The organism is Streptomyces sp. bgisy100 (assembly GCF_057709105.1).
Genome location: NZ_JBYITE010000029.1, coordinates 1 through 92,480, shown reverse-complemented (window position 1 = coordinate 92,480; position 92,480 = coordinate 1). Strand labels below are relative to the sequence as shown.

Sequence of the window (92,480 nt, the reverse complement as noted above, 5' to 3'; positions counted from 1 at the left end):
GCTTCGCGAACAAAGCCGGCGCACTCACCGCGCACATCCTGTTCGGCCTCCTCATCGCGCACATGCTGGGCATAGACCCGGAAGCCGCGGTACGCAAAATGCTCGGGCTGTGACTCCCGGCCCGCCGCCGAAGCTGGTATCTCCGGCGGCGGGCCGGAGACACCGACGGGGACCGTGGGCTCGCCGTACACGGCGGCCAACCGGGCGAGGCCCAGCAACCATCCTCCGGCGTAGCGTGTGGCGCCCGAACCAGGATTCGAACAGCTGTATTGTTCTGGCATGGCTGGATACGCCTTCCCTGATGACCTGGTCACCGCGCAGCAGCAGCTGGACCAGGTCCGCGCCGAGCTCTCGGCATTTCTGGCAACGCTGCCGTGGTCGGTCGAGCCCGCACCCGGTTTCCGGCAGACTAAGGAGGACGGCTACTGGTCCAGCCGCGAGCGCCCCGAGAGCCCCGGCTGGACCGAGGACGACCAGGCGCGCGTGAAGGAGCTGCGCCACCGGGAGCTGGGACTCACCGAGACTGTGCTCACCCATGACTTCTGGTCCAGCCTGTCCGGCCCGGACCGAGTCGCGGCCCGCACCGCCCTCAAGCATCTGGAGGCCGGGCAGAAGCCCGTCGGCTCCTGAATCGCGAAGAGCCCGGGCTTGCCCCCTTGAAGTCGCCGCGGCTTCATGCCGGCCAGAACTGCACCAGGAAGCGCTCCACCTTCACGGGGACCTCCTGCTGGGCGAGTTCCCGTACCTGTTCCTGTCCGGTGACGTAGGCCCGTGTCCGCCACAGCTTTCCTGCCGCACCCAGGTCCACCACCGGTTCGCTGGGGCCGCCATACGACCAAAGCGACACCCTTCCCGACCGGCAGAACCACTCCGTCTCCGCGCTCGCCTCCCAGTCCCGCCCGTCCTGCGGCGGAGCCTCGTCCCACACCTCGACGGTGAAGGCGGCGCAGTGTGTATGGCCACCGCTCCTGAAGATGAGCCGCCCCTCCCGGGACTCCAGGAGCGCCATCCCGGGCTCAGGGCTCTCGCCGCGCTCCTCCTCATCCGCGTCCTCCGCCCACAAGGCGTAGAACTCGACATGCACCTCGACTTCTCGATGACTCAGGATGGGCATCGTGTGTCTCTCCTGGGAATTGGCCAGCGCCCACAATCGAACGTGTCGGGGGCCCGGTTCCACGTCAGCAGCACGTGCGGTCCGGTCGGCGGTGTGCGCGACCCTGCCATTGTCACCCCGTCTGTGTGGGAAGTGCGCGGGGCGACGGTGGAGAGAGCGGCCTTCCGCTGGGCGATCGGTAGTCAGCCGGCTTTGGACAGCAGCTACGGTGCCTCTCGGCCACCACTCCCCTGCCCGCTGGCTCCCGATCAGGTACGAGCGGTGCGCCGTGTCGGGGCCGAGCTCAGAGGCCGAGACGCGGCGCTTCTGCTGTCTGGTTTCCTCGAACGGTCAGCAGCCGTTGAGGACTGAGGACAGGGCGTTCTTTTCCGCGGAGTCAACGGAGAGGCCGTAGTGGTGCTTGACCTGGACCCAGGCGCGGGCGTAGGTGCAGCGGTAGGCGGTGCGGGAGGGCCACCAGGTGGCTGGGTCCTGGTCGCTCTTGGCCTGGTTGACGTTGTCGGTCACCGCGAGGAGCTGGGGGCGGGTGAGGTCGTTGGCCAGGGCCTGGCGTTTGGCAGTTGTCCAGGTGCCGGCACCTGAATCCCAGGCTTCGGCGAGGGGGATGAGGTGGTCGATGTCCACGTCGGAGGCGGCGGTCCAGGTCGCGCCGTCGTACGGGGAGTACCAGCTGCCGCTGGTGGCTGCGCAGGAGGAGTTGGTGACCACGTAGGTGCCGTCGCGCTTGAGGATGGTTTCGCGGGTGTTGCAGGTGCCGCTGATGGTGATCCAGTGCGGGAAGAGGTCCCGGCTGTAGCCGGTCCGCGGACGCTCGGCGGCGACGGTGAGGGACGCCAGGTAGGTGCGGGCGGTGGCAGCGCTGACGGGAGTGGGCAGTGCCGCCTGCGCCGGGCTGGTGCCGACCAGGGTGAGGGCTGCGGTGAGGGCTGCTGTGGCCAGCGCGGCGGGGAAGCCGCGACGGAGGGGTCTTCGCATGGGGTGCTCCCGGATGGGGTGGGTTGAGGAGGGTGGCCTCGCCCCCAGCGTGCTCCCGACCGGTCTATGCCAGTAGAGGACACACGGTGAATTCTCCGTGACGGTGCATCATCTCAATCAAGTCAGGTGACTCCCACCGGACTTCTCCCAGTCGTTACGGAGAGCGCCGACTGCACAGGAACGGTCCGAGCCGAGCTCTCCCCTGGCGGTGTCCGCCGGGGCTTGCGCGGCTCCCCCTGCAGGTAACTCGCCCACCACCTCCGGGTCGGGGTGCCTGCCACGCCCTGGGCCTCAGCTGCGGCGGTAGAGGCGGAAGCAGCCTGGCGCCACGTTTGCTCCCCCTTGCGGAAACCAGAATCCCGGAATAGTCAATTCCCGAATCATTGGAATGGTTAATTCCCGAATCATTTCCCAAGCGGAAGGCTATCCATCATTAAGCCCTGCCACCGAAAGTGTCTTTAATTCCTGGAGGGGGGACGCTCGCTCATGCTAGCTTTTCGTCAACCGATCTTCACAAGGGGGAAATTGATGATTGGAATGAAGAAGGCTGCGTCCATCTCGGTGGCCGCTGGTCTGATAGCAGTCGGATTCGCGACGCCTAGCGTCGCTGCGACACCGGGGCCCGCGCACCACGTCTCCTGCCACTGGAACCACCGCGCCGGGACCCCGTACTCGCCCGGAGCCAACTCGCTCAAGGGCTACGTACAGGTGATGTGCACCGATAAGCTGGACGAGGCCAACACCCAGGCGCAGTTGCAGATCTTCCGAGGCGGTGACTGGAGGAACCAGGGAGCCGGCGTCACCAGTCACAGCCATGGCAGCGGCCGCCCCGGCCGTGTGATGATCCATGTGAACGACACGTCGACCAAGCGTATCGGTAACTGGCGTTACAGGACACGGGGAAAGCACTACGGCCAGCATGGCAACGTTTGGCAGCTGCCTGCGTACTACTCTCCCACTCGGATGCTGTGGCGAAGGGGTTAAATGAGAGAGATGACGGACGGGGCGTTCGAACTCCTGAATATTGCAGGAGAGATCGCACGCTCCCGCGGTGCGCAGGCATTGTCAACGAAGGACCTGGCGCTGGCAGTGGTGGTCTACCGGAGATTCCTCGTTGATCGGGAGCTCGACCGTCACGAGGTCGAGCCGGACAGCAGGTCTCCGGAGATGCTGCCGATGGCTCCACCGGTGGAGGCGCACCTGACGGGACAGACCGCGGAGGCTCTGGACGTCGGCGAGCTCATCGACCTCGCTGCGCAGCACAACCCTGACCTGGCCGACTATCTTAGGTGACAGGTGTACGACCGGAAGATGATTCCCGCCCTCATAGCGGGCATCGCGCTGGGCCTCGTCGGCTGTGCCGGCGAGGCCCAAGTGCGCGACAAGCTGACAGAGGCTGGCTGGAAGGCCGAGCCGACACTCTCAGGTGCAGAGAGCGAGACCGGCGATGTCTCTCCGCGGTCCTGTCGTCCCCTGTTCGAGATGTTGAACCGCCAGAACGGTCACGACGACGTCTCCGGGTACCGCCACGCCCGGCGCCGCAGCTCCTACCTGTTGGTCAGGAAATGGAGCCAGGGCCCATCAGGCTCTCCCGGGCCCGCCCTCGCGGACGCCGCGCGGTCCTGCCCTCGGATGACGATGGACTACGGTCCTACAGAGCTGGACTATTCCATCAAGGTCGTCAAAGGCAATGACGCAGATACGCGAGTGCTGCTCACCGCGACGGAGAGCGGCGACCCCGTCACCACCATGCTCGTCGCCGAGTTGGTCGACGGCCGCCGGCACACGCTTGTCCGCGTGATGAACCCATCCCGTCTCGGCAAGGCCGATCGTGCGGCCGTAGACCTGATCACGGGTCGCTGACAGACCGCACCGTTCAATGCAGCGTCCGCGATCCCGGCGGCGTCCTGCCGGAGACGCCGCGGGGACTCCGCGTCCAGGTCAACGGAGACGATCCGCCCTGCGGAGCCGATCCCGATGGTGGGCGCGGACTCCTTGGCGGCCACCATCTCGCGCACCTTGGGGCCTTGAAGGCGGCCTTGGCCGGGGGCTTGCGAGTCTTGCTCACCGTTACGCACGTCTCGCGGCCCCCAGGTGCCAGGAGAAGGTGACGCCTTCCAGGGCGAGCAAAATGGAACTGTGCCCCCGGAGGATTCCGGGGGCACAGTTCAGTACGTCTTCCTCAGTGGGTCGCGGCCTCGTCGACCTGGCGGTGGACCCGCACTGCGGCGCGGGAGGCATCCCGCCGCAGGCGAAGGCACTCGTGGTGGTGGGCCGGGCGGTCGCTGGGCTGGCCTGGCCATTCGGCGGCCGCATCCAGCAGGGCGCGGATCTCGCAGGCGAAGTGGGGTCCGGGCAGGGGAAGTTCGCTTTCGGGTTCGCGGAGGTAGCCGACGGCGACGGCGGTGGGCATGTAGTCCATCAGCTCGATGACCACGGCGGAGCGGGTGCGGGTGGCGTGTCGGGCCAGGCGGCGCAGGACGCGCAGGATCGTGGTGGTTGAGGCTTTGTCGTCGTGGTGGAGGACGATGGGCTTGTCGTCCTGGTGAATGGTGGTGCGTACGGGGGCGGTCTGGGGCCGGACGTCGTCGGTCTGGTTGTGCCACCAGCGGGCGGTGTGGGTCTCGCCCAGGGCGAGGTGGTGGAGGTAGAGGCAGTAGGCCGCGGCGGGCAGGCCGGCGCCGGCGGCGTACTGCCACCAGAACCGAGCGCCTTCATCGGTGTCGGTCAGCTGCAGGACGCAGGCCAGGATCAGCGCGCTGCGGGGCTCGGGTACCTGGTCGGTGACGAAGTCAGCGACGGCGGTGGCTGGGGTGTGGGTGACCAGGGTCTCGCACAGCGCGCGCAGGTCCTCGGCCGCGTCCGCGGTCGTGTCCGCCGATGCCCTCGGTGTCTGGCCCGGTGTGACGGCCGGCCGGTCGTGGAGACCGGCGTCACGGGGCGGGACGGTATCGCGGGGCACGGCGCGGTCGCGGACGAGCAGTGCCCTGGACAGGATGTCTTCGAGCAATGTCATGGCGTGGGTCCTCCGGTCTCGGGCGGCAGCTCGATGGTGTGCTCCAGGAATCGTTCGGCGTGGCGCTCATCGGACCGTACGGCGGCCAGCGAGATGCCGAGGAGGTCGGAGACCTTGTCGGGCGTGAACCCGCACACGCGCCGCAGCACCATGACGTCGAGCTGGGCGGGGGGCAGTCTGCTCATCGCGGTGAACAGCTCCAGACTCTCCGTCAGCTGGGCCGCCTGGCCCTCCGGCGAGGTCTCGGCTCGCAGGGCGACGGTGTCGAAGGCAGCGTCGGCCAGTACGGGCCACTGGTCCCGGTAGTCCGCTTTGGCCGCCACGGTGGAGCGCAGGATGTCCCAGGCGTAGCGGCGGTGGTCGGGGCTGGCGAGCGCGTGCTCGAAGGACAGCCACAAGCGGTCGAAGGTGCCCTCCACCGCTGCTTCGAGTGCCTCGCCCGAGAGGAATGCCTCGGCGTAGCGGCGGTAGTTCTCCTCCAGCCTCGAGCGCAGGGCGTCGTGTTCCAGCGGCGGCTCGGACTGGTCGGTGGCCAGGGGGCCCCTCTTGGCGGACCGGTCGACCCAGTCGCGGCTTTTGCCAGTGTCCAGGGCGGCCTGCTTCCAGAGTCGCTGCAGGGGCCAGCTGGGGATGTCCAGCACGGCGGACAGGCTGTGGATGACCTCCCAGCGCGGGTAGTGGCCCACGCCGCGCAGCAGCTCGGAGAGCTTGGAACTGGCCAGCGGGACACACGGGCTCAGCTCTCTGAGGGTACGGCCGCTGGCGAGGTAGCGCTCGCGGGTCGGCTCCAGCCAGGCCCGGTGGAAGCTGCCGACGGTGTCGGCGATGGGGCCGAGTTTGCGGCCGGGTCGGACCGGGACGGGCTCGGAGGCCGGCCCCGGCGCGTTGAACGACGTCGTCACGGGGCGCCGTCCTCCTTGTGGGACACCGTCGCCCCGCGGTACCCGGAGACCGGCGCGGTCGGTGAGCGGAGCCCGCGCAGGACCTGGTTCACCGTCAGGCCCAGGACGGGGGCCAGCGAAGCGATCAGCGCCGCGTGGCCCATCGCCGCCATCGCCATGCTCCAGGCGAACACCATCGCTGCCAGCGTCAGCGCTATCTTCCTGGTATTCATCACACCCTCTTCGTGTCATGCCGCAGCCATCCGGAGACCACGTCAACAGGAACCCGCCCAACCAGCGGGTGCCGATCCGCGGTTGAGGGGCCTTCAGCATGGACCGACCATGAGGCGCTACGCCACGTGATCACCGAATCACGGAACATTAGGAGTCGCGGACGGTCAGCTCGACGGCCGGAGATGACCGTTCAAGGGCACGTAGCGCACGCCGAGAGGAGCCTCACGGGTGAAGTTCCCGGTTTTCCTTGCAATCCCGTCGGCAACGCCGTCAGATGGAGACAGGACACCTTGGTGTCGCCCTTCCATCCGGAAGAGGCACGGCCCCCGTGCCGAGAAAGTAGGGGGCGCGTGCCAGCCCGTTCCCGCCCGGCCTGAGATGGAGGCCAGGCGGGAACGGAGCACCCCTTCACAGGGGAGACGACCGTAGCGCAGGGCACTGACAACACCCACGGACACAGCCGCACACGCAGCAGCTACTCGTCACCCGTCCGTCGTTCAACCTGCAGGCGACCACCACACGATGTCGGCTACTGCACCCAGTGGGCTCCACTCGGTGGAGCAGATGCGGAGCACGGTGGCGTCCACTTCCGGCCGGTGGACTCCACTCGGTGGAGTGGACGCCGAACATCGTCGGTGCGCACCAGACCGCACTGGGTGTGTGACATCGGGGTGCGCTCAGTCGCCGGCCGCCCGGCCCCGGTGCGGTCCGGGCTCCGGCGGGCGGTGCGCCTGCTGATCGTCCCGGCACACCGGGGGCGGCTTCTCGGCACCGTCGCGGTGCGCGTAGCGGTCCATCGTCGTACGAGCCCGGTCGGCCGCCGCGGTGAATGCCTCCCCGAGGTGGCGCAGGCGTTCGGCCGTGAGATCGAGGGCTTCCACGTCCGTGCGGGATTCCCGCAGGGCTCGCAGCGCCGTCAGGTCCACCGCCTCTCGGGGGCCAACCTCCGGCTCTTGGTCGTCGTGCTCGGGGTCGGCGGCCGCGGGCGCGAGCAGTTGCTCGGGCATCGCCGCCTGCTGGTGCCGGGCGACGTCGTACGCCCAGCCCCGCACGGCGGCGGTGGTGGTGCGCAGCTTCTCCCGGACCACCGCAGAGGCGAGGACGGCGCGCTCGTACTGGAGCGGGATGCGGGGGATCTCCCACTCCCCCGCGTCCTGGCCCGGGGGCCGTGGCGCAGCCGGCTCGCCGGGATCGGCCGGGGATTCCCGGTCCGGGCCGGGGGCGGGGGTGGGTGGGCGGCGGCGGGCGGGGAGGTCGGACAGGGACCACCGGGCGGTGTAGAGGCGGTAGCCGGCCTCCAGGCCGCGTACGGTCTTCGGCTCGCTGATGTCCAGGCAGTGGGTGGAGATGGAGGCGGCCACGATCCGGTCGTCCAGACCGGGGTCGCGGCGGCGGCCGCGCAGGACGAGGGCGAGGTGGCGTCGGGCTTCGGCGAGCAGGTGCCTGCGGTGGAAGCGGCCGCCGTCGTTCATCACGAACACGGTCGCGGCGACGTCGACGGCCGCCAGGGCGACGTCGACCACGGCGGCGATCCGGGCCCGGATCGCCGCAGCCGCGGCGCGGGCGCACTCGAGGAGCGAGGTGATGTTGTCGACGGCCACCCCGGATGTGAGGATCGCGCTCGTCTTCCACCACGCGCGCAGCTGCACGAGCGGCCGGGTCTTCTGCTTGGGCGGGCGGGTCTTGCGGGCGGCGATCTGGTTCAGCTTGACGCGGGCCCGCTCGGAGACCACGGGCAGGAACCTCGGCCCACCGTCGTCGTCGACGGCGGTGACGTACTCGTGCTCCAGCTCGGCCAGGCAGGCGGCGATCTGGTCGCTGCGCCGGGAGGTCCAGCGGATCAGCTCGTGCGGCACTCCGGCAATCTCCATCACCGGCCGGCGCCCCGGGGTGACGGTGCGCGGCTCGGTCGCCAGCCCCAGCGCCTCGCAGACCTCCGCGGCCACGAGCTCGTTGTAGAGCGCGGAGGCGGCCACGGTGTTCTCGTGCAGGGCCAGGGAGTGGATCGAGCCCCACTTCCCGTCCAGGCGCTGCCCCTTCACCGACAGCAGCAGATGGTCATGGAGCAGCGGCATCCCGGAGCGCGCCTCGTAGTGGCGGAAGCGCGCGGCGACCAGACCGCCGGGCGGCCGCACCCGGTAGATGCCGTCCTTGCCGTACCGGATCACCGCCACCTCGTCCTCGATCCACACCAGCACCCGCTCGATCGCCCGCTCGTGCGCGGCCTCGATCACCCGCCGGGTCTCCTCATCCCCCAGCGCCCACAGCAGGTAGATCGTCGGCTGCGGCCGGAAGACGAAGTCGACACCCGTGACCATCACCCGGCGCCCGAGGGCGCCGGCCTTGAACGCCTTCTTCGGGGAGGCACCCGCGGCGAGCCGGTCGGCCTCAATCCGGTCCGCGTCCGGGTGCCGGCCCCGCTCGCCGAACAGGTTCCGCAGCTGCGCCTCGGTGACCTCCTCACCCGGCGCAAGACCGAGCACGGCCAGCCCGCGGCCCATCCATCGCCCGACCGGGACACCGGCCTGCTCCTGGGCGGCGCGCAGCGGCGTGCGCGCCGGGCGGCGGCCGTCGCCGACAACGGTCTGGCGCAGGTAGTAGCGGTACATCTGACCGGCTCGGATGACCCTGATATCCACTGTCATGGAGTCCACGCCACACGGCTCTGACCTGCACGAAAGGCCGATCAGCGGTACGTCCCGCCAGGCGGGAGCAGCGGCCGGACTTTCTTCTCAGGTGCCTGTCAGGCGGGAAGCGGCCCTGGGCCGGAAGTGAATGTCATCGCTCTCCGGCAGCGCTCACATCACGACCCGGACGACACCAACAAGCACCACTGAGTACCACCGAGCACCAGGAAGCGCGCACCACCAACGAGCACCGCCTACATCAGCCCCCGGCACACCCGGGGGCTTCGTCGTGCTGCCCGGAGGAGACCACCGTGCCCACCTTCGAGACCCTCCCCCGCTTCACCGCCGACCTCCAGCACCTCACCCCCGCCCAGCGCCGGCGCTTCCGCCGCGTCGTGCTGGCGCCTTCGTGCCGGACCTGCGCCCCGGCCGCCAGTTCCGCCCCGGGTTACGGGAAACGCGCGGGTTCGCAGATTCCTGATCCTCAAATGACGGGAACCCGCGCGGGCAGCGCGTGTTCTGCGGGGTTCTCGCGCGGGTTCGCCGCCGGTGAGGCGGGAGGAACGGTGGTCAGCTGCAGCAGTCGCAGCCGGGCCGGCAGCCACAGCTGTCTTCCTCTGCGCCATCGGACGGTGTCGCTGCTGTGGTGGCGGGGACCGCGCAGCAGCCCTTGCCCTGCCAGGCGTCGCGGCCTTCCTTGACGGCGATGCTGGCGATGACGAGGGCGGCGATGGGGTCGGCCCAGGACCAGCCGACGGTGGCGTTGAGGACCAGGCCGACCAAGAGCACGGCCGACAGGTAGGTGCACAGCAGGGTCTGCTTGGAGTCGGCGACAGCGCTGGCGGAGCCGAGTTCGCGGCCGGCCTTGCGCTGGGCGGCGGACAGGAACGGCATGACCGCCAGGGAGAGGACGGCGAGGACGATGCCGGGGATGGAGCGTTCGGCTTCGCCGGTTCCGGTCAGGGCACGGACGGCGTCGACGGAGACGTAGGCGGCGAGGGCGAAGAACGAGATCGCAATGATCCGCAGGGTGCGCTGCTCGCGCGCTTCTCGTACGGCGTGGTCGGCTGCGGAGAACTGCCAGGCGACCGCGGCGGCGGAGGAGACTTCGATGACGGAGTCGAGGCCGAAGCCGATCAGAGCGGTGGAGGAGGCGATCGTGCCGGCGGTGATGGCGACGATCGCCTCGATGACGTTGTAGGTGATCGTGGCGGCGACCAGCAGCCGTATTCGGTGGGTGAGGGCGTCGCGGCGGGCGGGGCTCGGTCCGAGGGATATCGCGGTCATCAGCAGCATCCCTTGGCATCGGCATCGGGGCAGGTGCGGTCGGTTTCCACGGCGACCACCGCAGTGCGCAGGTCGTCCAGCGCGTGTCCGAGGCGTTCGTCGGCAAGTTCGTAGCGGGTGTGGCGCCCGTCGGGGACGGCGACGACCAGGCCGCAGTCGCGCAGACAGGCCAGGTGGTTCGACAGCCGGGTCCGGGAGACGCCGATCGTCTCGGCGAGGTCCGATGGGTAGGCGGGTGCCTTCCGCAGGGCCAGGAGCAGCTGGCAGCGGATGGGGTCGGCGAGGGCGCGGCCGAAGCGCGCGAGCACCTCGACTTCGGGGGCGATGGTCAGCACTCTCTGAGAGTACACAGAATCCTGAATACAGGAAAGCCTGAACTGTTGGGGTGGTGGTCAGCGCGGGAGGCGGGAGGTCTTCTCGGGGTGTGCGGAGGCGACGTAGTGCATGGCAGTCTTCTCGCCGACGCCGAACAGGCGCATCAGCCTCAGTGGGTCGCCGGTCTCGAAGGCCTCGTTGAGGATGCGGTCCTGGCGTAGGCCGACCAGGGTGAGCCCTTCGGGCACGTCGTCGCGGAGCAGGGTCTTGCCGACGGCGGGATGGTCGGGGTCGAGCGCCGATCTCTGGCTGACGATCAGGCGGGGGTTGGTCGAGGCGGGCCAGCGGCGGTGGCGGTAGTCAAGCCAGTCGGCGGCGATCTGGTGGGTGAGTTCCTCCAGGTAGAGGATGTGCCGTCGGAGGCCGCGGCGGATGACGAGGGTGCCGCGTGCGAGGTCCAGGTCGCAGGTCAGGATCGTGCGGAGTTCGTGGACGGGCACAGCATGGACGGCGGCCAGGACGAGGACCAGGCGCCCGAGCGGGGTCTTCGTCTGCTGCAACGCACGGGCCAGCAGGTCGCTGGGGACCGGCTTCGGGATCCCTGTCGGGTTCCCGACGCGAAGGTGCTGGGCGGGGTCACGGAAGACCACCCGTTCCCGCTTCAGCGTCCTGAACAGGCTGCGCAAGGCGAGGGCGAGTTGCCGGCGGCCGCGTCCGGAATGGCCGTCCACGGCCGCGTCGACGTGGTGCCGGGTGATCTCTCGAAGGGAGAGCACACCTGCCTCGGCCCAGGCGGTGAGCACGGGCTGGAGGGAGGCCAGATAGGGGCGGATCGCGTCGTAGCCGCGGACCTCGCCCTCGTGGCGGCCCTGGCTCCGTTGCACCTTCACCCATTGCCCTACCTCGTCGGCGAGAACCTCCGGCAGCGCGGCGACAGTGGCTTCGATCCACGCCAGATCGACATCACGGTGGAGGTCGGGGTCCTGCAGGAGAAGGTCCCGGTCGCGCAGGAACTGGCAGACGGTCTTGGCTGTGAGATCGGAGCCGGTCCGGGCCAGGTCGTGGACGTCCCGCTCGGAGATGGCCGCGTCGGCGCCGCACCAGTAGACGAGGATGCTCAGCGTGCGGATGTTGCTGTTGTGACTGGGTGACTGCCGCTCGTGCAGAACCTGGCTGAAGTCCTCGACCAGCCGTGCGGTCGTCCCGGTCAGCCCCAGCTCGGCCGTGTTCCGGCCCTGGAGACGGACCAGCAGTCGCCTCCAGTCACGCCGGACGGCAAACAGCTGCTCCTGACCTGCGGCAGTATGCGCTGGAGCGGGTGGCGGGTCCGGGCGGGACGGTTCGTCGACCGGGATCGGCGGGGGCGGTCCGGATCCGCGTACGGGCACGTCGATCATCAGCTGCGTGTACCGGGTGGTGGCGGGCTGGGCGTCATCGAGGAGACGGTACGGGCGGCAGCTGCGGCAGCGGCCCTTCCGCAGCGGGAGTTCCTGCCGGTGGCAGCGTGCGCAGGTGCCCCGCGTCAGCTTCTGGCGCCAGTGCTGGCAGGGAGTGCAGCGGGAACCGTACTGGCCGGAGGGCATCCACACCTGGCAGTCCGCACACGATCGCTGCGACCGGCACAGGGGCACCCGGCCGGCCACGGTCCGGGGTGCGCGTCGGCCTGCCCGGGACAGTCGCAGGGGTTCCGGTGCCGGATCCAGCAGCCCGGCCCGCTGGAGAACGAGGCGGATGGTGTTCCGGCCGGCGGGCAGGTCCCGCAGAAGCACCTCGGGCAGCAGACACGTGCCTTCGGCCGCGCGGACCGCCAGCGCGAGTCGCAGCAGCGCGGCCTTGCGGTAGCGGGTCCCGCGGCTCAGCCCGCGTTCGGCCGCAATCTCCTCCAGCACCGCCTGGGCCTTCTCCCACCCGGGCACCGGCCGGCCCGCGACCGCCCGGACCGTGTCGTCGGTCAGAGTCCTGGGAATCGTGAACAGCGGGATCTGCCCCCACACGCCCGGCTCCAGCACCGCCGGCCGCAGCTCGGCGCCCGCGCGCTGCTGCTTGAGTCTGAGGGTCCACACCGCGCTGGTCCGCGGGCCGGCACCGCCGGCCCGGCTCAACTGGCGGGCTGAGTCCGCGCGGTCGTGATAGACGCCGACCGTCAGCTGGAGATCACGCGGCGGCGCCCCCTCCATACCGAGGGCCCACTCGGCGTCGTCCAGCAGCCGGATCGCCTGCAGGCACGAGCGGCACAGACCGTCCGAGTTCAGCAGCCGCTCGTGCCGGCACCGCGGACACGTACCCCGCTCGCGGTAGTGCTGTCGCCAGCGTCTGCACCCGGCGCAGGCCCCCCTCTGGTTGAGGACGACCCAGCCCAGACAGTCCGCACAGCTCCGGGCCGTTGCCCCACCCGCTGCCACCGGCGCTCAGCTCGGCGGGAGCGAGCGCGGCCCGCTCCCCCGGCGGCTGCCCGGCACCGGCCGCACCGGCCCCGACGGCAGCTCCCCGCCATCGGCCGTCCGCTCCCCTTCCTCCGGTACCGCCTGGCTCCCGGCGAGGGGTTCGGCCTGTAGCAGGTCCGCGACGGTGCAGCCCAGCGCGGCGCACATCATGTCCAGGTCCTCCAGCCGCACCGTGACCGGAGTCCCGCCCCACAGCGCGGCGACCTTGCTCAGCGACGGGTTGAACCCCACCTGCCGGAACGCGGCCAGCACCTCGGTCGGCCGCCACAGATCCCGCTGCGCGGCCACCATCCGCAGATTCCACTTCACCTCAGGTTCCCCCTGTCCATCACCAGTCGTTGGGCCGCCCGGGAGCTGGCCTCCAGGTTCGCGTGCTCAGGATCGGCCTGCGCGGTCGCCATGTATCGAAGAGTCGTGGTTGCCCAGGCGTGTCCGAGGACCTTCTGTACCTCCCACAACGTCATCCCGCGCTCGTAGTTGTGGGTCGCGCACGCGTGCCGGAGAAGGTGCGGGAACAGGTCGGTGACCGGTCCGCTCAGGTAGCTCGCCGCCGCGCTGTGCAGGGCGCGGCGGAACGTCGAGGGCACGATCGCCGGCGCGATCGGCAGGTTCAGCGCCGTGACCGCCGTCGGCTTGCGCTCCGACGGCCACAGCGGCGCCCGCGGGTGCTCGGCATCGTCGCCGAACTCACCCCGGATCTGCTCGATGTACCACCACAGCAGAGCCCGGCCCTCCTGGAACAGGTACGCCTCGCGCGGCCGCGGACCCGAACCGCTCGCGCCCTTGCCCAGGACGACGAACCGGCCCCACTGGCCGTGCTCCCAGTGCACGTCCCCCATGCAGACCCCGCACAACTCCGCCGCGCGGACGCCGGACAGGTAGGCGATCTTCGTCATCACGTAGTCGCGGCAGGCGACCAGGTACTTCCGCGCCCGGGGCAGGTCCTCGCGCCAGCGGCCGAAGAACATCTTCATCGCCGCCTGCGACGGCGGGATCCGCAGCCCGAAGTCACCTCGGTGCCGGGGCCGGTTGAACGGATCGATCGGCGACTCGACCACGGCCCCGAAGCGGCTCATGATCTCGCCTGCGTACCGCTGTTCCAGGAACGCGAAGTACCTGTCGATCTTGCCGATCTTGTATCGCATGGTCGACTGGGCGCGCTTCCCCGGCCCGGCGAAGTACCGGTCGACCTCACGAGACGAGAGCTGCCACGGCACCGTGCCGTAGAACTCACAGACCTCGATCACCGGCTTGATCAGTCCGTCCAGCGTCTCCTGCGCCAGCCCTGCTGCGTCCCGGGCCCACTGGTACTCCGACAGCGTGTCCAGGAAGAAGCTCTCCTCATCGTGCGCCGAGATCCTCGCCTGCCGGCGCCGCTGAAGCGTCACGACGTCCGCGAGCCCGGCCTCGACCGACACCGCGGCCGGGTCCACCGGCACGCCCGGCTCCGGCACGGTGCGTACGAGCGACAGCATGCGACTTTCGAAATCCGACACAACGCCGCAGATTACGGCGATCACTCGCAGAATCTGCGAGTTACTGCGGAGATCTCACACCATCGAGTGAACGGCCCCAGCACCCCGATCAACCAGCTGAAATGCGACCTCGGCGCGCCATGCGGCCGCGAACGAACCCGCACATACTCCACCAATCAAGCGCGTGCGCCGCTCCCACGGCGTCTACGAGCTCACCTGGGCGCCGGACGGGCGCGCGACATGGTCGTACGGCGGGGAGAAGGTCGCCGGGCTCCCGCACATCGTGTGGCACCGGATCGGGACCACCGCATCCTGGACCGGCCCCTGGCCGAAGGCCATCTTGCGGGCGCGGGTCACCGGTTGGTTGGCTGATCGTCCCGGTGACCGAGTCGGAGCACCTGAAGAGTTTGATCATCAGCACCACGTCGACGCTGTGGGAGGACAAGGGGGCGCTGGGCAGTCGACGCCGTCCGGTACAGCGAGACTTTCGCCCCGCTCGCCGACAGCATGACGCAGTCCGAGGTGTCCGGATCCCGGCTCTCACGGAAACGTTCCATGTCAGAGGCGGTGTGTACCCTCGCGCGGTGATCATAGATAGAACTGCGGGGGTTACGCCCACCCGCTTCACGGACCGAGGTCTTCGCCAAAGGATCGGGGGGATCATCGGCAAGGGCACTCGGGACAACATGCTGCGCGCCTACCTGTGGGTGAGCGAATGCCAGATCGCGGACGACATCCGCCGCGCGTGGGAGCAGCACCTGGGTGTTCTCAAGCGGGAATTGGAGGATGCGCGCCGCCGGCAGGCGGCCGCAGCCCGTCCTCAGTGGACAGCGGATCGTCGTGACGCGATCACGCGGGCCTGTGACCGAGCGACGTTGGGCCTATTGGTCGAGTTGGAGGCCGAAGTCAGAGAAGCTGGCGCAGCCCACGACGAGTGCGCCGATGTCCTCTTCCGGTTGACTGCACGACTGGGCCGCGGGCTGGGGAAGCGAGCCGCGGTTTCCGACGCGGCGGGAACGCCGCTCTTGGACACCCTTGTCCCCCTGCGGGAGCAGCTAGCGGACGCGACCGCTCGTCTGGAGGCGTTGCTGCTGCAGGACCGCGAGGAGCTCCACGACCTCGCTGTGCAGGAGAGTTTCCGTCGCACTAGTGCCGGCAGTTCCTCCTCCTTGGCTCTCAGCGATATCGATTCGACGTCCCCCTCGCACTTCGTCGATCTCGTGGAACGACTGTTGCAGCGCGATGGATTCGAAACTGCCAGACCGGACTTCCCCGGCAGCGCCACTTTTGTCTCGGCGACATGTCCCGAGGGCCACGCCCTCCTGTTCAGTGCCCATCGCGTGGACGGTCCGCGGGGGTGGCGGCCTGAACCTCCCGCTGACGTCAGCGCACCAACCCTTCACGCGACGCGACTCGCCGCCGGCGACCGAGCCCGTAACCTCGTTGTCGTCACCAACGGCGGCTTCTCGGACCCCGCCCGGCGCTACGCCGCCAAACACGGCATGAAGAAGTTGCGTCGTAATGGGCTGCAGCGGTGGGCGGAGTGGGAAGAGCCTCTGGAGTGCGCCGAAGACGGCCACGAGCAGGACGCTGCGTGATGCACATCAACTGGAAGTCCAACGTGGCCCTCCCCTCGTACGACGACGCGGAGCTCACCGAAGCGCTCAACCGCCGCGTCCGCGACGCGACAGACGACGATCTGCTGTCGTCCTTCCTCCACTACGCCGAGGGCTGTGTGGCGATGTCGGCGTACACCGACTTCGACCAGTTGCTCACCAAGCTGCTCGCCGAGGAAACAGACTCACGGAAGCTGCACGGGGATGACGACTCCCCTCTGAAGTTCGAGTATCGACAGGCCAACTACCGGCTACATCGGGACCTGACGGCCGAAGTCACGAAGGCACAGAAGATCCGGGATGAGATCGGCAACGTGTGGCATGCACTACGTAGTGCTACGCCTGAGGGCCTCAACCACCGGTACCGACCAAACGCTGATCCGGCCGAGTCCGGTCTGGACAGCATCGGCCCCCTGATACGTGCCCTGGACCCGATGTGGCACCGGCTCTGCATCATCCTGGCGCAGCATCGCGATACCGTGCATGAATTGGCGCTCAGGGATGCCGAGTTCCAGGCGTTTGCCGCAACCGCAGGCAGCATCACCTTGGAGCAGTTCAACGGCATGGCACCTCTGGAGTTCGAGCAGGCTGTTGCCAACCTGACTCAACGCGATGGCCACGTCGTCGAGCAGCGTCACGGCGGTGCACGCGATCTGGGTGCTGATGTCATCGCGACGACGCCCGACGGGCGCAGGATCGTGTTTCAGTGCAAGCACCGCCGCCCCGGTGGCCGCCCGCTCGGCTCCCCCGTCATCCAGACGCTCAACGGCACTGCACGGCCCGTACACAATGCGGACATCGTCATCGCAGTCACGAACGCTTCGTTCACCACGCCGGCCCATAAGCTCGCGGCGGAGCAGGAAATCCACCTGCTCTTCGGGGAACAACTGCGCAAGTGGGCCACATGGGGTGTCCCTCTTCTTAGCGTGCTCGAACTCGAAGCCTCGCTTGCCATGAGAGCAGCTTGACGTCTGCAGGTATCCAGACACCGGTGTCGCCAGTGCTGGGCTGGTTCGGTGTATGCCACGCAGGGGAAGACCGCGCTGCTATCGGCGAGCTCCTCCTCTCCTTGGAGGCAGAGGAGGAGCTCGCGAGGGCGACGGGAGCGCCCCGTGATTATCACGCCGTGATAATTCGGAGCCCGGGGGAGTGAACCACACCAACTAGGCGGATCCGGTTACCTCCACACGGCCACAAGTCAGTAAGGTGACGTCATGGCCTCTCCATACCCTGACAGGGACCGGGAAAAGGTGGCGTCCAAGCTCACCCCGGCGCTCCAGCAAGAGTTGAAGATCCGCTGCGCCGAGCTCGGCTTGGACATCCAGGAAGCCGTCACCACGGCCGTCACCGCCTGGCGCGAAAGCACACACCCCAACCGCGACGTCGACACAGCTGGCGCGAAGTCGTTTTCCACCTGGCTCCCGCCAGGGCTCTACGACGCCTTCAAGGACACCTGCGGCGACCGCGATCTCTCCTATGTCCAGGGCCTCGCTCAAAGCATCCGCACCTGGCTCGACGACAACCCGTCCCCGAAGGAGCGCCACCAGACCACCGACCCCCAGCGCTGGGTCACCGCCAACCAGAAGGGCGGCGTCGGAAAGACATCCGTCGCGCTGGGCGCCGCGGAGGCTGAAGCCGAAGACCCGCAAGAGAGCGCTGACTGCCTGCGCCAGTACATCGAGTCTCTGTCCTACAACGACCTCAAGCGCATCGGGAACAGCAAGACCGAACTGCTCGATCAGATTGCTGATCTGACCCTCGGCGGGAAGCGGGTCCTGGTCGTCGACTACGACCCGCAGAGCCACCTCAGCGACCAGCTCGGCATCCCCCAGATTCCCCCGGGGGAGGAAAGCCTCGTCAAGCACATGGTCGGCGAGGCCGAAGGCGATCTGCGGGACCTGGTCGTGAAGATCGACGATCCCCGGTTCCGGGGGCGCCTCCATGTTCTCCCCGGAGCCTTCGACGGATTCATCCTCGATTCCAGACTGGCCCTGACAGCAGCGCAGTCCCGCGGCTTCCAGAAGGAGGTCGCCCTAGAGCGAGCGCTACACCCCCTCGAGGGCGACTACGACCTCATCGTCATCGACTCCCCGCCAAGCCTTGGCCTGGCCATGGACGCCGCCCTGTACTACGCCCGTCGGCGGCGAAACGAGAAGCCCTGCCGTTCGGGCGTCATCATCCCCGTCCAGGCGGAGGACAGCTCGGCGACCGCGTACAAGATGCTCGTCGACCAGATCGAAGACCTCTGCAAGGACCTCGGTCTCGAAGTCGACTACCTGGGCCTGGTCGTCAACCAGTACGACTCCCGCCGCGGATTCGTCGCGACGTCCTCGCTCGCGCAGTGGAACAGCCTTGAGGGACAGCGGGTGCTCGCCGTCCTGGATGACCTGAAGGAGCAGCGCGAGGCGGTCCGCATGAAGACGCCGCTGCTCGCGTACGCACCTCACAGCAAGCAGGCCAACACCATGCGGATGATCGCCATGGGAGCGGCCCGGTGAGTAAAGCTAACCAGCTGGGCAACAGCAGCGCCTTCGGAATGGCGAACACCCCACGCAGCTCCCGCCGGGGAACCATCGACAGTGCCATCAACGGCGACAACGCCAGCGCGGCCGCCATCACGGATCTGCCCGTCACGCTCATCAGCGATAACCCAGACAACCCGCGCAACCACCTGCGGTCCCTTGAGGAGACGGTGGAATCGGTGCGTGAGGTCGGCATCATTCTGCCGATCGTCGTCGCGACCGTGGAGGCGTATCTCCATGAGCGTCCCACCCGGGCTGACGACTTGGATGATGGCGCGCAGTACATCGTGGTCGACGGTCACCGGCGCCTCGAGGCCGCACGCCGCGTCGGGCTCGCGACCATCCCGGTGCGCGTCGACAACGACCGGGTCAGCAGCGACGAACGGCTCCTCGAAGCTGCCTTCGTCGCGAACTACCACCGTGACGACATGACGGACCTGGAAGAAGCCCAGGCCCTGAAGTCTCTGGTCGATTACTACAAGAGCCAAACGAAGGCGTCCAAGCGTCTTGGCATCCCGCAGGGGACCATCTCCACCAAGCTGTCTCTGCTGAAGTTGTCCCCGGAGTTGCAGAAAGACCTTGTCACCGGTGAGCGCACCGTGGAGCACGTCCGGAACCTGGGGAAGCTCTCGGCGGACGAGCAGAAGGCCAAGGCGGATGAGCGGGCGGAGACCGCACGCCGCAAGGCCGAGAAGGCCAATCGCCAAGCGCAGGCTGCCGGTCAGACTGCGAAGACGGAAGCGTCAGCAGCTGACGTGCCGACGCAAGTATCACGGCGTGATAGTCCTGGGGCCGATGCGGACGACTCCTCCAAGGGCGCATCTGTTGGCGCTCCCGCTGCTTCGCCCGAGGAGCCTCGGGCGGGGCTTGCGCAGCGGGAGCCCCAGTCGCCGACTCCCGATGCTCGGGACGAGGAGCAGCTTCCGGATGGTGTGCTGGTGAAGTGGCTGCCGCTCGACAACCCGTCCGCCATCATGCGGATCCTCCGGGCACGCATGACGCCGGCTGACTTCGAGCAGCTGGCCAGGGACATGCATGCGAGCCTCCAGTCCGTGTGAGGCCACCGTAATGGGGGAGCGGGCAGGAGTGGACCGCGCCGGATCAGCCGGCCTCCGGAACTCAACGCAAAACGCGGCCCCCTCCACCTGGCCCGAGGCTGGGTGGAGGGGGCCGCTTCGCGGTTCTCAGGTGGGGTTGGTTACGACGAGCCGGAGTGCAGGTGAGGCGGGGGCGCCCAGCAGCAGCGCGGACTGCAGCACGAACCTACGCAGCCACCCAGAACGCAAAAAAGCGGCCCTCGCCGCCCGGATGGAAGTCCGGGCGGCGAGGGCCGCTTCGTGTGTGTTCAGGTGCTCAGGTCAATGCCGGCCGGGAGGTCACGCCCGGCGAGGGCGTGGGTGAGGAGTCGGTACGACGTCGTCCAGGCGCCGTGGATGCGGGTCTGGGCTCAGTGGAGCGTGACGATGAGGGCGGTCTCGGTGTCGGGTGGATGAGGACCAGAGCGACGGGGTCGGCTTCGGGCTGCTGCTCGGGGAGCGGGCGTCCGCTTCCAGGCCGCGCTCGCCGATCCGTACGGCGATGTCGCCGCGGCCGGTCCAGGGTGCCGGCCGCTGCCGGGCAGCGAGCATGGCGGTGAACTCCGCGACCGCCTTCTGGTCGCCGGGGTACAGGGGGCTGGTGCCGTGTCCGCAGCGGCGGTAGCGGGCCGTCACGTGCGTGCTGTCCGGCGGTGCAGCAGCGTCCGGATCCGGTAGCTGAGCGAGGCGCGTTCCTCGCGCTCCTCGATGGCGTCGGCGAGCAGCTCCTCGAGCTCGGTCATGTGCTCTTCGGCGAACCACTGGGGCTGGTAGTCGTCGCCGTGGCAGACCGGGCACACGTGATCGTGTCCGGCGAACTCCAGCCACGGCGCGCAGCCGATTTCTCCGCAGGTCGGCTGGGTGGGGTCCTCGCCGATGCCGGAGCAGTACGGGCAGCGGGTGAAGCGGTAGTCGACGGGGGCGCCGTGGTGGAGGTCGGAGTGGAGCTGGGCGAGGCCGCGGACTCCGAGCTCGCGCAGCAGGGCGTCGGCGGCGAGGACCTGGCGGTCGATGCCGGTGTGGTGATGTTCGACGAGCATCCGGACGGCGGTGCACCAGGCGAGGGTGGAGCGGTCGACCGGGACGGCGTAGCTGCTGGCCCACGGGTCGGTGGGGTTGAGGTCGGCGGGCGGCGGGGCCGGTGCAGTGAGCGGGATGCCCAGGATGGAGAGCTGGGCGGTGACGTCGGCGGTGCGGCGGGTGAACTGGTCGAAGACGGTGGTGGGCATCGGCCCTCACATTCGACGGGGCCGCCGGGACCGTGGTGGTCCCGGCGGCCGGGCGGGTGGGTGTCAGCGGGTGGCCGGGGTGAGCGCGGCCGCAGGTGGCATCAGCGTGGGTGAGAGCTCATTCGCTCGGGGAACGCGACCAATTGCGAGCAGCACATCAGGGCGGAGCTGGTGATGGCCGCCAAACGTGTAGAGCCAGGCCCGGGTGGGATGGGTCGGGGTGGCGGCGGTACGCCTCACGCGCGGACCGCGTCCGCGTACTGCGCTTCCAGGTCGGCGCGGCCCTCGGGGTCGTCGTCCTGGAGGTAATGGTCGTCGGCCTCCTGGTCGACGCCGTCGCCGTGGACAGTGCAGACGATGTCCGGGTCGTTGTCCATGGCGCCGGTCAGCGCCCGGAACAGGCAGCTGACGCTGTAGGCCGGCGCCCACGCCTGCCCATCGCACTCCGGGTCGAAGGGGCACGGCAGCGCGATGTCGATGCTGGCCGGCCGAGAACACCGAGGCGTAACCTTTGCGCCGATGGCCAGCCTCCATGGTGACGCCGTACTCGAACCAGCCCGCGCGTGGATCAGCGTGGTGCGAGCCAACAGCACCGACTATCTTCCCCGTGTCGATGGCTTCGATCGCCAAACCGAAGCAGTCGCCGTCGGACTTGGCAGTGGCCTGCTCGTTCGCCCAGGCACGGAAGCCCTCCGCAGAGCGGGGTGGGTTGAGCAGGTCTCCCAACCGCTCCTCGTCCTCGGCGAAGCGCATGAACGCGCTCCAGTCGTCAGGCTCGATACCGCGCAGGCGTACTCGTTGGCCAGTCCAGAACGATGTCATCCCCTATTTGATCACGTTTCAGCGCGCGAGGTCCAGACTTTCAGGCGACCTTAGATGGCCTTTGACCTGGCATTTTGCTGACTTCGAGCACCTACTGCACCTCCTCAGGATTCTGTGCGGGGAACGCGATCACGTTCCCGGAGGCTGGCGCAATTGGCGATGGATTGTTCCTTTCGTGAATGAGGGTGGCGCTGGCCAGGGCGAGCCTGGCCACCTGCTGGCGGAGGTCTTCGATTTCGGCCTTCTGGTTGGCGATGGTCTCCTTCATCCTCGCAACGGTTTCCCGGAGTCGTTTCTCGGGTTCGGGGACCTGGCGGGTTTCGGTGCGGACGCGCTCGTAGAACTCGTTCTTCAGGTCGGCGTGCCGTTTCATGAGGGCCATGCGGTGCAATGCGGCTTCTCCCTGCGGGTTCAAGAGCACGGATGGTGTTCAGTGGCCGGCCGTGTGCACGGCGGCAGTGGTGCGGACGGTGTCGGCGAGCAGCGCCGCCATTTCGTGGCCGTGGTCGACGGCGTCCTCCAGGCGCTCGATGAGCTCCGGGGGCAGGCCGCGGTTGCGGGCCCCGGTAAGGACGCCCTCCAGGTAGAGGACGTCGGCGAGGATCCGGCCTCGGGCGTCCAGGACACCGGGCTGCACAATCAGGGCGTTGTGGTTTTTCGCGGTGGCAAGGGCGGCGTGGGTGGCGGCCTCGGTGTACGCGGTTTCGGTCTGCTCGGTGAGCAGCGCGTCGATCTCGGTGGTGTCGCCGTAGGCGCGGCGCCAGCCGAATGGCACGGCAGCGGCGTCGATGAAGCGGCGGATGAGGGGCACTGCGACCTCCAAGGGGCCCATTGCCTGGTCCGGGTGACCGGGCGGCCACCGCGCGGCCCCGGCCACCGGAAGGCCGGCGGGCGGGGGCGCACGGAGAGCGCCGGTCAGCTCGGCTGTCGCAAGAGCTTGGCGTCCTGCCAGCGGGCGGTGCGGGCGTCGCCAAGCACGTCGGTCTTCATGGAGCCTCCAGGCTCGAAGTCGGGCGGAGACGCCGGAGTGCCGCCCCGGCCAGGGAAGGTCGGGGCGGCACTCCGGCGTCTCGTGGCCTTCAGGGGATGCGGGCCGTGGCCGCGCGGAGGATGTCGGCGTGGTCGTCGCCTCGCTGGCGCTCCGACGCCGCACCGGCCGCACCCTGGACGACGACGGCGTACGCGTCGGTGACGTACCGGCCGCGCGGGTCGCGTCCAGGGGCATCCCAGCGCCCGAGCGGGCGCAGCTCACCGGCGGTGACGTGGACGCCGGTCTCCTCGGCGAGCTCGCGGACGGCGGCCTGGAGAGGAGTCTCCCCCTCGTCGACGTGGCCGCCGGGCAGGGCCCAGGCTCCCTCGTACGGCGGCCAGTCGCGCTCGATGAGCAGGACCATGCCTGCGGGTGTCAGGGTGCGGTGACAAAGGCACCCACGAGGTGGGCGGCGGGGAAGTGCTCCAGGACGCCGTGGCCGGGCGGGCCGCGCGGGGGCCCGCCCGAGGAGCGGTCAGAACGGGGGCTGGTCCGGCCAGGCCGGGAAGGGCAGGAGCCGGATGCGCAGCTCACGCCGGTACGCCCAGCAGCCGCATGCCTCCATCTCCGGGTTCGCGCCGCCGACCCACCAGCCGCCCGCGCCCCGGCAGTTGGGGCAGGAGCGGCGGGGCTGGGGCTTGAGCTCGATGCGGTGCCGGTCGACGTACAGCCGCCAGCGGCCGGCCTTGAGGACGACGGCGGCCGCGGCGGCCGTGACGGGCACGGCCGCCGCGGCCAGAGCGGCGGTTCGGGTGCGCACGGCGTCAGGGCCGGGCGAAGGGCTGGACGGTGAAGCGGACGCCCTGCCCGGAGCTGGAGGGCGTCGCGGTGAGGAAGCCGGGGTCGGCCTGCGCGATCTCGCTCAACAGGTCCTTGATCCAGGCGGTGGGGCGCTGGAGGTCGACGCGCAGCCCGGTGAAGTCGGACAGGCGCACCTGGTGCGGGGTGCTGCCGTAGCGGCGGGCCCACAGCCGGGTGCGGATCAGCCTCGCGGCCTCGGTGTCGTCGGGCCGGGCGGGCACACCGCGCGGAACCGCCCGGCAGGCGGTGGCGTGCGCGTTGGCGTCCTGCGCGGCCTCCGGCTCCGTCATCACGTTCCCGCGGGCGTTGCGGTCCGCGCGGTAGGTGCAGCCCAGGCAGGCGGCGGCGTAGCGGGAGGCGCCCTGGCCGGTGTCGGCGGTGAAGACGAGGACGGTCACGCCCTCCAGCGCCCGGTAGCGCTGGGAGACGACCGTGCCCTCCGGCGTCCAGGTCTCATGAGCGGGGGCGGTGCGGGTGAACAGTGGCACGGTGACTCTCCTTGAGGAGGTTCGTTGATCAGGCGGCGAGCCGGTGGACCACCGGGGCCGTGGAAGCGAAGTAGGTGTCCGGGCTGGGCTCGTATCCCCGGGCGCAGGGGTCGCAGCAGCCCTGGGTGCGCAGCGGGAGGCAGAAGTAGTACCGGCGCAGGCACCGGGGACACGTGGACCTCGCGGCCATCGCCCGGTCCAGCGCCTCTTCCTGCGCCAGCGTCGGCACCCGCTTGGGCAGGGCGAACTCCAGGCTGTAGAGCCAGGCCCGGGTGGGATGGATGCACGCCTGGTCGGGCCGGTAGGAGCAGCCCTTGCAGCGCAGCACCGCGACCGGGCCGTGGCCGCCGGGACTCAGTCCGCGCTCGCGTAGCTGCCTGCGGGTGACCAGGCCCTCGGGACAAGCGCGCCGGTCGAACTCCTCCAGCATCGCGTCGCTGCGCGGCACCTTCCTGATCTCGCGACGGCGCTTCTTCCGGGGGCGGGGCATCACCTGCTCCAGGCGCCGGGGAGCTGGGCGGGACACTGCGGGTAGCGGGGGCCGGGGCGCTGCGGGCGGGGCCGGCCGATCCGGCGGCGCGGGCGGGGGATGAGCACGGTGTGTCCTCCAGCTGGTTGGTGGCGGGCAGTGCAGTGCTGCGCCCCGCCGGCGGAGGGTCCGCCGACGGGGCGTGGGGTGAGGCGGGCGGCCGGTCGGCCTGTCCGGCCCTCGCCCGCGCGGGGCGGGCGAGGACCAGGCAGGGCGGCAGGTCAGCTTCTGGAGCGGGTGCACGTTGTCCGGCGTCTCTGGGTGTCCGGCTCAGTTGCGGATGTCGTTGCGGGTGCGGGCGAAGAACATGCCGCGGGTGCTGCTGTGGTTGTTGATCTCGGTCTTCTGTATGACCGTGCCCTCGTAGATGTTCTTGGTGACGGCGGAGCGGGCGCGGCTGATCGCGCCGCCGATCGCGCTGGCGGCCATGGCGAGGCCGGCGAACGGCAGGGTGACCATCAGGACGCTGTTCAGCGTGACCGAGGCGAGGCCCTGCAGAACCAGCCAGGCCCCGCAGCCGATCCCGGTGACCCCGGCGCCGACGCCGATGGAGGCCACCGCGATCCCGGCCGCCAAGGCGGGCACGATCCGGCGGTCGTCCTGATGGACGGGCGGGGTGTCGCCGTAGGCGGGCACGGGGGAGTCGTCGCGGAACGAGGTGGGGAAGTGGCGGACCCGCTGCTCGGGCCGGAACTCGGTCTCCAGGATCCGCTTTGCTTCGGCGGTGGCCTCGGAGTCGGACATCGGGCGGCCGGGGGTGGGGTGGAAGTCCATCGCGTGGTTCTCCGTTCGGGTACGGCCGCGCCCTCCCTGCCGTGGCGGCGGGGAGGGCGCGCAGGACGGCGGCTGGGGCGGGGCGGGTTACTGCCGGCGGGCGGCGGCCTTGAGTTCGGTGAGCGTCGCGTACTGCCGCAAGCGCAGGGCGGCCGGCGGTCCGGTCTCCGGCTCGAGCTGCTCCTGGACGCCGTTGTTGCGTCCGGCGAGCAGTAGCTCGTTCACCAGGCGGCGGGCCTCGGGGACGGCGGCGAGGACGGTGGCGGCTTCGTCGATGACGACCAGGGGGTGGTCCATGGCGGGCACCGATCGGTTCGTGGGGAGGATCATCCGAGGGTGCTAATCCATTCGGCGACGTTGCTGATTCCGCTGGTGATGGTGGGCGCGGCGCCGGTGGAGGCGAGGAAGAAGCCGAACGCGGCGCAGGCCAGGGCGGGTCCGAGGCGTACGGAGCCGCCGCGGATGAGGACGAAGACGATGATGGCGAGCAGGACGACGGCGGAGATCGAGACGGCCACGGGCGGTGTCCTTTGCAGGTGTGGGCAGGGCCTGGCCGGTGTGGCCGGGCCCTGCGGGTGGGGTTGGGTGCGGGGGTGGGTCAGACGCCGGAGAGGTTCTTGATGGCTTCCAGCGCCTGGCGGGGGGAGGTGACCGTGTCGCGGCGGGCGGCGGATGTGCTGCCGCGGCGGTTGCCGCCGCCCTTCTTCGGGGTGTCGTCGCTGCGGTCCTCGTCGTCGCCCGGCTCGGGGCCGAACTCACCGGGCCGGGGCGGCTCGGTCCAGTCGAACCACAGGTCCCGCGCCTCGAGCTCACGGATCTCGTAGTCGGTCAGGGTGGCGATGGTGTCGGGGAAGTAGCCGTCGATACCTGCCTTGAAGTCCATGAACAGCGTGCGCAGGACCTCGGGCTGCTTGCCTTCGACGATCCATCCGGCGCCGCCGGTGTTGGAGTCGGCGGGCGGCTCGGGCTCGCCGCGCATCACCCGCTCGATCCGGCCCGCCTCCTCGGGGGAGAAGGACCGGGGGAGCGGGTCGGGGATGTGCTCGGACGGGATGCCGAGGGCCTTGAACATGTCGCCGACCTTCTTCGGCGCGACCTTCAGCACGACGGGGATGCAGTTGTCGCGGAGGTTCTCGCACAGCAGCTGCGTGAACCCGTCCTGCACGTAGATGGACTGGCCGGCCACCTTCAGACCGACCCCGTACTTACGGCCCTTGACCGATACCAGCTCCGCGAGGTCCATGATCTCCGCGCCGTAGTCGCCGTGGCGGGCGGCGGAGAGGAACTCATCGAGGTACGCGGACAGCATCCGGTACGGGCAGCCCGGCCGGGTCGGGTCCCACTCGTGGACCTGGCCGTCCTCCCACGGCATCTCGCCCCGGATCTCCATGAGCGCGACCATGGCCCGCAGGAGCCGGATCATGTAGAGCGCGCCGACGCCGTAGCGGGCGGTGTGCTTGCCCAGGGCGGCCGTCTTCTCGTCCGGCGCTTCCGTGGCCAGCATGACCACGGCCCCCCACAAGGCATCGGCTGCAACGTGCAGGCCCATCAGCTGGGTCTTGCCGCCACCGGAGGGGGCGACGAAGATCCCGTGCGCGGCTCCCCGGTCGGTGTAGACGCGGTTGCGGGCGGGCTGGCCGTTGCCGAGGTAGCCGGTCACCCACCGGCCGTTCCTGTCCGGGGTGAGGAGCTCCCTGGTGGCGGCAAAGACCTGCGCCAGCGGGCTGGAGTCCCACAGGGAGACCAGGATCTGGTTGCCGTCGACGGTGACGAACAGCCGGCCTTCGTCGTACTTGGTCTTCAGCGCGGCCGCCAGGGCGTGCTGGTTGACGCGCGGCTCGCCCGCCTCGTCGGGGACCTGGGCGATGTAGTGGGTGACCTTGCGCTCCTTGTCGCGGACCTCCTGGACGAACTGAGAGCCGGGCACCGGGCCGCTCGCGATCCGGTCGGCCCACCACTCGTGGGCGGTGGGGGCCTTGCGGCGCCGGTCGTTCACGTCGGGGGTGACGTGGACCTCCTTCCAGGCGGGGCCGCCCTCACGCCCGTGCTGCCGGACGACGTCCTGGATGGTCACGTCGGTGACGTCGACGCCGAACGCGGCGGCGATGTCGTCCTCCCTGAGACCGGAGATGGCCCGGCCGGCCTCGGAGGCGCGCAGCAGGAGCGACAGGTCGTTGGGCATGCCGTCGTGCGGGGTGGCCTTGACCACGATCGTGCGGCCGGGCATGCCGCGGTTCTCCCACAGCCAGCGGACCTGCCGGGTGAAGGGGTCGGCGCCGTCGTCCGGCTGTGCCGGGGACGGCTCGGGGGCGGGCTGGAGCTGCGGTGCGGGGGCCGGGGCGGCCAGGGCGGGCCGGTGGCCCTTGCGGGTGTGCCGGGAGAACGGCATCACGAGCAGGCCGGCCGCCGCCCACCCGGCCGCCAGCAGGGCGTCCAGGCAGTAGGGGCCCCAGCCGATGGTGTGCCGGGCGGCGACGTCGATGGCCGCGGCGGCCACGAGCGGGGACCAGCGCAGGATCTTGCGTCCCGCGCCAGGCTCGTCGCTCTTGCAGGCGAGGAACCAGCCGCCGAGGCCGGCGGCGCCCGCCAGCTGCACGACGGTGTTGACGGGGCTGTCGGGGGAGAGGTTCGGGGCCGCGGCGAGGACCGGGGCGGCCAGGGTGCAGAGGGTGCGCTCCAGGGCGACGCTGCGCGGCACGGACACGGGAAGTTCTCCTTCGGGAGATGGCGATGGGCGACCCGCCGTCGGTGGCGGGCCGCCCATCACGGGTTTCGGCGGGCCGGGGTGTCAGCGGTCGAAGAAGCCCGGCTTGGGGGTGCGCTCCCTGCGGCCGGAGCGGATGGTGTCCAGGCCCTCGTACAGCCGCGCGTGTTTGCGCCGCGCGTCGTGGGCAAGGCCGGATACCTCCTGGGCCGTCTCGTGGAGCTTGCGCACTTCGACGGCGGCGCCGCCCAGGGCGACGGCGACCTGGTTGGTCATCTCGATGAACTTCACGTCGAGTTCGGCGTTGGCGATGTCGACGGCCAGGCCTTCCGCGCGCTGGGCGTTCAGGCGCATGCCGCGCAGCAGCCGCTCCAGCTCGTTGCTGGCCAGGTCCATCGCGGTGTCCAGCGTCTTGAGCTTGTGCTGGACGGCCTTGTAGCGGTTGTCGCCGTCGGTGCGGGCGGCAGCTCCGCCGGTGGTGGTGGGTTCGAGGTCGCTCACGGCGGATCCCCTTTTTCTAGTCGTGGTGGGCGGCGGCGGAGGCGTGGGCCAGGCCGGCGTCGTCCATGGCCTGGATGTCCTGGCCGTAGACGTGGCCGACGTAGACGGCGGTGATCCGGGCGCCCTGCGAGGCGATCTCGCACTCGGTGGCGCACCGTTCGGCGAGCTGCTTCATGCGGGTCGCGGCGTCGGCCAGGTCCGTGATCTGGTCGACGACCTCGGTGGCGATGTTGTGGTCGCCGACCAGGTCGGCGGCCATGTCCCGCAGGGCGTCGGCGACCTTGCCGAGCGCGTCGGCCAGCTCCTGGGCTCGGTCCTTGTCGAGATCGGCGGCGAGCGCGATGTTCACGATCTCCATCAGGAACTCGGAGAAGGTGATGTCGGTGCGGTGCTGGGCCGCCATGCCGGCCTGGCCCGACGCGGGCGTTGTGACGTCCGATGCCACGGGGTCCTCCTGTGTGGTGGGGCGGGTGGTGCCGGGACGCTGGGTGTGGGGCTCCGGGGCCCGCGGGAGGCTCGCCCGGCTGGTGACGGTGGCGCCGAAGGGGTCGGCGGGGTCGTCGACGATGACCGCGTCCGGGATGTCCTCCTCAGCCGCGTCCGTCTTCGGGGACCGGGTCGGGCCGCCGGGACGGTCCACCGTGACCTTGAAGTCCTCGGGCCGGAGCCTCGAGGACTCCTCCGGCTCGGGCGGGGCGGTGTCCTCGCCGGCCTTGGTGAAGAAGTCCCTGAGCTTGTCCTTGAAGGAGCGGCTGGCGTCGCTGTCGTCCGTGCCCGGCGGGTCCTTGACGTCGTCGGGCTCGGGGCCGTCTGCCGTCCCGGTGCCGTCCTTCGGGTCCGTGTCACCGGAGCCGTCGGAGGGCTTCTCGCCGGTCTTCTTGCCGTCGTCCGGCACCTTGCCGTCGTCCGGCTCCTTGGTCGCGGAGTCGTCCTTCGGGCCGTCAGCCGCCGGTTCAGGGCCGTCCTTGGGCATCTTCTCGGTGGTGGCCTCGGAGTCCTTGCCGCTGGTGGAGTCCTTGGCCTTGCCGTCGTCCTTCGCGGCCTTGTCCTTCTCCGCCGCGCGGCGCTTGTCCCAGCGGCGCTGCGCTTCCTCCGCCACGGCCGCACCGAGGGTGGTGCGGTCGTCAGCGGACCCGGCGGCCTCCCGCTTCGCCTTCCGCGCGGCCTTCCGCTCGGCTTTCGCCCTGCGGCGTTTCTCCCGCGCCGCCTGCTGGTTGGCGCGGTCCTGGTCGCGGTCCTTGCTGCGGTCGGCGAGGTTGGCGGCCTGGTCGGCGCTGCGCCGCTGGTGCCGGGCGGCCTGGCGGGCGGCGGCGCGCTCCTGGCGGCCGCGGGCCCGTTCGGCCCGGGGGCTGGTGGCCGGCGGGTTCTGCGTCCTGCCGCCGTCGCCCTTCGAGCCGCCCTTGCCGCCACCGGAGCCGCCAGAGCCGTTCCTGCCGGTGCCGGACTTGCCGGAGCCGCCGGAGCCGTTCTTGCCGCCGGAGCCGCCCGAACTTCCCTTGCCGGTACCGGACTTGCCGGAGCCGCCAGAGCCATTCTGGCGGCCTCTGGAGCCCCCGGAGGACTCATTGCCCTTCGAAGGGCCCCCACGGCCGCCAGCGGAGCGATCAGAGCCCTTGCCGGCGCCCTTGGGGGAGTTGCCGCCACCGGAGCCGCGCCCGGTGCCGCCGGACCCGTTCGTTCCCGGGCCCCGGCCGCCGCCGGTGCCCCGGCCCGATCCACCGGAGCTGCCGCCGCCTGAGCGCGAGCCGCCCCCGCCGCCGGCCTTCGAGCGGCCGCCCTTGTCGGCGCCCAGGCCGGAGCTCGAGGACCGCGCCGCGTCGGCCTTGCCGCGCGCCGCCGCCTTGTCGCCCTTCGCTTTCATCATCGCGGCGTGGAGCTTTCCGTTCTGCTCCATCATCGCGGTTTCCTGCGCGGTGCGGGCCTCAATGAGCGCGGCCTTACGCGCAATCTCCGCCTCTCGGAACGGCGCTTCCCCGGCGTGCCGCTCGCGCGCCACCTCCAGCCGGTATTCCAGCCAGTCACCGAGCCTGTCGGCGAGAGAGCGAGGCTGGACGTATTCGCCTTCCTCGTATTCTCCGTCGTCAGGATCGGGCTCGTCGGGCATTCCCGTTTCCCGCAAAGCGCTTTCCGGGGAAATAGGGCCGCGAACAGGCGGGAGTTCCATTGTCGTCTCCGCCGGGGACTCCGGCGGAACGCTGCCGCCAGAGCCGCTGTCGGGCGGTTCGGAATAGAAGAGATTCCCGCCGTCGGGAGCGTCCGGCATTCCGCCGGAATCGCTGCCCCGGGCGGGGAGGCTGATCACGTTGCTGTCGGTGTCGTCGGACACGCGACCCCTCCTCCTAGGCTTGACAGTCGGCACCGGCCTCGCGTACACGCGTGCGCGACACGCGCGGCACGCGGCACGCGCGGCACGCGTTGGGATCGCCGAAGGGCCGCCCCCGGCGATCGGGAGCGGCCCTTCGTGCGGGACGCGGGGAGCTAGCCGCCATGACGGCTGTAGACGTTGTGCAGGGCGAGCGCGACCTCACGGATGAATTCCGTGTTCCCCTCGCGGTAAGCCTGCGTGCCTCGGATATTCGCGAGCCGAAGCCAGTAATAGAAGGTGCCGAGGTCGTTTCCGTGCTGAGCGATCAGCTCCTGCTTGATTTTCCGCTCGTGGTCCGCACGGTTCAATGCCTTCCGCTCTGCTTTAGTGAGCGGGCGACCTGCACTCACGCCGACTCCCTGCGGTCCAGGTTGTAAATCGACGTGGGACCACCATAGCCCGTACTCGGGCTCTGCGCACCCTGCTGCCCCGGGCTTTCCGGCGCGGCCTGAAGCGGCGGGTTGTTCTTACGCGCCTTGATCTGCGCCTTTTCCTTTCGCTGCTTCTTTGCCTCCTTCACCTTTTCGTCGTGGGCGTGGCGCTTGTGGGCGCTCTTTTCCAGTCCCGAACTAATGCTCTTGAGGTCCTTGAGAATGTCGTTCAGGGACTTTTCCACCGGGAAGGAGCGCAGGAAAGCCTGGCCCAGCTTGTCGCCCTCCACCCGGGTCCCGCGGCAGTGCACGCGGGTCTCACGCTGGAGAATCTCCAGCTTGGCGGCCATGTCCAGCACGACCCGGTGGAAGTCCGCGAGGTAGTGCGCGTAGGCGGCGGGGTTCTGCGCGATCTCGCGCAGCGCCGCGTTCGGGTCGTCGAAGAAGGGCTCGTCTTCGGTGCTCACGGTGTCCTCCGTGGGGTCGGATCTGCTGTACTCGGGGGGCTGTTGACTGCTTCCGGCAGTCGCAGCGAGGGCCAGCCCACTTCCGATGGGCTGGCCCTCACTGGTGTGTGCCGGATGGCGGGGTCAGGTCAGGTACTTGTCCGCGTCCTCGGGCCGCAGCAGGCCGGCCTCCTTCAGCAGCCGGATTGCGCGGGGCTGGTTGACGGAGAGCTCGGTACGGACGCGGCTGATGTTGACGAAGCCGTCCGTCTCGCGCGGCAGCTCCTGTACGAGCGGGAGCAGTTCGGCGTCCGTACGAGCGGGCGTGACCGTACCGGTACGCCCGGCGGTGGCCGTTCCGCTTGTACGCGGGCGGGCTTCCCTCGTACTGGTACGCGCGAGCGGAACGCCGTCGGCCGGGGCGGTACGGGCGGTGACCGTACCGGTACGCCTCCCGCCCTCGTACGCGGCGGCGCTGGTGCGGCCGGAGTGTTCCGTACTAGTACGCGCGGCCCCGTCCGAGGTGGCCTGTACGCCGCTGGTACGGCCGCTGTACGCGCTGGTCAGGCCCGCATTTACGCCCGCCGGGGCGGGGTGGTGCGGGGTGCCGTGTACGGGCTCCGTACGAGCGGTGCCGTGGGCCGTACGAGCGGGGGCCGTACCGGCTGACGCGCCGTACGAGTCCGTACCGGACGGGCTTGTACGGGCATGGTGCGTACCGGACGCGCCGTCCGTATGAGCGGCCGTACCGGTACGTCCGTCCGTTCCGGTGGCCGTGTCCGTACCACCGTGTCCGTCCGTACCGGCGTCGTGCATGAGCGAGTGGACGCGCCAGATGACGGCCACGAAGATCAGCACGACGAACGTCGTCAGCCACCACGGAGCCGACGCGCCCTCGGGTACGAGGTGCGCCTGTTCCGACAGGTGGAAGACCACGTTGGCCGACGCCATCAGCGCGAGCGCCGCCCCGATGTCCTTCTTGGCGCGGAAGGCGGTGACGCAGTAGACGTCGATGCTGACCGGCAGCAGCGGGGCGACGTAGCGGTGGATGCCGACCATGCGGGCCAGCTCGTACTCGCCGGAGGCGGCGAGGCCGACGCCGGCGGCGAGCGCGATCCACGGGGCCGTCTTCCACGCCTTGCGGCTGAGGTTCTGGTGCCAGCCGCGCCAGCGGGAGTTGGCCCGCTTGGCCTCCCGGGCCTCATCCAGCAGCCGGCGGGCCCGGGCCTCATCAGCCTGCGCCCGCTCGGTGATGCCCTTGGCCTTGCGCTGCGCCTCCGTCGTGATGCGGTCGGCCTCCGTCTGGGCGGCCTCCCGCAGCTGCGCGGCGACGGTCTTGGCTTCCTCCCGCAGCCGCTCACGCTGCTTGTCGCAAGCCGCCTTGAGCGTGCTGAGTTCGTCGGCGAGGGCCTTGCGCCGAGTGGCGGCCTCTGCGTCGAACTGGTCGGTGAGCTTGCGCAGCTGCTCCCGCAGCTCGGTGCGGGCCTGCTCCGCCTCGGTGTGCGCGGCGGCAACGTGCTGGTCGGCCTCACGGCGCCGGTCGTCGGCGGCCTTGACCGCATCCGCGTACAGCGCCTCCGCCTCGCCGCGCCGACCGTCATACTGGTCGGCCGCCGTCTGGGCGAGCTCGGCGAACCGCTCACGGGCCTGCTCGACCTCCCGCTGCGCCGCGGCCACCAGTTCGTCGGCCTGCTCCTGGGCGCGGGCGAGGATCTGCCCGGCCTCGGTGCGGCGCTGCTCGACCAGGGCGCCGATCTCGGTGAGGTCGGCTTCGGCCAGGCGCCGCAGCTCGGCAACCGCCGTGGCCGTGGCCGAGCGGTCGGTCGCCGCCAGCTCGGTCAGGTCGGCGACCTGCGCGCGGGCCTCCTTCACCAGGGCCTCGGCACGCTCACGGGCCTCTGCCAGGAGCCGGTCGGCCTCACCGCGCGCCGTCTCCAGATCCGTCTGGGCCGCCGCGCGCTGAGCGGTGGCCTCCTGGTCGGCGTCAGCGGTGATACCCGCGGCACGGGCCTGCGCCTCGGTCATCAGCACGGTGACCTGCTCGTGCGTGTCGGCGACGGTGCGCGCGGCCGCGGTCTCGGCTTCCGCCTGGAGGTCTGCGGCCTGCTCGCGCGCGGTGTCGATGACATCGGCGGCCCGGTCCCGGGCGTCCGCGACACGGGCCAGCGCCTCCCAGTCCACCTCCGGCTGCGTCGGCCCGGCCGGGGCCGGGGGAACATCGGGGGTGAGGGAGGCGGTGGGCTGCGGAGCCCGACGGGATGCCGCCGGCTTCTTGCGGGCGGTGGGCCTCTTGTTGCGAGTTCGAGTGGCGGCCACGCCGCCTCCTTCCAGATTGATGCCGCCCCTCGCGAGGCGGCGGTTCACGGGCGGTTCGGTCAGTCGCGCGGGGCGGGCAGCTCCGGCCGCTGGTTGGCGGTCGCGTGCTGCTGGGCCACCCATGCGAAGGCGGCCGCGGTCATGTCGTCGACCGCGCCGTCGGTGTTCAGCGGGGCGGTGTCGATATCGCGCATCGCGTCGACGGGCGGCAGCAGCCGCATGTAGTCCCCGCTGGCGTCGTAGATGAAGCGGCCGGTGGCCACACCGACCAAGTCGTACGTGCCCCCCGGCCAGGTCCGCTGGACCCGGCACACGAAGGTGTGGCCGGCCTGCCCGGTCCAGAACATCTCCGGGTCGCGGTACAGGACGAACTGGCCCCGCTGGAACTTGATCGCGGGGGTGGTCTTCTGGGCGTTGTCGCGCACAGCAACTCCTTGACACGTCAGGGTGGTCCGGACTGTCCGGCTCCCCACCGCCCTGCCCGCGCCGTCTGGTTCGGCGGCCCGGGCAGGGGAGGCAGTCGGCAGGCCGACGCGCATCAGCGCACCCAGCGGCCGTCCTTGATGACCTGGCGGCCGTCCTTGAGGGTCAGGTCGGTGATGAAAGCGGACAGGCTGGTGCCGTCCAGCGCGCGACGGGTGTAGTCGGTCGCCCACACGTCCTCGCCGTCCCGGTGGCCGAGCAGGTAGACCCGGGTCTCGTAGGCGGGCTCCAGGGCGGCGGCCGCGTTCTCGGCCCGGGACTCGCTGGGCAGCACGACCGTGCCGCAGGAGTCGTTGAGACCGATCAGGAACAGGTCATGCAGCTCGAAACCCCGCACGTCGAGGATGCTCAGCACGGGCTCGAGCGAGCCGTGGGTGTAGACGTTTCGCGGGTGGCTCTTGACCCAGCGGCTGCCACCGAACTTGCTCATGTCGAAGGCCATCAGGAACTCCTGTCGAAGCGAGCCCGAGACGTTCCCGGGCTGGAGGCGTGCGAAAGGCCGGCCGCCCGTCGTGCGGGCAGCCGGCCTGGTCGAGCAGCGTGGTGCGGGAACGAATTTGTGCTGCCGTCCCGCGCGGCGGTCAACCTCGTCTCTGCTTCTGCTGAGCGAGGTAGGCGTCCTGGAGCCGGGCGAACGACTCGTACAGACGCCGGTCGCGGAGCAGGCGGATCAGACCGCCGCGCCACCGAGGGGGAGGGGCTGGACGCGCCAGATGACCTCGGCGGCCGGGGGCATCGCGGCGCCCGGGGGGTGGGTGGTCCAGCCGGAGCTGGGCGCGCCCTCGGCCTCGGCGGCGCTCTCCGCGGCGTCGCTGGTTGCGTGGATGCTGTGCAGGCGGCCGTGGTGGAAGAGGGCGTAGACCCGGTCGTGTCCGGCCTGCTTGCGGGTGATGCGGAGCAGGGTGCGCAGGGCCTGGCGGTCCTCGGTGTCGAGGAGTGACTGCGCGCGTAGGACGGCGAGTTCGCCTTCGAGGCGGGCCGTGTCGGCCCTCGCGCGCTCCAGGGCCGCCCGGGCCTCCGCCAGGGCGAGGTCGGCGCGGACCGCGGCGGCGGTCGCGGCCACCTGATCCTCTCGTGCTGGGCGAGATCAGCGCGCAGGGCGCTCAAGGTGCGGGTGCGGACCACGGTGAACACTGAGGTCCCCCTTTCTCGTTGTTGAGGCGGGTGGCGTAGAGGTCTCGTTGCACGAGGTGGTCTTCCGGGGGTGCCGTGGGGGTGGGTGGAGGGCGGGGACGCGGTGGCCGGCCTCCCACGCGCTCGCGGCCGCCAGGGCGGCGGCCGCGAGCAGCAGGCGGGTGGTCGGGTGGGTGGTGCCCCAGCGGGTGAGGGCCCGTGCCGCGTGGTGCTGGGCGGTACGGGCCCGGTGTATGAGCGTCACCGTCACCGGCGGGCGCAGGCGTTGCAGACGCCGCCGTTCCAGTCCTCGAACCAGCCGCCGCAACTGCTGCATTGCCCGGCCGCACCGTGTGGCGCGGTGTCGGTGTCCTGCGTGGCGGCCGGGGCGGGTGTGGCGCTGGGCGGGCAGTCGCCGCCGGTGCACGACCACCTGCCGCACACCGTGCAGGCGTCGTCCGCCATGGTCGGTCGGTGCAGCAGGAGGACGGGCTGCCGCTCGTACCCCGGCATCATCTGCTGCAGCGTCCGGCGTGCCCCGCGACCGGCGCGACGGGCGCGGGCGTCGCCCTCGGCGGCCATCCGGGCCAACAGCACGTCGAGAGCGCGCGTCGCGGCGGCCGGGCAGGGGCCGGCGTGCCAGCACCCGCACGTCCCGCAGGCGTACTCCGGATTGGCGGCGGTGGTCGGGCGGGGGAGGGTGGCGGTGCTCATGCGGCCGTCCCCCATCCTCCGCGCGCCCGGCGGGCCGCACGGATCTCGTGCACCTGCCCGACCAGTTCGCGGACCGCGGTGTTCTGCGCGGCCTGCGCCCGGTCACCGGCCCGGTGACCGCCGGAGCGGTCCGGGCTCGCCGCCGCGGTCCGCGTCACCAGGACGGTCAGCGCGTCGAGCCGCGCGCCCTCGTCGTCACCGTCGGCCTTGACCGCGGCGGCCAGGCGGTTGGCGTCCAGGACGCGCCGGGCGGCCAGCTCGGGGCCGCTCAGACCGCCGCGGACCATGTCGTCCTCCGTGGCCCGGCCGTCGCCGTCCCGCAGCGCCAGCTCCGCGCACGCCGCCAGCGCCGGGCACCCGGCGCACACACGACGCGCGCTCTCCCGGCGCACCTGCCAGTCGAACGCCGACTCGCGGTCGGCGCGGAAGAACGCGTCCGGGTCGCCGGTCGTGCAGAGCGCGGCGGCGTCGACCGCGCTCTGCAACGCGCCCCGGCGCTGCGCCTGGGCATGGGTGGGTGTCATGCTGACTCGCATGTGGGTCTGCCTCTCTCGAAGGTTGACCTGCGCAGACGAACCCCCGGGGGCCTAAGCCCGGGGGTTCGTCGTGTCGGGGCATCGGGCCCCTTCTGCTGGCTGCTGTACGAGCAGCCACGGCCCCGGCCGCCCCGCATCACGGGGGGCGGCCGGGGCCGTGGTCGTTCGTCCGGAGCGGGTCAGCTCACGCGGCGCTTGGGGTGCAGCGTCTCGAGCGGGACCGGCGGCGCGCCCAGCGGCGCGGCGCCGTCGGGCAGCTGCGCGCGGCGGGTGTCCGTGTCGCGGACGGCGGACTCGGTCGCCGCCCACTGCTCCTTGCGCAGCAGCCACAGGGGCTGGCCGTCGCCGGGCTGGTCGACCGTGGTCGTCTGCTTCTTCGCGGCGATCTGGCTGACGGCCGGGGCGGGCGCGACCTTCGGCTTGCGCCGCACGGTGGTCCGGCGGCGGTGCACGGTCTCCGAGTTGCCGTCCACCAGGCGCTCCGCCCACTTCTTGGCCGTGACGTTGACCGTGACCAAGCGGTTGCTGCCCAGGCGGCAGCGGGCGGCCGGGGCCTTGCCCGCGCGGCCGGTGTCGTGCGGCACGAGCTTGGGCTTCGTGGTCTGGAGGCCGGTGATCGGCACCCACGTCTTGCAGTCGGGGCAGATCAGCGACGCGCAGGCCGGGCGCAGGTCGTACTGGTGGGGCTTGAGGGTGGAGAGGGCCAGCGCCAGGCGGGCGTTGACGGTGCGGGAGCGGGTCCGGCTCCGGCGGGGACGGGCGGTGCGCTCAAGGGTCGAAGCAGACATGTGGACTCCTCACGGACGGAGTGGCAGGGGCGCGGATCGCGATGCTCTCTCTGCCCTCCGGGCCGCACGGCTTGAAGCCGGCGTCCCGTAGGACAGACAGCGCACAGCGCTGCGACGTGCACACAGTCGTCGCGGCCGTCAGGCTCCGGAGGAGTTCGATGTTGCTCTCGCGTCCTCAGCGAGCTGAGGACTACTCCGGCCGCCCCGGAGGGCGGACGACTACTGCGGTGGGCGCTTGACGTGCAGATGTAGCGAGCGCAACCGATCGATTTAGCGCCCTAAACCGCTCGACTACCGAAACCATAGGTCTCACCATGCCGCGCGTCAACCACCTTGAACCCATGCGGTTTAATGGGGTAAACATGACCTCACGAAGGGAGGCACGCATGGAACAGCTCGACGGGGCTCTGCCCTCGCTGAAAGAGCAGCTCGATGCGGCTTTCGATGTCGCCTTGTCTCAGCTGAAGGAACTGTCCGACCCTCTGGAGCGTGCGAAAGTCGCGCACGCCACCGCCAGCCGCCTCCAGGACTACGGCAACGAGTGCCAGGTCGTGCGCAACGAGGCAATGAACGAGACCCTGCGCGTGGGTCAGCTGAACAGCACCCAACTGGCGGCCGAGCTTGGGATCAGCAAAGGAAGAGTCAGCCAGCTCGCGAAAGGCGCTCCACCAGAGCGCCTGTTCCTTGGCTCGGGGAGGGTCACCGTGGCCCTCGCCGAGAAGCTTGAGGATGGCAAGCTGCAGGACGGCCGGGACAAGCCGTTGCAGGGCCCCGTGATCGCCACCGAGGACGTTCAGACCTACGAGCGGCTTCGTGAGCTGGGCGAAGAGGTCGGCCTTGAGATCGGGTTCGAGCGGATTCCTCTTGGCGGCAACGTTCGGCTCAACCGGAACAACTTGGTCGTGATCTGCGGCCCGCGACTCTCGCCCCTGATCGAGCAGATCCTCGAGGGCGACCCTCACCTACAGTTCGGCAAGGACGAGGATGGCTGGCATCTAGTCGACCGGAACACGGGCAAGGTGTACCGCTCTCCCATGGACCATGGCGAGAACGGCGACGTCGCATACTTCGGCCGGCTCCCCCGGCCGGATGGCCAGGGGACCTTCCTCTACATCGCGGGCATCCACGCCCGCGGCTCCGGTGGCGTCGTCCACTGGCTCACCAAGGAGCTGGCCAACGTGCACCGCGAACTGAAGGCCCGACGGTTCTCGACTCTCATCTCCAGCCAGTTCAACCCGGAGACTCTGGAGATCACCGAAAGCGAGCGCATCACGCCGTTCTACCGCCCGGAAGGGGCCTGACGTGCAGGTATCCATGGCATCGACCCAGGGTGTGGGCAATGAGAACGAGGACACCGTCCACGTCAGCCCCACCGGGGTCGTCGTGCTGGACGGCCTGTCCGCTCCGAAGGACCTCCCCATGGGGTGCATCCACGGCACCCCATGGTTCGTACGACAGCTCGGCACCTGCCTGATCAACCTGATTGGCGACGATACGGTGACGCTGCGCAAAGCGCTGCGAACCGCCATTACCGAGGTCAATGACCTACACCGTGACACCTGCTCATTGGACCGGGAAGCCGTCCCTGCATCGACTGTCGCGATTATCCGGGAGCGAGACGACGTCCTCGACTACCTGGTGCTCTCCGACAACGTGCTGGTGCTCGACCTCGGCGACGAAGGCATCCGGACCATCACCGACAAGCGGGTCGAAGAGGTCGCCGGCGAAGAGATGCATGCCGCACTCCGGGGCCCGACAGGCACCCCCGAGCACGCCGCTCGGGTCTCCACACTCGTCACCGTTCAGCGCCGCCTCCGAAACCGGCCTGGTGGCTACTGGGTAGCAGCAACCGACCCGGCCGCCGCCGACGAGGCAATCACCGGCGCTGTCGACATTTCCCGAGTCCGGCAGGCCGCTCTACTGACGGACGGCGCGAGCCGCCTCGTCGACAGTTTCGGCTCGCTGAGCTGGGCACAGCTCCTCGACCTGCTGAGCACCGAGGGGCCAGCCGCCCTTATCGCCCGCACCCGCGAAGCCGAACTCGCCGACCCGGTCGGCGAGCGATGGCCACGGTTCAAACGGTCCGACGACGCGACCGCCGCGTATGTGCGCATCGGCCAGCCCGTGCCGCTCTCCTCCGGAGCCCAGCGCCTGGAGCGCGGAAAGCACACCGGCTCCTCATGGGGCGCGGGGGAGCGCTCCGACGGACACACCGCAACAATCGCTCCCGCCCCACAGGACGTTGCGGCGGCGCTCGGCCTAGAGCCTGGTGACGAGGTCATCCGGCGCACGCGCGCCTACCGCGACCAGCACGGCATCATCGCGCACTCGACTTCCTGGATTCCGGCCGAGTTTGCCCAAACCGTTCCCGCACTGCTCCGCAACGAACGTCTGTTCGGCGGCACGTCCTTGGACGTCATCGCCCGGGAAACGGGCCGGCACGCCGTGGAACGCACGGACGAGACCGCAGCCCGCATCGCTACTGCCGAGGACGCCCAGCTCCTGGAGCTCGATCCCGGCACGACGGAAGCAATCCTGGTCCTCTCTGCTCGATTCCTCGATAGCGAAGGCCAGCCACTGGAGTTCGGCGTGGATCTCGGTGCCCCTGGCCGTACTCGCCTCGAAACCGCGGAGATCACGTGGTAGCGCAGGGACCTCATGTGGTTCTGATGGCGGGAATGCCCGGAGCCGGTAAGACGACGCTGGCGAGAGCGCTCGTAGGCGCTGGGGTCAAGCGGTTGTGCCCAGATGAGGAGATGTTCCGCCGCTACGGCAGGTACGGCGTTGACTTCCCTCGGGGCGAGTTTCGGGTTCGAGAAGCTCCTGTCCTCAAGGACATCGCTGCTGAACTCCGCTCTCTTGTGGAGACGGGCGAAGATGTCGTTGTCGACCACGGCTTCTGGACGCCAGAGGAACGGGCCGAGTGGCAGGCCCTCGTGGTGGAAGCTGGCGGTGTTCCGGTCTTGGTTTACCTGCCGGCCCCGCATGATGTGCGATGGTCGCGGATCCGCGAACGGAATCAGCTCGCTGACACGGACCCCAACTCGATCGAGTTCAGCGAGGAGGACTTGATCCGATTCGCAGGCCGGTTCCATCCGCCTGGCGCTGACGAGCCCCACGTCGTGTACGACGGGCAGCACGACAGCCTGCTGACCGTTCTGGGCCAGCCTGGCGGAATTCTCCAAGATGACTGATGCACTTGCCACAAGGCGGGCCGTTGTCCCCGCGCTTCCCGCAGGGGGCTCGCTATATCGGGCGCTTCAGGTTGCGCGAATTCGTCCTGCGGTTGTGTCCGGGAATGGGGCTAGGCTGTACATGATCGAAAAAGGCGAAAGCCCCGTAGGACCGGGCGTGGTCCGCGGGGGCTCTCGAACAGGGCAAGCCCTGTTCGGGCGACACCTAATGGGAGGTGATCGCGGGATGAAGGCTACCCGCCAGCGCGCAGCTACACGCGCGGCTACGCCGTTCCTCCATCGCGATCACGCCATCCGGGCTGTGTGCGCGCAGCTTGACGCCAGCCTCCGGTTTCAGGGGGTTGGGATGACCTAGTGGCCATCGGCCGCGCGCGCCAAGAAGTGGACTCGCCATCCCCTTCGGCCCCGCGCGGCCCGTCTCCCCGCCCATCGGGCGGGCGCTCAGTCACCGGACGCAACCGGCCTGAGCCGCGGCCTATCAAGCCGCTCTTCTCCAAATCGGCCCCTCATCAGGGCCAACGCAGCACCTGCAACACCCGCGGGCCCCTGCCAGGGGGCTTCGCGGTCGCAGTACCGAATCGTTCCGAGGCCCTGCCAGGGGCCTTTGGAACACGAGTCACCCGAAACCACCGCCGGAAGGGAGGTCGCCTCTGGTTCTTCGTCCGGTTGCCCGCTCCTCACGGAGGGGGCAGTCCCACCCACCCGCTGAGAGATACGCCCGGCGATACGCCGGTCGATCCACCACACGGAGAGGCGGTCGTCTTCATAGTGCACGACCTGGTGTCCCCTTGTCAGCCTGAACCTGCCCATTTCGAGCCGGTTTGGACCCTTCGCGTGTCCCGCGTGACGGGATTCGCACGCCCCGTTTGCCCTGTTCACGGCATTAATCACGAAGATTCGTCGGGGTGGAGTGTCACACCGACCCCGGTCCGGCACACCTGTACCGAGAGGGGGGCCCCTGTCCTCCTGACGGCGCCGGCCGCCGCGGTGCTCCCGGGCTCCGTCCCGTGGGGCGGGACGCGATCCGAAGTTCTTGCCCACCGGGCGGGAGGGGTCGGGGGTCTCACCACTTCTCGAACTCTGTCCACAGGCAGTCCGCGCAAGGCTGCCGGGATGATCTCTATCTCCTTCGTCCGGGCGGGCCGGTGAGCGCCGTGGCGGCGCCGACCGCCACGCTGGATCACCCGCTGTGGGAGCCCGTCGACAGCTCCGTAGACGGGCTCCGGCTTCCCGGGCAGCGGAACGCGCTGCGGTCGGTGCCGGCCTCCGGGAAGCGAAACGGCGACGGCCCGGAGGACCCGCTGCGCCTCGGGCGGACGATGCGGCTGCGGCTGCGCGACGCGGTCCAGGCGCTGCTGGCGGACCCGTCGATCGCCGGGCTGAAGGACGCGCCGAAGCTGGCGGCGGTCGTGCTGTACGCGAAGTCGCGGGCGCCCAAGGGCGAGAAGAACGACAACCAGACCTCGATCTGGGGCGCGGAGCTGGGCCGCTGGCTGGGCATGAAGGAGTCCACGGTCCATCACAAGGTGTTGCCGGTGCTGCGCGGCACGGACGCGCTGCACACCCGGGTGAAGACGAACGGGAAGGGACACATGACCGGGCTGGACTGCCTGGTCATGCCGCTGTGGAACGCCCGCAAGAGCGGGGGAGCAGGACACCCGCTGGCGCTGACGAAGGCGGAGCTGGCGACGCTGCTGCACCTCATCGAGGCGCTGTTCGGGCCCGGCTGGGCACCGGAGGACAAGGAGCCGACGCCGCCGGGGCTGCTGGCCGACCGTACGGGCAAGGGTGCGGCGACCGACCGGCTCGGGCTGTTGCTGATGGTGCTGAACACGCGGGCGTCGGGCTGGCTGCAGCTGGTCGGCGGCTCGGTGAAGAAGCGCGAGGGGCGTGGGGCGGCGACGCTGGCGCGGCTGCTGGGCTGCTCGCCCTCGGGGGCCCGGAAGGTGCTGGCGCGGCTGACGGAGGCCGGTGTCGTGGCTCGGCAGCGCAAGGCGACGTCGACGCGGATACACGGCCGGGGCAAGGTCATGCTGCTGCCGGTCGCCCGCGCGTACGGCCGCACCGTGGCCCCCGTGGAGGCTGTTTCGGGGCCCGGATCGGTGTTTTCGGCGCGTCCCGATGGTGCGTGCGGAGATCATGCTCCGGCTGCTGCGGCTGGTGCCCTTGGTACGTCTGGGCTCGGTGGTGCTGAGGGCCCCGGGGATGCGGCGGTTCAGGAGCGTCCCGATGGTGCAGAGCTCCACGCAGACCACGCTTCTGTGGTTACTCCTGTAGTTCCTCCGCAGCTCTCTTGTGGCTTTTCCGGCGAAGGCCGTGGGGGTGAAGGCCGTCGGCCGGAGCGCGCGTGCGTGCGCGAGGACCAGGCCGCCGACAGCGAGGACTTTGCTGCCGGGACCGGGTCGCCGGTGGCAGAGGGCGGCCCGCTTCGCGGGGAACAGCCCAAGAAGTCCCCGGTCGACGAGCAGGTGGGGCAGCGTGCTGCCGGGGCTGGGGCCGGTAGCCGGCCGAAGGCCGTGGGCGGTGGAAAGACGCAGCAGCAGCGGAGGGTGGGCCTTCCGGCTGATCTTCGTCTGCGGGTGGCTCTGGGGCCGGTGGCCTGGCTTTGGGAGCGGCTGAGCGGCTGGCAGCAGGACCAGGTGGAGGCGGCTGCGAAGGCGGAGCTGGCCCGCTTGGAGGGCTTGCTGGCGCTGCCGGGTGCCGCACCGCGGGTGTTGGCCGATCGGCTTACCGACCGGCTCGCGGAGACCGGCGGCGAGGCCATGGTCACCGGCCCGTACGGGTGGCTGATCCGGCGGGGCCTGGTGCAGCGCCAGGCGTGCACGGACCGGCGCTGCGACGACGGGATCCGGCTGGACACCGGGGCTGAGTGCGAGATGTGCGGCAACGTGGTGCACATCCGGCGCGCCCGGCGGGTGAAGATCGCTGCGCAGCTCGACCGGGAGCTGCCCGGCCTGAGCGACGACGAGCGGCGCCGGGTCCTCGAGGAGCGGCTGCGCGAGCAGGTGGCCATCGAGGCGGAGGACCTCGCCTGGCGCCAGGAGCAGGCTCGCGCGGAGCAGGCTCGCCGCGATGCCGCCCGTGCGGAAGCGGCGGAGCGGGCGGAACGCGAGCGCCAGGAGGCGGCGGCCGCCGACGCGGTGCGCCAGGCCCTGCCGTGCGAGGACTGCGGGCAGGACCAGGCGGCCGGGCTGTGCGAGGCGTGCGGCTACCGGCGCCGGACCGAAGCGGCGATCGTGGAGGCCGGGCTGGTCGCGGCCACCTGGTCGGCCGCCCTGACCGACCCGGGCGACGTCGCCGCCGTCACGACCGAGGTGCGGGCGACTATGGAGCGCGAGATCGCCGACGTCCGCGCCACCTACCTGAGTGCCATGGACCCGGCCGACCAGGGAGCCGACCCGTTGGGCACCGCGTCCGTGCTCGCCTACGGCGCCCTCCACACCGTCGAGCAGCTCCTTGCGGAGTACCGACGCAACGCGCTGGCGATGCTGGGCCGGACCGAGGAGGCCGAAGCCGAGGCCCGGCGGGCGTACAAGGCGGAGCAGGGGCGCCCCTGGTTCCAGTACAACCCGTCCGGCGCGGACGCCGTCGCCGCCGCGACGCAGAAGGCGGAGGCCGCCCGGGAGCGCACCGCCGAACACCTTCTCGCGGTGCGGCTGGAGCAGCTGCGCGAGCAGTCCGCCGCCCGCACCGAGACGGTCGCGGCCGCGCCGTGGGCGGAGCGGTTGCCGGAGCTCGCCGCGCGTTCGCTGGACGGCGGTACGGCCGGGGCGGTGATCGCGTGAGCACCGAGCTGAGCGGGGTCGACCTCGCGCGCCAGGCGCTGATTGCGGCCCGGGAGGCGACGAAGAAGAACGGCGGCGCCCAGACGAAGAAGCCGAAGCGGCGCACCGGTTCCGCCGTACGCCGGGACGGCCGTGAGCCGCTCGGGCTCGGTGCGGCGATCGGCATGATGATGACCGAGCGCGGCATGGTCGCCCCGGCCGCCGGCGGCAGCGTCCTCGTCCGGTTCGACGACATCCTCGCCGCGGCCGCGCCCGAGCTCGCCGGTCACGTCCAGGCCGTGGGCTTCGACGCGGACACCGGCCGCCTGGACGTCGCCCCCGATGCTCCCGCGTACGGCATGCAGCTGCGCTGGAACGCACCGAAGCTGATCGCGGCGGCCAACGAGCGGGTGCCGGGTGCGAACGTCCGCGCCGTCCAGGTCCTGGCGCCCGCGCCCGTGAAGGCTGGCCTCGCCACGGCGGCCGCCACCCCGGCCCCACAGCCGACGATGCCCACCGTCCCGGTGGAACGCCGGACCCCGCCCGAGGGATACCGCCGCGCGATCGAGGCGCACCGGCAGGCCGCCCGACCGCCCCTGGCGGACCCGGCCATCGCGGAGGCGGTGGAGCGGCAGACCGCCGCGATGCGGGAGCTGTCGCGCCGGGCGTTCCCCGAGCCCGACGTCGTCGCGGACGATGCGCCGGCGCCGATCGAGCAGGCCCGTGCACAGCGCCGCCGCCAGGCCGCGGCAACCGAGGCCGCCGCGCTGCGCCGGGCCCGCGAGGAGAAGGCCGGCCGCCGGACGGAGCCGCAGCGCCTGGGGCAGACGGCGTGACAGGCTGCCCGAGGTGACTGGCTTCGGACCAGAGCGTTATTTCACCAGCACACCTGGCGCCCCATGGCGCGGAAGGAGACCACCGATGTCGAAGAAGAAGCCCGCCACCCGTCGGCGGCAGGCCAAGCAGCGCAGCTTCCAGGTCCGATACCCCCACTACGTTGCTTGCCAGCCGGAGGAGATCGCGCGGGAGCTGGGGGCACAACGGACATCAGAACTGGAGCAGATCTACGAGGCCCCCCTGCAGAAGGCGGACCTGGAGCTGGAGAAGCTGCTGCGTGCGGGGCAGTTCACCGTCGTAGACTCCGCTCACCCTGCGGGGCGTACCTGGACGATGGACGAATACCTGGGCTCCTGGAACGAGGAGTTGGCCCAGGATGCCCGCAGGAACCATGAAGAGCCGGATGTCATGGACGCTGCCGAGCTCATCGAGATCATTCACCGCAACCATTTCGCTGGATCAGTGCGGCTGACCGGCGAACTCGCTCTCCACTGGCCTTGAGCGCCAAGCGCGTGGCGAGAGGGGCGCTGGGTCGTTTCCAGTGGAAACGGTGCGCTGGAGGAGCCCCTCTTTACGACGTAAATAAGCCGTCGCACGCCCCGGTACCTCCCGCCCGGTCCACGGCTGACGACGGACGCCGCCCCTGCTTCGGAGTGGCTGGCGAAGCGGCCCGGTCAGGACGTGTGGGCCTGGGCGGGCGCGGGGTCCAGGGAGTCGAGGAGCTGACCGAAGGTGATCTTCTCGTCGTTGTAGTCGAAGGTCATGGCGGCGGCGAGTGCCTCCCACCGCTTGGTGCTGCGCCCGCAGTGCTCCAGCAGGATCGTCAGGGCGACTTCGGGTTCGTGGCGGGCGAGGATCTCGTCGGCGGGGATCTGGCGCAGGTGCTCCAGGGTGCGGTAGCGGGACTTCACGACGGCGCGGTAGACCTCGGAGCGGGAGAGGATCTCACCGGCGGCGGGGGAGTCGAGCCAGGACTGCAGGACGGCCGCGGGGTCGGGGTGCTTGCCGAGTTCGTCGTCGTCCACCAGCCGCACCACACCGTCGTCCTCGTCTTCGGGCACCGGGACGGCGGCCGCCGCGGCCAGGAACCAGTCGGGGCCGCCGGCTTTCTCGGCGATCCAGGCCAGTTCGGCTGGGTGCAGCCCGTTCAGGACGTCCGCGACGGCGGTGCGCGGGGTGTGCGGGTTGGCGGCGAGGACGGTCAGGGCCTGGACCCGGCGGTGCTCGTAGTGACGTTCCAGGAGCCGGGCCGGGCGGTCGTGGTCCGGGTCGACGTTGTTGAGGACGTGGATCAGGGTCCGGCTCGGCTTGGGGGAGACGACGGCCGGCTGATCGAGCCGGGCGAGCTGGGCGCAGGCCCCGGCGAGGTGGTCGGGGTTGGCGCTGAGGAGGGCCAGGTCCTCGGCGAGGCGCAGGACGCGGCCGTCGAACTCGTGGTCGCTCTCCTGTTTGTCGGACCAGGTGAGCAGCTGGCCGCGGGTGACGAGCGCGTCGGCGGCGGCGTGCAGCTGGTCGGCGGCGAGGTCGGCCACGCGCGGGTTGATGTGGACGCGGTGGGCGATGTGGTGCAGGGTCCGGCGGGCGGTCACCTGCGGGTTGGGCAGGTCGGCCAGTTCGGGCAGGCACAGGGCCGGAATGCAGGCGAGCAGCAGGTCCTCGCTGAGCGCGGGCGCCGGGTCGGCGGGCAGGTCCTCGCCGTCAGGGTCGGCGGCGCGGAGGCGGGCGTCCTCGAGGGCCTGCGTCTCGGCCTGGTCCAGCAGCAGGTGCTGGACAGCCGCCCCGAGTACGGGGTGCGTGATGAGCTGCGGCCACCGCTGGGGGCAGCGGGCCAGCATCGCCCAGCCGGCGCGGCCGCCCAGCTCCAGCGACCAGTCCTTCGAGTACGCGGACACAGCCTCCCAGCCCTCTTCGGGCTCCGGGTGAAGCAGGTACGCGGCGAGCGGGGTGAGGCAGGCTTCCAGGACGGCGTCGAACAGCTCTGGCGGCACGGGCGGGGCCGGCGGCGTGTCCTTGGTGCGGGTGTAGCGGTCGGGGTCCCAGTCCCGGACGACCTGCTCCACCTCATGGTCGGGCAGGCGGGGCAGGAGCGCGATGGCCGCCTCGACCTGGCCGGGGTGCCGTGCCAGTGCGGAGATCAGCCCGGCCCAGGCCCGGCGGTGCCGCAGGATGGCGGGCACGTCGGCGGCGGTCACGGTGCCGTCAGCCGCCAGGTCGGCCAGCGTCTTCTCGTCGGCGTGCACCAGGAGCCGGCCGCGCAGCCGTTTGGCAGGGGTCCGGGCCAGCAGCGCGGGCAGCGCGTCCTTGAGTGCTTCCTCCCGCCACGGGTCGGCCTGGGCGTCGAAGCCGTCCGGCGTCGTCGCCGGAGTGCACAGGGCTTCGATCACCGTCTTGAGGGCTTCCTTGGGGAGGTCCTTGCTCCTCGCGAGATCCCGCCACAGCGGGTACGTACGGGCGTTGACCATCCTCGGATTCCCCTCCCACACCTGACCCGGCGTCACCGCCTTGTCGCCATCCGTAGAAGCGACCGTACGGCGCATCCGGGCCCGAGCGGGTCTTCATGCGCTGCGCCGGTCCCTGCGAGGGCGCGGCGGGTCAGGAGCGCGGGATGAGTTCGGGCATCGAGGAGACGGCCGTCTGGGGCCACATCACCGCATCAGGAACCCGGCTGTGACCAGCGTGGCCGTGTTCTGCCTGGTGGGCCGCCTGGACGCGGTCCAGGAGCGCGGTCAGGGCAGGCAGCTCGAAGGTCGCTCGGCTGCCTCCGGTGAGTTCGTGGATCAGGGCGCTGAGGCCGTCGCAGCCGAAGGTGCGGTGGGCGTAGTCGATCGCGGCGAGCACCAGGGCCTGGCAGGCGGTCATGTTGGCGGCCGCCACGGCGCTCAGGGCCCGGCGGGTGAGGTCGTCGTCGTCCAGGGTGAGACGGCCGCAGTCGCAGAACCCCATGCGCTGGGCCAGAGCGAGGGATTCCTCCTGGGGGAGCAGATCGGCGATGGCGTCGACGGCCACGAGACCGAAGTCGATCGCGACCTGGTAGGCGCGATGGCACACGGCCGGGTCAGCGGCGAACTCGCCGGTCAGCGGAGCGTGCGGGCCGGTGACAACCGGCGGCTGCGGTGCGCGGCGGCGAGAGCGTGAGGACGGCATACCGCGTTCAACAGATCCGACGTGCGGACGGACACTGCGGCTTCCCTCGCTCGGAGCACCCCACCCGGCGCTGACAGCCGCAGGCGGCAACAGCGCCGTCTCGGCCAATGCGGGTGCCGAATCGGGCAGCTCAGGGCAATGCCGGTGTGCCGCGCGGTGTCCCGCTTCATGATCTGCGGCAGCAGGACGCGACGGGCGGCCTGGTGTCAGGGGGAGGTACCCGGTGGCAGTGACCGAGCTGTTGGTCGCGGACGAGATCATGACCCGGCTGTCGGACAAGGCCCGCCAGGAGGTGGCGCTCAACCTGCACAAGCGCGACTGCCAGACCTGCGGGGCGCCGCTTGGTGAGCAGACGCCGGCCCTCGTCGTCGACGACTGCGGTCCGTTCCTGAGCGCGACGCTCAACCACCAGGACTGCCGCCCCTCGGGCTGGTACGAGCTCCGCTCGCTCATGGCCGGCGCACACCTGTCGTGGACCAGCCGGTTCTTCACCCTGCCGATGGACGAAGGCAACGGCCGCCCCCCGCGGCCGATGTTCATCGTCTGTCCGCACCTGGAGGCGGTCCACCTGGACCAGGACGGCGGCGACGGCTGGAGCGTGAACACCGAACGGCACTGGCGGGCCCGCGGCTTCCGCCCGATGGGCCGCGAGCTGATCGTCGACAAGTGGGTGGCCGACCAGGCCCCGCCCAAGGCCCGGCTGACCGGGACCACCATCCACATCGACGCGGGCCTGGAAGGGCAGTGGTCGTCGTCGGCGAACCTCGACACCGTCAGGGCAGGCCGGGAGCTGGGCGGGCTACTGCTGGGCATCTCCACCGCGTGCGAGCCGACCTCCACGACCGGCCCCAACGACATCCTGCGCTACGGCGCTGCCGGCCACGTCTTCCTCGGCTGGGTCCCACTGGTGTGAGTGAGGGGAGGGCAGCCGTGGCGAAGAGGAAGGCAGTGTCCGTACCGAAGTTCGTGCCCTTCCGGGATGACGCGATCGCGGTGGTCATGTCGGATGCGCCTGCGACGGTCGGCCGGATCGTGCACTACACGCCGGGCAAGACAGTTTCCCGATCCGGGAGGCAACAGTTCTGGACAGCGTCCATGCCGGCCTCATCGACCCTGAGCAGGAGGCATGGTGCCTGCTGTGGCAGGACGGCGTCCTCGGCTCCGCACACCCTGACGCCCTGACGGCCACGGCCGCGGCTTGTGACCAGTACCCGGAGTGGGAGAAGGCGGTGTATGGACAGAGTCCGCGGCCGCCATACCCTGCCGCACGTCCGTCGACGTCTGGTGGACCGCCACGTCCTATCAGTGTCCCCACTGGCGGCCAGAGGGGATGGATGCACCGCCAACCCCGCTGAGGCGGAAAGTCGCACGATCCTCCACTCACCGCGCGCGAGTACCTCGGGGGTGGGCCCGGTCCAGGCCGCGGCATTTCCTCGATCGGTGGGCAGACGTTCCGCTACCGCAGCCGTCCCGCCTGATAGTGCTGATCGTGATGCCGGACCGCTTCCTGGGGAAAGGCGCGGGCCACCCAACCTGCCGGTGCACCGACCTGGCGCAGCTGCGCGAGCAGCCGGCGGCCCGCACCGAGCAGGCCGCCCCCGCGCCGTGGGCGGACCGGCTGCCCGAACTCGCCGCGCGCCCGCTGAGCGGCAATCCGGCCGGCACGGTGATCGCATGACCGAGCTGAGCGGGGTCGACCTCGCGCGGCAGACCCTGGTCGCCGCCCGGGAAGCGGCGAAGAAGAACGGCGGCCGCCGCCCGGACAAGCCCCGCCGGCGGACCGGCCCCGTGGTGCGGGGCGAGGGACGGGAGCCGCTCGGGCTCGGCACCGCGATCACGAAGATGATGACCGAGCGCGGCATGGCCGCCCCAGCCGCCGGCGGCAGCATCCTCGCCCAGTTCAACGAAGTCCTCGCCGCGGCCACGGCCCGACCTCGCCGGACACGTCCAGGCCGTGGCGTTCGACGCGGACACCGGCCGCCTGGACCTCGCCCCCGACGCACCCGCCTACGGCACCAAGCTGCGCTGGAGCGCACCGCAGCTGATCACGGCAGTCAACTCGAAGGTGACCGACACGACCGTGCGCACCCTGCACGTCCTGCCGCCCGCACCCGGCCAGGCCCGCCCCGCGGCCGCCGCCCCGGACCTACAGCCGGCCACACCCGTCGCGTCGGCGGAGCGCCGGACGCCGCCGGACGGCTACCACCGTGCGATCGAGGCGCACCGTCAGGCCGCGCCGCCGTCCCGGGTGGACCCGGGCATCAAGCAGGCGGTGGAGCGGCAGACCCGCGCGATGCGGGAACTGAGCCAACGCGCGTTCCCGGACTCGGAGCTCCACTCGGACAGCCAGCCGGCCCCGATCGACCAGGCCCGCGCCCAGCGGCGCCGCCAAGCCGCGACGACCGAGGCCGCCGCCCTGCGCCGGGCCCGGACCGAACGCGCCGCCCGGGAAGCCAGCACTGCGGCCGCCGTCCCGCAGCCCGCTGCGCTACGAACAACGGCCTGAGCAAAGTGAGCGGGCGCCCGAGCCTCCCCAACAGCATCCTGTACACCACCACGCACCCCATCGGATACACCAGGTCCGTGCACCACGGCACAGCAGTGCAGGTCACCGCCCGTGGTGTACGGAGGCCACGGGCCGACTTCCCCTCCTGTGCACCCCTGCTCCCGGTTGATGGGGGTGGGTGGTGCGCGTCGGGGAACACCCGGCGTCGGCGGGGAACGACGGGCCGCCGCCCGGCCACCGCTACGCCACGTCGCCCGGCCGGAACCGGGCGCGGAGTCTGCCGTGTTCCCCGGACAGGCGGGCGCCAGCGTGACGGCGCTGGCGCCCGCCTGCCGGTCAGTATCCTTCGCGCCTGCGCACCCCGGACGGCAACGCTCCGCACCTGGGCGGGCGGAACAAGGGGTGGCTGCGGGGTCAGCGGAGGCGTCCGAGGTGGATCACGCTGATCCGGACCTGCTGGTCGCTGATCTCGTACATCACGCGGTAGGCGCCGACGTGGATGCGCAGCAGGTCGGCGCTGCCGAAGGCGCCCCGGGGCCGGGGGTCATGGGCGAGGCGGTCGACGGCGGTGAACACGTGCCGGACTCCGTCGGGATCGTCCTTGGCTAACCGCTCCGCCTGGGCCAGGGCCTCAGGTTCCCAGATGATCTCGTAGTTCACGCCTCGTCCCCGCCGAAGACTCGGCGGTATGCCTCGGCGTGTCCGATGCCGGCGTTCTCGCCGAGGGCCTGGCGGGCGCGGTAGGCGGCCAGGGCGCGCAGTTCCTGGAGCTCCAGGGCGTCGGCGGGGCTGACCAGTATGGCGACGGTCTGTCCGTGGTCGGTGATGGCGACCGGTTCACGGGTGGCGCTGACCTCGCGCGCGATGGCACCGAGCCGGGCCCGGGCCTGCACGATCGAGTACGTGGTCTCCGTCATGCACACAAGTGTGCACCCTTCCCCGCTGGGCTTGCGGCGCTTTCCTGCCGCGCGGTGTGCCCCGCGGACGCCGTCGCGGGCGGAGCCGCGGTGCTCGGCCGACGCCGCCGGTCGCAGCCGGCTGTGATGACAAGACCGGAGGCTGCGCCGCCGTACCAAGGCTCGGAGCCGGTTCGACGAGTCACATCAAGCAGGCCCGCGCCCAGCGGCGCCGCCAGGCCGCAGCGACCGAGGCCGCCGCCCTGCGCCGGGCCCGGACCGAACGTGCCGCCCGGGATGCCGGGACCGCGGCCGCCGTCCCGCAGCCCGCTGTTCTCCGGACCACAGCCTGAGCCCGAGCCTCCCCGACAGCATCCTGTACGCCACCAAGCACCCCATCGGGAGCAGCATGCGTCGTTGCGGTGATCTTCGATGCGCTGAGTGAACAGCTTCAGCGCCTGCTGCTCCTGGTCCGCAGCGAAGTCGCTGTAGGGGCCGACGCCGAGCGTGAAGGCGTTGGCCTCTTCCTCAATGGCATCGGCGGACTTGTAGTAGCCGGTGAAGGCGGCCGCCACGGTCACGGTGAAGCCGATGGCAACGATCGTGATGTTCTGCCAGATGAACTGGTTTCGGGTATCCAGGGCAGCGACGGTGGTCGTGGCTGCGGACCCGATCATGATGAGGTTCTGCAGCACGTTGTGGACGAGGCGGTACTTGCGGCTATCGTCCCGGTGCTGCTCGATGACCCCGGCGACATCTTCGCGGTAGAGACTGCGCCGCTCATCCAGCGTGGGGTGGCTCCGGGGAGTTGAAAAACCGCAGGACGTCGCGGTTCTGCTCGACCATGTCCTCCAGCTCGGCCAGGCTCAGGGAGCCCCGGCGCGGCGAGCCTGCCCGGGTCCGCCGGGGCTCCGGCCTGCTCGCCGTGCTGCTGGCCGGTGCGGAGACGGTCCTGGACATCCCCGCCCAGGCCGACGCCGTCGAGCAGTGGCGCGGTGCCCAGGAAGCCGCCCTGCGTGACCACATCCGGCAGGTCCACGCCCGCACCGAGCGGTACGAAGGCGACTGGCAGCCGCCGTCCAGGCGCGCTGCTCAGCAGGAGGTGGAGGCAGCGTTCGCCCAGATCAGGGGCGCGGCGAACGGCGGCCGCCACCAGGACCAGGACGACGTCGCCGACGACCAGGCCCTCGAGGCGGAGCTGAGCGAGCAGGAGCTGGCGCAGCTGCGCGCTGACGCCTGGGGCCAGCTCACGGAAGGTGAGACGGACCTCGTCACGATGGCCGTGAACGCAAGGGGGCGTCCCGCCGCCGAACACATCTACGGCGCGGAGCTGGTGCACCGCGCCCACCAGATCGCGAGCGGCACGCGCAGCTCGCTGATGACCTACGGACGCCGGTAGGAGGCCGACGTGACCGAGCAGACCACCAACGACCAGACCGTCAGCAGCGGCGACGGCACTCCGGAGCTGTCCGGCGTCTACCTCGCCCGGGTCGCTCTGCAGCAGGCCCGGCTGGCCGCACGGAACAACGGCGACGAGGCCCGCGCCCCGCGCCCCGGACCGCGCCAGAGGCCACGGCCGCGCCGACCGCTCCGCAGGCGCCGGTGAAGACCCGCGAGATGGCCTCGCCGGGCTTCCACCAGGCGCTCGCCGTGCACCAGGCCGTCGTGCCCCCGAGCCGTATCTACCCGTCGATCGCGGAGGCAGCGGAGCGGCAGACCAAGGCGATGCGGGCGCTGCGCCTCCGAGCGTTCCCCGAGTCGGAGGTGTCTTCGGAAGACCAGCCAGCCCCGATCGAAGCGGCCCGCGTCCAACGCCGCCGTGGAGCCGAGGTCACCCGTGCCCTGGCGCTGCGCCGGGCCCGTGCCGAGCGGGCCGGTCTCGCGCAGCTGCCCGCCCAGGTCCAGAACGCGACTTATCCGCTGGATCAGACCGGCTGAGCCGCCGGTCTGTGAAGGCAGGTGTCAAGAGGCAGAATGTGCTGCCGTGGATAACCGGTTCTCGAGGTGGTTGTCCTAGACGCACGGCATCGCTGCGGCGACCAGCCGTCCGGCGTATTCCGCGCCCGATAGGGACAGACCACAATGTGCCCATGTCAGCAGCAGAGTTAGCAACCATGGCCATCACGGCCATGACCACGGGCATCGCCTCCGGCGCTGGGAGCGCCGTCGTCGATGAGGTGAGGGAGCTGGTCCGATCCCGGTTGGGTGAGTCCGACGACGGGCGCAGCGCGATGGAGCGCTTCGAGACCGAGCCTGGGGCCGACGGCGCGGCGAACGCCGTGCGGGACCGGCTCGTCCTTGTCCTGGAAACCGATCGGGAGTTCTCCAGCCGGCTGTGGGCCGCCCTCCAGCCCCCCACACGCCCGCCTCAGCCGCCCACGGCGGTAACCCAGGGGATCCATATCGGAGGCAACGCGAATCGCAGCACCATAGTCATCGGTCCGGTGCAGCTGCCCCGGACCAAGGGTGTGGTGATTGCCCTGACCACCGTTGGAGTCGTCCTCGCCGTGCTGTGTGTCATCGGCCTCCGCAGCGCCCTGGACAGCATCACTGACGACGGCGGTCCCGGCGATCGGCGTGGGTCGGGCGACGTCAGAAAGGTCGCCGCGCTCAAGGACTCCGCCGCTGTCGAGGCGGTGCTGCCCGACTCCGGCAGCCTTCCCGCGGGCTGGAAGGTCACGCAGGCTGCCAAGGTCACCGAAGGCATCCCGGACAACTGCAGCTCCGCGTGCGAAGGTGCCACCTTCACCGCCACGGTGCGCTACGAGAATGAGCAGCCGAGCGCCGGAGCGTTCTTCTACATCCAGGCTTTCGACACCGCAGGCCACGCCGCGCAGCGCTTCAAAGATCTCCGCGCGGACCAGGATATGAGCATCTACTCCCCTATGTCTCTGCCGCGGATGGGAGACGAGAGCATTGCCTATCGGAAAGGGATTGTGAACGCCGAGAGCGCAGAGGCGGGCGTGCTCATTGGGACGGTCGTCACGTGGGTGACGTACCGGACGAGCAGTGGAGAGCTCAGCCCCTCAGCGTTTGCCTCCCTCGCCCGGATGCTGTCAGACCGCGCCCAACAGGCACAGAACGGCACTACACCCTTCGCAAGAGCCGAGTTCTAATGGCCTGTTCCTGGCCTCCCAGAAGGCATGAGGCTCGGTGGACTCGCACCAGGCGGGCTGTAGGCCAAGGCGACCGCCATCGCCTTCAAATCGATCGAACGGTCCGGCTTCCCGGCGAGCTCCGGGGGGCGGTGGTGCGGGCCGCCGCCACAACGCATTCGCCGCATCTCCGGCTCGCGTCACGCACTCGCACCCGGCAGACCGCTCACAGGGGCTCTCCCTCGGCATTCCGCTGGATCTGACCACGTGCGACGGCCGACTCGGCTTGGATGGTGCTTCGGTATCGAGTCACCGGGTGGAGTCAGGGGGCCAGGTTCGTGGTGTTCAAACGTTCCGGGAGCGCGACGCGGCTGTTGTGGAACGCGGTGGCGACCAGGTCGTCCCGATTCTTGGGAGCGCAGCGGCGCCAGGACTGGGTGCTGTACCGGTGGGAGACGGAGTTCGGGATCGTCGTGCTCGCTCACGGGGTTGACGGTGAGAGGGGGATGACATTCCCGGGCCTCGCCCTGCTGCGCGAGCTGGCCCAGGACGCCGTGGCCTTGGCCGTGGTCGAACCCGACTACGGCCCTCCTGACGGACCGAGCCTGGAGGCGATCGATGCCGCCGGCCCGGACAAGCACTACGGCACCACCTGGCACCGCCTGGAGCGGGTGCTCGGCATGCCCGCCCCCTACTGGCATTCGCATCTGCGCGACCCTGAGCTGATGATGGCCTGGAAGCCCGGCGCGCCCACCTTGCACGTGCCGGCCGTCGTCACTCCGGACCCGGCGCCGCTGTTGCGCCTGGCCGCGGAGGAACCCGACGGCTCCCACTCGGCCGCAGCCGCGCTCGAGGTCGCACGGCGCGCACTGTGGGACTGCGCGGACTCCGCGCACAAGGAGATCGCCGAGTATGTCGATGCCAGCGACGGCATCGCGTCTATCGCGGTGGCTGCCCGCCCCGTCATGCCGCACCCGCCGCAGCCGGTCGCCGAGGAGATCCTGCGTGATGGCTGGAGGAGTATCCTGCACCGCACCGACGTCCTCGCCAGCGAATGCGCCCGCCTGGGACACGTTCTGGGCGGCATCCGGTACTTCCCCGGCTCGTGCAAGGTCACCGTGGACCCGTCCTCCTGCGTCGAGGCCGGGCGGTGGGCGTCCCGACTGCAGGCCAGCCCTCGTATCGCGCTCGCCACGTACCTCGGCGACGACCAGGAGCGGGACATCCTCGTCGACCCGGTGACCGACATGCCTGCCGTGCGGACCGGTGACGTAATCGAGACCGTCGCCCCGCAGCGGCTGCCGGCGCACTCACCGCTCGCTGCTCTGACCATCGGCCGCAGCCACAACTCGGTATGGGTGACCACCCAGGACGGGACTGTGTTCCCCGCACCGCAGATCGGCGGCGGCTACACCTACGGGTACGCAGGCGGCGGCCCGGTCGCACTGGCCAGGCTCATCGGCCTGCTCCTGGACGACATCACCCATACTGCCCCCGGCTACGACGGACAACTGCCGTCGGGCGGCCTGCGGCACGCCGTCGAGCAGGGGTGGAAGGGCCGCACCCCTCCTTTCACTCTGACCCGGGCAGAACTCGAAGCACTGCGCGACGGGTGATCCACGAGCGCGGCCTGGCCGCCCCGGCCGCCGGCGCAGCATCCTCGCCCAGTTCGACGACGTCCTCGCCGCGGCCACGGCCCGAACTCGCCGGGCACGTCCTGCTCCCGGATCAGTGGGGTGGTGGAAGACCCGACCGCGCTCTTCCACCTGACGCTTGAAAGGACCCGGGCTAGGTAGGTCTGCAGGGCTCTGGGGGCGCGGCTTCGCCGCCCTTACGGCTCCTTCAACAGCAGTCAGGAGGACTGTGAAACCCTGTCGGTCGGTGCCGAGTTGGACGTCATAGCGTGGAGGACACTGTTGCGTGAGACCAAGAAGAAGTCACGGTCGTGGATCGGGATCACCGCTCTGCTCACGTTCCTGGCGTTGTGGCTCGGGCTGGTTTGTTACTCCATTGCCACCGAGCCGCCTCCGGGTGCCGCATCGCCGCAGGCGCTTCGGGAGGACACGCGGAAGGCTGTCCGCGAGAAGGACGCTGATGCCCTCCAGAATCTGTTCGACAAGGACACGGTGGTCGACGAGTATGCCGAAAGGTACTTGAAGGAGCTCAGGGGCGACCGTGTTCGAGACGTCGATGCTGTGACGCAGGCGCAGGGCCGGGGGACCTACCTGATGCTGCATGGCGCGGGTGAAGATCCCGTCTGCACGTCCTGGCGGACGGTGCGGAAGGACGGGCGCTGGATGCTCGATGGCACCGCCCCCACACGGGCCGTCTGCGATGGCTGAGATGCAGAGGGCAACTGACGGAGAATCGCCTATTCGTTCGAGATCGACTTCCCTAGCGTCGTGAGTGACCGCACGACACCTGACAAGGGGGAGTTCCGATGTTTGCTCGACTGGGAGCCGCCGCTTTGCTCTCAGCGACAGTCCTGGTTGTTCCGTCTACCGCGCACGCAGCACCAGCGGGCCCGGCCTCAGGCGATGGCTGCACCGGTAACCCGGGCAGCAACGGTTCGAAATGCATCTACGTCAAGGGGACGCGGCTGCACGTCGACACGGTCAAGACAACCCTGGCCAAGAACCATGCGGACGACTGCGGAAAGGCCACCATCCAGATCGGAAGCTGGAAGAAGACCAGTGGGCGAATCTGCGAGGCGAGCCGCTTCTCGTGGGGCCCCAAGAAGGTCAACCGCAACTTCCGTGACGGCACCAAAGCCTGTGCCTGGTGGTCCAACTATCCCCGCGGCAGGGCCTGCGTGACCATACACAACTGACCTCGATGAGCATGATCGGCCGTCAGCTTCTGCTGTCGGCCGATCTGCATGTCTGAGCGGTCATCGGGCGTAACGGAGGCCCGGCTGTCGCGTCGGGTGGGTGCCAGCTTCCACGTACGCGGGTGCACGTTGATCGCAGGGGCAGGCGAAGGTGCTGGCCACCCTGGGTTGGGCAGCAGTCGGAGGCGTTCGATCGCGTCGGTGATGACGTCGGTCCAGGGCCACTGCTACGGCGCTCGCAGCACCTGCTCCGTGTGCCCACTGGAGGTGGGGCTGGTTCTTCGGGGTGAGCGCGGGTCCAGTCGATCAGGGTCTCGCGGGCCGCTCGCCCGGAACCGGGCGAGCCGTGGGGCACCCGGTATCCGGGCCGGGTGCCCTGGAGCTGTTCACGCGGCGGCGGGGCCAGTGTCCTCGTCGGGTTCTGTGTCCTGCTCCGTTGATGTCGGCGGGGCACCTGGGCTGTCCGGCTCGCCGTCAGCCTCGGCGCCGTCCCCGGCGGCCGGGGCGTTCTGGGTGGGGGAGGTCCGGTCATCGAGGGTGATGGTGACCGGCTCACCGCCGGGGCTGATCCCGGTCAGGCTCTCCTCGATCCGCTCGTAGAGGGTGGCGGCGAGTTCACGGTCGCCGTCGCCGTCGGCGGCGGTGTGCTGGAGGGAGTGCAAGCTGATCAGCAGGGCGATCAGGGAGCGGCCGGACAGCGCCGCGCGGATGCGCTCGCCCCCTTCGTCGGCGACCTGCGGCGGCACACGGAAATGCGGGTGCCGCCCGGCGTGGGCGGTGATGAACTCCCAGATGTCGCGGTGGCACAGCAGGCTCGCGGAGGAGACACGGGCCGCCGTCTTGAGCAGAGCACCGTGCTCTGGACCCACCTCGGCAGCCGCGGCCTCGGTGGCGGCGTCGGGCCGCGGCCGCAGCTCTTCCATGGCGGTGCGCAGCTCCGCGAACTCCTGCTGCAGGGAGACGAGCGAGGCCCGCGCTTCCTCCCTGGCGGCGCTGACCTCCGCCTTGACCTCACCGACCACTTCGAGCAGCGCGGCCGGTACGTCCTGCCGCCCGCCGGTCGGCCCCTCGCGGTCGCTGTCCGGAGCGGTGAGCAGGGCGAGCACGGGAGCGAGTTCCTCGGTGAGAACCTCACGGACGGCATCACGCACTTCACCGACCGCCAGTTCCGGACCGGGCGAGGAGTCCTGGTCGGCGGTGCGCTGCGCCGGGATCGCCGTGTGGAGGGCAGCTCCTTCGGCGAGCTCGTCGGACTCGGTGACGGTGGCGACCGGCGCCGGCCGGAGACCTGTGTCGTCCTCCTGGATGCCCGAGGCTTCCCGTGGGGCCGGAGCAGGGGCGGGGGAGGGCTGCGCAGGCGGGGCGAGGTCCGCGAGCACGCCGCGGACCTCCCGCAGTTCGGCGCGCAGCTGGGCGACGACATCGTGGACGGCGTTGTTGAGTGTGTCCCCGCTGGAGTTCAGCTTGTTGTGGACGTCGCGGAAGTTCGCGCGCATCCGGCCGAGCTCGTCCACGACCTCCTGGGTCGTCTTGTCGTGGGCGGCCTGGCCGGCCGACTCCAGCTTCTCCACACTCTTGTCGAGCGCGTCCCGGAGATTCTTGTCCGTGTGCATGACGGCGGTGTGGAGCATCGCCAGCGTGTTGGCGAGGTCCGGATTCGACGAGCGTGCCATCATCCCCCATTTCGTCGCGGTGAGTAGTTGATCGAGTTCACTGCGTATGCTGCCCGGGGTGGAGCTCCCCGTGGAGGCGGATCGGGTCAACTGGCTTGAGATCGACCGTCGTTCGGGCTGAAACCGGCCGGGACTGGTTGCTTCTCCAGTCGCCCCTCAGCCACATCGCGGCACCTCCAGCGAGGCCTCGGAGACCGGTACGGCCAGGGCCCGGGATGGGGCATTCCAAAATTCTGGAATGGAAGGGCGGCAAGGTTCTACCGGCGGTAGAATCGGTGATATGAGCAAGCCGACGAGTATCAAGACCAGCGAGAAAGTGCGCGACAGGCTGCGCATTCTTGCCAAGGAGCGCGGCACCACGATCACGGACCTGCTGGAGGATTTCGCTTCTCGCGAGCTCACGGCGGCTGAGCGGGAGCAGCGTGCGCTGGAGGCGGCCCGGGAGCTCGGTGTCGAGTACACCGAGCAGGTCGAGCAGGCCGGCCAGGACGCGTGGGCGAAGATCCGCGCCCATCAGGGCGGCGCTGCCGCATGAATCTGACGGCTGTCCTGGATCACACCGCTCTGGCGGCCTTATACCGAGCGGATCCCTTCTTCACCGGCCTCTACATCGAGGCCTCGCGCGGCACCGGGCGGGTCATCCTCCCCTCGCTGTCGGTCCTGGCTGCCGAGCGGCTGGTCGAGGGGGCAGGCATGCACGCGGCGTCCCTGCGGTTCGCGGAGAATGTTCCGTTCACCGCGGCCCATGCGGTGGATGCGATGGACTGGAGCAATGTGGACTGGCCGGTGGTTCACCCGGCGGCGATCGCCTGGCACGCGGTGAAGGCGGGCGAGCCGCTCACGGTCCTGTCGCTGGAACCGGAGCTGTACGTGGGCACCGGCATCACTCCACTGAACCCCACCTGAACCCAGACCCTGCGCGGAGACGGGCGTGCAGGTACGTCCCGGACCGTGAGGTTGACGAACATCCAGGTGAGAACCGGCGGCCATCCCCGGGAAGCCCGGCCTGCCCGTAACAGCTCAGGAGCACCACATGGCCCCGTCCGGCAGCGGCGCATTCCTCACCAACATCTCGGACGCGCTCGTCGATCTGGGACCGGCCGGCATCCACCTCACCTCACTGACCCTCACCCCCAGTCACCAGGCCGTCCTCACCCAGACAGATCAGACCGTCCATGGCCGGCTTCCGGACACTGCCGACGTGTTTCCTCTTGCGGAACTACCGCCAGGTGGACGGTTCGCCTCTCACGAGCAGCGCCGCGAGGCCTTCTGGCAGCCGGCCCCGCACGCCCCGGCCTACCTCCACCTCGCTTGGCTGCTCAACGAACTGGGTGAAGAGCTGAACACTCTCCGGGCAGCCGGGCTGATCCTTCTACGGGCAGAGTCTCCCGAGCCCGACAGCGTTGACCTGATCCTCGTACACCATCCCCTTCACACCGCTGCCGAGCCGCCGGCGAACGTCTCCCCAGAGGGAGAAACCCGGTGCCAGGCAAGCTACCAACCCCCCGAAACGGGGCAGGACCAACGTGTAACCGGTACGAGCACCGGGACGACCTACCGTGTCCGTATCCAGCTCCAGCACCGTGGCCACCCTCTCGAATTCCCCGCCATGTACCTGAGAGAACTGTTCGAGGAGAGCAGGCATACACGCTGGATGACGACCAGCACGACACACTCACCCCTGCCGTTGGTCGACCTCCGCAGCGTGTTGTGAGTCTGTCTGAGGCGCCGGTGCCGGAGCTTCGGATTCCTGAAATGGCCTCATCAGCGAGGCAGGGAACACGGTAGTAGAAGCAGCCGCACGGGCTGGTGAAGTGGCGCGCCGGGTCCGAACCGAACGCGCGACCCGAGAAGCCGGCGCGGCCACCGTGCCTCAGCCCGCTGTCCTGCGGATAGCGGCCTGGGCCCGTGCCTCCCCGACAGCATCCTGTACGCCACCAAGCACCCCGTCGGGACATTCGACGCGGCGGCCGACTTCCTGGAGCACATTGCCGGAACCTGGGACCAGTAAGACGACCAGACGCGCCAGCGCGCTTACGTCCTCGCCCGGTCCCTCTAGGAGGAATCTGCTCATGCCCGCATCCACGGCCACCCGGCGCGCGTACCGTGAGGTGACGACCCGCCGGGAGGACCGGATGAGCGCGCAGCCCGACCAGATCGTGGCGTACCAGCACCCTGATCTGTCCGACGTTCTGCTCTGCCGCGAACACGGCGAAGGATGGGCAGGGCTGATTCCACTCACGTCCCACGATCTGCCGTTCGTCGGGTTCTGCAGCTGGGGAACGGAAGACGACACAGCCGTGTGTGGCCGTGCCTTGCCGATGAAGAAGAGGAAGAGCAGCCGATGAGCGCGCAGCCCGACCACGCACCCGTCACGCCGTACGCCCCCGCGCCCGGGGCGCCGGCCGAACTCCTCGCCCAGCTGCGCGCCGACCGGCGCGCCGACACCTGGGTGCCGGCCTTCGAGCGCGAGTGGTCGGCCGCCCTCGAGGAATCGCGGTGCACGTTCTCCCTCGGTGGGCTGTACGAGGTCGTCCAGGACTGGCAGGGCCGCCTCGCCTCCGCCCCGGCCGTCGACGCGTTCGTCGCCTCCGGCTACGACGACAGCGAGTTCATCGACATGGCGGAGCTCCGCGGGCGGCGTCGGTGACCGCACAGCAGCCGTACGCGGTCCGCTTCTCCGCCCCGGCCGCGAAGATCCTCGACACCCTGCCCGAGCACGCCGAAAACACGGTGTGGGACGTCCTGGAGCTGGATCCGGGCTGCCACGACACCCTGGTCGTTTCGTGGCACACGGACGGGCTTCGGGAGCTGTTCAGCTCCCCCTACGAGACCACGGCTGTGCTGTGGCTGGCCCTGCAACAGGCCGGGCTGCGCCGACCCGGGGAGCCACCGGAGATCAAGAGTTTCGAGCTGGGGTTCTTGCTCGCGCCGGTGTTCTTCCTGACACCCGGCGAGTTCGTCGAGGCGGTGGATCGGCTCGACGCTCGCGGTTTCGTCGAGAGGGTCGGTGCAAGGGGAGTTTGAATCAACCCCGTGGTGGTCCGCGTTCTCGAGCGCCGGGAGATGCCCGCTCGTATCCTGATGGAGTGGAACGCGGACAGAGCCAGCTGGCCAGGCGCGCGGTGCCCACGTGCCCCGATACGGTGGATACCCGATCCGGGCTCAGGTCTGCGCGGGCTCGGTCGGCTGATGGTAGGTGGCGGGCTTGTGCAGCCACTTCTGGACCTGCCGGAGACCTTCGCGGAGCTGCTCCTCATCCGCGTCGGCGCGGGACTTCGCTCCCATCACGTCGTTGATCCGGATCTGAACAAGGGCGGGCACCGCGCCCCGTAGCGCGGCACACAGCGGGCCCACCCGTTTGGCGATCTCTGAACGCAGCTCCCTGCCGCTCAGCGCATCGATGTCGTCATTGGACAAGGTACTCACGCCCAGATGCAATGAGTCCGGGTCGGCCAGCCACCGCTCGACTTGGGTGAGACCGACGCCGATCTGTTCCAGGGATGCCTCGTCCCGGCGTCGGACACCCATGGAGCGATTGGCCTCCGGGTGGATCGCGCGCAACGGCTCCTTCTTGCGCCGGGCAAGGTCGGTGATTTCGGCGTTGATCAGTTTCCGGGCCTGGCTTTCGGTGAGGAGCGTCACCGGTTCGCACATCAGGCAGGGCGCGCCGGGTGCGGAGGCGGGCTGCTCGCCGCACTGAGCACAGACGAACCCGGGGCACGCCCCGCACAGCGTGTCCGCGTCCTGCGTGTCGGCGCACGCGTCCTCGGGGAGTTCGGCACGCATTTCCTCTCCGACCGAGCGGCACTGGCCCACGCAGCGTTGCTGCGCGGCCGCCGCTCCCTCTTGGCGGATGAGGGACTTGCGCACGGTTGGCCGCATGGCCGTCCCGGCGACGTGGGGGTGGTGGTCCTGGCCGGGGAAGTACTCCTCGTCTGCGGCCCGGTAGGCGAGCATCAGCTTCGTGTCGCCGCCGCCTGCGACCTTGCGGTGCTCGCGGTCATCGAGGCAGCGGCAGGACAGGCGTTCGGCGTATCCCCAGTACTCGGCGCCGAAAGAGCCGCACTTCGGGCACAGCGTCCACTGGTAGCACGCGTCGCCGCTGGTCAGCATCCCGTGTTGATTGTCGCGCCAGGGGCCGTCGACCTGGCAGGTACTGCCGTAGCCGTCGGGGATCCACCCCAGCGCGAGCATCGTCTCGCCCCGCCACTCCTCACCGACTTCGATCGGAAGGGTGTCCTCGGTGTTGTCAGCCCACCCGTCCCCGCAGTACGCGTGGTCGTTGGCCGCGGCGGCGAATCGTGCCCACCAGGGCGGCGGTTCCTCCAGTTCGGCGTCGAACCAGATGCGCTCGCGGGGGAGCCAGAACGCGGGTGTGCGGGGCGTCCCCGCGCTGTCGTGGAAGGTGGCTGGCTCGTACAGCCAGGGCACTTCGAGGTAGTCGAAGAAGACAGACCAGCGGGCGTGGAGTTCCGTGCGGAACTCTGTCGTGACCACCTCGTACGCCATGGATTTACGCCCCACCCATTCTGTTTCGGTCTGCCGTCACACGATGGGCCCGCCGCGCGGGGGCGACTGGCCGGGGTCACCGGTTCAGCCCAGTGAAGTCGCCCGCCGGAGGGCGTGGCGAGCTACGAGCTGGACGCCGATGCTGACGAGTTCTGCGGCATGCGGAAGTGCGAGGGCGGGCTACTTGGTGTCGACGTACCAGGTCTGGCCGAGCCAGGCCCGGAAGGCGTAGGTGAGGGCCAGGAGGCCGGGCGAGAAGATGCTGGCCCATGCTGCGCCCAAGACGACGGGGTTGAGGTGTACGCCGTGCATGCCGCTGAAGCTCACGGCGCACAGCACAGTCATCACAATGATCGCAGGTGGCAGCACCACGGCCATAAGCGACAGTGGCATTTTGCGGCAGCCGTAGAGGAGGCCGATCAGCAGATGGAAGAGGACGATCACCGGGGGCAGGAGCCAGGAGGTTGGTCCGGGGAAGTCGTCGGAGAAGTAGGCGATGCTGCCGGTCACGAAGGCTACGATCGCCAGATGGGCAAGCCCCACGGAGGTTAGGACGGCCCGTGCGACCGGGCTGGTGATCGTCTGGATCCGGACAGTCTTGAGGCTGCGACTGCGGTTGCGGTGCGGTGCGGGAGCGGGGGGCAGCGGGGCCGGGGCGTCCGGGGCCGCGGCCTGCCCGTCTTCCGGCTCGTCTTCGTCATCAGGGGTGCCCCAGGCCGCTTCGGCTTCTTCCCAGTCGTCGACGTCCTCCTCCAGGTCGTCATCGTCGTGCCGGGCCGAGGCAGGCTCGGGCGGCGAGGGGATCGCATCGACGGAGTTGAAGTAGTCGTCGAGCCCGGTTTCCAGGTGCGTGAGGGAAGCGCTGACGACGCCTGCGGCCCAGGCAGAGGTCTGCGGGTCGGCGTCTGGCTGCTGTGCCTGTTCGGTGATGGCGTCCTGCAGTCCGAGCAGCCACGGGCGGGCGACCTCGGGGTCGAGTTCGGAGGCGACGGTCCTGGCCGCCAGGGACAGAAGCTGCTTCGGTGCCGCGGCCACGGCGCGGGCCGCCCCGGCGGCGAGAGCAGGCTGGTCGGGTGTGGCCCGGGCGATGACGGTGAGGCCCTGATGGCGTTGTTCCGGCGAAAGGTGGGGGTGGGGCAGGAGCTGTTCGATGAACTGCTGGTCGCTGGCTTCTTCGACTTCGGCTACCAGAGCGGCCCCGAGGAGGTCGGGGCCCATCGTGCCCCAGTGGGCTCCGTCGCCGGAGGGGTAGGCGGCGGTGAGGATGTCTTCGTACGCGGCGAGCCGGGCCCCGTCATGCGGTGCCGTGTTGGGGAAGCCGCTGTAGTGCACGTCGAAACCGGTAGCGACGGCGGCCCGGGCGTCGGACCGTCTCCTTGCACCGGTCACGGTCTGGACGGAGACGAGCGTGCGCATCAGTTTCTCGTCGAAGAACAGCCCGCGGGCCTCCACGATCCTGCGCCAGTAGCTCATCTCGTGAGCAATCAGGACGTCCATGGGGTTCTCATGGCGGGCGAAGGAGTCATTCAGCGTGGTGAGAACTTCCGCGAGCGCCGCCATGTGCAGAGAGATGACCTTGCCATCGTCCGGTTTCACGGTGCCCATGAAGGTGCCGTCCGCTTCGGTATCCGGGGCCAAAGGGGAAGTGGCCCATTCGTGGCCGGCGTTTCGCAGGGCACGGATGCGCTCGTTGAAGGCCCGTTTCGCATCGTCGAAAGCGGACTCCGTGCTGGTGTTGCTGAGCGCATCAGCAGGATCGATGGCTACCGGGGTACCGGTACTGATCACGCTCGTGCCCTGCCGAGCGAGGCGAAAGGAGGGCCACCAGTTGTCGTGGCCGCGGGCCAGGAGAAGCACGCGCACCGGTTGGCCTCCGCGGCGTGCGGCGAGGATGTCGAGGACCTGGTCTATCTGCGTGCGACGGGTCTCGGCGTAGTCGACGGCGACCAGCAGCGGGTATTTGCTGGTGGCGAGCATGCCGTAGGGCGGCGGCTGCTGGAGCGGGGTGTCGGCGAGGAAGCCGCCGGTCCATCCCCGTGCCGTGGGATGCTCCGGGCGGGGCTGGGCCAGGCGATGGAGTAACTCGGTCATCAGGCGTGTCTTGCCGACGCCGCCCATGCCGGTGACGGCGGTGATGTCCGTGGAGCGGCTGGTGCGGCACCAGGCGTCGAGCATGTCGAGCTGTCCGGTCATGCCGGACATGGGGACGACAGACGAGCGTGCATGGAGCAGGTAGGAGGAGGAGAGCTGCGGGTCGGGCACGTCTGTGAACAGCACACTCAGGTCGGCAGGCTGTAGCTGCGGCGCCATGCCCGTCACGGAAGTGACTGCGTCGGTGAAGCCGGGCGAGGCGAACAGCCGGGCGGCCGGCATCACGTACAGCAGGCGGCCCTGCCAGTGGTCCGAGGCGAAAGTCGCGACTCCCACGAGCATGTCCTGGCAGAACGCTCCGGCCCCGGACATGCCCCGCCACAGTTCGGCCGAGCCGGTGGAGGCATCGCTCAGTTCGAAGCCGTAGTGCCCGCCCCGGGATCCCGTTTCGGGCTTGATGTGCCCATCGACGGTCTTCAGATCGGGGATGAACGTCTGCGGGTCATTGGGCAGTGCCAGGCGCATGGCCCGGGGGAAGCCGGTCATCGTGCACATCGGCCGCGCGGCCGGGTAATCGCAGGTCAACTCTCCCCAGCGGGCGACAGCAAGGTCCGTGCCCAGCACGGCTCGGTCCGTGGACAGCAGGACGACGTCTAGCGCCGCATCCGCCCAGACGACCTCGGCTTCCGCCGTCCGGCCGACCCTGTCCCGGACGGTGACGGGCTGCATGTCCCCACCTGGGCAGGCCACATGGTGCGCGGTAAGCACGACTCCGGGCGCGACCAGGCAGCCCGAACCGAACATCGGGACACGAGGATTGATGACTTCGACGGTCCGCTGCTCCACCGGTACGCCGTTACATGCCAGCAGGAGGAGCGGGGACCGGGTCCAGGCCTCGTTCGTCACCGATGAGCGTTCGGCGGCCGTTCGGCGCGGACTCGACTTCCAACGTGACGGTCATCCGGTGCGTCGCAGTACGGGCACGCTCCCCGCGGGCGTCGGCCGAGACGACGAACGCCTTGACCCCGCCGCCGGCTGACGCGGCCTGGCGTAGCTCGATCCCCAGGTCGAGAGTGACGTCCTTGACGGTGAAGCGGACCGGAGACCCGTCCCCGTCCTGTTGGGCGGCCACCAGTCCGGTGCGAACCGCCTTGATCGCTTCGGACAGCTCAGTTCCGCCTAACTCCATGTGTCCCCCTGGGTTACTTCTGTGACGGGCCCAGTCTGCCGACCGGTGGCCGGATAGGGAAGGCGTTCCCGCACCGAAGATCGCTCCGGACGGCCCGGCCTGCCTGGATGGGCGGTGCGATGACGCCTTCGCCACGCCAGGCTCCCTTCCATCCGCTTCATTGATCCGGAAGTCGCTCAACGCGGACTGCCCCTTGGCTGCTCGTCGCGACCTGGACCGCCGACCTGACCGACCCGGACGATGTTGTCGCCGTCCCCACCCAGGTCAGGGCAACCATGGAAGGCGAGATCGCCACCGCCCGCGCCGACTACCTGCGCGCCGCGGACCCGACCGACCAGGAGACCGACCCGATGGGCACCGCGTCCGTACTCGCCTACGGCGCCCTCCACACCGTCCAGCAGGCGCTCCCGGAGTAACGCCGCTGCGCCCTGGCGATGCTCGGTCGGACCGAGGAAGCTGACGCCGAGGCCCGGCGGGCGTACACCACCGAGCAGAACCGGCGCTGGTACAAGCACAACCCGACCGGTTCGGACGCCGTCGCCGCCGCCCGGAAGCACACCGCCGAGTACCTGCTCACCGTCCGGGTGGAGCAGCAGACAGTCCGCACCGAGCAGGCCGCCCCGCGCTGTGGGCAGACCGGCTGCCCGAGCTCGCCGCGCGCCCGCTGGACTACCCGGCCGGGGAGGTAACCGCCGAGCACCGAGCCGAGCGGGGGCGACCTCGGGTGCCAGGCCCTGGTCGCCGCCCGGGAAGCGGCGAAGAACAACAGCGGTCGCCGCCCGGACAAGCCCAGGCTCCGTGGTGCGGGGTGAGGGATGGGAGCCGCTCGGACTCGGCACCGCTATCAGCCGCATGATGACCGAGCTCGGAATGATCGCCCCGGCCGCCGGCGGCAGCATCCTCGCCCAGTTCGACGAAGTCCTCGCCGCGGCCGCGCCCGGACTCGCCGGACGCGTCCGGGCCGCAGCGTTCGACGCGGGCACCGGGCGCCTGGACCTCATCCCCGACGCTCCCGCGTATGGAACGTAGCTGCGCTGGAGCTCACTGAAGCTGATCACGGCGGTCAACGCGAAGGTGCCCGACACGCATGTCGCACCCTGCACCTGCTACTACCCACGCCCGGCCTGGGCCGGCCCGCCGGGTGGACCCGGGCATCACGGAAGCGGTGGAGCGGCAGACGGCAATGCGCGAGCTATCGCCCCGCCTCGTGCGCTGAGCCGGTTCCCTTGGCGCCGCTCGCCGAGGCCCGGGCGGGATCTGTGAATCGCTGTCCGAGGAGACCTTCGCCCTGGTGTGATGCTGCCGGGGCCACCTGGGCGACCTCTGCGATACCAGCGACCAATCCCTGAGGCGCCGCGTCGCGAGCCGGCCAGGAGGACCGGCGGCCGGGCTGCCTGCCCCGAGCGCAGAACCATCCGGAAAGGAGAACTGATCATGCCGACGAAGAAGCCGTTCTGCCCGTGGCGTCCGGTGCAGCGCAATGCCACAGGCCGAGGAGGCGGGAGAGGACTGTGTGCCCTGGCTGGTCAGCCTGATGGGTCGCTGGCCCGGCCAGTGTTCGGGCTTCGACCCTCCGGCAGAAGGGGCACGACCGTGACTGATGCTGAGCGGTTGATCGGTGAGGCGGTCGATGCCCTCACCGCCTGGCCTCTGCGGATCCGCGTCGTCGGCCGCCGCACCGCCTGCGCCGCAGGCAAGTACCGCGGAGTCCTCGTCACCCTGTGCGAAACCGCGCCCACCAACTACACCCACGAACCCGACGACAGCCCCATCACCCACCCAGCCTGCAAGCAATGTCCACCAGCGAACAGTGACAGCCGTGGCCTGACCCCGGATGAGGACCTGCGCTGTCCCGGACCCGAGTCCGTGCAGCGGCCGTCGACCACGAAGCGTGCCACGCATCGGCGGCGCGCACAGTCTGTCGGTGGCGGGCGGGGCGGAACGCGTCGGCCGAAAGCCGGCCCGGGCGGCTTCACAGCAGGCTGACCCGGGTCACGATTTCCTGTGGCTGGCGGTCTTCCGCTATGCACTGGAGGGCTTCTCGCACTGCGAGGGCGCCGAGCCGGGCGAAGCCGCGCTCGCAGGAGTCGTCCTCGTGCCAGGCGAGGGCTCGCACGATGACCAGGGCACTCACTGCCCTGGCCCGGTGGGCTTGGGCGCCGTCGGTCTGCTCGCCGCCCAGCTCCTGAATCACGCCCTGGACGAGCGCTTCTTCGAGTTCGGCATTCGGTTCCGGCCGTACCGTACAGGCGAACTCACACGACGGCTCCGCCCCTTCCGGGACCGGTTCGAAGTCCAGCTCCACCCTGCCGAAGGTCGGCGAACAGCCACCGAGCATCTGGCGGGAGTACACCTTCACCCCCCGCACGGAGCGAGCGAGTCCGACGGTCCGTGGGTCAGCCATGACAGACAGCGTACGAGCGCCGCAGTCGCAGTGTGCGGCGAGGCCGCGCTCGGCGACGGCCGGGTGACCGCGTCGACGCCGGGGTGGGCTACCGCTCCAGGGAGCGGACGGAGGCGCGGCGGGAGCGAGCCAGCAGCCGGGCCCTCAGAGAGTTTCGGCGGTCCGCAGGAGATGCTGCGGAAGGTAGGGGGACTCTACGCGGATTATCCAGCCGCGGCGGCGGGCGTGGCAGGCTAGGGCGAGGATGTCGAGGTCGAGGGAAGCATCCGGATCGTCGGCACGGTCGGCGACCTGGTAGTAGTCGCGGTGGGCTTCGAGCGCGTCGGCCAGGGCCAGATTGAAGCTCTCCTCGTCCCCCTCCACGAGCTGTGACAGCAGTACGGCCGGCGGCATGGCGAAGCCCCAGTCCTTGGCCTTCTCGGCTTGTTGCAGCGCCCGCTGCGCGGCCGGTTCGGGATCGGTGCCGTTCAGGTAGGCGTGAAGGGCTTCGCGGTACGCGCTGAAGGCGGAGCCGTCCGGGCCGACGAAGGTGGGGCCGGTGAGGACCAGCGGCGCGAGGTCCTCGCGTGCGCCGATGATGAGGGCGAAGGCGGTGGCCTTCTGCCAGTTGCCTGCTCCGGCCTCCTCGTCCCGCTCGGCTGGGAAACGCAGAGTGCGGCCGTCGACAGTCACCTCGGCGTCGGTGCCCGGTTCCGTGAGGGCGATACGGAAGAGGGCCGCACCGATCTGGGAGGCCAGCCGAAGGTTCACAAACTGGGCGTCGGTTACCCCGGAGTCCTCAGCACGCCACTTGAAGAGACGCTCCTGATCGCCCATGACGCTACCGAGCCGCCAGACGGCGAGAGGTTCTCCGGCGACGGAGGTGAACGCCTCCCGGACCTCCTGCTCGTACATTGCCTCGGTCTCCGGGCTCACCGTCCTTTCGCGGGCGGGCCGCTCCACCACCAGCGGGCCTGCGGCGAGCGCGGCGACCGCGTCCGGGCGCCGGTTGCGGCCGAACCCGCCGACCCGGGGGCCTTGGGTCTCAAAGCCGGTGATCAGTGCGTGCGGGAGGTAGTCGGTGTCGACGGCCGGAGCCCAGCCCAGGGTCCGGTACGCCAGAGCGGCGAGGACGATGGGGACGAGCGGAAGGAGAGTGCGCGGGGAGGTTGCGCGGCTGTGCAGGATGGCGTGCCTGGCCAGGAGATCGGCCAGACCGGCATCGAAATCTTCCCGGTCCTTGGCGATCAGGGCGCGCAGCGTCTGCAGCGCCGTGCTGTCCGGCCGGTCCAAGAGCGGCTCGCCGACCTCCTGGGCGCGGGTTCGGATGCGGCCCAGGGCCGCGTCGATGGCCGCGAGCCTGGCCTGCGCGCTCGGCGGATAATCCTCGTCGTTGCCGGTGTCGTCCAGGACCACGGCCGTCAATCCGGTGGCGAGCTCGCCCGCAGGCGTCCCCTGCGCCTGCTCGGCGAACTTCTGCCGCGCGAAGTGAAAGGCCTCGCCGTGCCACTTCGCCTTGTCCCGGAGCGCCGACAGGCACAGCGCGTCGATCCACTCCCCGGGCGTGACACTCTCCTCGGGGGCATCCTCACCCCGGTCATAACTCATGCCGAAGTTCACGTACCCCAGGAAGACCTGGAAGCTGCAGTGCGGGTGGTAGGCGGCGTAGGCGACGGCACCGGCCGCGGCTTCGGAGGCGTCCTTGAGAGCGGCCTTGGCCTCTGGGATGCCGAGGCTGGGTGTCGCGACGGAAAGGGCACCCATGTACTCGAGGAACTCGTCGGCGATCAACTGCCATTCGTAGGTGGCCATCCGACCACCCCTCGACATGGACCGCACCTGCCCCCCGATGCGGTTCGAGAAGTCCTCGCGCGCTGCCGACACAGCGTCCCCGCCCACCTGGTGGCGCTCTATTCGCACTGACCTGCTCCTTGATCGATCTCTACGACAGCCTAGATGCGGCACCTGACAGCTCATCGGCTCGGTGCGCGTCCCGATCGGGGACCCCCTCCTGCTCGACGCCGCCTTCGGCGCACAAACGCAGCCAGGCCGGCCAGGCGCGGGTTGTTGCGGACGCGGTGCGCGATGTGGTGCAGGGTCCTGCGAGCCGTCACCCGCGGGTTGGGCAGCTCAGCGAGCTCGAGGAGGCACAGAGCCGGGAGGCAAGCCAGCAGCAGAGCCTCTGCCGAGCACCTTGCCTGGCTCCGCAGCCGGGGGTCTCGTCGTGCGGATCGCACGCCCGGGCATCGAGTCCGGTTCCGGTATCCGGTCTGCCGGTACGCGGCTGCGGAGGTACAAAACCCCTGAATGTCAGCTAGGCGGACTCGACCACCGCGTCGAACCCTTACTCCCGGACGTGATCCTCGACCGCAGCCCCCCCCCATCGGTGGGTGTCCGGACGAACCTTCACCCCGGCGATGCGGACATCACCCGCCAGGAACTCGCCGTACTGACGGTGCGCGGCCTTGTAGAGGTCGCTGCAGAGCCTCACCGCGCCGCCGCGACCATCCCAGCGCTGCCTGAGGGCGTCACCGACTGGTAGACCATGGTCAACATAACATCCATGCGCAATCGACGTTAAATCCGAGGGCAATTCACATGCGTTTCATGTAAGCTGAGGAGTGGAGGTGATCCGCGTGTCCAACGATGAAAAGGCACTGTTCAGCGCGGTTGACGCACTGCTCGAACAGGTCGCTCAGGACCCCCTGCCACCGCCTGTGGAACGCAAACGGCTGCGGGAGGCCGCCGGACTGAGCCAGGACCAGATCGCGAAGGCCCTTCAGGCACGCCGTGAGTCGGTCGGAAACTGGGAAGCTGGGCGGAGCGAGCCACGGCCACCGAAGCGCGCCGCCTACGCCCGGCTCCTGGAGGGCCTCGCCGAGCGCTTCCCCGCCCCGGCTCCAGAGCCTCCAACCACTGCAGCACCGGCGGCAGTCACACCCCCAGCCTCGGCATCGGCCGACCCGGCACCCGCTTCGACCGCCGCCCCTGCAGCGCCCTTCGTTCCGGTGGCCGCCAAGTCATCGAGCTCGCGTCGTCCGGCGACGAAAGAGCACACGCCAGCCACAGCCGCCGATGCCCAGTTCGCCAACGGCCCGCTCGGCGTGCTGGACGGCGACGGATCACTGTATTGCGTGGGCGGTCTGGTGCTGGACTGCCCCGCCAAGACCGTCCCGGCCCTGGTCGACTGGACGCTGGCCGAGGCGCATCTGGGCGCGCCTCGGCTACATCCGTCAGGTAAGGATGCCGATCCATTGATCGTGCTGACCGCCGGGGCCACCGAGCGGTTCGGTCTCCCAGAGCGGCTGGAGGACCGTCGCGGGCTGCGGCTGCCGGAGGACCACAAGGTCGTCAAGCAGCTCGCCCGTGCGAAGTGGCAACTGACCAAGCGCGGGCTCGGCCCCTGGGCCCGCATCTACCGTCCCGCCGAAGGCGGACGCCGGCAATGTGTACAACTAGCGGTCCTACCGTGGGATGCGCTCGATTCCCGCTCGTGGGGGACCACCGACCAGCTGGAGCCCGCGGACATCGCCCACGTGCTGGGCACCTATGCCTCCCGTGTCATCACTCCACGAGGTTCCACGGCAGTTTCCGGTCTGGAGGCGATGACCGCGCTGCGGCCACCGACCCGAGCTGTCAAGGACGAGGGGACCGGCAGCTGGGTACCCGGCGCAATGCCAGGCTCGTTGACCGACGCAGTCGACCCGGCGCCAGCGGAAGCACCGGACGAACACCCGGTCGCCGCGGCCCTCTACCCCCGCGCCCGGCAGCGCACCCCGGCAGAGGTCCTGGACGAGGAGGCATACGAATGGATCCGTGACCCACAGCTACTCACCGACGCCGAGTGCGAACGGGCCTTCGCGGTCGGTATCGACGTGAACACCGCATTCCTCGCGGCCGCCAACAGGCTGATCGTCGGCTTGTCCGGCCCGGTGCATGTAAAGGCGCCCACGTTCAACAAGAAGACGCCCGGCTCGTGGCTGGTGGACCTGTCCGCCATCGAGCTCGACCCTCGCCTTCCCAACCCATTCACCCCTCACGGCATCCGGCCTGAGGGACCTGCGTGGTACGCGACACCGACCGTCGCCTACGCCGAGGAGCTCATCGACACCTATCGCCTCCCGGCACAGATCCGGCCGATGGAGGCGTGGGTCCGCACCGAGTCCGGCCCCTACCTGGATCCCTGGTACAAGCGCATCGGCGAGGCATACAAGGCAACGATGGCCGACCTCGGCGTCACCTCAGACCTCACAGAGGCGGAGTTTCTCGCGGCGATGGAAGACCACAAGGCTGCCGACCCGGCCCTGGCCGCGGTGCTGTCCGCCATCAAGTCCACGGTCAAGGGCGGCATCGGCAAGCTCCGCGAGCGGCCCAAAAGCATCAGGCATCAGTTCGGAGAGCGATGGCCGGCACTGGAGCGACCGACCTGGCGCCCCGACATTCGCGCCGCCGTCATCTCCACCGCCCGCATCAACATGCACCGCAAGATCCTCAAGACTGCCCTCTCCGGACAGCAGGGCCCAGCGCCGTCCACACACCTGATGCTCGACCAAGACGCGCTGCTCCCCATCGCCCTGCTGTCGGACTGCGCCGTCTACCTCTCCGACGGCCCCAGCCCGCTCGACTTCCTGCCACACACCACCGACGGCAGGCCGGCACCCGGCAGCTTCCGGCTCGGCGTCTCGCCCGGCATGGTCAAGCACGAAGGCACCCAGGATCTTCTGTGGGCAGTGCAGATGCTCGACGGAAGCCACAATCCCGCCCGGCACATCAAGGGCACCGACGCCGCACTCGACGGGGAGTAGGAAACCTACGTGGGCATCATCAGCGACAGCCTCGAGAAGGCCACAGCCGCCACCACAACCCGACCAATCCCCAAGTCGGCAGGAGCGCGGATGCGGTACCTGGTCAAGCAGCACAAGGGTTCCACCAAAGCCGTCGCGCAACTCCTGGGCATCAGCCAGCGCACCGTGGAGCGCTATATCAAGGCTCAGATCCGGCGGCCCCGCAAGGACCTCGCCGCACGCATAGAGCGCGAGGTACGTCGCCGCTGGCAGCCCAAGGTGCGCGAGAGAGCCCAGCGCCGCGCCGCACAGACCGGCGGGATCACCCTCGAGACCCGAGCACGGTTCGGCTTCACCGCCGCCCCAGGAACGACGGATGACGGACGAATCCGGTTGATCACCCAACATCTCCCGCCCCCCTACGCCGCCCGTCTCTTCGACGCCCAGGCCACAGGCGCTTCGGAGCAACAACTGCAGGACATCGCCGCTGAGGGCCTGCAGGAGATCTACTTTAAGGACAACGCCCGCCGCGCCGACGGCCTCCTGGTCGAGTTCACCGACATCGACTACGTGGAGCTCGACTTCTAACGGGCGACACGTGTGAGGGCATAGAACCGATGATGCGACTGAGCGGTTTACTTAGCCAGTCCGGGGGGATCCCTGAACGGCAGCACGGTGTCGAACCCCCGGCCACCTGGTCGGTTCCCGGCCAGCCACGAGCGGCCGGGAACGGGGGCGACGGGCAGATCGGGAGTGCTCTGGAGAGCCCAGGAGGGGCAGGAGGCTGCTCGGGGCCGGTTGGACGGCCCTCCAGACCGGCGTCGTTGTTGATGCCGAGCGGCAGCCGGGGGCCGGAATGTTCGAGGTGCGGTCGTCGAAACAGCTGGGCCCGGTTGCGCACGACGGCTTGAACATGCCGACGGCTGGCTGCTGCAACGGATCGCTGTTGGACTGCTGCTGTCTGGGGCATCGCGAAGTCACTGAACGCTGAAGCGACCGAAGCGACTGCCGGTCATACCTGCAGAGACAGTCTCTCGTCTCTGCAGGGGGACTTGGAGTGTGGGTAGCTTCAGTCGCTATGGGGAGTGTGGATCGGCGAGCCAATCGCTGTCCCGATGCTCTGGGAGCCGGTGAGGCCGACGATCCTTCAGGCAGCACTGCCAGGCGTCACAAGCGACTCAACACGGGACGGACGCACGGCATCCATCCCGTCGTCGGAGCTGGATGTCAGTCGCTCGCGAGGCCTGGCCAAGTGCGGCTGTTGTGCACAGCGACTCAAAACCAGCGACCGATTGAGGGCCGGCCGCTGCCAGGCGGGCGGCTAAAGGCGCAGGTTAAAGGGATACCACTGGATCCGCAGCGACTGAAGCGACTGACAGTCCGGGTATATGAAACCATTCCTGTGTGCGTGTGCGCGTCATATATAGGAGACCTGAGTCGCTTCAGTCGCTGTTGGGCGGAACTCCACGTCCTGACCTGCGCTTTTTCCTAGCAGCCAGCTAGCTGCATCCGTCGGCGCCGGTCGCTCGCCTGGCTCTCGGTCGCTGTGGTCGATCGCTTCTGGGCACCATTGAACCGACACGGCAGGCAGGTTTTTCCTCCAGGGATGCAACCCTGGAGGAGACGCATTCGCTAGTCTGTGTCCGTTGTTGAGTCGCTTGGGTCGCTGTTAGGGGAAGCACATGCCTGCTGAGCTGCGGGTTTCGCGCAGCGACTCGCAACAGTCAGTTCCCGAGACTTCGGTCGCTGTGTCGTCACTGACTCTGGCGGCTTGGTGTGCTGGCAACGGCTGGCCTGTTCATCCGCTGGCGGCAGGTCGTAAGACCCCTGCCGCGAACTGCCGGTCCTGCCGCTCACGAGGCCACACCCATCACCACTGCGTCTGCTTTAAGGAAGGGCGCTGGTGCCACGGCTTCCACGCCGCCACCCTGGACAGCAGCCGCATCGATCAGTGGTGGGGCAACAACCCGGCTCTGGGTGTGGGCGTGGCCTGCGGCCCGGCCCACCTCGTCATCATTGACATCGACGCGCACCCTCAGCAGCCGCCCGCACGTGACCGGGTGCTTCCCGGGATCTCCATCGGGGACCATGTCGACCTCACGGGCCTGGCGACTGGCTATCACACACTGGCGGTCTTGGCCGCGCTGCGCGGAGCTACAAGCCCTGCGGACGATGAAAGCACCCTGCGCGTACGTACCCCTTCCGGCGGGCTCCACGTCTGGTACCAGGTCACTGACGGGCTCCGCTGGCAGTGCTCCACCGGGTCGGCTAAAGAACGCGCGCTGGCTTGGCAGGTGGACATCCGAGCCCACGGCGGTTACATCATCGCCCCCGGGACCACGACCACGGACGGGACCTACACCCCAGTCGGCCCTGCTCGGAAACCCGTTCCGCTTCCGGCCTGGCTCGCAGCGGAACTCGAACGCACCAACCACTTGCCTGCTCCCACCGTTCCCTCCCCACGCCCCGTCCCTCCGCGTGCCCGCAGGGCAGTCCTCGCCGCGGGTGGCAGCCGGGACCGGGCCACCCGGGCGCTCGCCACCGCCCTCGCTAACGTCGTCGATTGCGCGGCCGTGCCGGAAGGCGCCGCTTTCTCCGAGAAGCTCAACCGAGCCGCCTACACCGCCGGCGGCCTCGTGGCGGCAGGACACCTCCCTTACGAGGCCGCCGAACAAGCGTTGACCCAAGCGGCCGCAGCCGCGCGCCCGGGCCAAGCCCACCGCGCCGCGCAAATCATCCGCAGCGGCCTGAACGCCGGCACACAGCGTCCCCTTACACTCGGGAGCTGCTCGTGACATCGCCCGGCGACAGCTACCTCTTCGACTTCGACCCCCATGCAGTGGCGGCCCAGATCCTTCAGGCCCCCACGCCTCTGCCTGCCCAAGCCAGGGAAGCCAGCCACACGGTCGACCACGCGACGCCGGCTGGCCTGATCCCGGATACCTTGAGCGATCGCGGCAACGCCAAGCTCTTTGTGAAGCTGTACGCCAACGACTACCGGCACGTCCCCGGCCTGGGCTGGTACAGGTGGGACACCACCCGATGGCAGATGGACGAGGACGACACCGTCGTCTGGGCAGCTGGGGACCTCGCGGAAAGCATCGCCTCAACCGATCCGCGCGGCATCCATACCTCCTCAGCCCTGCACAAGCACCGCCGCCGAGCCCTGAGCACCTCCGGCATGAACGCCATGCTCACGCAGGCAAAGTCAGCCCCCGGTATGGTCCTCAACGCGGCCCGGCTCGACGCCGACCCCTACGCCCTGTGCACCCCCGCGGGACTGGTCGACCTGCGCACTGGCTTCCTACGAGTCCCGGACCCGAACAAGGACTTCCACTCCCGGTCCACCTCCACCGGGCCCGAGCAGATGCCCACCCCTCGCTGGAACCGCTTCCTGGCCGACACCTTCGGCGACGACGCCGAAGGCAGGGAGATGATCAACTTCCTGCACGTGCTGCTCGGCTACTCAGTTACCGGAGATGTTGGCGCCCAGGTGATGCCCTTCCTGTTCGGCTCTGGCAAGAACGGGAAATCCGTCCTGCTCGACGTCCTCATGAAGCTTCTGGGCGACTACGCGGACGCAGCTCCGCCCGGTTTCCTCATGGCCCGCCCCTACGAGGGCCACCCCACCGACCTGGCCGAACTCCACGGCCGCAGGGTCTTTGTCTGCTCCGAGGTCAAACCCGGCGATAAGTTCGACGAAGCCAGGGTCAAGCTCCTCACCGGTGGAGACCGCATCAAAGCTCGCCGCATGCGACAGGACTTCTTCAGCTTCGCCCCCACCCACAAGCTCTGGCTGCTGGGGAACCACCGTCCGGAAGTCGGCACCGGGGGCTTCGCCTTCTGGCGTCGTATGCGCCTCATCCCGTTCGAACGCGTAGTCCCCGATGACCGCAAGATCGACAACCTTGCCGACATCCTGGTCACCGAGGAAGGCCCCGGCATCCTGGGCTGGCTCATCGACGGCGCCCGCCGCTACCTCAACGGCGACAAAGATCTCACCGGACCCGAACGCGTCCGCATCGCCACCACCGCCTATGCCGAAACCGAAGATCACACCGGCCGCTTCTTTGATGAATGTTGCTCCCTCAACCCCGACCACAGGGCAGAACAGGCCCGGCTCTACGCCGCCTACAAGACCTGGTGCCAGAATGAGGGAGCACCCGCTATCTCCTCCCGTGCGTTCGCGACACGGGCCCGTGAGCTGATCGGGCTGGCCTCGCCCAAGGAGATGATCCTGTCCAATTCGCGGAAGTACTACCCGGGCATCGGACTGCTCACCGACGAGGAGACCGCATGAGCTCCCTCATCACCGAGGACGAGATCAGCCATGAGACCGAGCTTGTCTGGCTCGAGACCATCACGGACCTCGACTACGTCCGACAGAGCCTGGACCGGCTTCCCACCAGGCGCGGTAAGCCGGCCTATCACCGTGACGGCCGCATGGTCGGGTACGCCCTCCTTGGCCCGGAGGCCAAAGCCTCCAGGTCCTCCGGGACTTTCCGCCGCAGAGTGTTCTGGCTGCTGCCCCACGACCGTGACAGCAAGCCCACTGGCCTCTATGCCACCGGGGCCCCCGCCGAAGCTGTCGATCCGCGCACGCTCTCAGCAGGCAACAAGGGGCGAAAGACAGAGCGTTCTGAGGGCGGACCGCCTTCTTCAGCAATGCAGGAACTAGGCATAACGCTGCCGCTCTGAGAGGACTCTGCCCGACAGCGAAGCGGCAATGAAGGGCAAGCGGTACACAGAGCCCGTGCGGCCAGCGCCCCCGCCTCTCACTCCGTGACCCCTCATCGGGCGGGCTCGGCCCCAAGTCGGCCCCGGGAAGGCCCCCACCCAGTGGCCGCAGGATCCCCCGCATACCGCTTCAACTCGGTCTGATGCTGGTTCAGTGCGGTAATCCCCGCAGAGCTGAGCCACTCCATCCGTACCACCCCGGTTTGCCCAGCATCACCCACTCAGGGGACACCACTACGCCGCCCGTCGGCGTCGACCGCTGCCGACTGGATTCCGCAGCAGCGCCTCGCACGCTGTGCGCATGGCCGGTTGCGGTCCGGTCCCTCGTCAGCCTCGTTTCCAGTCCTGGCCTCGAACCGCGAAGTCTCCCGTCGTTGGAAGCACAACCGTCACCGTTGCCCTGGGCTCGTCGGGCCGAGCCTGGCCCTGTGAATTGGCGCCGAGCTTCCCTCGCGGCAGGTCCAGACTGCTTCCTAGATCAGTAGCTCGTCAGGCGACGGGGCTCCCTGAGCGAGGTAGACGTCAGGAAGTGGTGATCGTATTCCGAGCGTCGGGCTGCGACTCAGCCTGGGTCAACCATGTCTGCGATCTCGTCCAGGAGGGGCGGCCAGTTGGGTGTCCACCCCTTAGCCCCCGGCGTGATCACTTTTCGTTGACGATCACGTCTTCACGCCTCCCGAACCAGGCAGGCCGCCATCACATCGTGAGAGTGTGAAAGGCGCTTGGCGCGTGTGATGAGGCATTGGTTTGGGAGGGGCGACAGCAGGTGACCGCAGGTAAGACGACGAAGCCGGTAGAGCCCGCCTGGGCGCATCGCATACTGATCGGCGTGGTCGTCGCCGGTGCGATCGTGATCGCGGCCATCGGCTTCGCCGGTTCGTACTCGGCGGTGCGCGAGCTCGCCGCGAAGAAGGGCTTCGGCGGTTTCTCCGGGTTATTCCCTATCGGCATCGACGCGGGCATCGTCGTCCTGCTGGCCCTGGACCTGCTGCTGACCTGGATCCGCATCCCGTTCCCCCTGCTGCGGCAGACGGCCTGGCTGCTGACCGCCGCGACCATCGCGTTCAACGGCGCGGCCGCCTGGCCGGATCCGCTCGGGGTCGGCATGCACGCGGTGATCCCCGTCCTCTTCGTCGTCGCCGTCGAAGCGGCCCGCCACGCGGTGGGCCGGATCGCCGACATCACCGCCGACCGGCACATGGAGTCGGTCCGCGTCGCCCGCTGGCTGCTGGCCTTCCCCTCCACCTTCCGGCTCTGGCGGCGGATGAAGCTGTGGGAGCTGCGGAGCTACGACGAGGTCATCCAGCTCGAACAGGACCGGCTGGTCTACCAGGCCCGGCTCCGCGCCCGCTACGGCCGCTCCTGGCGCCGCAGGGCACCCGTCGAGTCCCTGATGCCGCTCCGGCTCGCGCGCTACGGCGTACCGCTCTCGCGTACCGGCGCGGCGGGGCTGGCAGCCGCCGGCATCGACCCGGCAGTCCTGCCGGCCGGGCCCGGCGCGCCCGACGATAGGTCCCACGCGGCGCAGGCTGTGGTGGAGAGCGAGACAGTCGCTCCTAGGACCGCCAATGCGGGGACGGACCCGCAGTCACTGGAGAGCGAGCTGGCGACCCCGGCGCAGGAGTTTCCCGTGACCGCCGAAACCCGTCCGGACAGCCCCCTTGCCGATGCTCTGCCGGCCGCATCAGTCGTCTCGACTGATGGGCGAGCGCCCGGACCGGCCGTCGCTGAGCCGCTCCCGGTCTACGTGCCTTTGCCGCAGTCCATTGCCGCCCAGTCGGCTCCCGCGGTGGCTGAGCAGCACCGGCGTGAGCCTGTACCGGCGTCTTCGGCGGACAGTGTCTGCCGGGCCGGGGACGGAGTGCCGCAGCAGACCGCTCCTGCGGACGTTGCGGCAACGGCGAAGACTAGCCTCGGTGAACCCGCAGTCTGGAACGCCTCGCACACCAATACAGGGCAGGCGACAGCTCGGCTGCCCGAGCAGCAGTCGGATGATCCTGAACTGGATCCAGTTCAGCAACAGATAGTGACGGTGGCGGAGTGGCTTGCCGAGGCTGAGGATGCCGGGCAGAGGCTCTCCGGAGCGGAAGTGGCCCGCCGTTTTGGGCTATCGCCCAAAACCGGGCAGCGTCGAGTGAACGCCGCGGCCGAGTACCTGGAAGAGCAGCGCCGACAGGAAGGCCGTATCCGTCTCCGGTCGGTTAGAAGCTGACCGATCTTGTGCAGGAGTGACCGATGGGGGTGTCCGGTCGTTGGCCACCGTCATCGGTCACGCTCGTTGGCTGTGACCGTATCTGGTGATCGGCGAGCCAATGACCGATCTCGGCGACCGGTGCCTCTGTGACCGATCGCCCCGGCTATGACCGATGCCCGATCCGGTGCCTCGTCAGTCAGTGGGCGTGATTGATGCGCCGCTCATCGGTACCCCATCTTTGGGACCGATCATCCCCGTCCGTGCGCGCCTGCTGCTTCCAGCAGGGAGCAGGGTCGTCCACCGTTCAGAGGGCTTGCCGAGGGTTGCACCGGCCGGTCACGAGGCTTGCCAGCCAGTCTGCAGGCTTGCCTCACCAGAGGCCGGGGGCTTGCCGGGCACATGGGCAAGCCCCCCACCTGGCATTTTAGGGAGCTGGGCAAGCCTTCGGGCAAGCCAGTGTGAGGAGAGTTCACGGCACGAGATCCGAAAGGAGCGTGCCGTGCTCGACGTACAGCAACCCGCCCCCACCCCCAGCGGGATCTTTCACCGTCTGGACGCGGACTGGGCGGCCCTGTGCGCCGAGCCAGCCGTGCAAGCCACCGTGACCGACTGGTTGGTGGCCGATGGCCTCGCCGAGGATGTTGCAGCAGCGACCGATTCCTGGGTGCGACCGCTTGGCCCGGCCCAGCTGCTCGCCGCACTCCGCCGCCGCGACAGCCACCTGACCAACGAGCTGACCGATGCCATCCTGCGCGCCCTGCTGCGCCGTGCGGCCGACGATGGCGGATCGGCCACGCTCGCTGCCCGCATCATCGTGCAGGCCATGATCCCGGCCGCAGTCCGCATGACCCGCGGGCAAGTCCGCCCCTTCGGTGGCCGACATTTCGACGACATCGCCTCCATGACGGTGACCGCGCTCTACGAAGTCGCGTGCTCCGGACGGATCCATACCCGTCCCGGCCGACCCGCCGCCAACCTGGCCCTGGACACGCTGCGTCACCTTTGCCGCGAAGTCGCTGCCGACCGGGAGGACCGTGGCGAAGACCTCACCGCCGCCATGAGCCTGGCCGAAAGGGGGCCCGGTCCGGCCGAGATGGCTGAAGGCCGAGCCATCGGTAGGGCAGCGACCGCCGCCGGACTTAAGCCCCCCAATGGCACAAGCGAAAGGGAAGCCAGCCGTGCCCGTTTGGAACTCCTCGAGCTCGTCCTGAACGCCATGGACAGCGGCACTCTTTCGCCAACCGACGGCCGCGCCATCGCCTGGCACTACACCACCGCCCCGGTCACGGACGCAGTCGCTGCCGCTCGCCTCGGCACGACACCGGGTGCGTGGCAGCGCCGCCGCTCCCGGGCCGTAGCCCGTCTTTCCGCCTCACTCCTGAGCCCCGCGGCGTAAGCCGGACCTCTGCCCCGCCGCCCCTCATTCGCACCCACCCAAGGAGAACCGCATGCCCCAGACCGCCAAGGCACCCCTCGATGCCGACGAAGAGCGCGTCACCCGCGCCCAGCGTCTGCTCATCCACCTCGGTGCCGCCCTCGTCTCACAGCCCTTCGACACCGACACCTACAACCGGCTGCGCGCATTCCTCGCCGATGACGCCGACGACGTCCTCGCCTCCCTGGAAGCCCTGCGGCAGCGCCCGGAGACCGAGCTGCGCCAGCGCATCACCGAGCTAGCCGGCCACACCCTGCTGCCCTTCGGAGGCTCGGCATGAAGTTCAACCGCCGTCGGACCAAGGGAGCAACCGAAGCCGAAGCACAGAACCTCGACATCGACGAGGGGCCCCCTTATGTGGCTGGCTGGTCTACCGGTGCGCAGGCAAACACGGCCGCCGCCATCCGTTGGACGGCCTGGGGCCTGCTAGTCCTCGGCCCACTGCTCGGCGCACTCGCGTATGTGTCCGTGCCGGAACAGACCGGGCCTTCACAGGGAAAGCCGGCGCCCACCGCCCCGGCCGCCACCGGCGCCCAGGGCGCGGCCGGCTTCGCCCAGCTCTTCGTCGCCGCCTTCATCTCAGCAGGGGAGGACGACCAGGACGAGCTCGCCGACTACTACCCGGACGCCGCAAGCCTGCCCTTGGAGGGAGATTCGGACCGGCAACGCGGCGACCAGCTCACCGTCGTACGGCTGCGGCAGACCGACCCCGGTATCTGGTCAGTGACGGTCGCCGCCCGCATCACCAACACGAAGCCAGCCGACAACCAGCGCCGCAAAGACGAGAGCAAGGCCCCGACGCAGCCTCAGGCCGTGCGTTACTTCCAGGTCCCCGTCGCCACCGCGCCCACGGCCGACCGGGGAAGCGGCTACACAGCGCTGGCCATGCCGGCCGAAGTCGCCGCTCCCGTAAGGATCAAGGCTCCTCGACTCGCCTACGGGCCGATGCGGCCGGCCCTTCCGGCAGATCCGCGTACTCAAGCGGCCACGGAGTTCTTGTCCGCCTACCTCACCGGTGCTGGCGAACTCGACCGCTACCTTGCCCCCGGCACGAAGCTCAACGCCATCGCTCCCGCGCCCTACACCGGCATTGCCGTCGACAGTCTCGCCATCGAGGGCGAGAAGGGCGCCGAGCCGGTGACCACCGTGCCCGGCGACGGCACCACCCTCCGGCTCCTGGTCGCGCTGCGCGCCACCAATCAAGACGAGATCCGGGTGCCGCTCACCTACGCACTGACCCTCAAGGCTCGCGCAGGCCGATGGGAGATCGCCAGCCTCGACGGCGCCCCCGCCGCATCCACCGCGCATCTGAAGGCCGGCCGCACGAAGACCTCGCCTGCACCCAGCACGGTGCGCACGCCCAGCCCCGCTCAAACGCCCCCGTCCTGACAAGGAGAAGACTCATGTACGACACCGCCTTCCTCGCTGCCGGCTGGATCCAGACCGGTACCGGCCTCGGCAACGACCTCAAGGACCTGATCTTCAACGTCGCCATCCCCGTTCTGTGCGGGGCATTCGTCGTCATCGTCGGAGTCAAGACCAAGTCGCCCGGCCCGACGATCATGGCCGTCATCTTCGCGGCCATCGTCTGGGGCGGCTCAGCCAACATGGACACCCTCAAGGACAAGACAACGGAGGACATCAACCAGTACGACGGCGGCGGCGCCGGGACGGGTGACCAGTGACCACCACCCTGGTCGACGCGTCAGAGACCGACGGCGAGCTGATCGGCCGCTGCTATACCAAGGCCCGGCGTGCCCCGCTGGTCCACGGCGTCATCCGTGACGTCAACGGCGGCCGCGGGATCCGACTGCCGGGCGGCCCCTACACGCTCACGCAGCTCGCGGCCATCGTCAGCACCTTCGTGGTCCTGATCCTGACCCGGGCCATCTGGGGCGGGCACGGTCTAGTCGATGTCGTGGTGCTGCTCGGCCTGCCGTTCGCGGCCGCGTTCCTACTACGGCACCTGCACATCGACGGCCGTAACCCAATCGCCGCTCTGATCAGTGTCGCCGTGATGATGACCAGCCCGCGGTGGGGGAGGGTCCACGGCCAGCCTTTCCGCCCCGCCCGGCCGATGAGCGGCGACACCCTGATCACCCTTGCCGCCAACCGAGCTCCGGCTCCGGGCAGCACCACTCTCACAGAGGAACGGCCAGCGCCCGCCACCTCTATAACCCGCCCCGTGGGGCCGGCCCGGGCTGCTGCCCGGCCGGCCCCGGCCGCACCCGCACCCGATGCGACTGAGAGCGCCCCTGTGGCGTCCGGCGCCCAGGCCCTGCTCGCCCGCCGCGCCGCACCCACACGAACCGACCCGGAGAAGTGAGATGCGCCTGCCGATCCGCCACGTTGCCAACAACCTCGTCTTCACCACCCACGGCACCACCTGGGCAATCTGGCGCGTGGCCGCCGCCAACTACTCTCACGCACCGGCCACAGCGAAGAAGCGCCGCCTCAAAGCCCTCGAATCCCTCTTTAAGAGCCTCACCGGCGAGCCGATGCTGATGTCGCTGTGCCCCCAGGTCGACCCGATCGCCGTGGTCCGCGCCATGGTCGCGGATGTTGATCTGAAAAAGTCACCGCGCTACGAGCGGCTCGGTCACGCCGTACTGGACCAGCTTGAGAACATGGAACTCACCGGCCGCACCGACTGGCTGGCGATCCCCCTGCCCGCCCTGTCCCGTAAGGACGCTGCGGGGGCAGCCTTCTCCGCAGCCAAGGCCGAAGTCGCCCTGCAACTGGGACTGATGCCCTCCCCTGTCACCACGAACGAGATCGAGCGACGCACCGAGCAGGCCAGGCGGATGCACGCCCAGTGGCCCACGGGCGTATCGATGCGGCCGGCCACCGAAGCCGAGATCCTTTGGATCTACGGTCACAGTGCGCGCCGCGGTCTGGCAGAGCCCTTTCTGCCCGACGGCACCGAAGCCAAGGTACGCGGCCGCGGCCGCACCGTCGCGGCCCTCGGCAATGTGCTGATCGCCGAAGGCGGCGCCGACTTCCACGACCGAAATGCTGCGCCCGGCAACCCTTTCGAGCGGCGTTTCGTTCAGGTCTCCTCAGAGTGGGGCGACTCCTACCAGGCACTGCTCGCGCTCTCCGAGATGCCGGAGGCCTTCGCCCTGCCCGGTGCGGCATACCTCCAGCAGCTGGATGACCTGGCCTATCCGGTCGACTGGACCGCTCGGCTGGTCATCACGCCGGGCGCCAAGGCCGAAGCCAAGACGCGCAAGCGCGCCCGTCACCTCAAGGCGCAGGCCGCTGAGTACCAGGGTGACCCGGCTGGTCCCCCGGCCGCGCTCGCGAAGAACGAAGCCGACAACGACGAGTTCCGCGACCGGCTGACCACCTCGGCACGCGAGGTCGAAATCCGCGCCATGGTCACCCTCGCGGTGTGGGGTACCACCACGGACGAGGCTCAGGACCGCGCAGTCGCCCTCGCCAGTGATTTCGGCGCCACCGACTACACGTTCGCCCGCCCGGTGGGCGAGCAGACCAACCTGTGGCACGCCATGCAGCCAGGCTGCCGCACCCCCCGGGTCATGACCGGGTACGCCCAGTACCTGCTCGCCGGTGACTTTGCGATGGCCATGCCCTGGTGCGGCTCCCAGCTCGGCGACGAAAGGGGCGGATTGTTCGGTCTCCAGCTCGCCTCCGGGGGCGCCCGCCCCGTCATGGTCGACCCGGCCCGCGGCCCCCGAGAGAATGCTTCCGCATCGATGGCATTCATCGGTGAACTCGGAGCCGGCAAGTCCGTAGGCCTGAAGTCGGCCGTCTATAACGTCCTCGCTCGCGGCCATCAGCCCGGCAAGCCCCACAGCCGTGGACGTGCCGTCATCGTCGACCGCACCAAAGAAGAAGAGTGGGCCCGGTTCGCCAAGGCATGCCCTGGCACCACCCAGGTCATCCGGATCGACCAGAGCGCTGAAGTCTCGCTCGACCCGCTGCGCCTGTTCGTGAAGGACAGCCCAAAGGTTGCGGCCCGCTTCTGCGAGAGCTTCCTGACCCTGCTGCTGGGTGTGAAGCCGATGGACCTGGAAGGCGTCGCCCTCTCCGAAGCCGTGCAGGCGGTCCTGGAGAGCCCCAAGCCGTCCATGCGAGCCCTGATAGAGGAGCTCATCCGACGAGGGGACGAGGACACCCCTGCCCGCAACCTGGCTCGCAAGCTCAAGGCAGTGGCGCGCAAGGACCTCGCCGCCGTGGTCTTCGACGACCAGCTGCCGGTCGTGGACACCGCACGGGCCGACTCCGTCGTCTTCCTCGTCAACTCCCTGGCCCTGCCGAAGAAGTCCGAGCTCGCCTCCGACCACCGCATCGAGCGCCTAGAGTTCGAAAAGGTTCTAGGCCGCGCGCTCATGTACCTGATCGCCGCCGTGGCGCGCGAGACCGTCATGCGGCACAAGGAGGAGTTCGGCGTCGCCGTCTTCGACGAGTGCTGGTGGCTCACCAGCTCCGACGAGGGCCTTGAGCTGCTGCTGGAGCTCATGCGTGACGGCCGCAAGCACAATGCCGCCGCCTACGTGGGATCGCACGACCCGGACGACGTCGGGCCGGCCGACAGCGAGAAGGGCGCCATCATCCGCGGCCTGATCCCGCACCGCCTGCTCTTCCGCCAAACCACCCGCGCACTCGCCTCCCGGGGACTGGAATTCCTCGGCGTCGACGCCACCGACACCGATCTGCTCGACCTGGTCACCACTGGCTTGTCCCCCCTGGACCTCCCGGAAGAGGAGAAGCTGGCCCGCGCAGGCGAGTGCCTCTACCGGGACCTGGCAGGACGCATCGGCCTGATGAAGGTGCTGATCCCCATGGACGAGGCGATCCACCGCGTCATCCACACCACCCCCAGCGACTACCGGACTGTGGCATGACCTCCCCGACAAACGGGTGGCCACGGCTGCGGATGCTCGGCACAGCACGCCTGCGCCTGGCACTGGTCATCGCCGCACTCGCCGCGACAACCCTCACTCTTCTCACCTCGCTGCCCGCCTACGCCGAGCCCACACCGAAGCCTGATCCGACCTCGTCGCCCACCGCATCGCCGAGTGCGCCGCCAGCCGGTCCGGCACCGGACAGACAGCGCACCCCGACGCCCGAGGAACTCGAGGCGATCGAGGATGTCATGCGCGAGCAGAGCGAGCACGTGTCCAAAGCAGCACAGAAGGAAATGCTCAGGCAGCACAAGGAGCGGCTGCGCAAGCTCCTGCCCGATGAGGGCGGCGTCCTGGGCGTCTTCAACGTCACCGACAAGAACGGGTTGCCGATCAGCGCGTACACCGTGGGATCGGACACCGGGGGCACGCTCGACTGGGACCTGGGCGTCCAGAACCTGATCACCGAGCTGAACTTCATGATCACCAAATGGCTGATCGCATTCGCGTGCTGGCTGATCGCCTGGTCGCTGTCTTTCGGACTCGCCAAACTCCTGCTGACGCCGGTCTTGTCAGTCGCCAACTCACTCCACGCCAGAGTGATCATGGAGATGGGCCTCCCGAGCCTTTTCCTGGCTGTGTGTGCACTCATCTGCACTGCCCGGATCTTCTTCGGCGACCGGGCCAAGGGCTGGGGCGACGCAGCCGTCTCGCTGGTGCTCGCCGCACTGACCACCACACTGCTCGCCTCGACCCCGCAGACGCTGATGGGGGAGCAGGACGGTGCCCTCTCGATGGCTCGAGGCCTCTCCCTGGAAGTCGCGGACGTCATCCTGGACGCCAACCCCGCAGACCCGACCAGCGACAAGCCCACGGACGACAAGGCGAGCAGCAGTGCTCTGGCCCGGCCCCTGACCGATGCGCTGACCGATGCCTTTGTCGTGAAGCCGGCCATGCTGCTCCAGTACGGCCGGGTCTTCGAGGGGAAGTGCGCAGCCGACTACTCCGACACCAAGATCTCCCAGCTCGCCTTCGACCGCCAAGTCACCAGCCGCATGAACAAGCTCAAGAAGATCAGCGGCCTGGCGGACTACATCGACCCCACCGGCGGAATCTCCTCCTACTCCAACGCCTCCATCGACATGGCCACTCGCTGGGCCGTCGAGCACTTCGGCGGTGCCCCCATGGAAGCCTTTGAGAAACGGTGCGTCCCGGGCGACGTGGACGCAGCCAAGCAGGCGTCCCTCGACAAGGTAGGCGGCAGCATCTTCCTGCTCCTGGCCGCCGCCATCGTCACCGTGATGATCACAGGCCTCGCCGGCGGCTTCCTGGTCGCCCAGTGCCGCATCGCCTGGGACGCGATTCGAGGCGAGCCTGCACTCGTCGTGGGCACCATCCCCGGCTTTGGACGGGCGTACCTGTGGGACTGGGCTGCCTCTGTCCTGCGCTCACTCGCACAGATGCTCACCAGCGTGATCGCGCTGGCCATCTTCATCGTCGTCGTCCAGGCAATACTCGACCCTGTTCAGCAGGACTGGGGACGCGAACTCACCCTGCGGTTCCTGTGCATAGACCTCGTGTGCATCGCCGCGGTAATGAAGCGCAAGATGCTCTCCGCCCGGGCCAAGCAGCTCGGCTCCAGCTGGCGCGCGAAGATGTCGAGCAACCGCATCGGCGGCACACACGGCAGCGCCTTCACCGCTCCGGCCTCCGAGCCGGTCACCAAGCGTCCACGAATCGCCCGCGCCACCGCCCGCGGCCTGGTGCGCAGCGGAATGATCGGTGTCTCCCTCGCTCAAGGAAACCCGCTCGCCGCCATCGGGTACGCGATGCCTGCAACCGTTGGAGCCACAGCTCTGATGTCGCGCATCAACCACGGAGGGCGGAACGGATACCCACGGCCCGCAGCCCGCCAATCGCGCCCCTCACTTCCGCCTCCGAGCGCACAGCCCGGCACCCCGGAGCAAGAGCACCCCCCTGCCCAGCCCGAGCAGGCCACACCATCCTCGTCGGATGAAGCTGGGCCGACGATTCCTCCTCGCCCGACGCACCCCCCGCAGCCTTCAAGTCCGGCTCCGCCTCCTCGCCCGAATTACCGCCCAGGTGCACGGCCTGCACGCCGCACCAGTGCTCCGTCCCCTGTGCACGGAGCACCAGGAGCCCGGGCCGTCGCCGGCCAGCGCGCGACTCAGCGGCACAGCCTACGGACGCCGTCACCGGCGCAGCCCGCGGCCTCCGCGCGTCAGCAGCAGCTGCGGCAGCGCCTGGCACGGGGCGGCCCCCGGCGCACTCAGCGACGGGACAGCTCATGAACAAGAAGGTAAAGGCGTGGCTGATCGGCGGCCCCAGCCTGATGGTGCTCGGAATCATCCTCGTGTCAGCCATCGCCGCGCACGTCGGTGGCGTGGCGGAGCTTGAAGCCGAGGCTGCTGCCCGGTCCCGGGCCCGGTGCACAACCGGATCGGGTCCGGGAGCGGATGTGGATGCAGCCCAAGTCGCCCAAGGTGTCGAAGCCGTCCTCGCCGACAGCACAACTGATATCAAAGTCACCGGACTGCCAGTGCCCAAGGAACAGATCCCCAACGCGAAGGCAATCGTGGCCACCGGCGTACAGATGAAGATCCCAGCCCGAGGCCAGGTCATCGCGCTCGCCACAGCACTGCAGGAGTCCGGGCTACGCAACATCGCCCACGGCGACCGGGACTCCCTCGGCCTCTTCCAGCAGCGCCCCAGCCAGGGCTGGGGCACCCGCACACAGATCCTCGATCCGATCTACGCCAGCACCAAGTTCTACAAAGGGCTCAAGTCCGTGAAGGGGTGGGAACGCATGCCTCTCACAGTCGCCGCCCAGCGCGTGCAGAAATCAGGAGAGCCCGACGCGTACGCCAAGCACGAATCGATGGCCGCCGAGCTGCAGCGCGCAATCGCCCCGACCCTTGGCGCCGCAGCCGCCAGCCCGGGCCTTGCCGGAACCGGTACAGGCCCCTGTGTAACGCAAGAGGCAGCCGACTACGGCACCATCCGGGCAGGCACTCTTCCGGACGGATACACAATCCCTGCCAACGCCCCCCAGCCTGCCCGCAACGCCATCCGCTGGGCACTCGGACAGCTGGGAACCCCCTATCAATGGGGCGGAACATGCACCAACCCGCGTGGGAGTAACCCGCGCGACCGGTGTGACTGCTCCTCACTGATGCAGCGCGCTTACGGAGTGTCCGGCATCAAGATCTCGCGCACCACGTACACCCAGATTCATGACGGCCGCCCGGCTCCGGCCAATGCTCTTAGGCCCGGAGATCTGGTATTCACCGAAGGCGCGGCAACCCGGCCCGAGCACGTGGCCATGTTCATCGGCGACGGCCTGGTCGTGCACGCGCCGCGCCCCGGCCGCGTCGTGGAAGTGGCCAAGCTGTCCACACACGGCAGCATCCTCGTGGCACGGCGAATCGCTTCTTGACCAGCGACCGTAGGATGCCATCGGAGATGCTGTTGACCCAGCGTTCTGCCAATTGTCGTCCAGAGTATCGTACCCACGGTCCTGACTGTCCTGTTGCATTCTCACGCGGCCCATCCGTTCTGGCCTAGTCCCACCGACCCCCCGGTAAGAGGAGGCGAGCCGGCCCCTCCGTCCGCCCATCCAGGCGGGCTCGACAGCCGACTCCAGTCGTCAGCCCCCGTGCTTGACCGGTCCAGCTCGCAGATTCACCGCGATGCCTAACGCGGGCAGGTGGGCTGGCCGAATTCGATCCCAGCCTCCCGCCGTGCGGAACTACGACAGATCAGCCCCCACCAGGCGGTTCTGAATCTGGAACCCGCTGGGCCAATGGAGGATCTTTGCGTAACGTAGGGGAGCAGACTGGCCACTTGGGGTGGTTGAAACATCGACGTTGTCATCGCTGTCCGCAACACGCTGCAGCTCTACTGGCGCCGTCGAAGAGGTAACGGGGAGGCGTAGTGGCACATTCAGCACAGCCGGGACGAGTACAGCTTCGCAGCCGGAACCGAACTCTGGCAGCCTTGCTGGTTCCGGTCCTCGGCACGCTCGTGGCCACGTCCGCGTGCAGTTCTGACACCAGCGATTCACAAGTCGGGTCCAGCAAGAGCCCTTCTCCGACGCGATCGGTAGACCCCGATGGTGCCGAGAAGGCGGCGGTGCTGAAGTCGTACCGCTTGATGTGGGAGGCGCGGAACCGGACATATGCCACAGCCAAACTCGCGCCTGAACTGAAGACGTACGCGGGGAACAAGGCTCTGGCCAACATTAAGGTGACGATGCTCTACCACCAGGACCAAGGCACGGTGATGAAGGGCAAGCCGGTGAACTCGCCGAAGGTAACTGCCATCGATGCCAAGAAGGCGACGCTGAAGGACTGCGTGGACACCAGCAACTACACCGAGGTGAAGGCCAAAACGGGCAAAGCCGTATCGAACGGCGACGGGCCTCGCCGACATGTGTACAACTCGAGCGCCATCAAGTCAGGTGGCAAGTGGGTCATCTGGACGACAGCGATAGACCGGGGCCGGACATGCTGACAGCGTGCCGGACGACCACGGCAGTCGCTTCGCTCGCGTTGCTGCTCATCGGAGTGCCGATGGGGTCCGCGGCCGCCGATGAACCTGGCGGTGGAGTGGCGTGCCCACCGGACAAGCTCGACTGCGATGTTACAGCGGAGGACCCGGGCAAGCCTGCCCCCGGCCAGCCAGGAAAGCCCCGCAGAAGCGGCGGCGGTGGAGGAGGCAGTGCGAAGTGCGT

Annotated in this window: 93 protein-coding genes and 2 pseudogenes; 48 read left to right on the top strand and 47 right to left on the bottom strand. The window is 69.6% G+C overall.

The features are described from left to right. Positions 1-279: 279 nt before the first annotated feature. The gene (locus AC3EQ1_RS20060) at positions 280-630 is read left to right on the top strand and encodes a hypothetical protein (protein ID WP_432095705.1); all 351 of its coding nucleotides are present in this window, start codon (positions 280-282) and stop codon (positions 628-630) included. A gap of 43 nt (positions 631-673) precedes the next feature. Here the strand turns inward: AC3EQ1_RS20060 and AC3EQ1_RS20055 are convergent, their stop codons facing one another. Both AC3EQ1_RS20055 and AC3EQ1_RS20050 read right to left on the bottom strand, forming a co-directional pair. Then, complete coding sequence (locus tag AC3EQ1_RS20055; RefSeq protein ID WP_432095704.1) at positions 674-1,114, bottom strand: hypothetical protein; 441 nt, start codon at positions 1,112-1,114, stop codon at positions 674-676. Between the two features lie 330 nt (positions 1,115-1,444). Beyond that, positions 1,445-2,089: an HNH endonuclease family protein gene (locus tag AC3EQ1_RS20050; RefSeq protein WP_432095703.1), complete on the bottom strand. Its 645-nt coding sequence runs from the start codon at positions 2,087-2,089 to the stop codon at positions 1,445-1,447. 1,062 nt (positions 2,090-3,151) lie between these two features. On the opposite strand from AC3EQ1_RS20050, the gene AC3EQ1_RS20045 reads away from it, so the two are divergent. Both AC3EQ1_RS20045 and AC3EQ1_RS20040 read left to right on the top strand, forming a co-directional pair. Beyond that, entirely contained in the window at positions 3,152-3,382 is a 231-nt protein-coding gene (locus AC3EQ1_RS20045; protein WP_432095702.1) for a hypothetical protein, read from the top strand. 3 nt (positions 3,383-3,385) lie between these two features. Further along, positions 3,386-3,952, top strand: coding sequence for a hypothetical protein (locus AC3EQ1_RS20040; protein ID WP_432095701.1), 567 nt, complete (start codon positions 3,386-3,388; stop codon positions 3,950-3,952). Positions 3,953-4,271: 319 nt separating this feature from the next. On the opposite strand, the gene AC3EQ1_RS20035 is transcribed toward AC3EQ1_RS20040, so the two are convergent. The 9 genes from AC3EQ1_RS20035 to AC3EQ1_RS19995 form a co-directional block, all read right to left on the bottom strand. Further along, positions 4,272-5,105 carry a hypothetical protein gene (locus AC3EQ1_RS20035; protein ID WP_432095700.1) on the bottom strand — a complete coding sequence of 278 codons (834 nt, stop codon included), beginning with the start codon at positions 5,103-5,105 and terminating at the stop codon, positions 4,272-4,274. Continuing rightward, complete coding sequence (locus AC3EQ1_RS20030) at positions 5,102-6,007, bottom strand: sigma-70 family RNA polymerase sigma factor (RefSeq protein ID WP_432095699.1); 906 nt, start codon at positions 6,005-6,007, stop codon at positions 5,102-5,104. Before AC3EQ1_RS20030 ends, AC3EQ1_RS20035 begins: the two co-directional genes overlap by 4 nt. Beyond that, on the bottom strand, positions 6,004-6,219 hold the full coding sequence (locus AC3EQ1_RS20025; protein WP_432095698.1) for a hypothetical protein: 216 nt from the start codon (positions 6,217-6,219) through the stop codon (positions 6,004-6,006). The genes AC3EQ1_RS20030 and AC3EQ1_RS20025 overlap by 4 nt, the downstream gene beginning before the upstream one ends. 678 nt (positions 6,220-6,897) lie before the next feature. Further along, positions 6,898-8,865 carry a MobF family relaxase gene (gene mobF, locus AC3EQ1_RS20020; protein ID WP_432095697.1) on the bottom strand — a complete coding sequence of 656 codons (1,968 nt, stop codon included), beginning with the start codon at positions 8,863-8,865 and terminating at the stop codon, positions 6,898-6,900. A gap of 552 nt (positions 8,866-9,417) precedes the next feature. Then, the gene (locus tag AC3EQ1_RS20015; protein ID WP_432095696.1) at positions 9,418-10,134 is read right to left on the bottom strand and encodes a cation efflux transmembrane domain-containing protein; all 717 of its coding nucleotides are present in this window, start codon (positions 10,132-10,134) and stop codon (positions 9,418-9,420) included. Then, the gene (locus AC3EQ1_RS20010) at positions 10,134-10,469 is read right to left on the bottom strand and encodes an ArsR/SmtB family transcription factor (RefSeq protein WP_432095710.1); all 336 of its coding nucleotides are present in this window, start codon (positions 10,467-10,469) and stop codon (positions 10,134-10,136) included. Before AC3EQ1_RS20010 ends, AC3EQ1_RS20015 begins: the two co-directional genes overlap by 1 nt. 57 nt (positions 10,470-10,526) lie before the next feature. Continuing rightward, the gene (locus AC3EQ1_RS20005; protein WP_432095695.1) at positions 10,527-12,851 is read right to left on the bottom strand and encodes a hypothetical protein; all 2,325 of its coding nucleotides are present in this window, start codon (positions 12,849-12,851) and stop codon (positions 10,527-10,529) included. Positions 12,852-12,857: 6 nt separating this feature from the next. Next, on the bottom strand, positions 12,858-13,202 hold the full coding sequence (locus AC3EQ1_RS20000; RefSeq protein WP_432095694.1) for a helix-turn-helix domain-containing protein: 345 nt from the start codon (positions 13,200-13,202) through the stop codon (positions 12,858-12,860). Then, positions 13,199-14,368, bottom strand: a complete 1,170-nt coding sequence (locus AC3EQ1_RS19995; RefSeq protein ID WP_432095709.1) for a site-specific integrase — start codon at positions 14,366-14,368, stop codon at positions 13,199-13,201. The genes AC3EQ1_RS20000 and AC3EQ1_RS19995 overlap by 4 nt, the downstream gene beginning before the upstream one ends. A gap of 686 nt (positions 14,369-15,054) precedes the next feature. Here AC3EQ1_RS19995 and AC3EQ1_RS19990 point away from each other — a divergent pair. From AC3EQ1_RS19990 to AC3EQ1_RS19975, 4 genes are all read left to right on the top strand, one after another. Next, positions 15,055-15,966, top strand: a complete 912-nt coding sequence (locus AC3EQ1_RS19990) for a restriction endonuclease (protein WP_432095693.1) — start codon at positions 15,055-15,057, stop codon at positions 15,964-15,966. After that, positions 15,966-16,952: a restriction endonuclease gene (locus tag AC3EQ1_RS19985; RefSeq protein ID WP_432095708.1), complete on the top strand. Its 987-nt coding sequence runs from the start codon at positions 15,966-15,968 to the stop codon at positions 16,950-16,952. Before AC3EQ1_RS19990 ends, AC3EQ1_RS19985 begins: the two co-directional genes overlap by 1 nt. 246 nt (positions 16,953-17,198) lie before the next feature. Next, on the top strand, positions 17,199-18,482 hold the full coding sequence (locus AC3EQ1_RS19980) for a ParA family protein (RefSeq protein ID WP_432095692.1): 1,284 nt from the start codon (positions 17,199-17,201) through the stop codon (positions 18,480-18,482). Next, positions 18,479-19,564, top strand: a complete 1,086-nt coding sequence (locus AC3EQ1_RS19975; RefSeq protein WP_432095691.1) for a ParB/RepB/Spo0J family partition protein — start codon at positions 18,479-18,481, stop codon at positions 19,562-19,564. The genes AC3EQ1_RS19980 and AC3EQ1_RS19975 overlap by 4 nt, the downstream gene beginning before the upstream one ends. Before the next feature lie 650 nt (positions 19,565-20,214). On the opposite strand, the gene AC3EQ1_RS19970 is transcribed toward AC3EQ1_RS19975, so the two are convergent. From AC3EQ1_RS19970 to AC3EQ1_RS19855, 24 genes and pseudogenes are all read right to left on the bottom strand, one after another. Continuing rightward, positions 20,215-20,811 carry a hypothetical protein gene (locus AC3EQ1_RS19970; RefSeq protein WP_432095690.1) on the bottom strand — a complete coding sequence of 199 codons (597 nt, stop codon included), beginning with the start codon at positions 20,809-20,811 and terminating at the stop codon, positions 20,215-20,217. A 236-nt stretch (positions 20,812-21,047) separates the two neighbouring features. After that, positions 21,048-21,287 (bottom strand): annotated as a pseudogene (locus tag AC3EQ1_RS19965) (ATP-binding protein); the annotation flags it as partial. A gap of 82 nt (positions 21,288-21,369) precedes the next feature. Continuing rightward, positions 21,370-21,564, bottom strand: a pseudogene (locus AC3EQ1_RS19960) (GNAT family N-acetyltransferase); the annotation flags it as partial. 160 nt (positions 21,565-21,724) lie between these two features. Continuing rightward, on the bottom strand, positions 21,725-22,048 hold the full coding sequence (locus AC3EQ1_RS19955; protein WP_488187160.1) for a hypothetical protein: 324 nt from the start codon (positions 22,046-22,048) through the stop codon (positions 21,725-21,727). A 15-nt stretch (positions 22,049-22,063) separates the two neighbouring features. Next, positions 22,064-22,444 carry a hypothetical protein gene (locus tag AC3EQ1_RS19950; protein ID WP_432095688.1) on the bottom strand — a complete coding sequence of 127 codons (381 nt, stop codon included), beginning with the start codon at positions 22,442-22,444 and terminating at the stop codon, positions 22,064-22,066. A 268-nt stretch (positions 22,445-22,712) separates the two neighbouring features. Further along, complete coding sequence (locus AC3EQ1_RS19945) at positions 22,713-23,027, bottom strand: NUDIX domain-containing protein (RefSeq protein ID WP_432095687.1); 315 nt, start codon at positions 23,025-23,027, stop codon at positions 22,713-22,715. Between the two features lie 111 nt (positions 23,028-23,138). Beyond that, positions 23,139-23,423, bottom strand: a complete 285-nt coding sequence (locus AC3EQ1_RS19940) for a hypothetical protein (protein WP_432095686.1) — start codon at positions 23,421-23,423, stop codon at positions 23,139-23,141. Between the two features lie 4 nt (positions 23,424-23,427). Continuing rightward, positions 23,428-23,952: a hypothetical protein gene (locus AC3EQ1_RS19935; RefSeq protein ID WP_432095685.1), complete on the bottom strand. Its 525-nt coding sequence runs from the start codon at positions 23,950-23,952 to the stop codon at positions 23,428-23,430. A 28-nt stretch (positions 23,953-23,980) separates the two neighbouring features. Beyond that, positions 23,981-24,442: an RRQRL motif-containing zinc-binding protein gene (locus AC3EQ1_RS19930; RefSeq protein WP_432095684.1), complete on the bottom strand. Its 462-nt coding sequence runs from the start codon at positions 24,440-24,442 to the stop codon at positions 23,981-23,983. 309 nt (positions 24,443-24,751) lie between these two features. Then, positions 24,752-25,255: a hypothetical protein gene (locus AC3EQ1_RS19925; RefSeq protein WP_432095683.1), complete on the bottom strand. Its 504-nt coding sequence runs from the start codon at positions 25,253-25,255 to the stop codon at positions 24,752-24,754. Between the two features lie 87 nt (positions 25,256-25,342). After that, complete coding sequence (locus AC3EQ1_RS19920) at positions 25,343-25,585, bottom strand: hypothetical protein (RefSeq protein WP_432095682.1); 243 nt, start codon at positions 25,583-25,585, stop codon at positions 25,343-25,345. After that, on the bottom strand, positions 25,582-25,773 hold the full coding sequence (locus AC3EQ1_RS19915) for a hypothetical protein (protein ID WP_432095681.1): 192 nt from the start codon (positions 25,771-25,773) through the stop codon (positions 25,582-25,584). The genes AC3EQ1_RS19920 and AC3EQ1_RS19915 overlap by 4 nt, the downstream gene beginning before the upstream one ends. Positions 25,774-25,853: 80 nt before the next feature. After that, entirely contained in the window at positions 25,854-27,959 is a 2,106-nt protein-coding gene (locus tag AC3EQ1_RS19910; protein WP_432095680.1) for a chromosome segregation protein ParM, read from the bottom strand. Between the two features lie 84 nt (positions 27,960-28,043). Further along, on the bottom strand, positions 28,044-28,460 hold the full coding sequence (locus tag AC3EQ1_RS19905) for a conjugal transfer protein TraB (protein WP_432095679.1): 417 nt from the start codon (positions 28,458-28,460) through the stop codon (positions 28,044-28,046). 16 nt (positions 28,461-28,476) lie between these two features. Next, positions 28,477-30,564 carry an ATP/GTP-binding protein gene (locus AC3EQ1_RS19900; protein WP_432095678.1) on the bottom strand — a complete coding sequence of 696 codons (2,088 nt, stop codon included), beginning with the start codon at positions 30,562-30,564 and terminating at the stop codon, positions 28,477-28,479. A gap of 374 nt (positions 30,565-30,938) precedes the next feature. Beyond that, complete coding sequence (locus tag AC3EQ1_RS19895) at positions 30,939-31,175, bottom strand: hypothetical protein (RefSeq protein ID WP_432095677.1); 237 nt, start codon at positions 31,173-31,175, stop codon at positions 30,939-30,941. Further along, a complete protein-coding gene (locus AC3EQ1_RS19890) occupies positions 31,172-31,663 on the bottom strand; it encodes a hypothetical protein (protein WP_432095676.1) in 492 nt (163 codons plus the stop codon). The genes AC3EQ1_RS19895 and AC3EQ1_RS19890 overlap by 4 nt, the downstream gene beginning before the upstream one ends. Before the next feature lie 123 nt (positions 31,664-31,786). After that, positions 31,787-33,958, bottom strand: coding sequence for a hypothetical protein (locus AC3EQ1_RS19885; protein ID WP_432095675.1), 2,172 nt, complete (start codon positions 33,956-33,958; stop codon positions 31,787-31,789). Between the two features lie 59 nt (positions 33,959-34,017). Continuing rightward, entirely contained in the window at positions 34,018-34,383 is a 366-nt protein-coding gene (locus tag AC3EQ1_RS19880) for a hypothetical protein (RefSeq protein ID WP_432095674.1), read from the bottom strand. 113 nt (positions 34,384-34,496) lie between these two features. Next, entirely contained in the window at positions 34,497-34,883 is a 387-nt protein-coding gene (locus AC3EQ1_RS19875; RefSeq protein WP_432095673.1) for a hypothetical protein, read from the bottom strand. A 228-nt stretch (positions 34,884-35,111) separates the two neighbouring features. Beyond that, positions 35,112-35,504, bottom strand: coding sequence for a hypothetical protein (locus AC3EQ1_RS19870; protein ID WP_432095672.1), 393 nt, complete (start codon positions 35,502-35,504; stop codon positions 35,112-35,114). Positions 35,505-35,821: 317 nt separating this feature from the next. After that, on the bottom strand, positions 35,822-36,268 hold the full coding sequence (locus tag AC3EQ1_RS19865) for a hypothetical protein (RefSeq protein WP_432095671.1): 447 nt from the start codon (positions 36,266-36,268) through the stop codon (positions 35,822-35,824). Further along, positions 36,265-36,804, bottom strand: coding sequence for a WhiB family transcriptional regulator (locus AC3EQ1_RS19860; RefSeq protein WP_488187159.1), 540 nt, complete (start codon positions 36,802-36,804; stop codon positions 36,265-36,267). The genes AC3EQ1_RS19865 and AC3EQ1_RS19860 overlap by 4 nt, the downstream gene beginning before the upstream one ends. A gap of 179 nt (positions 36,805-36,983) precedes the next feature. Then, the gene (locus AC3EQ1_RS19855) at positions 36,984-37,592 is read right to left on the bottom strand and encodes a hypothetical protein (protein ID WP_432095669.1); all 609 of its coding nucleotides are present in this window, start codon (positions 37,590-37,592) and stop codon (positions 36,984-36,986) included. A gap of 386 nt (positions 37,593-37,978) precedes the next feature. On the opposite strand from AC3EQ1_RS19855, the gene AC3EQ1_RS19850 reads away from it, so the two are divergent. The 6 genes from AC3EQ1_RS19850 (at position 37,979) to AC3EQ1_RS19825 (ending at position 45,888) form a co-directional block, all read left to right on the top strand. Next, positions 37,979-38,893 (top strand): sigma-70 family RNA polymerase sigma factor, encoded by a 915-nt coding sequence (locus AC3EQ1_RS19850; RefSeq protein ID WP_432095668.1) that lies wholly within the window; start codon positions 37,979-37,981, stop codon positions 38,891-38,893. 1 nt (position 38,894) lies between these two features. Further along, entirely contained in the window at positions 38,895-40,238 is a 1,344-nt protein-coding gene (locus tag AC3EQ1_RS19845; protein ID WP_432095667.1) for a UTRA domain-containing protein, read from the top strand. A gap of 14 nt (positions 40,239-40,252) precedes the next feature. After that, on the top strand, positions 40,253-40,786 hold the full coding sequence (locus tag AC3EQ1_RS19840) for a P-loop nucleotide/nucleoside kinase family protein (RefSeq protein ID WP_432095666.1): 534 nt from the start codon (positions 40,253-40,255) through the stop codon (positions 40,784-40,786). Between the two features lie 1,154 nt (positions 40,787-41,940). Beyond that, the gene (locus AC3EQ1_RS19835) at positions 41,941-44,571 is read left to right on the top strand and encodes a hypothetical protein (RefSeq protein ID WP_432095665.1); all 2,631 of its coding nucleotides are present in this window, start codon (positions 41,941-41,943) and stop codon (positions 44,569-44,571) included. Beyond that, a complete protein-coding gene (locus AC3EQ1_RS19830) occupies positions 44,568-45,386 on the top strand; it encodes a DciA family protein (RefSeq protein ID WP_432095664.1) in 819 nt (272 codons plus the stop codon). The genes AC3EQ1_RS19835 and AC3EQ1_RS19830 overlap by 4 nt, the downstream gene beginning before the upstream one ends. Before the next feature lie 85 nt (positions 45,387-45,471). Next, entirely contained in the window at positions 45,472-45,888 is a 417-nt protein-coding gene (locus tag AC3EQ1_RS19825; protein WP_432095663.1) for a hypothetical protein, read from the top strand. Positions 45,889-46,061: 173 nt separating this feature from the next. Here the strand turns inward: AC3EQ1_RS19825 and AC3EQ1_RS19820 are convergent, their stop codons facing one another. Together AC3EQ1_RS19820 and AC3EQ1_RS19815 are read right to left on the bottom strand one after the other, a co-directional pair. Then, complete coding sequence (locus AC3EQ1_RS19820) at positions 46,062-47,849, bottom strand: hypothetical protein (protein WP_432095662.1); 1,788 nt, start codon at positions 47,847-47,849, stop codon at positions 46,062-46,064. Between the two features lie 130 nt (positions 47,850-47,979). Next, complete coding sequence (locus AC3EQ1_RS19815) at positions 47,980-48,531, bottom strand: hypothetical protein (protein ID WP_432095661.1); 552 nt, start codon at positions 48,529-48,531, stop codon at positions 47,980-47,982. 223 nt (positions 48,532-48,754) lie between these two features. Between AC3EQ1_RS19815 and AC3EQ1_RS19810 the strand changes: the two genes are divergently transcribed. From AC3EQ1_RS19810 to AC3EQ1_RS19800, 3 genes are all read left to right on the top strand, one after another. After that, positions 48,755-49,444, top strand: a complete 690-nt coding sequence (locus tag AC3EQ1_RS19810) for a hypothetical protein (RefSeq protein WP_432095660.1) — start codon at positions 48,755-48,757, stop codon at positions 49,442-49,444. A gap of 576 nt (positions 49,445-50,020) precedes the next feature. Beyond that, complete coding sequence (locus AC3EQ1_RS19805; protein WP_432095659.1) at positions 50,021-50,209, top strand: hypothetical protein; 189 nt, start codon at positions 50,021-50,023, stop codon at positions 50,207-50,209. Positions 50,210-50,485: 276 nt separating this feature from the next. Further along, the gene (locus AC3EQ1_RS19800; protein ID WP_432095658.1) at positions 50,486-51,037 is read left to right on the top strand and encodes a DUF721 domain-containing protein; all 552 of its coding nucleotides are present in this window, start codon (positions 50,486-50,488) and stop codon (positions 51,035-51,037) included. A 414-nt stretch (positions 51,038-51,451) separates the two neighbouring features. On the opposite strand, the gene AC3EQ1_RS19795 is transcribed toward AC3EQ1_RS19800, so the two are convergent. Genes AC3EQ1_RS19795 through AC3EQ1_RS19785 form a run of 3 tightly spaced genes read right to left on the bottom strand, consistent with a single transcriptional unit; the run spans position 51,452 to position 52,628 of the window. Further along, a complete protein-coding gene (locus AC3EQ1_RS19795; RefSeq protein ID WP_432095657.1) occupies positions 51,452-51,697 on the bottom strand; it encodes a type II toxin-antitoxin system RelE family toxin in 246 nt (81 codons plus the stop codon). Then, positions 51,694-51,954, bottom strand: coding sequence for a type II toxin-antitoxin system Phd/YefM family antitoxin (locus tag AC3EQ1_RS19790; protein ID WP_432095656.1), 261 nt, complete (start codon positions 51,952-51,954; stop codon positions 51,694-51,696). Before AC3EQ1_RS19790 ends, AC3EQ1_RS19795 begins: the two co-directional genes overlap by 4 nt. Further along, on the bottom strand, positions 51,951-52,628 hold the full coding sequence (locus AC3EQ1_RS19785; RefSeq protein ID WP_432095655.1) for a hypothetical protein: 678 nt from the start codon (positions 52,626-52,628) through the stop codon (positions 51,951-51,953). The genes AC3EQ1_RS19790 and AC3EQ1_RS19785 overlap by 4 nt, the downstream gene beginning before the upstream one ends. 149 nt (positions 52,629-52,777) lie before the next feature. Here AC3EQ1_RS19785 and AC3EQ1_RS19780 point away from each other — a divergent pair, with 149 nt between their 5' ends. The 7 genes from AC3EQ1_RS19780 to AC3EQ1_RS19750 all read left to right on the top strand — a co-directional run bounded on the left by AC3EQ1_RS19780 (position 52,778) and on the right by AC3EQ1_RS19750 (position 57,858). Further along, complete coding sequence (locus AC3EQ1_RS19780; RefSeq protein WP_432095654.1) at positions 52,778-53,332, top strand: hypothetical protein; 555 nt, start codon at positions 52,778-52,780, stop codon at positions 53,330-53,332. A gap of 9 nt (positions 53,333-53,341) precedes the next feature. Beyond that, positions 53,342-53,539, top strand: a complete 198-nt coding sequence (locus AC3EQ1_RS19775; protein ID WP_432095653.1) for a hypothetical protein — start codon at positions 53,342-53,344, stop codon at positions 53,537-53,539. Beyond that, the gene (locus AC3EQ1_RS19770) at positions 53,536-53,871 is read left to right on the top strand and encodes a hypothetical protein (RefSeq protein ID WP_432095652.1); all 336 of its coding nucleotides are present in this window, start codon (positions 53,536-53,538) and stop codon (positions 53,869-53,871) included. The genes AC3EQ1_RS19775 and AC3EQ1_RS19770 overlap by 4 nt, the downstream gene beginning before the upstream one ends. Before the next feature lie 152 nt (positions 53,872-54,023). Further along, on the top strand, positions 54,024-55,049 hold the full coding sequence (locus tag AC3EQ1_RS19765; protein WP_432095651.1) for a hypothetical protein: 1,026 nt from the start codon (positions 54,024-54,026) through the stop codon (positions 55,047-55,049). Between the two features lie 485 nt (positions 55,050-55,534). Further along, the gene (locus AC3EQ1_RS19760; protein ID WP_432095650.1) at positions 55,535-56,644 is read left to right on the top strand and encodes a hypothetical protein; all 1,110 of its coding nucleotides are present in this window, start codon (positions 55,535-55,537) and stop codon (positions 56,642-56,644) included. A gap of 300 nt (positions 56,645-56,944) precedes the next feature. After that, the gene (locus AC3EQ1_RS19755; RefSeq protein ID WP_432095649.1) at positions 56,945-57,370 is read left to right on the top strand and encodes a hypothetical protein; all 426 of its coding nucleotides are present in this window, start codon (positions 56,945-56,947) and stop codon (positions 57,368-57,370) included. Between the two features lie 98 nt (positions 57,371-57,468). Beyond that, on the top strand, positions 57,469-57,858 hold the full coding sequence (locus AC3EQ1_RS19750; protein ID WP_432095648.1) for a hypothetical protein: 390 nt from the start codon (positions 57,469-57,471) through the stop codon (positions 57,856-57,858). Between the two features lie 386 nt (positions 57,859-58,244). On the opposite strand, the gene AC3EQ1_RS19745 is transcribed toward AC3EQ1_RS19750, so the two are convergent. After that, positions 58,245-59,531 (bottom strand): hypothetical protein, encoded by a 1,287-nt coding sequence (locus AC3EQ1_RS19745; RefSeq protein WP_432095647.1) that lies wholly within the window; start codon positions 59,529-59,531, stop codon positions 58,245-58,247. Positions 59,532-59,811: 280 nt separating this feature from the next. On the opposite strand from AC3EQ1_RS19745, the gene AC3EQ1_RS19740 reads away from it, so the two are divergent. From AC3EQ1_RS19740 to AC3EQ1_RS19715, 6 genes are all read left to right on the top strand, one after another. Next, on the top strand, positions 59,812-60,066 hold the full coding sequence (locus tag AC3EQ1_RS19740; RefSeq protein WP_351515224.1) for a hypothetical protein: 255 nt from the start codon (positions 59,812-59,814) through the stop codon (positions 60,064-60,066). Continuing rightward, a complete protein-coding gene (locus AC3EQ1_RS19735) occupies positions 60,063-60,437 on the top strand; it encodes a PIN domain-containing protein (RefSeq protein ID WP_432095646.1) in 375 nt (124 codons plus the stop codon). Before AC3EQ1_RS19740 ends, AC3EQ1_RS19735 begins: the two co-directional genes overlap by 4 nt. A 127-nt stretch (positions 60,438-60,564) precedes the next feature. After that, the gene (locus tag AC3EQ1_RS19730; protein WP_432095645.1) at positions 60,565-61,245 is read left to right on the top strand and encodes a hypothetical protein; all 681 of its coding nucleotides are present in this window, start codon (positions 60,565-60,567) and stop codon (positions 61,243-61,245) included. Between the two features lie 358 nt (positions 61,246-61,603). Then, positions 61,604-61,879 (top strand): hypothetical protein, encoded by a 276-nt coding sequence (locus AC3EQ1_RS19725; RefSeq protein WP_432095644.1) that lies wholly within the window; start codon positions 61,604-61,606, stop codon positions 61,877-61,879. Then, positions 61,876-62,181: a DUF6247 family protein gene (locus AC3EQ1_RS19720; protein WP_432095643.1), complete on the top strand. Its 306-nt coding sequence runs from the start codon at positions 61,876-61,878 to the stop codon at positions 62,179-62,181. Before AC3EQ1_RS19725 ends, AC3EQ1_RS19720 begins: the two co-directional genes overlap by 4 nt. Beyond that, positions 62,178-62,558: a hypothetical protein gene (locus AC3EQ1_RS19715; protein WP_432095642.1), complete on the top strand. Its 381-nt coding sequence runs from the start codon at positions 62,178-62,180 to the stop codon at positions 62,556-62,558. Before AC3EQ1_RS19720 ends, AC3EQ1_RS19715 begins: the two co-directional genes overlap by 4 nt. 138 nt (positions 62,559-62,696) lie before the next feature. Here the strand turns inward: AC3EQ1_RS19715 and AC3EQ1_RS19710 are convergent, their stop codons facing one another. The 3 genes from AC3EQ1_RS19710 to AC3EQ1_RS19700 all read right to left on the bottom strand — a co-directional run bounded on the left by AC3EQ1_RS19710 (position 62,697) and on the right by AC3EQ1_RS19700 (position 67,323). Then, positions 62,697-64,058 (bottom strand): hypothetical protein, encoded by a 1,362-nt coding sequence (locus AC3EQ1_RS19710; RefSeq protein WP_432095641.1) that lies wholly within the window; start codon positions 64,056-64,058, stop codon positions 62,697-62,699. 165 nt (positions 64,059-64,223) lie between these two features. Beyond that, on the bottom strand, positions 64,224-66,938 hold the full coding sequence (locus AC3EQ1_RS19705; RefSeq protein WP_488187161.1) for a trypsin-like peptidase domain-containing protein: 2,715 nt from the start codon (positions 66,936-66,938) through the stop codon (positions 64,224-64,226). Between the two features lie 52 nt (positions 66,939-66,990). Next, on the bottom strand, positions 66,991-67,323 hold the full coding sequence (locus AC3EQ1_RS19700; protein ID WP_432095639.1) for a trypco2 family protein: 333 nt from the start codon (positions 67,321-67,323) through the stop codon (positions 66,991-66,993). Between the two features lie 275 nt (positions 67,324-67,598). Between AC3EQ1_RS19700 and AC3EQ1_RS19695 the strand changes: the two genes are divergently transcribed. From AC3EQ1_RS19695 to AC3EQ1_RS19680, 4 genes are all read left to right on the top strand, one after another. Beyond that, positions 67,599-67,739, top strand: coding sequence for a hypothetical protein (locus AC3EQ1_RS19695; RefSeq protein WP_432095638.1), 141 nt, complete (start codon positions 67,599-67,601; stop codon positions 67,737-67,739). Positions 67,740-67,757: 18 nt separating this feature from the next. Further along, the gene (locus tag AC3EQ1_RS19690) at positions 67,758-68,012 is read left to right on the top strand and encodes a hypothetical protein (protein ID WP_432095637.1); all 255 of its coding nucleotides are present in this window, start codon (positions 67,758-67,760) and stop codon (positions 68,010-68,012) included. 166 nt (positions 68,013-68,178) lie between these two features. Next, positions 68,179-68,352: a hypothetical protein gene (locus tag AC3EQ1_RS19685; protein WP_432095636.1), complete on the top strand. Its 174-nt coding sequence runs from the start codon at positions 68,179-68,181 to the stop codon at positions 68,350-68,352. 564 nt (positions 68,353-68,916) lie between these two features. Further along, on the top strand, positions 68,917-69,309 hold the full coding sequence (locus AC3EQ1_RS19680) for a hypothetical protein (RefSeq protein WP_432095635.1): 393 nt from the start codon (positions 68,917-68,919) through the stop codon (positions 69,307-69,309). Here AC3EQ1_RS19680 and AC3EQ1_RS19675 read toward each other — a convergent pair. The 3 genes from AC3EQ1_RS19675 to AC3EQ1_RS19665 form a co-directional block, all read right to left on the bottom strand. Further along, a complete protein-coding gene (locus AC3EQ1_RS19675) occupies positions 69,296-69,727 on the bottom strand; it encodes a hypothetical protein (RefSeq protein ID WP_432095634.1) in 432 nt (143 codons plus the stop codon). The two genes, AC3EQ1_RS19680 and AC3EQ1_RS19675, sit on opposite strands and share 14 nt — an antisense overlap. A 144-nt stretch (positions 69,728-69,871) precedes the next feature. Further along, complete coding sequence (locus AC3EQ1_RS19670) at positions 69,872-71,605, bottom strand: immunity 49 family protein (protein ID WP_432095707.1); 1,734 nt, start codon at positions 71,603-71,605, stop codon at positions 69,872-69,874. Between the two features lie 445 nt (positions 71,606-72,050). After that, positions 72,051-72,299, bottom strand: a complete 249-nt coding sequence (locus AC3EQ1_RS19665; RefSeq protein ID WP_432095633.1) for a zeta toxin family protein — start codon at positions 72,297-72,299, stop codon at positions 72,051-72,053. A gap of 43 nt (positions 72,300-72,342) precedes the next feature. Between AC3EQ1_RS19665 and tap the strand changes: the two genes are divergently transcribed. The 15 genes from tap to AC3EQ1_RS19590 all read left to right on the top strand — a co-directional run bounded on the left by tap (position 72,343) and on the right by AC3EQ1_RS19590 (position 92,260). Then, positions 72,343-74,511: a telomere-associated protein Tap gene (gene tap / locus AC3EQ1_RS19660; RefSeq protein ID WP_432095632.1), complete on the top strand. Its 2,169-nt coding sequence runs from the start codon at positions 72,343-72,345 to the stop codon at positions 74,509-74,511. Positions 74,512-74,520: 9 nt separating this feature from the next. Beyond that, positions 74,521-75,078 carry a telomere-protecting terminal protein Tpg gene (tpg, locus tag AC3EQ1_RS19655; protein WP_432095631.1) on the top strand — a complete coding sequence of 186 codons (558 nt, stop codon included), beginning with the start codon at positions 74,521-74,523 and terminating at the stop codon, positions 75,076-75,078. Between the two features lie 1,094 nt (positions 75,079-76,172). Then, positions 76,173-77,285 carry a bifunctional DNA primase/polymerase gene (locus AC3EQ1_RS19650; RefSeq protein WP_432095630.1) on the top strand — a complete coding sequence of 371 codons (1,113 nt, stop codon included), beginning with the start codon at positions 76,173-76,175 and terminating at the stop codon, positions 77,283-77,285. Beyond that, a complete protein-coding gene (locus AC3EQ1_RS19645; RefSeq protein ID WP_432095629.1) occupies positions 77,282-78,790 on the top strand; it encodes a DNA primase family protein in 1,509 nt (502 codons plus the stop codon). Before AC3EQ1_RS19650 ends, AC3EQ1_RS19645 begins: the two co-directional genes overlap by 4 nt. Then, on the top strand, positions 78,787-79,188 hold the full coding sequence (locus tag AC3EQ1_RS19640) for a DUF6009 family protein (RefSeq protein ID WP_432095628.1): 402 nt from the start codon (positions 78,787-78,789) through the stop codon (positions 79,186-79,188). Before AC3EQ1_RS19645 ends, AC3EQ1_RS19640 begins: the two co-directional genes overlap by 4 nt. Positions 79,189-79,993: 805 nt before the next feature. Then, a complete protein-coding gene (locus AC3EQ1_RS19635; protein ID WP_432095627.1) occupies positions 79,994-81,439 on the top strand; it encodes a DUF2637 domain-containing protein in 1,446 nt (481 codons plus the stop codon). A 481-nt stretch (positions 81,440-81,920) separates the two neighbouring features. Beyond that, a complete protein-coding gene (locus tag AC3EQ1_RS19630) occupies positions 81,921-82,817 on the top strand; it encodes a hypothetical protein (RefSeq protein WP_432095626.1) in 897 nt (298 codons plus the stop codon). A 52-nt stretch (positions 82,818-82,869) separates the two neighbouring features. Beyond that, a complete protein-coding gene (locus tag AC3EQ1_RS19625; protein WP_432095625.1) occupies positions 82,870-83,136 on the top strand; it encodes a hypothetical protein in 267 nt (88 codons plus the stop codon). After that, positions 83,133-84,245, top strand: a complete 1,113-nt coding sequence (locus AC3EQ1_RS19620; RefSeq protein ID WP_432095624.1) for a conjugal transfer protein — start codon at positions 83,133-83,135, stop codon at positions 84,243-84,245. The genes AC3EQ1_RS19625 and AC3EQ1_RS19620 overlap by 4 nt, the downstream gene beginning before the upstream one ends. 14 nt (positions 84,246-84,259) lie before the next feature. Then, positions 84,260-84,541, top strand: coding sequence for a hypothetical protein (locus AC3EQ1_RS19615; protein WP_432095623.1), 282 nt, complete (start codon positions 84,260-84,262; stop codon positions 84,539-84,541). Further along, positions 84,538-85,182 (top strand): hypothetical protein, encoded by a 645-nt coding sequence (locus AC3EQ1_RS19610; protein ID WP_432095622.1) that lies wholly within the window; start codon positions 84,538-84,540, stop codon positions 85,180-85,182. Before AC3EQ1_RS19615 ends, AC3EQ1_RS19610 begins: the two co-directional genes overlap by 4 nt. 1 nt (position 85,183) lies before the next feature. After that, on the top strand, positions 85,184-87,727 hold the full coding sequence (locus AC3EQ1_RS19605) for an ATP-binding protein (RefSeq protein ID WP_432095621.1): 2,544 nt from the start codon (positions 85,184-85,186) through the stop codon (positions 87,725-87,727). Positions 87,728-87,759: 32 nt separating this feature from the next. Further along, on the top strand, positions 87,760-90,039 hold the full coding sequence (locus AC3EQ1_RS19600; RefSeq protein WP_432095620.1) for a hypothetical protein: 2,280 nt from the start codon (positions 87,760-87,762) through the stop codon (positions 90,037-90,039). Positions 90,040-90,080: 41 nt separating this feature from the next. Further along, entirely contained in the window at positions 90,081-91,184 is a 1,104-nt protein-coding gene (locus tag AC3EQ1_RS19595; protein ID WP_432095706.1) for a C40 family peptidase, read from the top strand. Between the two features lie 695 nt (positions 91,185-91,879). After that, complete coding sequence (locus AC3EQ1_RS19590; protein ID WP_432095619.1) at positions 91,880-92,260, top strand: hypothetical protein; 381 nt, start codon at positions 91,880-91,882, stop codon at positions 92,258-92,260. The last annotated feature ends 220 nt before the right edge of the window (positions 92,261-92,480 follow it).

What these genes read in the sequence shown, in the direction of transcription:
- AC3EQ1_RS20060 (WP_432095705.1), top strand. Translation starts at nt 280, where the DNA reads ATGGCTGGATACGCCTTCCCTGATGACCTGGTCACCGCGCAGCAGCAG.
- AC3EQ1_RS20055 (WP_432095704.1), bottom strand. Translation starts at nt 1,114, where the DNA reads ATGCCCATCCTGAGTCATCGAGAAGTCGAGGTGCATGTCGAGTTCTAC.
- AC3EQ1_RS20050 (WP_432095703.1), bottom strand. Translation starts at nt 2,089, where the DNA reads ATGCGAAGACCCCTCCGTCGCGGCTTCCCCGCCGCGCTGGCCACAGCA.
- AC3EQ1_RS20035 (WP_432095700.1), bottom strand. Translation starts at nt 5,105, where the DNA reads ATGACATTGCTCGAAGACATCCTGTCCAGGGCACTGCTCGTCCGCGAC.
- AC3EQ1_RS20025 (WP_432095698.1), bottom strand. Translation starts at nt 6,219, where the DNA reads ATGAATACCAGGAAGATAGCGCTGACGCTGGCAGCGATGGTGTTCGCC.
- mobF (WP_432095697.1), bottom strand. Translation starts at nt 8,865, where the DNA reads ATGACAGTGGATATCAGGGTCATCCGAGCCGGTCAGATGTACCGCTAC.
- AC3EQ1_RS20015 (WP_432095696.1), bottom strand. Translation starts at nt 10,134, where the DNA reads ATGACCGCGATATCCCTCGGACCGAGCCCCGCCCGCCGCGACGCCCTC.
- AC3EQ1_RS19995 (WP_432095709.1), bottom strand. Translation starts at nt 14,368, where the DNA reads ATGCTGTCGCTCGTACGCACCGTGCCGGAGCCGGGCGTGCCGGTGGAC.
- AC3EQ1_RS19990 (WP_432095693.1), top strand. Translation starts at nt 15,055, where the DNA reads ATGCTGCGCGCCTACCTGTGGGTGAGCGAATGCCAGATCGCGGACGAC.
- AC3EQ1_RS19985 (WP_432095708.1), top strand. Translation starts at nt 15,966, where the DNA reads ATGCACATCAACTGGAAGTCCAACGTGGCCCTCCCCTCGTACGACGAC.
- AC3EQ1_RS19980 (WP_432095692.1), top strand. Translation starts at nt 17,199, where the DNA reads ATGGCCTCTCCATACCCTGACAGGGACCGGGAAAAGGTGGCGTCCAAG.
- AC3EQ1_RS19970 (WP_432095690.1), bottom strand. Translation starts at nt 20,811, where the DNA reads ATGCCCACCACCGTCTTCGACCAGTTCACCCGCCGCACCGCCGACGTC.
- AC3EQ1_RS19945 (WP_432095687.1), bottom strand. Translation starts at nt 23,027, where the DNA reads ATGGTCCTGCTCATCGAGCGCGACTGGCCGCCGTACGAGGGAGCCTGG.
- AC3EQ1_RS19930 (WP_432095684.1), bottom strand. Translation starts at nt 24,442, where the DNA reads ATGCCCCGCCCCCGGAAGAAGCGCCGTCGCGAGATCAGGAAGGTGCCG.
- AC3EQ1_RS19925 (WP_432095683.1), bottom strand. Translation starts at nt 25,255, where the DNA reads ATGGACTTCCACCCCACCCCCGGCCGCCCGATGTCCGACTCCGAGGCC.
- AC3EQ1_RS19920 (WP_432095682.1), bottom strand. Translation starts at nt 25,585, where the DNA reads ATGATCCTCCCCACGAACCGATCGGTGCCCGCCATGGACCACCCCCTG.
- AC3EQ1_RS19900 (WP_432095678.1), bottom strand. Translation starts at nt 30,564, where the DNA reads ATGCCCGACGAGCCCGATCCTGACGACGGAGAATACGAGGAAGGCGAA.
- AC3EQ1_RS19875 (WP_432095673.1), bottom strand. Translation starts at nt 34,883, where the DNA reads ATGGCCTTCGACATGAGCAAGTTCGGTGGCAGCCGCTGGGTCAAGAGC.
- AC3EQ1_RS19865 (WP_432095671.1), bottom strand. Translation starts at nt 36,268, where the DNA reads ATGAGCACCGCCACCCTCCCCCGCCCGACCACCGCCGCCAATCCGGAG.
- AC3EQ1_RS19860 (WP_488187159.1), bottom strand. Translation starts at nt 36,804, where the DNA reads ATGCGAGTCAGCATGACACCCACCCATGCCCAGGCGCAGCGCCGGGGC.
- AC3EQ1_RS19855 (WP_432095669.1), bottom strand. Translation starts at nt 37,592, where the DNA reads ATGTCTGCTTCGACCCTTGAGCGCACCGCCCGTCCCCGCCGGAGCCGG.
- AC3EQ1_RS19850 (WP_432095668.1), top strand. Translation starts at nt 37,979, where the DNA reads ATGGAACAGCTCGACGGGGCTCTGCCCTCGCTGAAAGAGCAGCTCGAT.
- AC3EQ1_RS19825 (WP_432095663.1), top strand. Translation starts at nt 45,472, where the DNA reads ATGTCGAAGAAGAAGCCCGCCACCCGTCGGCGGCAGGCCAAGCAGCGC.
- AC3EQ1_RS19820 (WP_432095662.1), bottom strand. Translation starts at nt 47,849, where the DNA reads ATGGTCAACGCCCGTACGTACCCGCTGTGGCGGGATCTCGCGAGGAGC.
- AC3EQ1_RS19815 (WP_432095661.1), bottom strand. Translation starts at nt 48,531, where the DNA reads ATGCCGTCCTCACGCTCTCGCCGCCGCGCACCGCAGCCGCCGGTTGTC.
- AC3EQ1_RS19790 (WP_432095656.1), bottom strand. Translation starts at nt 51,954, where the DNA reads ATGACGGAGACCACGTACTCGATCGTGCAGGCCCGGGCCCGGCTCGGT.
- AC3EQ1_RS19780 (WP_432095654.1), top strand. Translation starts at nt 52,778, where the DNA reads ATGTCCTCCAGCTCGGCCAGGCTCAGGGAGCCCCGGCGCGGCGAGCCT.
- AC3EQ1_RS19765 (WP_432095651.1), top strand. Translation starts at nt 54,024, where the DNA reads ATGTCAGCAGCAGAGTTAGCAACCATGGCCATCACGGCCATGACCACG.
- AC3EQ1_RS19760 (WP_432095650.1), top strand. Translation starts at nt 55,535, where the DNA reads ATGACATTCCCGGGCCTCGCCCTGCTGCGCGAGCTGGCCCAGGACGCC.
- AC3EQ1_RS19750 (WP_432095648.1), top strand. Translation starts at nt 57,469, where the DNA reads ATGTTTGCTCGACTGGGAGCCGCCGCTTTGCTCTCAGCGACAGTCCTG.
- AC3EQ1_RS19745 (WP_432095647.1), bottom strand. Translation starts at nt 59,531, where the DNA reads ATGGCACGCTCGTCGAATCCGGACCTCGCCAACACGCTGGCGATGCTC.
- AC3EQ1_RS19740 (WP_351515224.1), top strand. Translation starts at nt 59,812, where the DNA reads ATGAGCAAGCCGACGAGTATCAAGACCAGCGAGAAAGTGCGCGACAGG.
- AC3EQ1_RS19735 (WP_432095646.1), top strand. Translation starts at nt 60,063, where the DNA reads ATGAATCTGACGGCTGTCCTGGATCACACCGCTCTGGCGGCCTTATAC.
- AC3EQ1_RS19730 (WP_432095645.1), top strand. Translation starts at nt 60,565, where the DNA reads ATGGCCCCGTCCGGCAGCGGCGCATTCCTCACCAACATCTCGGACGCG.
- AC3EQ1_RS19725 (WP_432095644.1), top strand. Translation starts at nt 61,604, where the DNA reads ATGCCCGCATCCACGGCCACCCGGCGCGCGTACCGTGAGGTGACGACC.
- AC3EQ1_RS19720 (WP_432095643.1), top strand. Translation starts at nt 61,876, where the DNA reads ATGAGCGCGCAGCCCGACCACGCACCCGTCACGCCGTACGCCCCCGCG.
- AC3EQ1_RS19705 (WP_488187161.1), bottom strand. Translation starts at nt 66,938, where the DNA reads ATGTTCGGTTCGGGCTGCCTGGTCGCGCCCGGAGTCGTGCTTACCGCG.
- AC3EQ1_RS19700 (WP_432095639.1), bottom strand. Translation starts at nt 67,323, where the DNA reads ATGGAGTTAGGCGGAACTGAGCTGTCCGAAGCGATCAAGGCGGTTCGC.
- AC3EQ1_RS19695 (WP_432095638.1), top strand. Translation starts at nt 67,599, where the DNA reads ATGGAAGGCGAGATCGCCACCGCCCGCGCCGACTACCTGCGCGCCGCG.
- AC3EQ1_RS19690 (WP_432095637.1), top strand. Translation starts at nt 67,758, where the DNA reads ATGCTCGGTCGGACCGAGGAAGCTGACGCCGAGGCCCGGCGGGCGTAC.
- AC3EQ1_RS19685 (WP_432095636.1), top strand. Translation starts at nt 68,179, where the DNA reads ATGACCGAGCTCGGAATGATCGCCCCGGCCGCCGGCGGCAGCATCCTC.
- AC3EQ1_RS19675 (WP_432095634.1), bottom strand. Translation starts at nt 69,727, where the DNA reads ATGGCTGACCCACGGACCGTCGGACTCGCTCGCTCCGTGCGGGGGGTG.
- AC3EQ1_RS19650 (WP_432095630.1), top strand. Translation starts at nt 76,173, where the DNA reads ATGCCTGCTGAGCTGCGGGTTTCGCGCAGCGACTCGCAACAGTCAGTT.
- AC3EQ1_RS19640 (WP_432095628.1), top strand. Translation starts at nt 78,787, where the DNA reads ATGAGCTCCCTCATCACCGAGGACGAGATCAGCCATGAGACCGAGCTT.
- AC3EQ1_RS19625 (WP_432095625.1), top strand. Translation starts at nt 82,870, where the DNA reads ATGCCCCAGACCGCCAAGGCACCCCTCGATGCCGACGAAGAGCGCGTC.
- AC3EQ1_RS19620 (WP_432095624.1), top strand. Translation starts at nt 83,133, where the DNA reads ATGAAGTTCAACCGCCGTCGGACCAAGGGAGCAACCGAAGCCGAAGCA.
- AC3EQ1_RS19615 (WP_432095623.1), top strand. Translation starts at nt 84,260, where the DNA reads ATGTACGACACCGCCTTCCTCGCTGCCGGCTGGATCCAGACCGGTACC.
- AC3EQ1_RS19605 (WP_432095621.1), top strand. Translation starts at nt 85,184, where the DNA reads ATGCGCCTGCCGATCCGCCACGTTGCCAACAACCTCGTCTTCACCACC.
- AC3EQ1_RS19600 (WP_432095620.1), top strand. Translation starts at nt 87,760, where the DNA reads ATGCTCGGCACAGCACGCCTGCGCCTGGCACTGGTCATCGCCGCACTC.
- AC3EQ1_RS19595 (WP_432095706.1), top strand. Translation starts at nt 90,081, where the DNA reads ATGGTGCTCGGAATCATCCTCGTGTCAGCCATCGCCGCGCACGTCGGT.